Below are 115,343 nucleotides of genomic sequence, written 5' to 3'. Positions count from 1 at the left end.
GATCTCGGTCGCGTCCCTCTCGCAATCCCTCTGCATGACGAATCGTGACTACGCGTTCACAGCACTTTTTGTACTTTTTCCCACTTCCACAAGGGCAGGGTTCATTTCGACCTACCATTCATACACCTCGGATGAATTATTCCTTTCCTAAGTATATCGAAAAAATAGGGAAATTCAAAGACGAATTTGATAAAACTTTCCATTTTATCTTTTCAAAAAAAAGAAAGAACCTGCATTCTTCTTTGCAGGCTAGATCAAATGATGCTCCACTATGTACAGTTTAATTTAAAATGTACACCTTTTTATTTTTAACTCCCCACTTTTGACATTCCGCCTCAGAATTAAAGTATACATCAACAAAATTTCCTTTTACAGCACCACCTGTATCTGCTGCAACCGCCATTCCATAACCTTCAATGAACAGCTTCGTTCCAAGTGGGATTACTTTTGGATCAACAGCTACTAGTCCAACTCTAGCCACTTTTCCTGAAGCCGTCTTGGCACCTGGTTTAGAGGTATAAGCGGTGGTTTTGGCCATTATCATTTTCTTATATGATGTTCCGTTTGGTAAGGAACCCCCACCAGCAAATGCGGGTCTCGAATCTTTTTCTTCCTCTTCTTTCGTTCCAACCCTCACTACTGCTTTGATGGGATCAATTTTTTCGATCAACTTAGAATCAGCAACTGGCTGACCATCTTTCATCATAGGCTGGCCATTTTTATAGTAGATGGTGACTTGATAAATCTCTTTTCCCAGCTTTCCCGGGGTAACTTCTTTCTTCTCCCCTTTTGCTAGGGTTTTATCTTTTTGTTCTTCTGTATCGAACTTAATCTCTTTTTCTTCCTTTTTGACTACTTGCTCAATTCTGTCAACTGATACCTGCATTCCATCTTGAATTTTTGCATCTAATGCTGTACTTACTTCATCCCATTCACCTAGAGCGATTTTTTGCTCCTCTAAAAACTCACGAACTGTTCCTTTCGCGGTCTCTTTCTCACCTTCGGATTTACCACCTATGGTTAGGCTGACTTTACAGCGACAATTCAAGCTAACATTGGTAAGATCTTTGGTCAATTTTTGATCCCAAGGCATACTAGGCTGGTATTTTTGTTTCATCTCGGACACCTTGAAACCTTCATTCTCCAAAGCTTCAGCAACTGTATCATGAAAGCCTTTTGAGACGACTTTCTTACCATCGCTAAAGGTGATGACTACTTCTTTCTCCATCGCATTTACCACAAGTGTCCCGGTTAAACTGAGGGCCACCGTGGCTATTCCGGCTAGAAGAAATTTTTTATTCATCGAATCGCTCCTTTAGTGGGTTTAACGTGTCCCATTATAACAGACTATTTTCGTTATTTCTATGCAAATTGGTTTAATAGGAATTATTTTCTAATTTTCTTCTCATATCGGCAAAAAAGCCGTCACATGTTGGGCGACGGCTAGTTAGGATTCAGTTTGCTGCGATAATGGGGGTGAATCGGGTATTTCATTCTTCTTATGCATAATGGTATTCGGCCCATAAATAGATATATTCAAAATCCCTCCCGATATGCGAGAAGATATCAAAATAGGTTCATTGAATTGGTTACGGAACTTAAAATCATATCCTCCCCATGAAACGGTAGCATCCCGATCCTTAGGGACATACGCCACATGTTTGCTATGACTATAGCGTTGCACAATTTGTAATCCTGCTTGATCGGCGCTATTAAATAAGGTGGAAGAAGTTTGGCAGATCCCTCCCCCGACTCCCTCGCTATACTCTCCTTTTACAATAATACGAGCAGAGCGATAACCGCGTTCGGTTGTCCGGATACCTACGACATCATTAAATGAGAAGGTTTCTCCTGGTAGGACGATGATATGATCAATTGCATTCGTAGACAGAAAAATATTGTGCGAGCGGTTTTCATTATCTGGATTGAAATAAGTATGGTATGAACCTAGGCGCTTCTGCTTCAAGGTCAACACTTTTTGTTTCGTGATCTGTGGCTGGAGCCTCTTTAATGGTAACTCTTGGGGCAAATTAAGAATTTGATGGACATTTTGGAGAGTCTCCTCAATCGCTGCATAATCAACTTCATAACCAACTTGATCGGGTATCAGCTTTCGGTTCTTATAAAAAGCAGATACAGGTTCTTTTTCAACTTGTGGGGCAACTTCAGTTCGAATCCAGCTGTAAACGAGTTCTTGATCTAATGAAGTAGGGTCAATTCCGTCAAATCCTATGTCCCCCAGTTCTAATTCCCAGACTTGATCCTCATGATGAAATATCATTTTTGCATCCGGTTGACGACCTGTTTTGGGAGGTGTTGTCCCTTCTTGGGGAGTCGCCTGCATGGAAGTACAAGACAGAATGAACAAACACATAGTCGATATAAACGTGATAAGAATTGGTTTCTTCATCTGATTCTCCTCCTTCCTCCAGTAGTCTACCCAGAGACACGTCGAATAATGATCACAATCCCGTCACATATTCCTATGTATGTGATATTATTCACATTTTATAATGATTATGGATCCATTTTTTGTTTGAAATCAAAATCTTCATTTGTGAAATATTGAACATAATAGGGCTGTTTCATTAAAAGGAGGTATATCAATGGATGCTGTTTTTTGGTCACGAATTCTCACTGCAGAAACACTTTCTTTTCACATTATCTTCGCCACGATTGGAGTAGGGGTTCCTTTATTTATCTCCTTAGCTGAGGCATGGGGGATTTGGAAGAAAGATAATCACTATATCATGCTAGCAAAAAGATGGACACGGGGTTTTGTTATTACCGTAGCAGTCGGTGTCGTAACGGGAACCTGCATTGGGCTTATGCTTTCTCTATTATGGCCCCAATTTATGCAACTAGCAGGCAATGTAATCAGTCTCCCTTTATTTATGGAGACATTCGCCTTTTTCGTGGAAGCGATCTTTCTGGGCATTTATCTGTACACATGGGATCGTTTTAAAAATCCTTGGATACATTGGGCTAGTTCTGTCCCCATCGTGATTGGGTCTTCTATGTCGGCTGTATTTATCACGATCGTGAACGCATTTATGAATACTCCAGCTGGATTTCGTCTAGAAAACGGAAAAGCAGTCGATATCGATCCGATTGCTGCTATGCTCAACCCTGCTACACCTAGCAAAGTAGCGCATGTCTTATCCTCTGCATACCTAACATGCGGCTTCTTGCTTGCCTCCATTGCCGCCTATCACATCCTCAAAGGTAGAAATCATGTTTATTATAAAAAGGCTCTTCGTCTAACTATGATCACTGGATTTATCCTCGCTATCGCTACTTTTGCTGCTGGAGATCTATCTGGAAAATTTTTAGCGAAGTATCAACCTACTAAATTAGCTGCTGCTGAATGGCACTTTGAAACAACTAAGCAAGCTCCTTTGGTGTTCGGTGGCGTTTTAAATAAGGAAACACAAGAAGTGAAATATGGGATCAAAATCCCCTTTGCGCTTAGTATCTTGGCTGGTAATTCTCCAAATCACGAGGTGAAGGGCCTACATGATATCCCTCAAGACTTATGGCCCCCACTCTATATTCATTATTTGTTTGATGGCATGGTGGCAATCGGATTTTATCTCCTGCTCATCTCAGCGCTTTTCGCTATACAGTGGTACCGAAAAAAAGGGAATCAGTGGAGCCCATGGCTTTTGCGGGGCATTGTATTGGGAGCACCTTTAGCTTTTATTGCCATTCAATTAGGATGGATCTTCGCAGAAGTAGGTCGACAACCGTGGATTATTACCGGCGTTTTAAAGGTAGACAAGGCTGCCACTACGGCCGACCACGTTTCCTCTACCACTTGGGCTTTTAGCGCCTTGTTCCTCGCCCTCGGAATACTCACATGTACCGTGCTATATCGCCTGTTCCGACATAATCGCGCAGAACAAGAATTGGCAAAACGCTATGGATTATAGGGAGGGAAGTCATCATGTCACTCGAAATAATTGGAATTACAGTACTATGGACGTTTTTGTATGGATATCTCATCATAGCCTCCATTGATTTTGGTGCAGGTTTCTTCTCCTATTACAGCATGAAAACGAAAAAGGATCACATTGTAAATACAGTGATCGAAAGATACCTATCTCCTGTTTGGGAGGTAACGAATGTATTCCTAATCTTTTTTATTGTAGGGGTTATCGGCTTCTTTCCTGATACAGCCTATTACTACGGAACCGCACTTCTTATTCCGGGAAGCGTCTTCTTGATACTCCTCACCATCCGGGGTTCCTTTTATGCCTTTGCCCATTATGGAGTCCGAAGCAATCGTATTTATATGTTTTTGTATGGAGCTACGGGATTGCTGATTCCAGCGAGTCTATCCACCATTTTAACCATGTCAGAAGGGGGCTTTATTAGAGAGACAGATGCTGGAATTACGCTATCGATCGTTCAACTATTCACAAATCCTTATTCATGGACGGTTACATTTTTAGCCATCGTAAGCGTTTTGTATATTAGTTCTTCCTTTCTTACTTTTTATGCCAATCGGGCGAATGACACCCCTGCACGTGAATTACTACGCAAGTATGCGTTAGTGTGGAGCGGGCCCACTATCCTAGCCAGTCTTTTGGTTTTCTGGGCTCTTTCTCACCATAATCCGAGCCACTTCCAACGAGCACTTGAGATTGGTTGGTGTTTTGGTCTATCCCTACTTTGTTTTATAGGGGCCGTATTTCTAATCTGGAAAAGAAAATGGTTCGGACTTGCCTTTGTGCTAGTCATGCTCCAGTTTGGTTTTGCTTTCTTTGGATATGGAGCCTCTCATCTCCCATATTTATTAGATCCCTACATTACGATTCAGGGCGCCGTTACCAGTCCTATCCTTGGGAAAGCATTAGTCGTCACTTTTCTCGCTGGGTTGTTGGTATTAATCCCATCGCTTGGACTCTTACTTTGGCTCTTCTTATTCAATGCGAAATATGTTCGGGGTGAACATGAAGAAGAGCATGTGTAGAAATGGTCCCATCTGCTTATATAAATGATTAAGACCCATATGTCTGTCACTATGGTTGAGTGACCATGACAGACATATGGGTCCGAAAGATATTATGAACAAGTACACTTCTCTACAAAATAACGAAATAGCTTCAAAGAATGCTCATCATCGGTCATTGCTTCGGGATGCCATTGAACTGCTAAGGCAAATGGATCACCTTGGTATTCAAATGCCTCCACGATTCCATCAGGGGCATAGGCAGTTGCTATGCATGTACCCGGTAAGTCTTTTACGGATTGATGATGAAAGCTGTTAACATCAATTTGACACTCATCTAAGATTTCTGCTAATTTTGATTGAGGGTTAATTTGGATCGTATGCGTAGCAACATGCCGATCCGCTTTTTGGGAATGGGGTAAATCGGAAGTTATTTGCGATGGCACATCTTGAATCAGCGTTCCCCCTAGTACGACATTAAGCACCTGAGCCCCTCTGCAAATAGCGAATATAGGCTTATTACGATTCATAAATGCTTTCGCGAGTTGAAACTCATATTGATCCCGAATATCACAAACCAAATCAAGTGTCGGATGGGGTTCTTCATAGTAGTGGACTGGATTAATATCTCCACCACCCGATAGGAGTAAACCGTCCAATCGATCTGCTAGTTCCTCTGCCAACTTTTCACTGACAATCGGTGATAATAAAACAGGGATTCCACCAGCAGTAGCAACTGCGTTCGCATACGCCCTTCTTATTTTAGTGAATTCATCTAATTCGATAAATGTTGTAATCCCAATCATGGCAGACATCCGCTACATCCCCTTATGAAGTAATGAATAACATACTGGATTTATAAAATTGTATGTTCCTTTGGCATAATAGGCAACAAAAAAACTCCAGACGTGATATCTGGAGTTTTTTTGTATTTAATGGTTGTCGTTATCAGCGGTTACTTGGTCATCAAAAAGGAAACGGATGGAGTAAATTCCTGCAAGACCTACTATGGAGTAAATGATTCGGCTAAACATAGAGGTTGCAGGAGTTGGGTCACCACCAAAGATGGCAGCCACAATATCCCATCCAAATACTCCTATCAGGAGCCAGTTAAGCGCACCAATGATGACTAATAAAAGGGCGATTTTTTTCATACTAACCATGTTCCTCCTTTGTGAGTCACTGTTAGTATGAGAATGCAAGAAAATATTATGCAGAAAGGTTTCTATTTCTACCCTTGCTAAACGTTTAAAGCTGCTTCTTGCTTGCGCTTATGCTCTTCCGCTAGCTTATCAATTTCTTTTTTCAGTTCTGCAACCATTTCCTTCTCAGGAATCTTACGGATAATCTCCCCATGTCTAAATAGCAACCCTTCGCCACGTGCTCCCGCGATTCCAATGTCCGCTTCCTTGGCTTCTCCGGGGCCATTCACTGCACAACCAAGGACAGAAACTTTAATCGGTGCTTGAATATTCGAGATGTACTCTTCTACCTCATTTGCAATACTAATTAAGTCAATCTCAATTCGGCCACAAGTTGGGCAAGAAATTAACGTAGCCGCATTCGCTGCTAAACCAAATGTTTTTAATAACTCGCGCGCTACTTTTACTTCTTCTACTGGATCAGCGCTGAGTGAAATCCGCATCGTAGAACCGATTCCTTGAGAAAGAATCGCACCTAGACCCGCCGAACTTTTTACCGTTCCGGAGAATAAAGTCCCTGATTCCGTAATTCCTAAGTGCAAAGGATAACGGAACGCGGTAGCGGCTTTTTGATAAGCCTCGATTGCTAAGCGTACATCCGATGCCTTCAAGGAAACAATGATGTCTTGAAAATCTAGATCCTCTAAAATCCCAATATGATATAGGGCGCTTTCAACCATACCTTCAGCGGTTGGATATCCATATTTGTCTAGAATCCGCTTTTCTAAAGATCCTGCATTTACCCCTATTCGAATGGGAATTCCACGTTCTTTAGCCGCCTTAACAACTGCTTCTACTTTTTCACGACGACCGATATTGCCGGGATTAATACGAATTTTATCAATTCCACCCTCAATCGCTTTTAAAGCAAGTTTGTAATCAAAGTGAATGTCCGCTACAAGAGGGACGGTGATTTCTTTTTTAATCTCTTTAATCGCGTCCGCTGCCCGTTGATCTGGTACCGCCACACGAACAATTTGACATCCAGCTTCAGCAAGACGGTTAATTTCGGCAACTACTTTTGGGATATCATGCGTTTTACTAGTGGTCATACTTTGAATGACAACTTGATCATTTCCACCAATTTGTATATTTCCAACCTTTACAGGTCTTGTTTCTGAACGATGATACACGATGTATTCGCTCCTTTTTATAAAGCTTTTCTAGAGAAAGTATATCACAGCTGTCAAACAAAAAAGGAGCTAAATAGCTCCCGATAAATGGATAACTTTTTACAACTTATGATGTCTCAGAACCTTCTGTTGACTTTTGTGATCGATGGCGTCGTTCTAACTGCTTCTCCACAAAGAGCTTGGTTCCAATCGGGACAATCCCAAACCATTTTTCTAGCCAAGGTTCTTTTCGCTCTAATCGCTGTGCTTTTCGTTCGGTTCGCGGAGTTTCCATAAACCACAACATCTGCTTCATCATATAGGTAATCCAATCTCTAAATGACAAACCTCATCACCTCATCCCTAGCATGGCCTCCTAATCAACCCTTTAAACAGGGAGCTGATACCAATGGGAGAGGATTTCGGTGGTGATTGATTCGGGTGAACGATCATCTGTCTGAACCTGATAGTCCGCAATCGATTCATAAAGGCTCTTTCTTTCGCTCCATATACGGCGAATTTTTTCGGCCTTATCTCCTTGTAAGAGAGGTCTACTCACATCTAACTCCAACCGCTGAATGAGAGTCTCCACATCAGCTATTAGATGGAACACGGCCCCACTCTCTTTCTTCATCCATTTCCGATTTTCGGGCCGGATTATAATACCCCCACCTGTAATGAGGATATATGGCTGAGATTGCTTCAAAAAATGCTTTAGAGCTTGTGATTCCAATTCACGAAAATAAGACTCGCCAAACTCCTCAAAGATACTTGGGATGGATTGATTTTGTTTCTCTTCAATCCAGTGATCAAGATCAATTGCTGGATACGGAAGATGCTGGGCAAGATGGTGACCAACAGTGCTTTTTCCTGTTCCCATCATCCCCATTAAGATTAGATGCTTTTTATGTAGGTTCATGCTGTCCGCTTCTTTCTTTGTGAAATTACGTTTCATCTCTTACTTCTTTGATTTTTTTGCCTGTTTCCAGATCAATCTGAACAGATATCGTTTGTCGAACTCCTAATTTGCCAGTCGCGCTCGCTTGTAAGATGCCCGATTGACCTTGCCCTGCATCCGGCTCTGAGCTGGGCAATAGTGTTACCAGAATCGCTTGCTCTACACTTGGCTCTTGCCAACTCCATTTCGACTCATCTGAGCGCTCTTTCCAATTTGCCAGCACTTTATCAATCGCGCCAACCGCCGCATATCGTGCCTTTACTCTCTCTGAATCCAAAAAGTCTGCTTGTTGAATCGCTACTGTTTGCGAAATGTATGCATGGACAAATTGAAACACAAGCCAAATGACCATCATCACAACGGGAATCATAAAACCTTGTTCTAAGTCACTCTTATTTCTTAGCATATAGTAACATCTCCATAAATCGAGACTGTTTTTTTGAATTTGAAGCAAAATGAACAGACATACGAACCCCTTTTCCTTCACGCATCCAGTTGCATTTTTCTATTTGGGTTGCCACGATCATCGTTCCCTGAAAAGTGGATTCATTCTGTTTTTTGATGCTACGAATCAGGCGATTATTTTGACAACGAACCTGGATCTCATCGCCATTAACCTGTTTGGCGATCAAATTATTTTTATTTACTTGTAAAGAAGATGATCCTCGTAATTCTTGGTCAATGTATTGATGGATCGCCTGCCGTTCTCTCATCAAAAGCTGATATTGCTTTTGACTTTCTCCCCTTGTCTCGGCCAAATGGATCATGGTGAAAAGTACAGGTAGAATGATCGCGATGACGATTAATGTAAAAACTGTTTCCACGTATGTGAAGCCTGATTGTGAGTTTACAATCCTTTTACAAGCCGATAGGAATGGAGAGTGTAATCGTATTTTTTGGAGTTTGTTGAAGTGGGGATCCACTCGACCTTCACCTCCAACTCGATAAGATGATCCGACTCTTGCTTCACCCAAGTATGGAGACGAAACTCCTGCTTTGTTTGATTTGGACTGTGAACCTTCTCTACTTGGTACCCGTGCCTTAGTTTGGAAGCAGGGATGGCTAGTATATGTTCCATTTTGTTTTGAGCTATTTCCCTCGCATCCTCATGAAATCTCACTTTGGTTTCATTAAAAGCTTCGCTTCGAAAGATCGGAACCACAAATCCAATTACAGTACATAAAATGGTACAGGCGATAATCGTTTCGATAAAGGAGAAGCCTGATTCTTTCATCTGTGTTCCTCCATAGTGACCCGACCTGATCCTACTTGCACCTTCCAGACAGCTTGATATCCGCTCTTACAGCTTAATGCAAGGGTTCCTCCTACTGCTTGTCCCGTCTGTCTAAAGGTCACTTCATTTTTTGGAAGATGATGGGTAAATTTACATTGCGCTGGGACCGCGAGTTCTTTCCTCAATGAATTGGACCCCAGTTTTTGTAACTGAATCTTATTCGGTAGCACAAGAACACGCCAGTTTTTCTCTTGACTAATAGCCAGAGAGCGAGCTTGACTGAACATTTCTCGTACCTCCACACCAAATTGTTTCTCTATCTTATTTTGACTCGTAGTGAAAAACGATGGAAGGGCCAAGGTACAAAATAGAGATAGTAGAAACAAAACAAAAACCGTTTCCATCAATGTAAATCCTGATTCGTTTCCTACCTGCTCACTCATCATTTTTGACAAAACACCCGTTTCTCCAGTGGTAAATCAGGCGCAATGGTATAAGTTCCCTTTCCATCTGGACAAGTAGGTGCCGCTTGAAGGTACCCAGCTTTTACTAAGACTTGGACACTATTCGGATAAATGCCATTCTCTAAGTAATACTGCTCCGCCTGAGTCCAGATCATTCTCTGGTTCGCCAAATCGGCTTTTTTCTTCGCCGAATCACCAGCCGCCCTTAGATTTGGGATCGCGATTGCTAAAATAATGCCGATCACAAACAATACAACTAACATCTCAACCAATGTAAATCCTGATTCCCTTGAGTATGACTTCATAATATAAGCCACCTTCTTCTATAAACTCTGCACCATCTGTAGCATAGGGAGAAATAGTGCTAATACAGCCAGTGCTAATAAAAAGCCAAGACATGAGATTAAGATAGGTTCAAGTAATTTCGTAAATCGTTCAATCTGTTGCTTCATCGTTGCTTCTACCATGCCAGACAGCGATTGAAGTGTTTGATCTAGTTTTCCTGTCCGCTCCGCAATGGCAATATATTGAGTAAATGTTGAAATTGTATACTGATTTAGATACTCCCCACATGCCTGCTCTAGTGTCTTCCCCTCTAGTAAAGCATCTCTCACAAAACCGATTCGCACAGCGATAATTCTCCATGGGGCACGAAGATGTAAACATTCGATAGCTTGAAGTAACGGTACTCCAGAGTGTAGGAGTGAGCCCAATTGAAGCGCTAAATAATGTGTCACACGAAATTTCATCCAAGCTCGGAGACCGAACACTCGAAAACTTAGGCGCTCACCATAGGATCTCATTTGTTTTGGGCTTCGAATCCCCAGATATACCAGGAGACCGATCAGTACCATTAGCATAACCCCAATGATCGGAAGGACAACCCCTGCTATGTCTGTCATAGTAAACAGCACCTTGGTTAGCCAAGGCAACTCAAGTCCCATGGTAGTGTATAATTCCTCAAAACGCGGAAGAACGGTACTAAGTAAAAAAATGAATGAAGCGATTACCAAAACCATCACAATCGCTGGATAAGTACACGCTTGTCTGATCTCTTGGGTAATCTTTGCTTGCGTCTGATAAAACTGCTCACACTGCTTAAGACCTCGTTCATAATCTCCATATTGCTCTGCCGCCGCCACTAGTGAAACCATAAAAGGAGGCAAATTGCTTTTTTGTAGCGCTTTTGAAAAAGAGGCTCCTTGTTCTAAATGGTTCGTGACGGATCTGCCTACACTAGGAGAAAGTACTTTTTGTTGAATTAATAGTTCAATGCTCGTTACAAGGGGAACACCGCATTGTAATAAATGCCGTAGTTGACCGCTAAATTGAGCTAGTTGATTGAAGGTCCAGCCCATATGATACCACTTCCTTATCCCTTGAATTTATCCAAGAAGTTTGATAATTAATCTTAATGTTCAAGTAATGTAGCGTCAAATCTAGATAGATAGTTATTCGATTTATTTAGATAGATACCTTCCATTAACAGAATTAATTTGTATTTATTTCCATAATTATGTCGTATTCGATCGTTTATTGAAACAATAAAAAATAGCGACTATACCAAAAATGGTACAATCGCCTTTCCCTACAACTCGCTCATTTTAACAAGTATGCAATTATCAGCTTTCCCTTCAAGCGAGTTTTGTAATTCGCCGAAATTGAGAGTGTAGGGCACATTGTATTTTTTACATACCAAATAAATCAAATACTTTACATGATCGTTTTTAGGCATAGTTAGTTAAGGCTCCTGTCTTATGTAATTGATGCGAACCCACTACCAAATCAAACTAGATCACGCCTTATCATCCGACAAAATTGGTTATTTTCCATAATTCCCTAAAGATTATTTTTCAAAACCAATATTTCTATTATTTATACATATAATTATATCAGAACATACGTTCTCAATCAAGAGAAAACACCTATATATACTGAAAAAAACTAAATAATTATGGTTGCATCAATTAAATAATCAAAAAAATAAATCAATTTATTTAAGAATTAAAATCGTAGCTACTGTCACATCGCTTGTGCTGGCTTTTTTTGTTAGACATAAAAGAGATGGGTTTTATTAATCCCCATCTTTCTACTATTTACAACGTTCTATGGAAGAATGATTGGTTTATAATTTAATGCTTCTTCCACTATTTCTTCAACAGTTAGATTTCTATTATCCCAAAAAATCAAATCACTTGCTTCTGGATGAGGGACATTTTGATTAAAAAGATCAATCATTTCATCGAGCTCCTCTTCTGTACCCTCTGAATTCATGATCTTACGAACGATTTCTACTAATTCATCCCTTGTTTTTATTGTTTTCATTTATCCAACTCCTTAATTACCAAAGTGATATTTCTTGTCTAAAATCTCCTGATGCATTTTAGGAGTCACAACAAGTAAATTATCCAAATCGTATACTTCTCCTCCTGCGTGAATAGGCGTTCTATGATGAAGAACATAGGACTTTATTTTCCCATGAACTTGGGATTTAGTCACTATGGGAGCAAAACCCTTTTCCATTCTACTTACATTTGATGCCCCAAATTCATCTCTATGTTTTGAATTTGCTACTGACTTCCAGAAGTCTTGACGAAATTCATCAAAATTCTTATAGTTCTTTCCTATAAGCTGATCCCCTACATCTTTCCCTATTATCCCCACATTACCTTCCGTGCCACGCATCATCTTATCTACTTCTTTTAGGTTTTGACCTGTTGCTATTCCTGGGCTATTTCTGCGCTGTGTCGCTTTTATACCTACTTCTATCTTCTGCAACCATTGGCCTAAATCCGTATCTCCTAGCGTCTTGGGGGCGGAAGCTGTACCATCTGCAAATAACTCTGTTGCAAAAGATATATCTATACTATTGATGCCCTTAACAACATCATCTAAATGGGTAGCTACATAACTGCCACCAGCGACAACACCGCCACCGAACATGAAAGCTATTAAAGTATTTTTCCAGTTGAACTTCCCACTACTTAGAAAGTCCATAATGCCTTGGTCTGCTCCACCAGCTACAGAACCACCAAAGATGCGAGGGAATGCACTTTGTAACCAAGAAATATTGATCTTTGAGGCAATCCAAGTGGCCAACTTAGAACCTGCAATCCATTCACCTAATGGGGCAGATAGTATACCGCCTAGGCCACCTATAATCATATCCTTCAACATTCCATCGCTCATGAAACCATTGTCACTACTTAGCCATGAAACAAGTCCCATAATCCCCATGCCTGCTAACGATCCAACACCACCAGCTACAAGCAAGGGAATACCTATAAGAATGCCTGCTATTACAGCTAGTATACCAAGTATGGTAAGGACGATTACACTAAGCACTTTGTTTTCCATAATGTAATCCCAGACATCGCCAGCTACTCCCTTAGTCCAGTCCCATGCATCGCTTGCTACTTCTTTCGTCCAATCCCATGCTTTTTCTCCTTTGTCTGTTAGCCAATCCCATCCATCAGAGACACCTTGCTTAGTTTTATCCCACCAAGAAATTTCTGTAGTAGGAGTACCTGCTAAGTCTGTGGGAAAGTCTGACTGTATCTGTGGCACGTTTATATCAAAATCTACCGCATACACAGTTCCGTTTCCAATGAAGCCCAACCCTAATAAAAGAACCATCATGATGAATATTGCTTTTGAGAATATCTTGATCTTCATAAAGTAACTGCCACAAAGATATGTTTACCTTCGTAGTTCCTCCCTCGTGTTATATGTATATAGTATATTTCTACAATCTACTAATTTTATAGTATGTTATCGAATATTATCAATAATAAAAAGGAGATAAAGGATTCACACCTCTATCTCCCTAGTTATTTAGTTGATGGGCGTACAAGCCCTTAGGTAGTCGCTTACCTACTTCAAAGGAAAATTAGGTGATTTCGCAGTAGGCAAGGACTCTGCTAGTTTCTTGATTTCGGATTCAGAGATATTACCACTAATCCAAACGAGGTTTCCATTGTCTTTATAATAAAGAATGGATTGTTTATATGCACCTTGAAAATATTTAAAATCACGGTCTTTCAAATCTTCGGGTTTATTTGGATCAGCAGGGTCAAAATTCCCTACAGGGAGTTTTGGTAGTGGGGAATTCTTTACTTGGTTGTCTGGTTTAACCTGAACAGAATAAGGATACTTCTGTATTAATACAACCTGCTTTTCTCCTGCAAATACCCACATTACCTTTTGTTTATTTTTTTCATCCTTAAAATTGCCTGCTACATAATCCTGCATTGGAAGCTTAAGTTGGGACGATTCTTCCTTAAATGAATCGCTTTTATCCACCACTGCATCCATTACACCCTTAACTCGCCAGCCCTTTTCCTGTCCTTCTTCATCGGGAACTTGTTGAAATACATAATAAGTAGGAATCGACACATCTGGCACTTTCGCTACTGTTGTACTTTCATTGTTGTAAGTGACATAAAACAATATATCCTTTTTAGAGGGGGTCACCTCTTTTTTATCGGAGTTTGTCCAAGTCACTTGATTCAAGACACCTTGATCGGGCTTCTTCCTCAGTTCAAGAGAAGCTTCCTTGACAGCGTAAGAAACATTTTTAACTACTTCTCGACTCTCCTTATCGTTGGTAGCACCATTTGAGGGCTTCGTTTGACATCCCACTAATAACAAGCATGCACACAAACATAAGAATTTTTTCATCGAGAGTTTTCCTCATTTCTAAAAATGTTTTACCCTTATAGACTTCCTGTTCTAGCATTATACGCATCTCTGCGAGGGAGATACACCTTCACATACTTTTTATTCTGTATGCCACATGATGGAGTTACGTAATATAAATAGCCACTCCATGTTTCTTTTATCGTACCGTAATCTACCCAACCTCTACGCTTAGGTGGTATTGGAAAAGTTACTGCATCACTTCTTTCAATCGTTACCTCGTTTACAAGTTTTGATCCTGCTGAGACCTTTGCGCCAACCTTTCCACCAAGTGCATTCCATTCGGCACTACCCTCTACCGTACCGCTCACCTCCGTGCCCACTTTCACGGTTTTTTTAATAGATGATGTATGTTGCATATCTCTGTCTGTATGGTTAAATCCGACTGTTCCCATAATAGCCAAGCTAAAATTAGAAGTGCGGCTTGCATCATACGTATGATGGGGGTCACACACTTCTCTTTGTGGCTTAAAACGTCCTCCATTAAATGGGGTTGGTTTTGACATGTTCTCCAACTCCTGCTCTGATACCTTCTTTAATGAACCTTTTTCATCTCTGACATAAACACCTTCTACTCTTTCACCTTCTTTTTTCTTAATTTCACTTGCAAAAGTATTAGGTGCTATGAGTGAGGTAGAAGCAACAGCTAGAGCAAAAATAAAAGCTAAACCTTTTTTCATAATGACTATCCCCTTTGTCATAAATATTTAGGACTACATGTGTACATTTCAAACACACCCAAACATCACAAACCTACGACATAAACTAATCCTCATATTCCTTGCAAGCTTTGAATCATATTGCCATGAACCAAAATACAAAGGACGAGCTTACCCTTCTCTACATCCCTCATATTTACTTAAAAGCCATATAACAGGGTCGACAGCTTACTAGGTGTAATAGATTTGCTACTGCTTGTCTACATGGAGCATCCCCCCTCTCTCCTAGTTGTGTTCAATCTAGATGGCTAAAGATTTTTTTAAGCTTCATCCAAAGTAAAAAACCTTCCTTTTCTTCTTGTATGAGACTGAAAATGTCGACTTCTCTTCCCCGATACACTTTTATCCCTTTAAATTCGACTGCTTCAACCGTGTCAAACATTTTAAAGTCAACCTTCTGTTCATCCGTCTTAATAATCTGAACTAAGCTTGTCCGTTTATCAGGCAAATAATCAACAAAGCACCTCACACTATTACGCACATTTTCATCTTCAATTTTGCATCCAGACTCTTCTTTTAGTACCTCTAAGCTAGGGCTACGGTACAACTCTGACACAACCGATTGAACCTCTTCTTTAGGGCCTGTCACTTGAATTTCTACCATTGTAAATGCTCCTTTCATTTCCATACCAATAAGCAATTACTATAACCTGTTTTCATTATTCCACACCGATTAATTATTCTACAAATATTTAAAATGTGATATAATATACAAAAGTTTCAGTTTTATATATAAATAATCAGTCTTCGCCTCTAGATCTTCAGACAAAAGTAGTTAATAAAATTGATTCTTCATTGAAATACGCCTTGAAGGGCCTCTTTTTAGGAGAAAAAATTTTTTTGAGGTGGGAAAATAGCATGAAAAAAAGGGACTCTATCTATATTACAAAAGAAATGGGAAGAGCTTTAAAAGTAGCAAGAACATCCTTGCAGGGTGAAAACAGTCAAGAAGCACTGGCCAATCAATCTGATGGAAAAATATCAACTGGAACGATTTCACATATTGAAAATGGTGGATATAAGATCGGTATGAACAAGCTACGTTATTGGTGTGATATAGTCGCTATGGATATTCGTAAGTTATTGAACTTGGGGAATCAGTGTAAAGAAATTACGGAAGAGGAATTGTCTTTCGAGCTAGTAACCATTGAGCATACCCTAGATCGAGTAGATTTAGAGGAAGGATTTGAAAGATTGAATCTGTTGGATTTATCTAAAAGTCACCCTCTCATATCCAAAGTCTCGTATCTCAAAGGAAAATATTACTTAGAGAAAAAAAACTGGCAACAAGCTATTCTGTGCTTTACTAAGTCAATCGAAATTGAGCAATCATACTCTATACAAAGAAGCAACAACCTATTATCAGCATGTTATCAAGAGTTAGGCCGTATAGCTCACTATGAAAACGATTTACGAAAAGCACTTCAATATGTACAAAATGGCTTAGACTTATTCATTCAAAATGGAGAAAGACAATATTGTCTATACGTTTTGTTAGTTAGTAAGGTTATCTACCTAAAGAACCTAAACCGTATAGAAGAAGCGTTGGTAGCTCTAAATGAACTAAACACACAGAGAAACAACATTGAATCAACATCAGTATTGTTAAACATGTCCGATCTGTATGCAGAATTACTAAACCGAACAGAACGGTATGAAGAAGCTGCCCAGCATGCATTACAAGGTATTGAGTTAGCACGCATTGAAAGTAACTTTGAACGTTTGTTTGACTTATGGACAGTTTTGGGAGCCAGCTATATGAGCTTGAAAAAGTGGAGTCAAGCAGAACGATGTTTCTTAGAAGCCCTCAAATTAAAAGACAAAATCCAGAGGGAGTATCTCGCTGTCAAAACATATAAACAAATCGGGGAATTGTATACGATTCTTGACAAAAAAGAAAAAGCATTAGACAATTTAAAGAAAGCAGTAAAATTAGGTAAGAAAACAAATGATGCTCTACGCACTTGTGAGGCATTTATTTCTTTTGGTGACTACTATGTAAAGCAGAGCGATTTGAAAAATGCTGAGATCAAGTATACTCAAGCTCTTGTACTTGCAGAAAAGCATGAATTCTCAAGTCAAGAAAACATCTTAGTTATCAAATTAGTAGCCTGTTCAACGAAGATTGGATCCGATATCACCATGTTTTCAGATCGTTTAATTTCAATTTTGCAAAAGTTACAAGGAAGGAGTGACGGCGATATGTTCACACTATCTTCTCAAGCAAATCCTACCAAAATTTATGTATCTGATCCTCCAGGAACTTAAAGACAATTTACTACAGAGCCTTTTATATAGAGGCTCTCTTTTCTTTCTATTCTCCATCATTTGGAAAAAGATAAAGAAAAACGGGATACTAAATTAGCATCCCATCCCTATCCAAACAATCTACTCCATGTTTGCTTTCCTACAATTCCATCCACTAGGATTTGCTCTTTCCTTTGAAACTTAATTACCGCATTCCTAGTAACAGGCCCGTATATACCGTCCGCTGACACACCTAATTTCCTTTGTATGGCCCTCACATCGTCTCCACGCATCATAGGCTTCCTTAGCTTTAAAAGCCGTGTATAAGACGGGCTGGATGCCGTGGCCACTGGTGTGAATGTAGCCTTTAACCCTACACATTTTGCTATACTATTTGCGTATACTTGCGCTAACTTCGATTTAAAATCCTCCGATTTCAGTAGGTCATTTTCAGATTTAGTATCAATAAATAGATTTTCGAACAACACGGCTGGCATATGTGTAAAGGTTACAACTCCAATTCGTCCCCGTGCTGCTAGATTATCTGTTTTAATCGAATTCCCATGTGCACCGATTCCGTATCCTTTGAGGAAAGTTAGTACATCATTGGTAACAATACCCTGAATCCGCTTACTCTCCTTACTTCCTCTAACGCTGGTGAAACTCTCAAATCCTTTCCCTCGTCCTGCGTTAATATGAAAGCTGAAATAATAATCCGCTTTCCTGCTATTAGCGAATGCAATTCTATTATTAATACCTATATAACTATCACCAGTACGCGTATATAAAACGGTGGCTCCATATCTCGTTAGAAGGCTACCCACTCGCTTTGCTATGTCCAGAGTCCAATTCTTTTCTAGCAATCCGAATCCAGTAGCTCCGCTATCTCTCCCACCGTGCCCTGGATCAAGTACGATTTTTTTACTCATTCTTTTTCACATCCTTTTTAGCATCTTCTTTTAATGACTCTACAGCTTTCTTTAAAAACTCTGGAACGGGTACATTCAATTTAATGGAGTTCTCCAGTATAGAAAGTGCTTCGTTACAGAGGAAAAAAGTAATAGTTGCATCTCGGAAAGCATGCCCATTCCCTAATGTGTTGTCTACCAAATGAGCCACCGCAATAACTGCGAAAATAGCTATTTTCGTGAGGATTCCCCAAAATCCCACTTCACTAGAGAGCTTTCCATGCTTTCCTGCGGCAATCACACCCGTCACATAATCCAATGCTACAAAGATCACCAATGTCTGTAAGATAGCAGACCATCCGCCCCACAAATAAGAAGCAACTCCACCGCCAATAGCTACTGCAAACTTGAACCAATATTCCACATTATCTACCTCCCTTCAATCATCAAAATGAACCTATCTTAATCGTACCAATTTCTATATAGAAACCGTAAATGGTCAGTATTGAAAACGTGGGCGGCTGCTAAGTAACCAGGGAGACATTAGACTTTTTACGATCCGTCAAGCTCCGCACCCATGTATTCACCCTCGCTTCAAGTAGACCCGAAGGCTTGTCCATCCTCACCGTATCACCTAAGCGTACTTTGTGTGCTTCTAGCCCCGTTACTCTCTCAAGTAGAACCACTTCCATGTTATGCGTATCATTTGATCTAGATATCTTTTTTAGCATCGCTAGACCATTTCTATATAGTTCCGCTTGTGATTGTGCTTTCTCATCTTTCCAATAATAAAAGCGATGTCGCCCGTTTAAATGATACATCTTAAAAGCTTCTTTACTCCCGATCCAATCGGCTTGTTTCTCAAATCCTCCTTCGATAAATGAGGGAGTATAGCCTGTAAGTGTTAAGGGTTCTCCGTTCCCTTTCTTTCCTACTGGAATAATCGCCGTAAACAATTGCTTCGTGTCCTCGATAACCTCTATCCCTGCTATATCTAAATTAAATTGAAAAAGTTTCTTTGTATCTTGTCCCCTTCTGGTCAGCAGGTGGACTATTTTCTTAGATACTTTCAAGCCGTCGAATATTACCTCATATTCAAGTTCTCCATTAAATAATGACGCGATCTCCTGTACGGACGAAAAAGCATTTGTGTAATCCGTAAAATCAACATCTTTAATCCCTAAATAATCAATTTGTCCTAGCTTCCAATCCGTATTAGACAGCACTACATTTAAGGCATTTTCGGCGCTGGTTGATGAGAGTTTGAAAGGACGCACAACGGCACTAAGTAAATCAGTACTCGCGGATCCCTCACACCAAACATTCAATCGATTATTTTTAATATCTTGCTTTACGGTTTTAATCCGAAACAATAGCTTTTTTCCATCCTCATCAGGTACTACGATATGGTGTTCCTTTTGAATGTTAATCATTTGTGAATGATCCAGACGAACAGAGAAAGCAAAATCCATGTATCCATACTCTAATTTGGTAGTTAATAGATCGTCGAAATAATGTAATCCATCTTGTAAGCGGTTATCCATCACTCCTATCACCTTTTCATACTGGTCTAGGATATATAGAGTTGTCATGATAGCCACCTTTCCCGATACTTAATTGTTCCTTCTCCTACTGGGAATAATGTAAAGTGATTCATTCCTTTCTTTAAAATGGGGAATGAGCTGAACCCATCCAGTAAATCGAAACACGGATCGCCGTTTAAGGTAACAATCCCCCTCTCGCTATCGATTATTAAGTTGTCTCTTTCCTTAAAAATAACTGGAATCTGTACACTATCGTCTAAGGTATTTTCTTTATAGAAATAAATACTTTCAATACCTGTATTGCTATTTAGTGGATATTTGCCGTATCCAAGGATAGCTACTTGAATTTTGGATACTTTGTTTGAAGAGCTACCTACAAACGTTTTTGAAAACTTGTCATATTGAATATTCTTTTTAGCATCACGCTTCGCAATTTCAGCAAACCATTTACTACCAATCCGTTGGAGAGTTAAGCGAACGTATTTATTAGCGTAATATCCCTTTTTCACTTGTTTGTATGAACTCGCGAATGAATTTGTACCTGTCCTAGCTTCAAAAATGGGGTCGTTCATAGACGACTGATAATCCGAAAAGGATAATTTACCGACTATAACATCGCTCTTGTCATATAGATAAATTTGAATCGAAGCCAATTGGTTAATGCTTGTTGCATCTAAATAAACAAACGTTTCACAAGTGAAATCTTGTACTTCCTCGCCTAATCCTTTCACCAAAGCTCCGCCATGCCATCCCCTACCACTCCCTACACTCGTCAATCGGAATACACCATTCACAGAGGAGATAGAGCCGTCAAATGTAAGATTGTCTACCTTGACTGGAGATGTCCAGCCGTTTGTAGTGTCCAGTCCATCCTCGATCAAGGCTACACGCTTTGGGACAGGTGTAGTAGTGCCTCCTGTTTGCTCTGCCTCTCCAAATACCATACGGTTATTCCCATCATCTAAGCTAAAAATAGTAGTATCTTGTTTAAAGGTGATGTCCATAACGGGGCATGCTTCCACCCCTCCATGATTCGTAACGGTAGTAGCACCATCCGTACTTAATTGCTGAGTCTTTTCCGCCCCATAAATATATGGGTCAGTACAATTAAATGTTATGGTTCCTTTTCCTACTTTGTTGTCTTCTGAATATGTGGTCTCTCCCGTTACTTTCGCATAGTAGTATCTATCGGGATCACTAGTAAACTCCAATTTCTCTGAACTCTCTGAATATAGCCACTCTGCAAATTGGCGCATCTTATTCATTAAATCGGCTTTAGTAGTGTATAGAATGAAATAGTCAAAAATGATTTGTCGGTTTCCTATTACATTTCCAAAATCATATGAGCCTGCCCTCCCTGCTACATTCAGCAAACTTGGAGAAATAGGAGGGAACATTGACCTGCTAACACTCCCCTTAACAAAACTAGGTAAAGCTTGATTCTTGAACTTAATAGGCAATATTCACCACTCCTTTCGCTCGTTGCTTGATCGCTTGTACTCTCTCAATCTCGGCTACCAGTTTGTAAATATCTTGCTCTTCGCGGACGATTGGACTATTTATGACAAAATGATTTTGAATAGTGGAATTTGTAACAGGTGGTTTATTCCTAGATGATGCATGGGTTAGGTTGGCTACATTTGGAACCGCCACACTAGAAAGAAGACTAGCAGCATTCCCTACTAAGCTTGCTTTCTTTTCCATCCCCATTGCAAATCCTTCGCTTGTCCATCCACCTAATTTCATAAACTCCCGTGATGGTGAATTGATCCCTAACACTCTCTTCATAGATGAAAGAGCGCTCCTAGCTATACTGATAGCAGAACTAATTACACTAGATCGACCGCTACTAATACCGCTAGCCATACTCGAAGAAATATTTGAACCGATTCCAGAAGCTGAGAAGGTAAGATTTCTTCTAACAATGTCTTGTAATGATTTAGATGCACTAGAAACTACAGGCGTACCCGAACTTAACCCACTTTGAAAGCTGGAAATTGTTCTTCGTCCTTCTGGAGATAGGGGAACGTTTGCTCCACTTTTCAACAGCTTATCCACACTATTAACAAACGTAGCTAACCCAATTTTTCCGCTTTGCAGGCCACTAATCAGAGTTGAAACTGTAAATTTCCCTTGTGATCCTAAGTCGACTTGAACACCGCTTTTAATATTCAATCCTAGTTGTGCCGCTACAGAATCAACAGACAACTTTCCAGAACGTAAACCGTTCGCTAGAGTCGTAGCCGCTCCCATTCCAGCAGGTGACAAATCTATTTTAATTTGAGCGGTTGTCAATCCTAGCTGAGTAACCATAGATGAAAAATGATTATTAACGGCTGTGCTGGCGTTAGCGGCATCCTGTGTGACCTGATTAAAAAATGTAGCGTTCTTTTCCTGGGCGATTCGATTTCTTTCTTCCATAGATCGGGAAGTTGCTTCTCTCCCTATTCGGGTCGTACTTTCGATTATCTCTCCAGTCTTCAAATCGACTATACTTTTTTCCTGATCGAGATTAGCCCGCAACGCATCTAATCCTTGTTGTCTAGCTTCATTCGCCGCGGCTATCTTCTGTAGTTCCACCTGTTTCACAGACTGAACAGCCGTATTAAACTGCGCTTCTGTTATTTGTCCCGAATCAAAAGACTTTTGATAGATCGCGGTCAACTCTTTCGATCCTTCTTGTGCCGCCTTGATAGCTCCGCTGTAAGCACTTTCGATACTCGTTCTAAATTTCATAGCCGCTGTATCGCTTAATTTACCCGTGCTTTGTTCGATTTGCGATGTGAAATTCGCTATATCTCCCGTTTTCTTCACAAACACCTGTGCTGATTGATCCATTTGTTTCAGGGCTTCATTAAACTTAGTCGCAAATTCTTGTGGCATCTTGGCAACGTTACCGCCAAGCTTTGTAATTCCCTCGTCTATAACTGTATTCGCTTGTTTGATCTTGTTGATTTGTTCATCAATGCTTTTTACAGCATCATCCCCGATCTTTGAGACAACTGGCTTTAATACTTCGGGTACCTCACCTAGCAAGGACGCCGTGGCCTTTTGGATGTTCAACTTATCTTGATTTAGTGCAGCACTCACCTTGTCCCCCATTTGAGTAAAAATCGCTACCGTTTCAGTAACAATCTTTTGTGCTTCCGTTCCGCTAGAATTTCTCAATTGAGTAAGATTCATCATCGCTTGGTCTCTCAAATCTACATAGCCCTTTGCCGCTTTTGCTGTGCCTTCGGATACACCTATTCCAAACTGTAGAGCATTCTGTTTCGTTTCCTCTAAGTCCTTTTGCACCTTGACCACCGCGGACGTGATCGCACCAATCGCAACAGCTCCACCCACGATAGCCCCGATGAATGGGTTTGAAACAGCGATCACACCAGCCACCGCCGCACCTAATCCCAATACAACGGAAGTAGTAGCTGTGAAAATCCCAAGAGCTTCTTGGGTGCTTGGCGACAACTGGGAGAACCAATCGACAACGCTATTTAATCCTTTAGCAAGGTTCCGAAGCACAGGGAGGAAAGCCGAACCAATCGAGATTTGCAGGGTTTCGAAGCTTCCTTTGAGTTCTTCAACCGTTCCCTTTAAATTATCCATTCGGGTTTTGGCTACGTCGGAGGCGGTAGTCTTATTTAACTCTTTGTTCATGCGTTGAACTCCATCCGCTCCAGCAAGAAAAGCAATGTTAGCAGCTCGGATCGCATCCGTTCCAAAAAGGGTTTTTAATGCGAGGTTCCTCTGTTCGTCCGATAGCTTGGATAGTTTGGTTTTCAATAACTCTGCAACCTCGGCGAAAGATTTTATTTTTCCACCTTCAAAGAAATGGTTTACTTCACCCGTAATGATTCCTAATCTCTTCATTTCCGCTATTGCTTCTTTTGCGGTTGGTTTCAAAGCTAATAACATCGTTTTTAAGGATGTGCCAGCATCCGAACCCTTTAGGCCATTCATTGCGAAGGTAGCTAATGCGGTGGCTGTGTCCTCGAATGTGAGTCCAGCCCCTGCCGCTACTGTGGATACCTGACTGAGTGCAAACTTCATTTCATTTACATTAGTAGCAGAGGAAATAGCCGAACCAGCTAGGATATCCGCCGCTCGTGTAACCGATAGATTATCTCTCTGAAAAGTATTTAGTGCTGTACTTGCTATCTCTGCTGCTTCTGCAAGTTCAAGCTCACCAGCCGCCGCAAGGTCTAAGGCTCCTTTTAGTCCACCGCTTAGAATTTGGCTAGTACTTAGACCAGCCTTCGCAAGCTCTTCTTGTCCTTGAGCCGCCTCCTGTGCGCTATACTTGGTTTGTTGTCCCATCAATAACGCTTGATCCTTGAGCTTTTCCATGTCCTCGGCCGAAGCATTTGTAACAGCTTTAAGAGATGATAACTGGGCTTCGAAATTAGCTGCCTTTACAACTGTAGAGCCAAATGCAACAGCAAGGGCGGCACTCATCACTCCAAGAGCCACACCAGCCTCGATCGCTTCATCTCTCACAGCGAAGATATCCCGTTGTAGCTTTCGTGTCGGTTCCGAAGCTCCCTGCATCGCCTTAGAAACACGGTTTAATGCTCCCTCCAATTCCGTTTGAGCAATGGTAGCTCGATTTAATTTTGTCGCCGCTTGCTGTGTTTCTTTGCTATATTCTCCTGTTGTTGCAAGTGCGGTAGTATGTTTCTGCGCTAAAAGCTCCACTTTTTTCTCCTGCAAATCTAACTGTCTATTCAATGCCTGCGCTTGTAATTGCAAATCATCCTGAGATTTTCCGAACGCTTTGATTCTAGCCGACGACGAATCGAACTCACTCTTAGCAAGGCGTAAACGGGTGTTGACCTCGTTCATGCCACGCTTAAACCCCTCGGACTCCAGCGTAATCTCTCCACGTAACCGCCCTAACACTTGATCCATTATGTAACCTCCCCCTCTATAAAAATGGTATTTGATCAATGTATACCTGTTGTGGCTTATTAACCTTTGTCTGATGAGCTAAGAGACGGAAATATAAACGAATATCTATCCCCTCAACCTCCTGTAACTTGTATCCCTGTTGCATCAGGTTTGTATAGATATCATGAATAAAGTCCATCGGGTTTACTTCTTCTACTTGTTTTTTTTTGAATCCGAATCCGTTGGAATCTCTTCTAATGTCTGCGAAATGATACTGTGCACAATCGCCCAAGACTGATTGATAATCCGCCTAGCATCCGTACCTTCCTCATATTGTTCTGTTGTAAATTGATTATCGAACACTTGTGATATAAATAAGTACAACTCATCTAAAAGCTCTTGCGAATCAACTAAATCCATACTTTCACTATCTAAATTCTGTTTTACATATTTATTTCGTTTATCATCCAATTCCAAGGCTCGGCGAAACTTTTTACCTGAGATAAAATCAGTTTGAAACGTCTTCCGTTCACCTTCCAAGTACAAATTTATCTTTAACATGTATACCTCCTAATAAAAACGAGGGTAGTATAGTCACTATCCCTCATTCATTGTTATTATTCTTTCGGCTTATCTGCGACAACTTCATTGAACCATGTCGCGCCCTGTGTAAACTCTGGGGAATCCTCATCGCCTGCAAACTGCCAATTCCCATCGAAATCACGAGGTAAAAAACTACCCTCAATTGTAGGAGTCTGGAATTCGGGAGATCCTTCTTGCGTTTTAAGCTCTTGTTTGGGCAGGCTAAATTTTCCCTTTAGCATCCAAAAGTATCTATATTTCTTATTCGATTTGATACTCCTAAAGCCCACCGCTACATATGGTGCTAAATCATCTTTATTCTTCTTCAATACACCATTTACAATGGTATGTCCTAATAGTTGTGCTTGTGTTTCGATCGTCAAATCATCACAGTTAATCTCCATGCTACATTCCCCGAATGTGTTGGCCACTTCGCTTGGTGAATCGTCTGCATATAAGACTTCTTGCTCTGTAGATGGTGAAATCTTTACTTCAATTGCTTTGGCCATACGAACAGGCTTCTTATAAGTAATGCTGGTATTGTCATCTTTTTCTAAGATGGCATAAAACAAATCCCGAACACCAACAGGAACCGCCATATTAGCTCCCCTCCCTTTTTGTTTTGAATCTCATCGGACGATGAAAAATCTTTGTGTCGTCCTCGTATATATCCATACTGAAAGTCCTAATAAATCCCAAGCTCTCCATTACTTCTGCTACTCTTGATCCAATATCAGATAAATCATTACTAGATCGTGACCATATCGAAATTTGAAACGAAACCTCACTAACTGTTGTTTGATCGTCTGCAAAATACGATGGTATATTCATAAGCTCAAAAAAAGTAATACGTGGGTATTCGTCTGACTTTGGAGCCTTTAAGTGATAAATTCTCTTTCCACCAAGGGCGTAAATAATTTTTACATCCTTTTCAAGTGCGGAAACCACTTCCTCTCGAAGATTGAGCAAAAGCATCACCTCTTCTATTATTTTGTAACGTTATTTAAATCATGAATGAATGTATTTATATCCCCCTATGACGTAAATCCCTTTTTCAAGACCACACCTAAAACGGTTTTAACTTCCATCTTACTCTCAACTATGGAAGGCTCTACAAATGGACGGGCAGACATTTTACTTGTTCCGAATTCTAGAAACTTCGCGCGCCATGCTAATTTGCTTAGTGGTGCTATTATGGCTGTCTGAACTCCATCAACATCCCGAATGCTAAGAGAAATATGATCTTGTATATGAGGTTGATTCTTGTTTGAGCGATTCACATTCTCTTTCATCTTTTTTTGTACAACCTTTCCAGCTTCACGCAATGCGAAATCCTCTGCAGTGGTCATACGTTGATCCAGACGCTCCAATCTCTGCAACATCTTTTCGATGCCATCCATTTTAAAGTCACTCGCCATTTTCGGACACCTTCCCAATGATCCAGACATATTTCTTTTTAGAATCGTCCACCACATTTACGATGTCATATATTTTATTCTCGAAAACCAGACGATTAGCAGGTGTAATGTCTGTCCGATACCTGGCCGTAAACCGTGCGTAACTTTCAGAGATGGTAGCATCTCCAGAAAAAAATTCTCGCCATCGATTCGGGTTCGGTTCATAGCTACTCCAAACGGTGCCCATGTCTGACCAACTGGTTACAACGTTTCCTTGCTCATCTCGGACACTTGTCTGTTTTTGAAGTGTGATTCGAAAGCGTAATTTACTCATACTGGAACCACGCGATCCAAATTCAAAAGAGAGTATACAGACGACGGCGGATCAGACAAGCCATTTTCAAAGTAGTGCATTGCTAGAATAGTTATAGCTGTCCGTATTCTTTGTGGGACGGATTCAGGGGTTGAACCATAACCCGACACATAACGTACTTGAATCCCGTTTGTTTTGGCTAATGGGACAGATGGAAAGGACACATTATCCTTTTTAACGATCCGCGAAACAAAAGAAAAATCGTCCACAATGTAGTTGCTTGAGTCCCATATCTCCGTAACTCCTAGTTCATCTGTATAAGTGACAACCACACCACCAATAAGAGGCGGACGAGGGAGGATAATAAAATCTCTCCACTCATCCAGCGCGATCTCTAGCGTTTGGGAAATGAAGGCTCGGTTCATATATCCCTCTGCCCACTCTCTAGCGGTCATAATCAACGGCTTTAATATGATGTCTGGTGAAGTGTCGTCCACTTCATAGCGCAACTGAGCTTTTACTTCCCCTAGTGAAACAGGTTCAATGGTAGGAGGTTCAATCACTTTTATTTTCATACTGAATCCCTTCTACTTATCACTATTTTGATAAAACTTGATTGCGTTAACATCCGTTAATACAGAGTCATGACGGCTAAATGTGAGGAATCCTACACACCCTTGATCGAGATATTTTTCCCCTAAACGGTAAACACTCAAATCCATCACATCACGAATGTAAAAGCGGCTCATATCCCCGAATAGAATGGATTTCGCATTCGCTGCCATTACGGGTACGTCTTGGTTAATTACATATTCATAACCTAAAATTCGGTCTGGTTCCCCAACACGCAAGGAAGGTTCCCATACATAGCGCCCATCTGCATCTTTAAGCTTGCGAATTACCTTTAACGTACTATCATGAAACATGAATTGAGCGCTATTTGTTCTATATGCTGGATCAACGGAATGAATTAGATCGAATAAGCTGTCTGATACAAGACTCGTAGTTGCTCCAGTAGCTCCTACCGCCCCTTGACTAGCTCCTGTAACGACTCCAGAAGGCTGTCCAGAGCCTGTACCAGTCGTAAAATGGGCGTTCGTGACTCTTCCAATACGGGTTGCTAATGCTTCACGGATATAATTTTCTACATGGAACGCACTATCTTGTAGTAGCTCAATCGGTACTAAAATCACTTTCGATGTGTATTTATAAGCTCCTAAACTCAAGGAACTAAAAGTAGGATCAGTTGCATTTCCAACCGGAGCATTCTCACCCACAATTGAACCAATATTTGCGGTGTCGTCAACTTTCGGAATCTGTAACACATTCCCTCCAGAGGTCTGTAATACAGTAGCCCTAGATTGACGCATACCTCCGTAGGACTTCATCGTTTCTAGTAGCTGGTTATAAAATCCAACTGGAACCGTGAAGCCTCCACTTGCTCCTGTAACAGATGATAAGGCTCGTTGCTCATTCGATTTCCCTTGTAATAGTAATGAACGTTCTTCGTTATCTAATTCCGCCATACCATCCGTAAGGAATTTATGGAATGCTTGGCGATACTCTTTGCGGTCTATAGCAGGCTTTAATTCCCTCTTTTCTTCCGCATCTACATACTTAGCAGACGAACCATCACGAGATTCTAAATCTGATTCAAGATGTTGAAGTCTTTCTTCTCTCTCGATCTCTGAGCCTAGCTTATCGACTTCTCCCATCATCCGATTCCAGACCGTTTCATCCTCCTGATTCATGCCTCCGCGCTTTTCAGCTTGATCTAATAGCTCCCTTGCTTCTTTGGCAACTTGGGCGCGCTTTTGTTTCTTTTCTATCATTTTCATTGACATTCATCTATCACCTCTCTACTTATTAACTCTAAACGTTTCCTATATAAACCCACAGAAGTAAGCCCTCGTTTTGTGGATCTTGATTGGTACACATCTTTCGCCGATCTAACATCTACATTCGTAGTAGGATAAGCCGCCCATGTTACAGGGGATATCTCATATAAGTCTGCCTCTAAAATGGTTCGAACGCTCATTTCTGAGCTATCATCCCATTCCTCCTGATGCGACTGGAACATAAAAGACATCTCTGACACATCCCCACGCTTGATAGATCGGATTGCGTCACGATGCCAAGAGATTTCGCTATCTGGGATAATCTCAAATCTTGCACCCCGTTCATCTTCGGTGATAGTAAGAGTTCCGTTCTTCGCTCGGCCTAATACTTGTTTTGTATCGTGATGCCAAAGTGCGCGTATATCACTATCCAAATTCTTGAAAGCCCCACGCGAAAACTTTTCTTGAAAGTATCCTAAAATTGGATTAGAAAGTTTATCCCACTCAATAAAGTATCCTGATAGCTTTTGCTTTCCACCTTCTTCTGTACGTAGCTCTAAGTCCGTTACATCAAATGCCCTCTGTTCCATCGTCTGCCCCCTCCCTTGATTTTCCTAGCTGAGTAACAGTCATTAGAGCCGCATTAGCTAAATACACATCTCCACCTTCAATAGGATTCATATTTTCTAATCCTCTAATATCGTTAGCACTAAGCCATCCATTTTGTCGTCCGACTTGATATGCTTCATAGCGTGTTTTTATATCTCCACGAAGCAAGCCATCCACCAAAAACTCTACGAAATAACTTTTACGCTCGGTAGGAGTAAGCAATTTCATAAAAATCGCTTGTTCGAATCGCACTAACCACGGTCGTAGCGTATGGGTTACAAATTCGATTCCCATGTGTTCCACATTGCTAAATGTTGCATCCTCTAAAACCTGTAACATGTGCATAGGAACCCGATAAAGTGCAGCAATCTCATGCTTTTGATACTTACGTGTCTGTAAAAACTGCGCATCCTCTGGCGGTATTCCGATTTGCTTGTAGGTCATGCCCTCTTCTAAGATCGCAACTCTATGTTGCTTATCTAGTCCTTGGTGCATCTCGTTCCAACTATCCCTTAGCTTGTCCACCGCTGGCTGTGAAAGCTGTCCTGGATGCTCTAATACTCCCCCTGGTTTGGCTCCGTTTCCGAAAAATCTAGAGCCGTACTCCTCTGTAGCCATTGCAAGCCCTATGGATTCTCTAGCCAATCCAATTACGGAATATCCGCGCCTACCATCAAACCCCAAGCCTGAGATATGTAAGACTTTGGATGCTGGCAATATAATAGGTTCACTTGTCTGAGGGTTTACAGTACGATAATAGATTTGTTTGGTTTGCTTGTCCCGTTTCATATGGGTAATACTTGGCAAGAGCGGATATAGTGCTACTACTCTACCTGCCTTGTTTCTCTCAATCTCTGCATACGCATTTCCCCATAATAGGACATGTCCCATAAGGGTCTCCCATAGGGTAAATGCGGTCATTTCCTCGTTCGGGATACTATGGAGGATGGAATACAACGGATGATCGGTTGCCCTCTCTTTTCCGCCCTCTGGCAATCTTTTATAGATGTGAAGGGGTAAAGATGCAATGCTTTCAGATAGAATACGCACACAAGCAAACACGGTGGCATTTTGCAGAGCGTTCATTTCTGTTACACTCATCCCTGTTGTGCTACTACCCTTGACGAAATCAGAGAAGGAGGCAAGAGAAGAAAATGTATTTGTTGAACTACGTTTATCAAACATTTTAGAAAAAATCTCTGCTATTCGTTTCATTCTCTTCTCCCTCCCTAAATGGTGTAAAATCCTCGTTCATTATAGATTGATTCTTTATCTGCATTCATTAATAAGCCTCGTGTCATTGCATTAATGATCGCTGCTAGTAAGTCAATGCGTTGTGAGTCGTCCTTATGCTTCTTTGAAAGTTTTATGTTTGCGTTGTTATCTGTGACTTCATAAGCATTGGACAAGCACCACGTTAACAATGGGCTACCATCATGCACGATCTTATTTTGTAGTACCAATTCTCTAAATCTCTTGGTAGGAAGGGATAGAGTAGCGGCCCCTTGGCGTACCTCTACACAGGTATAGCCCTCATTATCTAAGTCTTGGGTAAAATGAGTGGCGTTATATGGGTCATAACAAATTTCTTTGATTGACCACCCTTCGCGCTGTTCCTTTTTCTTTATATGCCTTTTGATGAATCCATAGTCCACGACATAGCCATCGGTTAATGTACACCATTTTTCATTGGCCCAATGTTTATACGGTACGCGGTCAGTCCGTTCATGCTTAGAAGCCGATTCGCTCGGTATAAACCCATGTGCGGTAACTGCAAACCTTCCATCGTCCAGCGGAAACACAAACCCTACTGCGGTTAAGTCTGTCGTTTTAGACAAATCTAGACCGCTATAACATGGCTTCCCTTTCACTAGCTCCCTAAATTCATTTCTCGGAATCGCGAGGGATTTCCATTTGTCCATAAGTCCAGAGAAGTATTTATTTTCACTATCCGACTGCCACAAGCAACAGCGTTTCACAAGAAATTCTCTTATCTTTGCTGGATCTCCTGAACCATATGCAATGTCGTAATCCTGTTGGATCGCTCTCTTTAATGTCTGTATGTATTTGTTGTCGTAGCGTAGCATTGGATTTGCTTTCACCCACAAATTAGAGTTATGGGGATCATCCCCTTGGTCTAACTGGCGGATCACCGCAAAATAGTTTTCGTTTGGAATTTCGCCTTTTAAAATCTTCTCGCATATGTCATGTTCTTTCTTGCCTATGCTATTTTCAGCGTCCACTCCTGCGGTTGTAATGGCACAAAAGAGGTTTTGCGAACGTTTACCAAATCCCGACAAGATAACATCCATCACTTCGGAACTTCTCCATGCGTGGATCTCATCTGCTATAGCTACTGTTACCGACATACCATCCTTATTGCGAGTATCCTTTGATAGAGTTTTCAAATGACCGCCACGGCGTTTATGTTCAACGTAGGTTCTCTTAACCGTTAGATTTTTCGTAATTTCTGGCGAACCCTGAGCCATGGTACAAGCATCTTTCCATACAATTTTAGCTTGCTCCCGATCATAGGCCGCGCATACTACGCTTGGATTTTCTTCATAGATCGCTTTATCTGGATCATTTGGCGGATAGATGCAATCTGCTGTCATTCCGTACAAGGCTACTCCCGACATAATCGCCGACTTAGCATTGCCCCTAGCTTCTTCTATAAAAGCCCTGGTAAAACGCCTCGCTCCGTCCTGATCTACCCAAGCAAAAATATTAATCAAGTCGAATACTTGGAAGGGTAGAAGCTCAATGGTTTGTCCAGCGAATGAGCCTTTGACATGGCGGCAATAGTTTTCAAAGAAAGATACTATCCTTTGCGCCCTAGTTGGATCGAATACATACGGAAAGTCTTCTGTTCCTTGTCGGTCTAAATCATCTAAGAACCTCTTACAGGCTAAATACTCAAGCTCACACGATAGCAACTCTCTACTAACAATGCTTTCTGCATATTCAAGGCCACGGACTGGCATTATCCGAACATGTCCTTCTCTTCTGTATCTTCATTCTGTTTTGCTGTTCGTCTTGCTAATCGTGCGCGTGACTCTGGATTTAGTCCAAAATAGTTACCAATCCTTAATAGTTGATCTTCTATATTTTTTCGTTTTCCTAGTAATGGATGTGCCTTCGTTCCCACTACATAGCCTTCTTGGTTAATCACTTCTGTCATATAAATAAATTCACTATAGAGTTGGGCATACATGGCCAGAGCGTCTACATCAAGGTTGGAACACATATCGCTATCTAGCGCTAATAACTCTTTTGTGACTTCATTGAATTTTTTCTTTGCCGCCTTATCTAAATGCTTAGGCGGTTTTACTTTATCCGACTTAGCGGTTAATTTGCCTTCTTGCTCGGCTCGCTTTTTTAATTCATCCGTGTTGCGCTTGTTGGGATTCCCTTGTACAAGCTGTAACCTTGCAGACATTGCCCTTTTAGCCATGTTTCCCCTCCCTCCTAAAAAGTTTCCAAAAGCGGTTTTTTCTAAGAGTAGATAGCTGTCTGGTTTCCATTAAATTCCTTTTTAGAGATTTGAACGCCCCCACTCTCTATAAAAACAAATTCATCTATCAATATACGGTATATAATCGCTACTCATTAATAAATCATCCACTATATATAGTATACAACGCGCCCTATCGAACCCATAAACCCTACCTCTAAAAATGTGGGTGATTATTTTATTTGCATCCTCTTTGCTATCTCATGCACAACATTCACAGTTACAGCATTGCCAGCCTGTTTGTAAAGTTGACTATCTGATATACCAGCTTCCTTTGGCCTCATGTCCAGCCATCTCGAAACCCATTCTAAAGCCACCAATACCACTAAATAAGTCTAATACTTTTATTATCTATCCCTCCTTTACTACGAGGGTTCTATATATCTAGTATACGGTGTACCTATCTGAAACCGTAAAAGCTCACATCTAAAAATGTGGGTGATTTTTTCCCTACATCCCTTCCCGATTTTCCCCACCCCCACCACCTCCTTTTTTATCTGTAGGAAATGACGTTTAAGGGTTCTTAGTTTATATATATATAAATACTACTTACCCTTAAGTGTCATAGTTTAGGTACTTTCAACCCTTGGTAATACTGGGTTTTCCCTGTCTGACAATTCCTATTTGCTACCTGCTTCAGCTATAGGAAAAAAACGGGGTAAATCATACATTTCTTTATTACACTAAAGCGTTTTTATTCCTCTCTAACTTCTACTAAGTGGGGGGCTAGGTCAGCGATGGCAATAAAAAAGAACCATCCATCATTTTCGATGAATAGTCCTATTTGTTAATTCCGATTAGGTACAACAACTAACAGCTAGATTGTTAACTTGACAAAGAGGATAAGATTCGAACGCACGGATGCCCTTGTGATGGGCATTATTTGCATTCATACAGTACCTTTGAGGAATTTGAGAAAGATATTAATTCCTATATCTATTTCTATAATAATGAGTGGTTACAAGAAAATTAAACACTGATACATATTTAGAATTTTACTCCTGCTTTAAATGGATCACTCCCTACAGAAATCGTCGCTGAAACCGTATTGGAAGGTCCATCAATTACCGAGACGTTATTGGGAATAGAATTTGCTACATAGATGCGATTGGTGACTGCACTGACTCCCACTCCTCTTGGCCCACCTCCCACGGAAATCGTCGCTGAAACCGTATTGGAAGGTCCATCAATTACCGAGACGTTATTAGAAATAGAATTAAAGTTTGCTACGTAGATGCGATTAGTGGTTTCGTTTATTCCTACTTCACTTGGCTGAATCCCAACGCTAATCGTAGACACAATCGTATTGGAAGATCCATCAATGACCGAGACGTTATTGGCATTAGGGGCAAAGTTTGCTACATAGATGCGATTGGTGGTTTCGTTTACTCCTACTCCAAATGGCTGAACCCCCGCGGAAATCGTAGACACAACTGTATTGGAGGGTCCATCAATGACCGAGACGCTATTGGAATTAAGGTTTAATACATAGATGAGATTGGTGGTTGCATTCACCCCTACTCCTCGTGGATTCGCCCCTACAGAAATCGTAGACACAATTGTATTGAAATTTCCATCAATGACCGAGACGTTATTGGAAAGGCTGTTTGATACATAGATGAAATTAGTGACTTTGTTGATTCCTACTTCAAATGGCCCACCTCCCACGGAAATCGTAGACACAACCGTATTGGAAGGTCCATCAATGACCGATATGTTACGGGAAAGGTTGTTTGCTACATAAATGCGATTGGTGACTGCATTGACTCCTACTCCCAATGGCTGAATTCCCACAGAAATCGTAGACACAATCGTATTGGAAGATCCATCAATGACCGAGACGTTATTGGAAAGGTTGTTTGATACGTAGATGAGCTGTGCACCGGCAGGTCCTGGAGGTCCTGGAGGGCCCTGAAGTCCAGTAGCTCCCGTGGCTCCGTCGGCCCCTGCGCCAGTAGGTCCTTGGGGTCCAGTGTTCCCTTGAGGCCCTGTAGCGCCATCAGAACCAGCTCCCGTAGGTCCTTGAGGCCCAGTGGGTCCTTGAGATCCTGTAGCGCCATCAGAGCCAGCTCCCGTAGGTCCTTGAGGCCCTGTAGGTCCTTGGGGTCCTGTAGCGCCATCAGAACCAGCTCCCGTAGGTCCTTGAGGCCCAGTGGGTCCTTGAGGTCCCGTAGCGCCGTCTGCACCATCCGCGCCGGTAGGCCCTTGAGGCCCAGTGGGTCCTTGAGGTCCCGTTGCGCCATCAGAACCAGCCCCCGTAGGTCCTTGAGGTCCTGTAGCACCATCAGAGCCATCTGCACCTGTCGGACCTTGAGGTCCTGTGTTCCCTTGAGGTCCAGTTGCACCCGTAGTGCCGTTTGCACCTGTAGGTACTTCTAGTTTTACGATGGCAGAACCGGGGGTTACCGTGATTTCTAACGTATCCGATATGATGTTGAGTGTATCCCCGAAATCGACGGAAGCGTTCCCGTTTGCGCCTGAGTTTCCTTGAACTAAAAATAAGAAATCACCTGTAGCAAAAGATCCCGTAGGCCCTTGGGGTCCGGTAGCTCCTGGAGGTCCGGTGTCCCCAGTAGCTCCGACCGCTCCCGCTGGACCAGATGGCCCTTGAGGTCCCGTAGTCCCCGGGGGTCCGGGAGGTCCTCCTGATGATCCCGTGACTCCCGCAGGCCCTTGGGGTCCTGTTGGCCCTCTGGTAACGTCTGTGTTTAATACATTTTCTAGCTTCTCATTTAGGATCCATTCTTTTTTTCCGATTACATTAATCGTATCGCGAACACTATTATTGATCGTAAGCAGATCGCTAATGGAGGGTTGGAAGGATGTTGAGACTCCAGGTAGCGTCCCGAGAACGTATTGGAGCTTCTCCCCCTCGGCATTAATAATATGACTTAATCCTAGTTCTTCTAAGGCAATGGATGATAATAGCAGATTTACGGCATCTTCTCTGGTAATATTTATATTCGGTGAAATATTAGGTATATTCGCTTGAGACATATTACACCTCCCTACATTATTCTTACTATATATATGTATAATTCTTGCTACGTGTACTGGGCAATATCCCAATTGAAAGACAAAAATAAAAAGTCACAAAAAATAGATATATCCATATATTATATTGAGCATCTTTCTTCCCGATTATATTGATGGTGTCGCGAACATTTTCATTGATCGTAAGTAAGTCGATAATCGAGGGTAAAAAGGTACGTTACTAGGATTGTTCCTAAAAAACATCCCTGAGAGGATACCTAGTGGGACAATCCTATTTTTCATCCCTTATTTATGAATCTTGTTATGACAAGCATTACACACGCTTTGTAGATTGTTTAACTCTAGTCGCTTGCTCCAATCCCTCTTAACCTCTATGACATGATGGACTGTCTCTGCTGTTGTATATCTATCCCCACTCAAACACACTTGACATAAATAATCATCACGCCTTAGTGCTTGATCTCTTAGCCTCTTCCACGCTACCGATTGATAGAATTGCTTCGTTTGTGGATCGCGTATCCATTGATCGTAGTATTTATATTTCTCGCTCCTGTGGCTTTCGCAATAGGTATCTCGTGTTAGCTCTACGCATCCAGTCTTATTACACGGTTTCAATGGCTTCGGTGGCATCTAATCGCTCCCTTGTGATCTTGATATATTCGGGTTCGCGGTCAATTCCGATATAGTCATATCCGCCACGTTTCGCCGCTACTAGGGTAGAACCACTACCACAGAAAGGGTCTAGTATCGTTCCTTCTGGTGGCGTAACGACTTGTATCAATTGCTCCATTAACTCTATCGGTTTTTCAGTAGGATGTAATCTTTTTTGTGGGGTTACTCGCTTTGCACTTATTACATTGCGTCCTTTGTATGTGTGATACTGTGCTTTTCCCTTCGAAAACTGCATAATTAACTCATGCTGTGCACGGAATCCCCGTCCTAAACCTAGATCCATCTTGTCCCATATAATAAGGTTTTGCAATCTCATACCCGTTGATTCCAATACTGGAGCGAGATGTGGATACATTCGCCAATCACAAAAGAGTAGCGCATTTCCTCCATCTCTTAGAACACGATGAAACTCAATGCCAAGCGCTCTTATCAGAAATACTAATCCCATAGTGGTCATACTATCACTATCAAACCACCCTAAACGCTGATAGGTTCCAGCACTCTCTCGTATACCCTGTTTTTGTGCAGATTTCTTTTGTGCTTCTGTAAATCCCCCACTACAATAGGGCGGATCGGTTATAATACTATCGATTGAATGACTGGGTATCTTTTTTATCTCTTCTAGGCTATCCCCAATTATTAAATTTCTCATATCTGCTCCCTTTCTCTATCCTAACTTTAAACTAAGCCCCTTTAAAACCCTAAGCCCTCTATTTCAAAACGTGGGTGACTATATACAAATCACTTCTTTACTTAACTCGCTCCAGTTAAAACGACGCGGCGTAAACTTCATTTCCCCCACCGCTACGCCGTCCTTTACTTTCACTTTTGTAACAATGTATAAATTACCCGAATCTACTAGGATGATAGAACCAACCTTTATTTCTTCTCCATCCTCTAATCGCTTATAGAAATGGCTAAATGGTACTTTTTTATTCTCTGGTAACGTAGGCATTTGTTTTTTCTTTTGGTAAGGTAACGCCGCCTCTACTGCTTCCGTATATGTTTGATACTGACCAACCCAATAACGAGATCCGTTTTCGTGTCGGTATACTCGCCATTTCTGCGTAGGCTTGTGATAGTAAATGCCTTTGACCGTCACCAGAATTCCTCCATTTCCTTGTACAGTTCCTCTCGCTCCCATGAGGTAATAGTTCGGACTCCCAACGTTTCTTCTATGAAATGAAGTACCTTCCACTTCACGTTGTAATATTGCTTAGGCGACCATCCTAAGAATGTTCCTGCTTCCTTGTCCGTCGAAATCATCGGATCAAAATAACGCGCCTTCACTAGTTGGAGTTCATCTGCTTCTAGCTGTACTAAAGCCTTATCTAGCTTCAAGACAATGTAAAATGTATCTCTAGCTCTTAATTTCATTTCGCTATCTATGTTTTTTTCATATTCGGAAATAACGAGTGGATATTGTCCTTCCAGACTCTTTTTCCTTATTTTCCAATCGTTAAAGTTGGTTAAGTAGTATTCAATAAGCCTCATTTGTCACCACTCTTGTAGTAGCGATTCAAGAAGGTATCTAGCTCCATCACCACGAGGAAGGGTTTCCTGTCAGCTTTGAGAGCCAACAAGTCCACCCCGTCCGATTGATCCAGCCACCTGTATAGTTGCTTAAATCCATCTGCTCTAGCCTTGATCTCCCATTTCTCACCGTGCTTGCCTTCCACATCCCCTGCTAACTCATAACCCCAATTCTTTAACGCTCCCGACATAATGACACGCTTCCCCTCCACAAGCTCGGCAAAATGCTTCTCGGTACGATATCCCTTATTCTTTGATCTTCGTCCGCTCATATATAGCCCACTCCATCCCCTGGTATCGTAGTATCTTCTCTGTTAGCTCGTCGCATAGCTTGTCCGCTATTTCTCTTTGTTTGGGCGTAAGGTCTGTACGCCCTAGGTATTCCGCCCCTTTGACTAATCTTTGTAGGCACTCGTGATACTCTAGCTCTGTCATGCTGGTATAATCCCCCGATCCTGTAAGAGTTGATATAGAAACATCCTCCCCTTCTGTGTCCATCTCATTTGCGTATAGCCGTCTTTGGAAGTTATATAATCCACATAGCCCTCGTTTGCGTACTTGTAATATAAGTGCCATTGGCTCCCTTGCTTGAATTGGATACCTAGGGCGTGTAGCAGACGATTGAATCGGATAGTGGACAAACCGTAATCTTTTGCTATCGTTGTGGCTGTTAGAAGCTCGCCTGGTCTAAGTACTCGATCACAAAACTCTACTTTCGGCCCTTGTTCCCTTACCTTGGCTTCTAGTAGAATGCGATCTTTTTCTATATCGGCTGCCAATCGCAAGGCTTCGTGTAGCGTAGAAGGAACACGGAACGCACCACTTTTAATGTGTTCTTCCATACGGTTAAACTCTTGAATGTATCTCTCTTTCATCTCGGCCGCCTTCGCTCCGCGGTAGCCCATTACAAGGAACATAAGACCGTCTTTAGTGAGGAGGTATTTCTTGTATGTTTTGCCTCTCTCATTCGTATAATCTGACGGCCCAAAGTTGGACTCAGTAAAATTCTTGCTACAATCAAGAGCCTCGATGTCACGAATAACATGTTTGTGCTGTTTCTCAAATACCTCGGCTACCATCAAAGAATCTGTTACTATTTTGTTATCCTCAACAAATACTAGTTGGTTGTTAAACATATAAGTTGTCCTCTCTTATTTGGTATTTATTTTCCGTATATTTAACCGACTCAAAGTTGAGTGCGTTAAAACTCCTCGCGCTTGATCTCTGGGGGTTTCCACTCTCTCCGCTGAATATTGTTTCTGTACCATGCTATATACTCATGCGCATTCTCCACAGCGGTATAGAAATCAAAGGTATCGATCCGCGTCTTCTCTTTGATCGGAATACCATTCCCATCACCTGCTTTATAGGTAGCCGTCCACACCAGCCACCCCTCCCCCTCTTTGAAAATGAATATATGGTGATTTCGGGTTAACTGAAATTGGAAAGCTTCACAATTTGGATAGACAAGCCACCCGATTTTTCGTAGCTGATTTTCCACCCCCACCACCTCCTTTTTCTCTGTAGGAAATGACGTTTAAGGGTTCTTAGTTTATATATATATAAATACTACTTACCCTTAACTGTCATAGTTTAGGTACTCTCAACCCTTGGTATTACTGGTTTTTCCCTGTCTGACAATTCCTATTTACTACCTGTTTCAGCTATAGGAAAAAAACAGGGTAAATCATACATTTCTTTATCACACTAAAGTGTTTTGTTGGTCTAAAAAACGGCTATTTTGGAGCGCATTTTCGATGGAAATTAGGACGGTTTTCTTCGCTTTCGTATTCACTACTGTTGGAGAGATTTTGAAAATAATGGGTGCTAGTTTGCTAGGTTCCAAATTATATTTTTGTAGAAGGTAGTCGGGTGTAATCACTCCTACTATTTGAGAGCGGCGTGCTTTCATATCACGGACACTTTCTATCTGTAGATACCTAAGACACCCAACAACTGCTTTTTGCTCCATTTTGAGCTTTCTAGACACCTTAAAATAGATTTCATTCCATTCCTTCTTTGTCATCGCTTCCTCAAAAGTTAGAAGCTCCCGTACTACTCGATAGGTGGGGTCAGGGCGCAAAATGGATTGTTGGTAGATAATGAAGGCGGTGCTCTGAACATCATTGAAAAAGGAATGTGTATCTGCGTCACGTTCTACTTTACTAACAACCTTTTTGCATGTTTGGTAGTCTGCATATTTATGCAATCTATGTAAGCAAGCGTAGTGCCTGAGCTGGACTTTCTTTTGAAACTTGATAAGCTCGTCCGCTTTTTCTTCCTGGAACGCTTCATATACGGAAGGAGTAAAGGCAACTTGAATGTCTTGTTCGTCCTCTTCCTCTTCTCTGTGGATTGCGCCCTCTAAGTTGCGGTTCTGGATTTCCTCGGATACATTGATCTCACCTGATAATTTGGGTTCGTGTAGCTCCCTTTCTACCGCTCTTACAAAGGCTTCCTTCTGACTGCTATAGAAAGTATTTTGATCTTGATACTTGGAATGACGAATATATAAATTATCTATTCGCAATTCACTATCGTTTATAGTTTCAATGCCGTAATGATTCTGTACCGATCCTCTAGCCAACAGAGCCGCGTTAAAATGTTCGTTTGCTTCTAACTCACTTTTAATGAAATTGGCTATCTTCAAGCTATGTTGAAAATATGATTCAAATGGATATAGGTTATGTCTCTGTTCATTCTTTGGTTTATGGAGAAACAGACTAATCCTACGATAGGGATTGCGTAAGCGGTTAGCCATTTGGCGGATCAACGAGGGTTGAAAGATGCTCGAAGTTCCGTTACAGACAATCAAGGTTTCCCATTCCAGAGAGTTTTTTATGTTCACTCCGTCGGCTATAACGTTCGTTGCTAATACGACGTTTACATCATCGGTAATGCGTTCCTCATCTACTAGGAGCTTGAACTCTGGATTCTTCTTAGTAGCTGAGGTGATCGCCTTTGCTTTAATCCCTTGCTTGGTCAGCGCTTTCTTTAGTACCTCAATTACTTCCATTGAGTTGATGAAGACAAGTGCCTTTCGCTCTTTCGTTACGGCTTTGATCGTCAGGAATAACTCATTCAACCAATCATCGCGCTTGTTTCGTTCACACCAGTAGACAACGTAATTTTGTGCTGGTATCCCCTTGTTGCCATTGTCGATCCTTATCAGACGGTCAAACATATCTTTGTCTACTTCATTCGTTGTACCTGAAAGTCCTATAAAGTTCCTAGCTTTCTTACTTGCTTCATGAAGGTTGTTAATTGCCTTGTAGCGATACCCTTTAGCGTAGTCGGACACATATTTATGAATCTCGTCTACTACTAGGCTAAACGTACCCTTAAACGGCTTCTTGGTGAGAAAATCCACTAGTAGGGGGGTCATATCGTAGGTCGTAACAAAAGCCCGTCCACCTTGTTTCACATAGGAATATATCTTCTTTCCTAAATCTTTTTGTTCCCCTTTGATTCCCATGATGCTATGACTATTTGAAACTTGATCCGTTAACGCTATGGTTGGACAAGCAAAGATATAGAAATGATCCTGCTCGCTGGCTAGTTGATTAAAGGCATTCATGAATGATGTAGTTTTCCCCGATCCAGTAGGAGAATCGATTAAGACTGTTTGCTTTTCAGATAGCAAACTTTTCGCTAAATCGACTGGAATAAAGCGATCTACTTTTATTGATTCAAAGTCATATACAATTTCTTGTATAGAACCTTTGGGACTCTTGTATCCCTGTAACTCACTCGCTCGGACTAGTGAGCCAATGCCCACCGCTCCCCTTGATTTCCATTTCTCAAATGTACTATCTGGGGATTCTCCGCCTGAAATGATGTGGAATAACTCTAATCCTTGCTCGTGGGTTATACTCTCTTCATTCACTAGCGTTCGAAATAAACTTGTTAGCTGTGACCACTCCGCTCGCCTACCTTGACCGTCTGGAATATGTCCTACGCTTTCAGTCATTCGCTTTAACTCGTCAAAAGGAACAATGGAATAGGATTTCTTTTTCTCTGGCTTCTGCTCTTTTTTTAACTCCTGTTTGAGTATCGGTTGAACTTGTAAAATACCTCCCCAATACTCGCACCCTCTACCACCTCGTACTGTATTAGTAGGGGATTTCGCCCCCACGTCGACAGGTACACCTCTCTTACTTAACTCATGAATCAGATAGTTAATGACTTTGGATACTTGTGATTCGTCATGTAGCCTTTGATCTAATTCAAATAGAAGCCGATACCGATTCCCTTTGATACCGTGGCTGAATGTATACCATATTCCTGTAGCTCCTATTTGCTTCCCTACTCCTATGGGATCGGTAATCCTATCATCGTCGTCGATATCTACAGAAACAAAACCAGTAGAGGAAAAACTACGATCCTCGTTTAGTTCGGAAAGGACGAGATTTCGCCCCTCTGCCGCAAGCCTTAATACTTCCTCTGATGTCTTATGCCATGATCGCCACCCCTCCCCTTTCATTCGGTGAAAGGAGTCTCTCATATCGCTATTTTTTGGCTGTCTAGTGTATTTCACACTATCTATTACGACAGGATACTTTTGCAATCTGATAGACTCCTTTCTATCGTTTAATTGGTTTTATATATTTAGAACGGCAATATAACTTCCTTTTCTTTATCTGGTTCAGGTGGTTTTATCATTTCGGGTTTGAGTTCCGACTCAATATAAACATTGACACGCTTCTCGTCGTTGGCTTGATGCTTAACCGACACAATAAGCCTCTTTGCGAACATCTCGCCCAACCTATCCGCAATATCCGAAAATCGCTCTAATCGAAGCCCACAGCGTATTAGGTCAAGTTTCGTTCTACCAAGAGATGCGGCATCATGGAACAGCAAATATTTACTGAGCTTGCGCCCCTTGAACTTCCCTTCGATGATTTCAAGCTCCATATGGAACATGTCCTTACCGCTTTGACTCCTTTTTGGCTGGAAGCTAGTAACTTCCACATGGTACTCGCCTTCATCTACTCTTCCTCTAGGAAGCTCTACCGCTTCCGCAACCATAAATTCCTCATCAAATTTCTCTAAGTATTGTTTTAGTGACATATGTTGTTTCGCTCCTTATTTATTGGTGTGTTTGTTAATCATTGTTGCTCTTACTACAAAATGAGGGCTACCACATCCCCTGACTCCCTCGTTCGGTCGTCTTGTCCTACTGGTACAAATCCTCGCTCCTGTAAGAATTGATAGAGAAACATACGACCTTGCTGAGTCCACTTCATTTGCGTATGCCCCTCTGCGTACGTTTGATAGTCGACGTAACCCTTGTCTGAATATGCATTGTATAAATGCCATTTGCCCCCTTGGTTATATTGGATTCCTAAGTCGTGTAGTAAGCGATTGAATCGGACAGCCGACAAACCGTAATCCTTAGCTAGGGTGGTAGCGGTTAGAAGCTCTCCTGGTTGGAGTACTTGATCACAGAATTTCACTTTAGGAGCTTGCTCTTTTACCTTGGCTTCTAGCTGTAACCTTGCTTGCTCTTCTTCGATCCATCTCGTAGCCCGTTCAATAGGGTTTTGAATCATGTACGAATCTAGCTTTACATCTGTCTTAATAAACTGTTCCATGCGGTTAAACTCTTCGATGTAAAGTTCTTTCATTTGCGCCGCCTTTGTACCTCGATAACCCATTACAAGAAACATGAGTCCATCTTTCGTGAGTAGGTACTTGGAATATGTTCTTCCTTTTGAATCTGTGTAGGAAATCTCCTTAAAGTTAAGGAGATTAAAATCGCCACTAGAATCAAGGTTTCGGATGGAGTGAATAACATTGTCATGACGCTTTCCAAATACCTCGGCTACGGTTATAGAATCTGTCACTATCTTCTCGTTCTCGATAAATACTAGTTGGCTACTATACATATATAATCGTCCTTTCTTACATAAGGGTTTATGTGCTCTTTGTTATTGGCGAGGTAAACGTTTGTTACCTCATGTTATCCAATCTTCTTTTGCTTCTTTAATCGTTGTCTCTCATTAAATGCAACCTGTTCTTCAATGGTAAGAGAATCCCAAATCCTCCATGCTACCCGTTGGCACTCAATCCATCTACGCTCATTCTCTTCTGGTGTAATGTTTGGCGGAATAATCATACCTGTCTCCTTTCTGTTTTTATCAATATATATGATTAAAAGTATTGAATAATCATTTTAATTGATTGTGATAGCCAAAAAAAGAAAGCCTACGCTTTTTTTACCTTCTCATATACATCTGGAAAAAGTTCTTTCATAGGAACCTCTAGAATGCTTTCTAATAGCAACCCTACATCCAATTTAGGAACGACTTTTCCATTTTCAAGGTGGCTAATATATGGAGAATCTTTGCCGATTTTCATTGCTAAATCCTTTTGAGATAAGCGATTCATCTTTCTAGCTTGATGAAGCCTCCCACGATACACTAGCATTTTTTATACCCCTTTCGAATTCGATATAATTGATCTTTTATATATTGTACTATTGATTAATTATATTATATATCAATTTAATTGATATTGCAAGCTATTAAATTGATATATATGAAGTTATTTTCATTTTCATTGACTTCAAATTCAATCATTTATATAATTACTTTAAGAAACATCAATAAAATTGAAAAGGATTTGATTGTCATGTTCCCCTCTCGTTTGCAAGAAGCTAGGAAAAAGAAAGGTTGGAATCAAAATCAACTCGCCGAAAAGATTGGAAAAAAGGCTAACACGGTTTCTACTTATGAAAATGGCGGCGCTATGCCTCCCGTTGAAATTGTCCGCAAATTGGCCGATGTCCTAGAAGTATCCTTTGAATGGCTCCTCGGAAATCCAAGTAGCGAGAATGGAGACATGTACGATCTCATTTCTTCAAAAGGGGTAAAATGGAAAGGAAAAGAGCTTTCACCAGAACAATTACAGAAGGCAGCAGGAATTTTAGAATTACTACTCCAAGATGAAACGGAGGATAAAAAATGAATGTAGCACTATATCTACGAAAATCGAGAATGGACAAGGATCTTGGAAATGATACCCTGATCCATCATGAAAAGGCTTTGCTAGAACTAGCCAAGCGGAATCGCTATATTATCAAACATATCTATCGTGAGATTGTATCAGGCGAAACCATATCCGACCGTCCGCAAATGACTCAACTTCTGGAATATGTTGGAAACGGACTCTATGATGCTGTTCTTGTTATGGATATGGACAGACTAGGAAGAGGGAATATGGCCGATCAAGGTCTAATACTAGCTACTTTCCAAGAATCACAAACCAAAATTGTTACACCTCAGAAGGTATATGACTTGCAAAATGAAGCGGACCAAGAATACGGAGAATTTTTAGCCTTCTTCGCTCGGAGAGAACTTAGCTTTATTAAAAAACGTTTGAAACGTGGAAAGGAACAATGGGTCAAAGAAGGAAACTTCCCATCATCCCGCGCTCCCTATGGGTACAGAGTGACAAAGGACGGTAGAAATCGCTCTTTAATCCCTGAGCCGAAGGAAGCAGAGATTGTAAAGCAAATCTTTCATATGTATGTGAAAGATCAATTAGGATATATAAATATTGCAAAGCATCTAAACAAGTCAGGAGTCCAATTTCAAAATGGGTCTATGTGGAAACCGTTTACTATATCAGGTATTATTCAAAATGCCACTTATATTGGAAAAGTACAGTTTAAAAAAAAGAAATACACAAAATCAAAAGACCCAAGATATAACGAAAGCATCACCAAAAGACCACAATCTGAATGGATAGAGGCAGAAGGAAAGCATTTACCTCTTATTTCAGAATCCTTGTTCGTAAAGGCCCAAGAAATCAGAAAAGGAAAGTACCATACCCCAGTCAATGGTCAGGCTCCAGCGGTAAACCCCTTAAATGGACTTATAAAGTGTGGCGAATGTGGTCGTACTATGACAAGCATGAGAAGCGCAAACATGGTACTACGACTCAGATGCCGACATTTCAAATATGGATGTAATAATCGCAGCATTCTACTACATCATCTCGAAAAGATGTTGCTAGAAAAGCTAGATTTGTGGGTTTCTGAACAAAGAAGAAATGTAGACGAAAAGCATCGCAAACAGCCTAAGAAAAAAGATGAGTCCACAACGCATTTTTTGATTAGAGAAGCCTCAAAGGAATTACAGACATTCGACGACCAACTCGGAAAACAATACGATTTGTTAGAACGCGGAGTATATGATGAGGGACTTTTCCTTAGTCGCTCCAAAATAATCAAAGAAAAACAAAAGGAGCTATCTAACCATCTCGCACAACTAAAGGAACGAAGAAAAAAAGAAGAAGAGAAAGAACAGATCGAACATACCCTTATTCCTGAGATCGAAAATGTACTCGATTTATACCATGCAACCACTTCAGTAGACAAAAAAAATGAGTTACTGAAAAATATCTTAGACCATGTAATATACGAAAGAAAAGGGAATAATCCAGTCACTCTCCAGATTTATCCCCGTATCTAATCCCCTTATATCTATTGTGGTATCCTGTTGGTTGATTGAAGGTCCAGTTGGATCTCTGCCACATCATTCATCACCCGCAACATTTCTTCATAAGTAGTAATTCCGCTTGAAACTTTTCGACGAAAGCCTTCTGGCAAGAAACGAATTCCTTTTTGACGAAAATGATTCCGGTATCGCTGAATCGTACGACTCTCAATAATAAGCCGTCGAAAATCATCATCTGCTTCTAGCACTTCAAATACGCCTGTACGTCCGTAGTAACCAGTATGATGACATTCCTTGCAGCCACTCGCTTGGCAGTACATACAGCTTTTTCGGATTAAGCGCTGGGCAACTACACCCGATAATGCATTCGCAACACGATACGGCTCAATGCCCATATCCATCAAGCGTACCACCGCCCCAATCGCATCCGCTGTATGAAGGGTTGTTAAAACTAAATGACCGGTCAACGCTGCTCGAATCGCAATTTCGGCTGTCTCTAGATCACGAATTTCACCAATCATAATGACATCTGGGTCCTGACGAAGGATAGCCCGTAGACCCACACTAAAATTCATCCCTGCTTTTGGATGGACTTGTACTTGATTAATTCCGGGTATCTGCACTTCTACAGGATCTTCTAGAGTGATTACATTTCTTGCAGAATCATTCAAGCATTGCAACATGGCATATAAAGAAGTGCTTTTCCCCGATCCAGTTGGTCCTGTCACGACAACCAAACCCGTATATCGTTGTAAAATCTGCTCCAATCGTCCTAATTCTTCTGGGTCCATTCCTAAGTGATGAAGTTGAATCAATTCCTTTTTTGTTTGTAAGAGTCGTAATACAGCCTTCTCTCCATATAAAGTGGGTAACAATGAAACACGCACCTCTGCTGCCATCTCATCTAAATGAATCGTCATAGCACCATCTTGCGGTAAACGACGCTCACCAAGGTCTAGTTGGCTCATCACTTTTATCCTTGATAACAGAGCAGGTTCGTGTTCAACCGGAACACGATGGGTCTCTAGCAAGAAGCCATCTACTCTCTGTCTGACGCACATAAAGTCAGGAAATGGCTCCAAATGGATATCACTTGATCTACGTACCACAGCATCTCCCAACAGATCAGTTAAAAACTGGACAACATCCATGTAAGTCCCTCTTCACATTTATTATTTTCAGTAATTTTTGATTTTTTTCGACTTACTTCCCCTAAATTCCTCCTTTTTTAGGTAGATAAGTTAAAAAATAAGAATCCACATTCAGGTCGATTGTCATTTTCTGAATGTGGATTCTTATTACACCATTCTTCTATTATGATTTCCCATAACCTTTTTCCATAGAACGCCAACTAATACAACGATGACAGCTAGTGCAATCGGAATAAGGAATTTTAAGGTATCTAGCCCCTGCAACAAGTATTTCTCAATTAATTTATCTCCTACAATAAGACCACCAGCGGTATACCCTAAAATAGCGGACCCCACATACGTAAGCCATGGCAACTGGTTCATGATCTTGGCAATCAATCGACTACCCCACATAATAATCGGAATACTAAGAGCTAGTCCAAATAGAACCAAATAAACATTTCCATGAGCAACACCAGCAACCGCTAAAACATTATCTAAACTCATCACCACATCTGCAATCACAATTGTCTTAATCGCACTACGCAGATCTTGATGACTTTCTACATGTGTTCCCTGGCCATTATCCTCTACAAGTAACTTTACCGCGATCCAGAGTAGCAACAATCCCCCAATCGACATAAGGAAGGGAACATTTAGCACATACGCAGCAATTGCCGTTAACGTGGCACGAAGCACAATAGCAGTACCTGCTCCAAATAAGATTGCTTTCTTCTGCTTATCTTCAGGCAAGTTTCTCGCAACCATCCCGATCACAACCGCATTATCACCACTTAAAATAAGGTCCAAAACGATAATATTAAAAAACGAAAGCCAAAACTGCGCGTCCATCATTCAACCCCTTTCTAGATTGTTCCTCTCCACTTTAACACGAAATAGTTTACTTACTGAAATAAATATCTCACCCTAGAAGAAAGAGACCTCTTCTTTTTGTGGAGAGAAATCGACGATCTCTACACCCTCTACTGCCTCTTGGACAAGTTGATCTATATCCAATTTAGTCTCTAGGCGTTCACACACTTCGACACCAGGCCTTGTTTTCGGTGCTTTCGGAGTAAAAATGGTACAACAATCTTCATACGGTAAAATAGATGTCTCATACGTATCGATTTTCTTAGAGATATCAATGATTTCGGTCTTGTCCCATCCAATCACAGGGCGTAAAATAGGCATATTGGTTACGGCATTGATCGCAGTCATACTTTCTAGCGTTTGACTCGCAACTTGTCCCAAACTTTCACCCGTCACTAGTGCAAGCGCGCTATTCTTCTTCGCTACTGCTTCTGCAATCCGTAACATAAAACGCCTCATAATCGTAATCGTATATGATTCATAACAATGTTTATTAATTTCGGTTTGTATCTCTGTAAATGGAACTACATACAGACGAATTTCCCCACCAAATCGGGTAAGTTGCTGTGCTAAATCCATTACTTTTTGCTTCGCTCGCTCGCTTGTGAAGGGATAGCTATGGAAATGAATCGCATGAAGTTCCACACCACGTTTTAAAGCCAGATATCCTGCAACTGGACTATCAATCCCTCCCGAAAGCAAGAGAAGAACCCGTCCACTCGTTCCAACAGGCAAGCCACCTAACCCTGAAATATCATTCCCATATATATATGTATCCTGCATAGAACGCACCTCAACATGTACAAAAAGATCCGGGTTGCGAACATCCACTTTATAACGAGAATTTGTATGAGACAGTAGGTGTCCGCCTACTAACTGATTCATCTCTTGAGATCCAATTGGGAATCGTTTATCTGCTCTCTTACATCCAACTTTAAACGTTTTTACATGATCTCCTTGACTCTGCAATAAATGGAGCGCTGCTTCTTTTATCACTGTTAGATCTGTTTGTACACGCAACGCTGGACTAAATCCAACGAGTCCAAATATATCTTTACATTCTTCTATAATGGGATCAGCTGGATGATCACCCAGTTCGATAAAGAGTCTTCCAAAATGCTTACTTACCTTCATTCCGTCAAAACGCTCTAACTTTTGGCGAATATTACGTACCAAACGCTCTTCGAAGTCTTTTTTATTTTTCCCTTTTAAGGATAGCTCTCCATAACGGAGCAGGATACAATTCACATTCATTTTCTTCGCACCTTCATCACTTGTTGTAAATTCGGAACCACACGTTCCAATGCGTACGCGCAATCTATTATATCTTGTTCCTCTGTTTGGTAACCCATACTAACCCGAATCGAACTTGTCGCAGCTTCATCCGAAAGCCCCATCGCACTCAAGACACGACTCGCCTTTTCATTCTTAGAAGAACAGGCTGATTTACTGGAAACCAGTACATGTTCATTTTCCAAGGCATGAACCAGCACCTCTGACTTCATCCCCGGAAAAGATAGATTGATAATGTAAGGAGCCCCACCTGCTAGGGTCTGATCCCCATTTACCATAACATGTTCCAGCTTGTCCATGATCTCTTTAATAAATCGCTCTTTCCACTGTTGAAATTGGTTCATTCGTCTTGCTTGCCCTTTGTTTGCTAGGATGGTTGCCTTTGCTAATCCAGCAATCCCAGGTACATTCTGTGTACCGCTTCGCATACCACTCTCTTGCCCTCCACCGATTAATAACGGCTTGACCATCACTTGCTTTCTCAGGTACAAAGCCCCTACACCTTTGGGGCCGTGGAGCTTATGAGCAGACAATGAAAGAGCATCAACCTTAGCTTTACGAACTGATAATGGAATTTTCCCATAGGATTGAACCGCATCTACATGGAAAAGCACCTTTGGATACTGTTCCAACATCACACCGATTTCTTCAATCGGTTGCACTGTGCCCACTTCATTATTTACATGCATCACTGAGACTAAAATCGTTTCATCTGTCATCGCTTTTTTTAAATCATGCAGACAAATCCGACCTACCTCATCTACAGGTAAATATGTAACATGAAACCCTTGTTTCTCTAGATAAATGAACACTTCAAACACCGAAGGATGCTCCACCATCGTGGTAATGATATGCTTCCCCCTGCCTTGGTATTGTTCCACGATGCCACGAATCGCCATATTATTCGCTTCCGTCCCACCTGATGTAAAAAAAATCTCTTGCGGGGTTGCATCAAGTGCCTCAGCGACTACTTTTCTGGCTTGTTCCACTAATCGTTCTGCCTTCACTCCTAAATTATGCAAAGAGGAAGGATTCCCATAACATTGCTCTATGACATCTGTCAGCATCGTCAACACTTCTGGATGAACTGGAGTGGTTGCACTGTTATCGAGGTAAATCACACGGGCACTCCCTTTACCTTAAAATAGCTTCAAATATCATATCACAGTCATGGCCATTCGATAAGGCTCGTTTCGTATAAAGAAAGTATCCCACATTTTACGTTTCAACACTCAATAAAAAAGACAGGCAGATGCCTATCTATAGGATCTTCTTGCCAATCATCAGCCAAATGGCAATCCGCTATTACGAATTTCGTTTTTCTTAGTAATGGGGTCTGCTATCTTAGGCGACTGGTTCCCACTTCCCTTTTGGTATCCATGTCGCCATGCAAACAATAAATGTTTTGCTAAATTACTAAAGTTATCCGTTCTTTGATGGATAAACATATAAAGATCTTTTTCTAATGGATCCGATATGTCAAAGGTAACCGTCAGCATTTTTTGTGATGAGCCTGCAGAGGCTGATTGACGACTATTCATAATGTAATCAGCGCCCTCCCTACCTCATAGTACCCACGGACATTGGCTGTTTGTGGATCACTCATGGCGAAAGCATATCGAAAATGAGACTGTATATACGGTTCTAGATGCAGGGCAACACCGCCAATTAATAAAACCACATCATCAGAGTTCCAGCTTTTTGAGACATGGGCTGCAATCATATCAGCCATTTCTCTTGCATTGGATTCCCGCACCGTTTCCCAGCCAACGGGGATTGTTCCAGATTCACGATCAATAAAAACCTTATCTTTAAATGTTACATAGTTCGTTGTTTTCGCACCGACATCTACAATCCGCACCAAACCAGCACGAGGTGCGGAAAAAAAGGCCCCACCACCTTCGATGGTGGTGTATACCCGTTGTACATAAAAGCGCTTCGTCTGTCCGTTAACCGTAACCTCATGATGACCTTCTAATAGCTTGCGAACCGATTCCCGCTCTTTTTCCGTATAGTTGCTGATGGGTAATCCCGTTACCAAATCAACCGTTCCCGAAGCTCCAGATAGATGGATTCCTGTCAAGGCAAGAAGAAGTGTCTCTTCTACTGCTTTGGTTTCTTGCATGGCTTGTCGAGTAAACTCCCCTTCTCGTTCAGCCAGATTCCCTACAAACCAATTCTTGCCTTGATACTGAAGTTCTATATCACCCTCAAGCTCTTGGCGATAGTTACGCTTTCGCCAACCACTCACTTTACTAGGAAACATAAACGTGCGATTTTCGGTTCGTACCTTTACAAAGCTTCTACCGCAATCAATTGCTACTAACATCGCTATCCCCCTTCGATTTCATGTATATGAAACGGGGGCAAGCAATATGAAAGATTGATTTACTCTTTAGAGATGGCAGGATCCTAGCCCTCTTTTTTGTAGATACCGCTGATGATATTCCTCTGCGCGGTAAAAAGCAGTTGCTGGCGTGATTTCCGTTACAATCGAATTTCCCCATTTGCCTGATACGTCTAGCTCCGCTTTCGAAGCTTCGGCCCATTCTTTTTGTTGCTCAGAATGGTAGAAGATTGCAGACCGATACTGAGACCCTACATCTGGCCCCTGGCGATTTAGTGTGGTCGGATTATGATTTTCCCAAAACACTTGTAAAAGAGTCTTATATGAAACCTCATTTGAGTCAAATTCGACTTCTAACACTTCAGCATGCCCTGTTTGATCTGTGCAAACTTCTTGATAAGTGGGAGAAGTAGTCGAACCACCCATATAGCCTACTGCCGTATGTTTTACTCCTGGAATCACACGAAACACTTCCTCCACACCCCAAAAGCATCCTGCTCCAAATGTTGCTTTTTCTAATAGCGACAAGGAAATAACCTCCTACTCATATCCTCTTACGACTTCGTCGAGTTTCCCTGTGTTTGGATCAATTACCAGCCCATGGACAGGTATATTACTAGGAAACAGCGGATGGTTGCGGATCATTCTTACACTTTGCATAACCCCTTCTTCCACTTCTCCACATCCACACAACCACTTCTCCACTTCCACGCCTTGGTCGTAAACCGAATCAAGAGCTTCTTGATTGACCCCCATTTGTTGAATCCGCTCTAACACCATACCTGATTCTAAGCCAATCATGCCACAATCATGATGACCGATGACAAATACTTCTTCTACAGCTAGTAGACTCACGCCTACCAAAATGCTTCTCATCACCGATCCATATGGACTCGTAATCAGAGCACCAGCCGTCTTCACCACTTTCGCATCTCCATTTTGAATATTCATCGCTTTAGGTAATAATTCTAACAATCGGGTATCCATACACGTAACAACTAATATCTTGTCCCCCGGATATTTCCCCGTTTGATAAGGCATATATTCTTTCCTTCGTACAAACTTATCATTATAGGCTAAAATCCCTTCTAACTTACTCAACCTTAACACCTCTCTCATTAGACTGAATGTTTTACCTAAGAAAAATACTTTGTATTCATTATAACAAACTAACTCCTCCACAGCTCGCCTAAGTAATTCATTGCAGGAGGCGTATTTCTAAGGATATCCTAATATCTGGATACTTAAAAACAGCACCACTTATGTTTAGCTAGCCGATCGCAGGGAATAGAAAAGCATGTTCGTGAAATAGACAAAAAGAAAAGGTTGTCCCCATTAATTTTTTTTAGATATACTAAAAACATTAGTAGCGATCTAAAAAAGGTAAGGAGCTGATTAACTCTTATGACAGCACGAAAAAAACTATGGCTAAACATTTTAGGTTACTTCTTCTTAGTATTAGGAGTTATCGGTTGTGTCCTTCCCTTTTTACAAGGAATCCTCTTTATTTTAGTAGGTCTGAGCATACTATCTCAAACCTCCCCTTGGGCGGCGCGACTCCTACATCGTTTCCGCACAAAATACCCAAAAATAGCAGAGAAGACAGATGCCTTTCTTCTCAAATTATTTCCTAAAAAAAAAGGAACATCCAAAAACTAAAGAAGAAAAAAGACAAATCCTCTAACTAAGCGTGAGGGTTTTGTTTTTATTTATACTTTCACCCTTGCTACTCCAAGGCCATCTCCGATCGGAAATAAAATAGCCTCTAAACGCGGATGAGAAGACAGGATTTCATTTACCTTTCGTACTGCTGCAGGAGCAGGATTTAGGGCATCTTTTTTATCAAAAATCCGTCCATTAAAAAATAGATTATCACAACAGAGAATCGCCCCTGGATCAGCCAATTGCAGGACTTTCTCAATATAGACAGGATAATTTATTTTATCAGCATCAATTACAATAAAGTCAAATTTCTCCTTCTTACTGATTAGCTGATCCAATGACAACAGTGCGTCTCCCACATAGATGGAGACCTGATCCAACAAGCCAGCACGTGATAAGTTTTGACGGGCAAAGCTAGCATGTTCTTCTTTTATCTCTAAACTTACTACCTCTCCATCCATCCCCATTCCTCTCGTTAACCAAATCGTACTATATCCGCCAAGTAAGCCAATCTCCAAAGCACGTTTCGCACCGGAAATCTTAGCTAAAAGGTAAATAGCCTTCCCCACTTCTGGTGGTACGGAAATAAGTGGTAGTCCATTTTCCACTAAGCCAGTAGTGACTGATTTTAATAAGTCATCTTCTTGTACATACAACTCCTGAATATAAGCTTGTTCTATTTTCTTTTGCTCCATGTTTCACCGATCTCCCTACTGCAACAAAATACAAAAATCCCACTGCACCAAGACTAGCACAATGGGACAACTCTTAGCTATATATCATCATAGGCAAAATGAGAGTAGTGAGCACTAAAACCACTGCACCAATCCCGATTCCATACCACCCCAAACGATCATCGTACCGAAGAGCCAGCACTCCTAATACAATTCCGATCGGCGCTAAAATAAAAGGGATGATAAAAAAGGAAAGGATGGAAATCAAGATAGAAGCAATTCCTAATTTAGCAAGTGTTGGGGTACGCGGTCCTTTGGTCTCTTTAAAATCATCCGAGTCCCTATCATTTCGAGTACGTTCCGTACGCATCGAATAGCCTGGTGGTGAAATCCCTACTTCTTGTGCAATCTCGACATCATCATGTACCGAAAGATCGGGCTTATTATCTTGCTCAGATGATGTATCTGATCCTAGTTGATTATTATGTTCAAAATGATCCATTCGTACATTCCTCCCTTTCGATATTGTGTCCACATCGAAAAGGAACTATACGAAGGCAAAATCTCATTTTTGTATTATTCCATCTTTAACGAAGCACCCTTTTTTCAAGCCTATCAATACGCGCTAACATTTCCCTGATAATCTCATCATATTCGGATAAATCAGGAACAGCGACCTGCTCCCTTCTCGATGAGGTGGCTCCTCCTCCCTTAGCAAGCTCTCTCTTTAACTGTTCATTTTCATGTAGAACTTCCTCATAATCACGTACAATGATATCCAAAAATTCATCTACCGCTTTAGCGTCATAGCCCCGAAGTACTGTTTTAAAATCTTTATTAATAATATCCGTAGGTGTGATTCGTTTCATCGCTCTCCACTTCCCTCAAATTTGTATAGTATTTATTATAACGAAAACAAGCAAATCAACAACTTCAATATAAGAACAAATTAGAAATAAAATAGACTAGGTCGTAAGCCCTAGTCTCCCGTCTATCCTCACTCAGGAGAGAGTGAAAATCGCTCTACCATATTCTTTAATTGTTGATTAAAGTCGTTCATTGGTTTGTTGTTGCGAGCTTGCTCCGTTATATCGGTTACAGTTTTCACAAAATCAGGTTGAACCGACAGATACACACTACGGATTTCAGGTCTGGCTTGCCTCACTACATCCGTTACTTTCTTTCGCATCATTGGAGTCATCGTAAAATGAGTAAAATCTTGTTCCATACGTAAGCCTACATAAGCCGTTTCGCCCGTCAGGAGTACCGTAGCATCTTTCACCTTAGGAAGATCCTGGATTTTCCTCTCCATTTCCTCATCCTGTTGAAAAGCTGGATTCATCCCCTGATTCTTATTCTCAGGAGCTGATACTTTTATGGGATTATAGTTTGGGTCGTTCAAGTGATTTGACTCTTTCCGGGAGTAAACGGCACATCCTATTGAACTTGATACCAAAACAACACTTAGTAAAAGCACTTTACCAACACGGGACATTCCCATCTTCATTCCTCCATTTATCATCCTTTGCGCTTAGTATGAACAGGATGGGGGCACATCATGAGCAAATCAGGTGACAAACTTTGTGTTTGACTAGAAGATTTTGGTATAATCGTTTCTATATAGTTTTCATTAAAGGAGTCGTGAGTATGAAGCGTGGGAAGCCAGACTTTTGGCTTATATTGGTAATCTTTATGTTGGTAGGCTTTGGACTCATCATGGTGTTTAGTACAAGTTATTATAAAGGATTAGTGGACTATCAAAATTCATATTATTTTTTTCAAAAACAATTAATGTTTACAGGGGTCGGATTTCTCGCCTTCTTCATCGCCATCAATATTCCTTACACCTTTTATCGAAAACACATTGGGAAATTTCTACTGATCACGGTACCTTTGCTTATTTCTGTCTTTTTTCTGGCTAGAGAGATTAATGGGTCACAACGGTGGCTTGTATTTGGGCCTGTCTCGGTTCAACCTTCCGAAATTGCGAAAATCGTTATGATTATCTACACGGCATCTATTATGGTAAAAAAACAAAGTGTCATGAATCAATTTTCAAAAGCGTTATTCCCTCCCCTTGTCGTAATCGGCCTCATCTGTGGCTTATTATTAGCTCAACCACATTACAGCGGAATGATGATTGTTCTAACCACTTGTTTGGCCATTATTTTTTGCTCTGGAGCTAGAGTACGACACCTTTTTGGGATGTTCGCAACGATTATCCCTATCGCATTAGGCGTTCTATTTATAAGGGACTACCGAATCGATCGGATTATGGCGATTTGGGACCCTTTCAAGTACGCACTAAGCGAAGGAATGCAAACTGTATACTCGCTATATGCGATTGGTCCTGGAGGACTACTGGGTGCAGGATTGGGGAATAGCATTCAAAAGCTAGATTATCTACCGGAGGCACATACGGACTTTATCTTCTCCATTATTGCAGAAGAACTTGGGTTCATTGGCGGGCTATTTATGATCCTCTTGTTTCTTACCTTAATCATTCGGGGTATCTTAATTGCAGCAAGAGCACCTGATCAATTTGGTACATTACTTGGTGTAGGTATCGTCACGTTAATTGGAATTGAAGCGATTTTTAATCTGGGAGTAGTAACGGCTTTACTGCCAGCCACTGGAATCCCGCTTCCCTTTATCAGCTATGGGGGATCGGCACTCATTATTAAGCTGTTTGCAATGGGAATGCTACTAAACATCTCACGTTATTCATCCAAAAAAGCGAATACCAAAACCGTTAAAGAAACACCTGTAAACGCATAAAAAGCTCTCCAGTCTCGGAGAGCTTTTTTATCGTGGTTCAATTACTGCTTCTACATCACCATATACAAAGCACTGACACGCTAAGCGATTCCCCTCAGCCAGACCCTCTTCACCAATATGATGATATTCACGTTCGGTCGGTTCACTCAGGTGATCGCCTCCAGAGGTAATTTTCACGTAACATTTAGCACAATTTCCTTTTGTACATTTGAAAGGGATCGGAATGGATTCCGAAATCGCTTCTAATAAGAAATTGCTCCCCTCTGTCGCCTCATATTGAAACAGTGTACCATCGCACATAACCTGTACTTTTGACATGATGGCCCCCCAATGAAAAGCCCCATCACCTGTTGTGACAGAGCTTATCTGCTATTTTGTATGTATTGATTTTCTTTGATTTACACGGTACAAGTACCAAATCAGCCATATAAGAGCAATCGGAATGACGATGAAAAGTGCCTCTTGACTATATTTATGAAGATAGTTAAAAGCTGCTTCCCAGTTCTTCCCTAATATATGCCCCATGCCGATAAACGTAGTACACCAGACAATCGCACCTGTATAGGCAAATAAGGCAAAGCGAGTAAAGCGCATTCCAGAAATCCCAGCGAGGTATGCCGTTACATGTCTGACCCCTGGGATAAAATATCCAACGAATAGTAACCAATTTCCATATTTCCGAAACATAAGTTGAGCAAAAATTAATCGCCTTCTGGTGATAAAAATACGAGGTCCATATTTTTTTAGAAAAGGATACCCAAACCTTGAACCCAGTATATAACTAATAGTTATCCCAGAAGCTGATCCCGCTAAAGCGCTAAGAAATGTAAGGGATAGGTTTAGCTTCCCAGTCGTGGTGAGATAACCCAGAAATGTCATCATAATTTCGTCAGGCAACGGAAGCCCCACGATTCCAAGTACTAAAAACAAAAAAATACCTATGTATCCATAGTGTTGTAGTAGGTCAGCCAGTTGTTGTTCCATGAAAGCACTCCAATTTCCTATAACATACAAGATAACTTAAAGATAACATAACACAAACTCATTTCGCATTCCACTAAGCAGAGGAAAGAAACCCCCTATTCCTCTTTCTTTTCCGACAGATTTGTGACTAATGTGATACCATTTGCTTTCATATGGTATAGGAAGACGATGTCGAAGAAGTCAGCGTTATGGGCAAACGCACCTATTTCATTGGCTACATCAATTGGAAGATCATACGTTCTTACGTGGGATATAGGTACAATTACTTCTACATCAGCGTTTTGCTCATTGGCAAGTAGTCGAATTCCCATCGTATTTTGGTAGATACAAAGATCTGTGCAATCTCCTACCATCACAAATGTGCTTCTGGCCTTTCGAGCCAAGATCTTCGTTACGGCTTCATGGAAGGGGATCCCCTCCTGATTTACTCCAAATAGTCCATTTGTTGCGTTTTTAGAATACACTTGGACACCTGGTAGATCTTGATAGGATCGAAGCTCATCTACAATCTCCGCCTCTATGGTACCCTGTACACAGTGAGGGGCAAATGAAGTAAATTCTACTGCCTGTTCCGGATGAGCATCTTGGAGAAAGATTAGATTAGATGCTAAAAGACCTCTCTCTAATAAGGAATCCGTTAGTGCTTTGACGGGTTGTACCATTTCACGAACTCTCACACTTGATAGAGGACCTATGTCGCAAAAACCTTTGATAATGTCTACATAAACTAAATATACATTTTCTACTCCCCCTGCTTTTGCCAAAAGTTCATCGATGGTCCAAGCAGGGGATTTCTTTACATTGTTTTCGATATGAGTTAGGAATTCGTGATTCTTGTTTGTGTTTGTCAAAGAAAATGGCTCCTTTCTCGATTACCTATAAGTACACACTTCATCATAACGATACCACTTCCTGAGACTACGTAAACACTAACAATGAAATCGCTTCTAGTGGCTCGAGACATATCCAGATAGAGCTCACTAACATCGCGGAGGAGAGATACATGGCACCTAGTCCATTTCCCTCACTCCTGCTTCTAATCATCGATAGAAAAATAGTGACTTGAAACTACCCGTTAGTAGATCAAATCACTTTTTATTCTCTAAAGATAATCTGTTACGTTTTTTACTTGCTCCGTGTCTAAACGCTTTGTCACTGCAACCAATAGACGGATCAGATCTTGTACATCTTGCTTGCTCACCATAGAAGCATGGCTATGTATATAGCGAGAAGCGACCCCGATGGATAAGGAGGGCAATCCACGTTTATAGAGATGAAATCTTCCCGCATCGGTTCCCCCACCTAACATCGTATCTACTTGGTATGCGATCCCCTCTTTTTCAGCTGTTTCGATCACAAGGTCACGAAGCCGTATGTTTGGGATCATGGTAGCATCTAAAAAGGTAATAACGGGACCTTTGCCCATTTTCGCTTTGGTCAAGCTCTCCATTCCAGGACCATCTTGAGCAATCCCTACATCAACGGCGAACGCCACATCTGGCTCCAAAGCAAAAGGAGCTGTGGTCGCACCTCGTAGTCCTACTTCTTCTTGAACAGTAGCGCCTGCTAATACTGTATTAGGGTGGGACTCTTTCTCCATTTGCCGTAATACTTCCAGAGCAACATAGCATCCCATTCGATTATCTAATGCTTTCGCCAAAATCGTATCGTCATCAGGAAGGATCTCAAATGGACAGATCGGAATGATGGGATCTCCCACTTTAATCCCCCATTCTTTTAACTGCTCGTCACTATGAGCTCCTACATCAATAAACATCTCACGCATCGGATATACTTTATTTCGCTCTTCTGGTGTTAATACATGGGGCGCTTTCGATCCGATAACACCCGTAAAAGTCCTTTTTTCTGTGACAATCTGCACGCGTTGTGCTAGTAAAACTTGACTCCACCAGCCTCCCAGCGGAGCAAACCGCAAGTAACCACTACTAGTGAACTCAGACACCATAAACCCGACTTCGTCTAGGTGACCAGCCAATAATATCCGAGGACCCCCAGAAATCCCTTGTTTTTCACCAAATATACTTCCTGTATTGTCGGTCTTTATCTCAACCTTCGATTTCATCTGGCGAAGCTCTCGTTCCATAATGTGTCGAACTTCTTGCTCGTAACCAGAAACTCCTCGTGCTTCAGTCAATTCTTTTAATAAATCCATCATCTGTAAATTCTCCTTTGGTTCCAAAGTCACTATTAGTAGATTGTGTTCAACTGGTGTGAGATATACAGATGAGTAAGATAAAAGCATAACGAGAAAACGGCCTAAGGGAAATCCCTAAGCCGTTTTCGTAATCGTCCATTATTAATGGGGTTCAATTATAAAGTTACAAGCTCAAATTGGAAAGCAAACAATAAGCCGAGTTCTGTTCTCCTAGTGGTAATCGATGGCTTGTTACATCTCCCACTGTTGGAGTGACAATCATCTATCTAGGCCTACCATCGCTAGTAGGCTCAAGCGACCTACCCGAAATCACTGCGGGCAACAGCTACACTTACGTGTCGATTTCCTATCAGGTCTTGCTCCAGATGGGGTTTACCTAGCCAACATGTCTCCATGTTGCTGGTGCGCTCTTACCGCACCGTTGCATCCTTGCCTGTGAGGTATACACCTCCATCGGCGGTCAACATTTCTGTGGCACTAGCCTTAGGGTTGCCCCCACCAGCCGTTAACTGGCATCTTGCCCTACGGAGCTCGGACTTTCCTCCCGTGGGACCTTGCGGTACTCCACCAGCGATTGTCCTGTTTACTTTCCAGAGAATATTAATTATACATTCATTTCTTCCCACTATGCAAGATCTTTCTGATCCTTTACTGGAAGGAAAATGGGTTTGTATCGATTTGTGAAAGTTGAATCGAAATTTGGTTACCAAATGCATCCTGCAATCGGTCTACTACTCGTTGCATCGTAACATATTCGATATGATGCCCTGGATCAACCAATGTAATCCCTTCTGCGAGCGCATCCTGTGCAGTATGAAAATCGATATCGCCGGTTAGGTATACATCCGCTCCTTGCAAGACAGCCTCTCTCATATAACGAGAACCTGCGCCTCCTAACAGAGCTACTTTTTCAATCATGCGATTAGAGTCGCCTACGTACCGCAAATGAGGGACATGGTATGCACTTTTTACCAAATCAATAAATGCTTGTAACGTCATTCGTTCAGACAATGTCCCGATCTTCCCCATGCCAATCGGGTTTCCCGGCGAATCAAGAGTGTATAAATCGTAAGCTATTTCTTCGTACGGATGTGCCTTACGCATAGCAGACAGAATCATTTGCTGCTTACTCTCTGGAAGTATCGTTTCTAAGCGAACTTCAGCTACTCGCTCCAAGACACCTTGTTCCCCAACATATGGATTCGTATCACTATGCGGAAGAAATGTCCCCGTTCCTGTTGTTTGAAAGGAACAATGACTATAGTTCCCAATCCAGCCTGCTCCTGCTTCGCCTAAAGCATGTTCCACCTCGCCTACATGAGACTCCGGCACAAATACGACTAATTTCTTGAGCCGATCTTGTTTATGATGGACAAAAGTACGACATCCTTGCAATCCTAGCTTCTCTGCTAGAACCGTATTCACTCCCTCTTCTGCTGCATCCAAATTCGTATGAGCGATATACACTTGGATATCATGCTTTAGACATTTTTGTAATAAGCGCCCTGCTGGAGAGTCTGTGCGAATTTGTTTCATCGGTTGATAGATAATGGCATGATGACCCATGATCCAGTTGGCACCTTGTTTGATCGCCTCATCAACCACCTCTTCCGTTACATCGAGCGTAACTAAAACTCCTTCCACCTCCGCATGAATCGATCCCACTTGTAAACCAATGCGATCATTTTCTACAGCTAGCTTAGGATTTGCAAACATCTCCATCCATCTGATTAATTCTGCTCCTCGTATAGCCAATTCATCACCTGCTCCCACATTTCCATCTCTCTTTCTAATTCCCTACGACGCTGGATCGCTTGCCCAGATTGTCCATTTGACAATTGCTTATAAACCTTTTGCATCTGCCCTAACTCTTCCTGCATCTTCGCACGCAATAGAGGATCTCGATTTCGCCATAGAAGCGGGCCAATTCGTTCTAAGATAAGCCGCGGAATCGGTTGATTCTCGTATACATCTTCGGCACCCCGCTCTGCAACTATCATCTCATAGTAAATCTCCGCATCATACACGATCTCTTCATGAATGAGCTTCCATCGATTCGCCACTAGCCACTGCCTAACCCGATGTCCGCCAATATTAGGTTGCAAAACAAGTCTCTTTACAGATTCTAGCTTTGATTTCCCTGCATCTAAAATAGAGGTGATCAAAGCTCCCCCCATCCCTGCAATCACAATTTGATCCACTTCTCCATCACGCAACACAGACAAGCCATCACCTAAGCGTACATCGATTTGTTGACCCAAACCGTATGCTTGAATCCGCCCTGCTGCATTTTCAAAAGGCCCCTTGTTCACTTCTCCTATAATTCCTTGTCCGAGAAGCCCTTTCTGCGCAACCGATAGTAACAACCAACCATGATCCCCTCCAATATCCGCCACTCTACAATCAGGGAGGATCCATGAGGCGATTTTCGCCAGTCGCTCGGATAAATGAACTGGCTCACTCGTATGTAAATTTCCCGCTTCCACGTTACCAAGTCACTCCTATTACACTTCGTCGGTTTCTGATATGAATGGGTCTATTATAACGCAAGTAATCAGATCGATGTACCTTTTCTAGGCGATGTTCATATGAATACATAAAAGGTTTCTAAAAAGGAGACATTCCCATGCCAACATGTAATAACCTGTTTAATGTCAGGATTGTTGCCGTCAGTAGTACGGGCACCGTAAACCTGGGTAACTCGGTTCAAGTCAATCCTTGCAATAACTCCGTTAGCCTCGGGGGAGCAGATCCTGTAGGCGATTTCTCTGTAAACGCAAATAACGAACGGAGTATGTATATCGATCCTGACTTTGCTAGTCAGCTAGGCCGTACATTTCTCTAGCCGGAAAAAAGTCTGCTTCATCACGAAGCAGACTTTTTGGATTTTGAATCATTTCCCTTAAAGTACAACCACTGATCAAAGAAGGATGTTAAATCCTTTCCTGATACCTCACTTGCAATCTGGATGAAATCTTTCGTTGTAGCGGTCCGATATTGAAACCTCTGATAATATGTGCTCATGATTTTCATCACTTTGTCTTCGCCAATCTGCCCCATCAGATCAAACATCATCGCCGTTGGACGAAGGTAGACCATTAATCCATAGACTTCATCAGAATAATCATAGAGCTTCTGAGCACTATGAACGTGCAGGGAGTCGTGGATCTGATTCGTACGTCTCACCACTTTTTTCAACCACTCTTCCCCATTTTCCCCTTTTTTCTTTTTCATATAAAGAAATTCAGAGAAACTAGTTAACCCCTCATCTAGCCACGGCTCTTTTGCCTGATTACTCCCCACTACGCCGTACCACCACTGATGCGCTAGCTCATGTGCCACTACGTTTACAGCCGGAACTTCTCCCTTTAGACTCGGAGCTTTTGGCACAGAAGTAACTAATCCCGGGTACTCCATCCCCGCAATCCCATAACCCGTTTCGCCTAGAACCACATCGATTTCCTCATAAGGATACGAACCAAATCTCTCTCCAAAAAACTTCATTCCATCGACTGCTGCTTTATGTAACTCATCTTTCACATCATCCATACCCGTTAAATACCACAGATTCACTTGAATATTTCCTGATTTCCCTTGAACCACTTGATAATCCTTTGTAATGACAGCGGCAAAGTCGCGGACTTGATGTTGCGTCAGTTTGATCTCTCCGCCCTTCTTGGTAATCGTGTCCTTGGCAGTAGAGATTACTTGATATCCCTCTGGGACATGGAATGTAACGTCAAAATCGGACATGTTCGTATAAAAAGGATCACCGATTGCGGTATAAGGTTCATTATGCCATCCTTCTTTATCTTTCACAGAAAGAATCGGGTACCATTGTGCAAGGAAGGCGGTGTGCTTAAAGGTGTTAAGCCTTGTTCCTCCTTTTGGAAGCTGTAAGGTATAGTCCATCTCAATCCGTGCAGACTTCCCTTTCCCTAATGCCTGAGGTAAAGAGATTTTCATAATCTCATTCTTTATCTCTTGCTTAGCCTCTTTTCCATCTACCTTTACATTTTGCAACTTAATAAAGCCAGGTTTTTGAGGTTTCGATTCTTTATTGTACTTCCAATCCTGAAAGACGTTGGGATATAGATGAAAATAGACTTCTTTTTGAGGTTCCGTTCGTGACTCAGGTAGGTCCACCTTCATTTTCCCTTTTACTACTTGTTTTTTGTCATCGTAAGTAGCCTCAATCTGGTAATGAGGACGATCAACTACGGATTCATTCTCTTTTGATTCCATTTTACTAGAGCTAAACTCTAGGAAAGTATTACTCATTGCAAAAACAACCAGAATCGCAGATATACTAATAGAGAAGGTCTTCTGACTGGTAAATTTCATAAGGATGGGTCACCTCAAACTTTTGGCATATTTCTGCTTAGAGTCACCCATCCATGGCAACTTTATACATAAATAAAACAGACTCCACCACTCAGAGTCTGTTTTATGATGTCTGTATGGGTTTGTTTTATAAATTTCCGCGACGCTCCTGCTCACGTTCAATCGCTTCAAATAGTGCTTTAAAGTTCCCTTCCCCAAAACCACGAGCACCTTTACGTTGAATAATCTCAAAAAATAGAGTTGGACGGTCGACTAGAGGTTTCGTGAAGATTTGTAATAGATAGCCCTCGTCATCTCGATCTACTAAGATACTAAGACGACGTAGCTCATCTAGTGGCTCATCAATTTTCCCGACTCGCTCCGTTAACTCATCATAATAGGAGCCCGGTGTATCGAGAAACTCCACGCCATTTTTGCGCAATGCTTCCACCGTTTGCACGATATCATTGGTAATGAGCGCAATATGTTGCACCCCTGCCCCACGGTAGAAATCTAAATATTCCTGAATTTGGGACTTACGTTTCCCGTTAGCAGGCTCATTAATTGGAAACTTAATACGACCTGTTCCACTTGTCATCACTTTCGACATCAGTGCAGAGTACTCGGTACTGATATCATCATCATCAAAATGAATCATTTGTTTAAAGCCAAGCACCTGCTCATAGTAAGAAACCCACTCTTCCATACTTTCCACATTTCCAACTACATGGTCTAGAGCGACTAAATCAGCCGGATTGTTCGGAATCTGCATCGTCGCTTCGACAAAACCTGGAGCAAACACGCCCTTATACTGTTTCCGTTCCACTAAAGAATGAACCGCATCACCATAGGTTCCAATGATGGCACGCTTCACGACTCCGAAATCATCTTCCTCAATCGTGGGCGACTGAATCGCAAGCGCTCCACGTTTAATCGCTTCTTCAAAAGCAATCTCAGCATCCTCCACAGAAAATGCGATATCTTTCACTCCATCACCATGTAGATTTACAAACTTCGTAATCTCATGCTCAGGAAGGTACGCTCCACTTATCAATAATCGAATATTTCCTTGCTCTAATAGATACGATACTTTATCACGGCTTCCTGTCTCAAGCCCTCTATAAGCCACTAGGCGAAAACCAAAAGTCTGGCAAAAAAAGTAGGCTGTCTGCTTTGCGTTTCCAGCGTAAATCTCCAAATAATCAACATCGATAATAGGTAGATGGTCTTTATGTACATTAGATGTCATCTGAATCTCTCCTTTAATCGGAAATTTACAACTACTCTTTTAGTTTATATTGTATAAAACTATTTATGCAAGCGTTTACATTGCCGCTCAATCGCTTTTGCGCAATGAAAGCTTACGGAAATCATCAGCTATCATACTATATATACACTTATTTGTGAGGTTTCCCTGCATATCCATGCTAGCATCCCGTAAAACGCCTTCTAACTGATAATTAAGTCTCTCCGCTACTTTTCGACTCTTCATATTCCGCTCTTCGCAGCGAATCTCAATTCGATTTGCATGAAAAACTTGAAAAGCAAATACCGTTAGTCCCCTTACTGACTCTGTTATGTACCCTTTTCCCATAAAACTTTTTCTACACCAATACCCAATTTCAAATTTAGGAATCTGCCAATTGACTTGATGTAACCCGCTACTACCTACGAAAATCTTTGTACCTTTTTCATAAAGGTGAAAGCGAAAATCCGTCCTTTCCAGAAATTCGCAGTGCGCTTTTCTCACGCTTGCTTCTACTGCCTCTTCTGTCGGATTTTGCTGTGCCCATGGCATCCAAGGTTGTAGTATATCTAAAGTCTCCATCATAGCTTCATAGATTTCAGGGCCATCACCAGGTAATGGAGCACGTATAATCAATCGCTCCGTCTCAAACGAATGAGGAAAATCTTTTAGGATGGGGGGTTTATTCAAATTAGTTACTCCTCTGTTCATAAAATCAAAAAAATGATATCGTCTTCCATTTATTATACAGGAAGCGATATCACAAAAATGATAATAGATTATTTTTTTATCAAGACTGCGTGAAACATAGCTGATCGAACGATCGCTCGATAAATAGGGATAAGAAAGTAACTACACCTAACAACCAATCTCCCTTGAGATAATGTTACGCTGTATTTCGGATGTTCCTTCCCCAATCTCGGCTAATTTGCAGTCTCGGAACATTCTTTCTACTTTATAATCGTGCATATAACCCCAGCCCCCGTGAATCTGAACAGCTTGGGAACAGACTCGCATCGCCATCTCTGACGCATATAATTTACATATAGAAGCTTCTGTCGTATACTTCCTATTCTGATCCTTCAGCCATGCCGCTTTATAAACATATGTCCGCGCTAACTCGATTTCCATCGCCATATCTGCCAACTTGTGTTGAATCACTTGGAACTTGGAAAGCGATCTTCCAAACTGCATACGTTCTTTTGCATATTTGAGAGCCAGTTCGTAAGCTCCCTGAGCAATACCAACTGCCATAGCACCAATACCGATTCTTCCTCCATCTAATGTTACCAAGAATTGTTTAAATCCTTCCCCTATTTTCCCAAGAACAGCATCCTCCGCTACCTCTACATGATCTAAGACCAATTCTGTGGTATTGGAACTATGCAATCCCATCTTATGGTAGTTACTGATCACTTCAAACCCAGGCGCATCTGTAGGTACGATAAACGCTGTAATCTCCTTCGAAGACCCCGTCGTCTCTGTCTTAGCAGTTAAGGAGACAAACTTCGCGTAACTTGCATTGGTAATAAAGCACTTTGAACCGGTAATATTCCAACCACTTTCGGTACGAATCCCTTTAGTCATCGTTCCACCTGCATCAGAACCTGCACCTGGCTCTGTTAATCCAAATGCTCCTAAGGAAGCCCCTTCACAAATCGGTACAAGAAACTCCTTTTTCTGTTCCCTCGTCCCAAATAGAGATAACGGAGCACCGCCTAGTGAGATGTGGGCCGAATAAGTAATGCCTGTAGAAGCACATACCCGGCTTAATTCCTCCACTGCAATCGCAAACGAAATAGTATCCGCACCTGCCCCACCATACTCTTCTTCAAATGGGAGTCCCATCATCCCCAGCTTTCCTAGTTTTTTCATAATCTCTAGTGGGAACTCCTTGTTACGATCTCGCTCGTCTGCCTCTGGAGCTACTTCACCATCCGCAAAGTCCCGCATCATATTACGAATCATAAGTTGCTCTGCTGTTAAGTCATAGTTCATGCTGTCCCCTCCAACAAAAACGGAATGTATGCGCTTTCAAGTCCATTATAGCCAGATAAGTTTGTTTACTTCAATAATTTTCAATATTATTAGCATATCTTCTTATTTTGGTCTTGATTCCGATTTGCATTGAGGAATGAAAAAAGATAAAATTAGATCAATCCAAACAAAAAGCACCCCGAAGGGCGCTATTTACCTGATATTCATGAAAAGAGACGGAATCTTTATTCTAGGAAATCCTTCAAACGCTTGCTCCTGCTAGGGTGGCGAAGCTTGCGTAATGCCTTTGCTTCAATCTGACGAATTCGTTCACGAGTAACACCAAAAACTTTACCAACCTCTTCTAGTGTGCGAGTTCTTCCATCATCTAGACCAAATCGAAGTCGAAGTACATTCTCTTCTCTCTCAGAAAGAGTATCTAATACATCTTTTAGCTGTTCTTTTAATAACTCATAGGCCGCTGCCTCTGCTGGTGCTTGTGCATCATCATCAGGGATAAAGTCGCCTAAATGTGAGTCATCTTCTTCCCCTATCGGCGTTTCGAGTGATACTGGCTCTTGAGCAATCTTTTGAATCTCACGGACTTTCTCAGGAGTAAGTCCCATCTCGTTTGCGATTTCTTCTGGCGAAGGCTCTCGACCTAATTCTTGAAGCAACTGACGATTGACACGTATCAACTTATTAATAGTCTCAACCATATGCACAGGGATCCGAATGGTACGTGCTTGATCTGCAATAGCACGTGTAATTGCTTGGCGGATCCACCATGTTGCGTAAGTACTAAATTTAAATCCTTTCCGGTAGTCGAATTTCTCAACCGCTTTAATAAGTCCCATGTTTCCTTCTTGGATTAAGTCAAGAAAAAGCATCCCACGTCCAACATATCTTTTCGCAATACTCACAACTAAACGTAAGTTCGCTTCTGCGAGACGGCGTTTTGCTTCTTCATCGCCCTCTTCTATACGAGTGGCAAGCTTTACTTCTTCTTCAGCTGATAAGAGGGGAACACGACCAATCTCCTTTAAATACATGCGAACAGGATCATTGATTTTAACCCCTGGTGGGACACTTAGATCATCGACATATGGGTCCTCTGTATTATTTGAAGCATTAAATTTAAAGGGATCTTCATCATCTTGGCCTTCGTTAATTACATCAATCCCCTGCTCATTTAGTGTTTCAAAAAATTCATCTACCTGTTGCGAATCTTGTTCGTAACTCGATAATTTTTCCATAATGGTCTTATAACTTAAAAAGCCCTGTTTTTTTCCTAACTCTGTAAGCTGGCTCTTTAATTGTTCAAGAGTAAATTCTAATTCCGTATCGACATTTTGTTCTTTCGCCAAAGTAGGTTTCCTCCTTCCTGGATCGCATGATTACCGCATTTTTTTCTTCTGTCTCAGCTGTTCGATTAACTCTAGTCCCAGCTGGGCGGCTTTCATAGGCTCTCCAGCACGTTCGATTTGCTTCACAAGCTTTTGATTTTTATTCCATTCACGTTCCAATGGAACTTTCTTTACTTGGTTTATATAATCTTTTAGAGCTTCTTCTGACACTTCGTCAGGGACATCCATCATTGCAATTTCTGTCGCTTTATGAATAAAGGAAGGTTCCTTAAGACTGTGCAAAAACTGCCCTAGATCTGCTGGATAACCTTCTGCATAATACGAATACAAGTGCGCTACTAGTGCTGTATGAACCTCAGTCTGAAAATCCGCTCCTAAATGATCCTGTACCCAATCACAAACAGAGCGATCCCGCATCATGTGTGCGAGTAGGTGCATCTCTGCGCGTTCGATCGGATGATAGGAACGCAACTTTCTGGATACCATTTTTCCATCTTCTTTGTACCCATTATTCCACTTCCCTGCCTCTTTATCCCCCCAGGCTTGCTTTTTCTTTCGAAATCTGATACGCCTTTGTTCCTCTTTCAAAGCTTCCATTGAGATTTGAAATTCTTCAGCTAACTTTCTCAAATAGTGATCCTGTTCAATGGCAATAGGCAAATCCGCAATCAACTCCACTGCTTTGCGAATATACGCAAGACGTTCCACCTCATCTTGAAGCTTGAAATCCTTTTTCGCCCGTTCTAATTGAAAGGAAGTAGATGAAAGAGCACCTGCGATCATTTCCTTCTGAAACGAATTTCCCCCAAATCGCCGAATGTAATCATCTGGATCAAAACCGATTGGAAGCGGCACTACTTTTACCATCAATTCATGCGGCCGCATCAACTCGAGCGCTTTTAAGGCGGCATTTTGGCCCGCATTGTCAGAATCATAGCAAATTATAAGGCTCTTCGTATGTTGCTTGATCACTTTTACCTGGTCTTCGCTGAGAGCCGTACCAAGCGTCGCAACCCCTGTATGAACACCTTCCTGCCACATCATGATGACATCCATATAACCTTCAGCAAGAACCATATTTTGTTCTTTGCGGATGGAAGACTTTGCACGATGAAGATTATAAAGTTGTTTTCGCTTATGGAACATTCCAGTCTCGGGACTATTTAAGTATTTAGCTTGCTCATTCTCTTCGAAACTTCTCGCACCAAATGCAATCACACGCCCCTTAGAATCGTGAATCGGAAATATAAGTCGTCCGTAAAAGCGATCTCGATAGGTTCCTTGAGATTCACTTTTTTTAATGAGACCAGCCTTTTCAATTAGGGAAGTTGCATAACCACGTTTAGTAAGAAAGGATAATAAAAAGTCATAAGACCTAGGTGCAAATCCTAATTGAAATTCCTGTGCCGTCTCTGGATTAACTCTCCTTCGTGCTAGATAAGCCTTTCCATCATTTCCTTGAGGGGTGTTCATCAATACATGATGATACAGCTTGGCAGATAGATCAAGAATTTTGTACAACGTAGCCCGTTCCACTTCTTCAGGTGTAAGTTCTCTTACTTCATTAGGCAGAGAAATCCCAGCTTCTTCAGCGAGTCGTTCTACAGCTTCCAAAAAAGATAATTGCTCTACATCCATGATAAACTTGATCGAATCTCCACCTGCACCACAGCCAAAACAATAATAAATTTGTTTATCAGCAGCTACCGAGAAAGAAGGGGTCTTCTCCGAGTGAAAAGGACATAACCCAAAATAATTACGCCCACTTTTTTTTAACTGAACATATTTTTCCACTACATCTACGATGTCGAAGTGTCTGCGGACTTGATTGATAACTTCATCTGAAATTCTGCGCCCCATCCCCACCACTACTTTCTACTGGCAGACTTTTGTAGTGAAATATGTCCTCTATACACATCTGGTACTTATTCGCCATTCAGCAAAAAAGTCCTTCATCATATGTGTCTATTTCACATGGTAATATTTTCTTCAAGAAGAATTTCGTCATACTTACCGTGACAAAGGAGATATATCACCTTAATTCTACAAAAAATAAGCCTTCTCCTCCCCACAAATGAGAACTCTACATTCTTCCAATTATATATAAAATGACATAAAAAGAAAATGCTACAATCATCAATATTAAAAAAAGCTTTAAACTGCATCTTAGAATCATTGTAATAAAAAAATACCCGGGGTCAACCGGGTATTTTTGACGAATTTTTTTATGAGACGTTTTTCACTTATTTTCTTGCTTAATAACTGCTTGAGCCGCACTCAAACGGGCTAACGGTACACGAAACGGGGAGCAACTAACATAATCCAGCCCTATTTTGTGACAAAATTCGATTGATCTCTTTTCGCCACCATGCTCTCCACAGATTCCCGTTTTTAAATCGGATTTTTTCTCCCTACCCAGGGAAACACCCATCTCAATTAACTTCCCGACACCATCGAGATCAATTGAAACAAATGGATTTTCAGGAAGTATTTTATTATCTACGTATGCGTGCAGGAACTTCCCTTCTGCATCATCACGGCTAAATCCAAATGTAGTTTGGGTTAAGTCATTCGTTCCAAAAGAGAAGAAGTCTGCTTCTTCTGCTATTTGATCCGCCGTGAGCGCCGCACGAGGTACCTCAATCATTGTTCCTACTGTATATGGAATCTTCCGCCCGGATGATTTTTCAATCTCTGAACCGATCTGTTCAACAAGACGTCTCATTTCCGTTAATTCCTTGACATGACCTACTAGTGGGATCATAATTTCAATTTCCACTGGAATGCTTCTCTGCAAACAATTAACTGCCGCCTCAAAAATAGCTTGTGTTTGCATCGCATAGATCTCAGGATAGATTAATCCGAGACGGCAACCTCGATGCCCCAACATCGGGTTAAACTCTTGGAGGGCACGCACTTTACGAATCAGCGCTTCTTTGCGAATCATCTCTAATCGATCAGCACCCGGTGTCATTTGTAACTTCGTTAACTCGACCATTAACTCTTCTAAATTAGGCAGAAATTCGTGAAGCGGCGGATCAAGTAAGCGGATGTTAACCGGCATGCCATCCATCGCTTCCAAAATACCCACAAAATCCTCTCTCTGCATAGGGAGCAACGCAGCTAATGCTTCATTCCGTTCATCCCCAGTCTCTGCTAAAATCATTTTCTGTACAATCGGGATTCGGCTTAGCTCCATAAACATATGCTCCGTACGACATAAGCCGATTCCTTCAGCGCCAAACTCCCTAGCTTTACGTGAGTCTTCTGGATTATCTGCGTTAGTCCGTACTTTCATCCTCCGAATCTCATCCGCCCAGCTAAGTAGTTCTGTAAATTCTGGAGATAAAACGGGATCAATGAGCGGAACTTTTCCCTGAATGACACGGCCCGTGCTTCCATCAATCGTGATCAGATCGCCTTCATGGAAAACATGTCCCCCGACTTTTACCTCTCTGGAGCGCAGATCCATTTTCAACTGTTCACAACCACAGATACATGCTTTTCCCATACCACGTGCAACTACAGCTGCATGAGAAGTCATTCCACCCCGACTTGTCAAAATACCTTTAGCCGCTAAAATTCCATGGATATCTTCTGGCGTCGTTTCTGGTCGTACTAATATAACTGCTTTGCCTTTACTAGCTAATTTTTCTGCATCGTCCGCATGAAAGACGATTTCACCTGAAGCGGCTCCTGGTGAAGCAGGTAGGCCTTTTGTAACCACTTCTAACTCTGCATCTGGATCTAATCGTGGGTGAAGAAGTTGATCCAGTTGATCTGGGTCAATCCGCAATATGGCTTCTTCTTTACTTATTAAAGACTCTCCTACCATATCTACCGCAATTTTCACTGCTGCATCTGCTGTACGCTTCCCGTTCCGGGTCTGAAGAATATAAAGGGTTCCCCCCTCTACAGTAAATTCAATATCCTGCATATCTAGATAATGAAGCTCTAACTTCTGTGCAATTTGCTGAAACTGCTCAAAAATACTTGGCATCTTCTCTGCTAACTGGGCAATAGGTTCAGGTGTACGCACTCCTGCAACTACATCCTCCCCCTGTGCATTAAGCAAAAATTCACCGTATAAATAATTTTCTCCCGTAGATGGGTTTCGAGTAAAGGCTACCCCTGTCCCACAATCATCGCCCATATTCCCAAATACCATTAATTGCACATTTACTGCTGTCCCTAGATGATCCGGAATTTTATGGATATTACGATAAATTTTAGCGCGATGATTATGCCACGAACGAAACACTGCCGTAACCGCCTGAAGCAATTGCTCCATAGGAGACTCTGAAAACGCCGTTTGGGTTTGCTGAAAGATGACTGCTTTAAACTTTGTAATCACATCTTGCCAATCTTCGGCCGTTAACTCAGGATCACTCTTTACACCACGCTGCGCCTTCTTGGCTTGGATAATTTTTTCAAAATGGTAGTGTTCCACACCCATCACCACATCACCAAACATCTGAATAAAGCGACGGTATGAGTCGTACGCAAATCTTGGATTATTAGTTAATTTTGCCAACCCCGCCACTGTTTCATCATTTAAGCCGAGATTAAGTACCGTATCCATCATCCCCGGCATAGAAAATACCGCCCCTGAGCGAACAGAAACAAGGAGCGGGTTGTCAGGATTTCCAAACTTCTTCCCCGTCTTCTCTTCTAATCCTTTTAGAGATTCCTGCATCTGCTCGATAATCTCATCGCTAATTACTTTTCCATCCTGATAATACTGGTTACATGCCTCTGTCGTAATAGTAAAACCATGAGGGACAGGGAGCCCCACATTCGTCATTTCTGCTAGGTTCGCTCCCTTTCCACCCAGTAACGATTTCTGCTCGGCTGATCCTTCATGAAAATAATACACCCATTTTCGACTCATCTGGTGTAGCCCCCCTTTTTCATATCTAGAATGATATTGGCAGTCTCTTCCACCGCTTTATTCGTCACGTCAATACGTGGACAACCTACTCTACGAATAATTCTTTCCGCATAATCGAGCTCTTCTAGAATACGGGTCTCACTCGCATAATTAGCTCCTGATGTAAGACCTAAGGCTTTTAAACGTTCTTTACGTATATTATTTAATTGACTCGGATCAATAATCAGCCCCACACAGCGCTCTGATGGAATCAAATATAACTCATCTGGTGGCTCCACTTCAGGGACAAGTGGTACATTTGCCACTTTGAGCCGTTTGTGAGCCAAATACATCGATAGTGGGGTTTTGGAAGTACGAGATACACCGATTAATACGACATCGGCTCGCAGTAAACCACGAGGGTCCCGACCATCATCATATTTCACGGCAAACTCGATCGCTTCTACTTTACGGAAATATTCCTCATCTAATTTGTGAATAAGTCCCGGCTTTCGTTTCGGTTCACTCTGAATCAATTTAGAGAGTCCATCCATCATCGGTCCCATAATATCCACATAGGGAACTTCCGCTTTGATCGCTTCTTCTGTAAGGAAATCCTGCATTTCGGGCAAAACTAAAGTAAAAGCAATTAATGCTTTCTCTTCTTTAGCAGCCTGCACAGTCTCCAGTATCGTCTCTCGATCCATCACATAGGGTACACGGCGGATCTCTAGGTGTGTGTATTCAAACTGGCTGACCGCAGCTCTCACTACAAACTCGGCTGTTTCACCAACAGAGTCTGAAATGACATAAACCACAGCATGATTAGATAGTAGTATGATGGTTCCTCCTCTATACAGAAATGTGCTGCCCGAGTTCGACAAATGCCTTCGCTAAAGTCGTTTTACTAATACGTCCGATCACTTCAAAGTGCTTAGTATCTCCTTGGAAAGGACGAACAACAGGAAGTGAATCAACTTGATGTCTCATCATTTGTTGTGCAGCATAGTGAAGTGTATCTTCTGGTGTACAAGTAATCAGATTTGGCATTCTTGACATCACAACTCCTACAGGGATCGAGCTTAAATCTTGTTTTCCCATAGAAGTTTGTAATAAATCTTTACGTGATATCACACCGATCAGATAACCTTCTTTTTTAATCACAAAAATCGTACCTACATCCTCTAAAAACATCGTACAAATCGCATCATAGACAGAGGTTGCCTCGGTTACGACTACTGGCACAGACTTGTAGTCTCTAACATATAGGTTGCGAATGTGTTCTCCCATCAATTGGTTGGCAGTCTTGCCAGAATAAAAATAACCAACACGTGGTCTCGCATCTAAAAAGCCAGACATTGTCAAAATAGCTAAATCTGGGCGTAACGTGGCACGAGTCAGATGTAGTTGGTCCGCAATTTGTTCACCTGTAATAGGACCTTCACTTTTTACGATTTCCAGTATTTTCTCCTGGCGCTTCGTCAGCTCGATGTTGGTGCACCTCCAGCGGGGAAAGACTTGTCGAAATGTGTTATACTTTTATAGTAATTACCTTATAAAGTATATACTATATATTTTCATTTTCCAACAAGAGTTCACAAACAGAAACTCTACAAATATAAAACGAAAACTTATATTTTGTATGTATCCTAGCCAACTGGCAACGATTTTTATACAATGTGAAGGTGAGTTAACGATATTTGGAGGCAGACAACATGTTATTATCAAATTCCCTTGCAATCAATACTGAACTAGATTTATCTGGGCTGCGTCGTAGTATACAATTTGGCTTTGACCAAATGATGCTACAACTTCCCAATGAGATATGTACCACGCAGGAATTCCAAAGCCTATTGCAACTAGCTCGAATTAAGCCAATAGCTTATCGTGCTCCTAAAAGCCTAACTTTAGGAGACACAGAATTCTCTCTATCGGCATGGTTAGAGTGGTTTAATAATATACACGCTACTACCTCTTCTCCTACGTCTTTAATCGTTCATGGAACCAAAGTAGCCCTAGGAACCATCTTTGAATATCTAGATGCCCGTCCAACCGATTTCTATGCGTTACAGGATTACAAAACCGAGTATGTACAGCGGATTATTGACCAATTAACACAGTTAAAAAAACATGCAGATCAATATCAAATTGGACTCCTTTTAGAAAATGCACCGATGGGTGATGAGGGATATTTTGAACCAGGACATTCTGAGCTTTATCCAGCACTTCGCACACCCAATCATCTCCTAAAAATAGTAGAAAAAACAGGTGTAAAGCTGTGTTTCGATACAGCTAATGCCCGAATCACCTCTCATTTACTAACTTACATGCACCGTTCAAGAAGTATGTTTGCTGGGGCTACAGAGAAAGAAATTCTTTACGCTCCCTCAAACTGGATTGAATTCTATGAAAAAATTCAACCGCAGGTAGCCTTTATCCAGCTTTCTTATGCAATGAGTTGGGGAGATACCAAAGAGACCACACACATCTCCTTCCCAACTTCTGCTTATGGAGAATTATTAACCTTTGCTGAAACGGTAAACCCAGATACACCGATCTCGATCGCTGTATCTCAATCTGAACCACATCTAAGAAATATGATGGATACGCTACATGCGTTAAAACGGGGCTGAAAAAAGACTCCTTGCTTCACACCAGCGAACTGGATAAGCAAGGAGTCTTTTTATAACATGAATCATGTCCTTCTTACTCTAAGCATAGAAGACCATCATCCCATTTAATAGGTAGCCTTTAGTGAATAAGCAGTTGAACTGTTCTTCCCATCATAACCAACTACTTTTATGTAGTAGGTCGCCCTAGCAGAACCCCAGTAAGAGATCAACTCACTCGTTTTGCCGCCCTCTTCAGAGTACGTAAGTAACCTCCCCGAGGCATCATAGAGATAAAGATCATAATCCTCCGGTAAGTTCGTCAACCTTAGCGAAATGGTTCCGGAGGTTGATTTTGTAAGCTGGAACCAATCCTCATCGGCGCTAGAGGTAATTTTACCGTTGTAGGTAGTTCCCGAACTGATCTTATATGCAGTAGCACGAGTGTCGTTTGATTCGTATGGATCGCTACTTGGTTGATTTGGATTATCAGGAGAGTTACCACCTACTCCAACTTTATTCCAAGCGTTTGTCACAGCACTTACTTCCTTTGATCCTGCTCCGAAAAGATCCGTTGCCGATTGAATGGTGGCATTGCGCGCATCGATAAACTTGGAATTAGAAGTTAAATATTGCGAAAGAGCGCGATACCATACTTTTGCTGCGTTATCACGAGTCACACCCGAAGTCGTTACGAAAAGATAAAATGCTTTGTTCGGAATTCCTGAGTTTGTATGTACACCACCATGATCCTCAGTCGTGTTTACATAATCCCTCATATGGTCTGGATCACCATATTTATTTGGATCTGACATGGAGCGTAAGGCATCCCCCGGTATGTTAGGTGTAATGATATCCTCACCACATAGCCATTCTGGATCTGATTTATTCTCAATTAAATTTCCAAATACATCTGACCATGATTCATTTAAGGCCCCCGACTGTCCTTCGTATACTAGATCAGCCGTTCGTTCTGTAACACCGTGTGTTATTTCATGGGCAACCACATCTAAGGCGCCTGATAGGTATGCGTATCTATCACCGCCATCCCCATCTCCATACACCATCTGAGTCCCCGTCCAACCGGCATTACCATAATTTTCTCTATAGTGAACGGTAGACTTCAATGTTCCACCTTCGCCATCAAAAGAGTTACGACCTAGCTTTGTGTAGTAGTAGTCATATACCTTTCCTGCATACACATGGGCATCAACAGCAGCTGGGTCCACCCATGTATTATCTGAATCTGTAAGAAGTGTACCTGGTGACACCATTTGATTTTTTGCTGTATATGTCTCGATCACTCCACCGTTTTGGGAGTACATAGGCTTCGTGATATCACGTAGGTAGTATCCACCTGAGTATGAATCTGTGTTTATGGACTTATTATCATTTAGAACACCCTTGCCTTTCCCAACAGCAGCTGCACGGTGAACCTTATCAATCTGATCCACGACCGCACCTGTCTGCGCATCAATAAATATATCAGCATAGAAAAGTTCGCTCTTTTCTAAAGTAGATAAGGTAACACGATAAACAAGTGTATGTTTTCCTGTACTAGCCCCATAGATGTATAGATCCGCTTTTTGAATATCAAACATTTTGACTTCACCTAGTCCATTGGCTACCTTAGCTTTCTTAGTCGCTTCCGCTTCAGTCAACTTCGCTTTGGTATCAATTTCTTTTGAGAATACTTGGGCATCAAATGTACCACTTACGGAATTGCTTATTTGTTTTTGATCCCCATGGACCACTAACTGATGTCCAAATACGGGGATTCCTTTATATACTTGCTGAAACTTATAAAAGCTACCAAACTGATCTGAACCTTGCTTGTCCAATGTTAGATCAGACGATGCTTGTTTGATCTGATATAACGCCTTATTCTCTTCCAAAATAGCTAAAGCATCCTCTTTTGTTTTTAACTTTTTATTCGAAATTTTACCTCTAACAAAAGAAGGGGCCTTCGTCTCTGAATCCCAAGCTACAGAAAATTGGGAGCCTGTATCTTTCGATATTTTTTGTAATGCCTCTTGTTGATCGAGAACATCTTTTACTGGAGCATCATTAGTCGCCCATACACTTACGCTTGCTACACTTAAAGTCAGCATAGAAGCAGTAGCGATCGACACACTTTTTTTCACTAACATGTCTAGTCCTCCTCTTTCGCTATAAAGTTGAAATAATATTTTTTATACACTTAATACATTTAACGCACTTAATGATTGAATATCCTGAATATATTAAATGCATTTTAAACTAAGAATAGTAGCAAGACTATTTAGCTTTAGTAAAGAATAATACAAACGAAACAAAAAAACAATACAATATTTATACAGTTTATTAGTCTCGATACCGGATTTTACGACCCATAATATAGAACGATTCTTTTTTAAATCATCATTTTTCTATGTTTATTTTCTTATATCATCTAATACTTTTGAATATTGGTCATTAAAAGCATCTTATTTTACTCAGAATCATATCGACTTACCTGTCAATTAATGATTTAATTTCGTTAAAAGTAATTTTATTTAGAAAATTCATAAATATTGATAGATAATGTTATGCCATAAAGAAATACATACAGGTTTTTTATAACATAAGAAAAACTTTCAAGATGATGCAAACCCCACTTGAAAGTTTTTCTTTTTTTTTCTAAGAAGGAAATATGATTTGTTCAAATGCTGCAAAGGTACGAGTTGTGTTCGTAATTTCTCTGAGTAGCGCTAGCCGATTTTTTCGAATCTGCTCCTCCTCCACCATGACCATCACATGATCAAAAAAGTGATGAATCTCAGGAGTTAAACCGGCGATGGCATCGTACATGCCTAAAGCATTTTCGGATTCAAAAGCAGAGCGATATGCTTCATTGGCAAGTTCAAGTGATTTTGCTAGTTGTTTTTCCGATGTTTCTACAAACAAATCAGGTCGAACAGGCGTATCATCTGCTTTCGCCGCCAAATTAGCTACCCGGGTAAAGCCTTCTACTTCCAACTTGAATTCCTCTCGATCGAGCTTCGCCTGTAAAACATGTGCTCTCTCCACAGCAAGAGCGGGACGAGAAAATCCAGATTCGGCGATGGCTTCCACTACATCATAGCGTAAGTTAGCATCTTGTAAGATATTTCGGAAGCGATGGATCAAAAACGGGTAGAGTTCGGCAGAGAATTGTTCTGGCGATTGTTTCACCAGATCATGAAGCCGCAGTGTTTGCTCCACGATCTGAATCACTTCAACCATCTCCACCCCGCGTAAATGTTCACTTAAGAATAACTGGATTAACCCTGTTGCGCGACGACGCAAGCCGTATGGATCTTGGGAGCCAGTTGGTTGTATACCAATACCAAACGTTGCACAGAGTGTATCCATCTTATCTGCTACTGAAAGAATCGTGCCAAGAAGCGTATCCGGCATCTCGTCCCCTGCAAATCGAGGCTTGTGATGGTCATCGATTACGATCGCAACCTCTGGCGTCTCTCCCGCTGCTTGTGCATAAACCTTACCCATAAAGCCCTCTAACTCGGGTAACTCCCCTACCATTTGTGTAGCTAAATCAAACTTGCAAAGAGAGGCAGCGCGATCTAGATCTTGTAGCATCTTCTCATCCAGCTGCAATAGTCTGCCAATCTGCTGAGCGATACATTGAATTCGGCGCACTCGATCTGCCATCGTGCCAAGTCCTTCAAAAAATACAATCTGCTCTAGTTTCGCTTGAAATGCGGACAAATCTGTTTTTAAATCTTCTTCATAGAAGAAACGAGCGTCCGCTAGACGTGCGGATAATACCTTCTCATTCCCTTTCGCTACGAGAGCAAGATGCTGATGGTCACCATTTCGAATGGTAATAAAAAATGGAAGAAGCTTCCCTTCTAGATCTTGCACAGGGAAATAACGCTGATGTTCCCGCATCGTAATGATTAGCACTGGATCGGGTACTTGTAAAAATGCTTCATCAAACGTTCCAGATAACGCTGTAGGATACTCCACTAAATTCGTTACTTCTTCCAATAACTCTTCGTGAATCGGAATGATCCAGTTATTCTCCTCCTCTAGATAATGAATTTGCTGGATGATCGCTTGTTTGCGTTCCTCTGCATTTGCAATCACATATTGGCCACGAAGAATATCTTCATACGAAGCCGACTCCGAAATCTCCACTTCTTCACCTAGAAACCGGTGTCCACGAGTGAAGTTCCCCGCTGTTACACCAGCCCATGAGATTGGGACAATGCAGGTACCAAATAATGCAACGAGCCAACGTACAGGGCGAACAAAGCGATATTTATCCCAACGCATCGTCTTAGGTGGTTGAAAAGCTTGTAATGCCTCATGAAAAGCCGAAGACATGATACCAAGCGTTTCACCACCTGGTTGATGCACATCCGCAAATAAATAGCTTTCACCCTTTAATTCTCGAAGTTCTAACTGATCTACTGAAACTCTATTTTTACGTGCAAATCCTTCTGCCGCTTTACTCCACTCACCTTCTGGCGTTTTGGCAATGCGGGCCGGTGGGCCTTTTACCTCTTCATGAAGATCCGCCTGTCGATCCGCTACTCCGCTGACTAGCACAGCCAAACGTCGTGGCGTAGAAAAAACGGTCACTTGCTCAAATGAAATTCGATATTTTTCAAACCATTTCTGCGTATTTTGTTCCAATTGGCTAGTCAACTCAGAAACATAGCGGGCTGGCATTTCTTCTACACCCACTTCGAGTAAAAAATCCTGTTTACTCACTTTGCTCACCTCCAGAATTCTTTAGCAGCGGAAATTCCAGCTTCTCACGCTCTTCGATAAAGGCTTTCGCACAACGACGAGCCATATTTCTCACCCGACCAATATATCCTGCTCTCTCCGTGACACTAATTACACCTCGCGCATCTAACAAGTTAAATGTGTGAGAGCACTTTAAGATGTAATCATAGGCGGGGAAGACGAGATTTTCTTCCAAGATGCGAAGAGCCTCTTTTTCATAGCTATCAAACAAACGGAACAGCAAATCTGCATCCGATATCTCAAATGTGTACTTGGAGTGTTCATATTCTGGATGCTTAAAGATATCTCCGTACAAAACTCCGGCCGTATACTCCAGCTCGTATACATTTTCCTTCTCTTGAATATAAAGAGCCAGACGCTCCAGTCCATATGTTAGTTCTACCGAGACAGGATGGGTCTCAATCCCACCTACTTGTTGAAAATACGTGAACTGCGTAATCTCCATACCATCCAGCCATACCTCCCAACCAAGTCCCGCGGCTCCAAAGGTAGGGTTTTCCCAGTTATCCTCCACAAAACGGATATCATGTTGCATAGGATCAATTCCGAGTGCTTGTAAGCTTTCCAGATAGATCTCTTGAATATCATTTGGAGCTGGTTTCATGATGACCTGAAATTGATGGTGTTGGTATAGACGGTTGGGATTCTCTCCGTAACGACCGTCATTTGGACGACGGGAAGGCTCTACATACGCCACATTCCACGGCTCAGGCCCCAGTGTGCGTAGAAAAGTCATCGGATTCAACGTTCCCGCGCCTTTCTCCACATCATACGAATTACTTAAAATGCATCCTTTAGCAGACCAGAAGTCTTGCAGTGTCTTCACGATGGCTTGAAAATTCACTAGCGGTCACCTCCATAAGATTCGCGGACAAGCAAAAAGCCTCTCATCCCTACAACCAAGATCATCAAGATCTTTGTCATAGGGACGAGAGGCTTTACTCCCGCGGTTCCACCCTAATTGATAGCAACGATATGGTTACTATCCGCCTTCATTCCGCTTCGTGCTCCAGACTGCCCTTCGCTAGGTTGGTTGTTCAGGCTTTCACTATCCCTGATTCGCTTTGGCAACTCTTCCTAGGTACTCTTTTCCTTCGTAGCACGGTCATTCGATTGTACTTTTAAATGTAGTGGAAATACGTTAGAGTGTCAAGTGGCGAGGGTACCAAGCAATGGTAGTATTCACAATTCGATTAAGTAGTAGAATCCATCCACACTTTCCGCATCTGCTCCAAAATATCCCACGACTTGAGCCGAACCTCTACATGCTCCATCAAAAACGACCTGATCACTCTCTCTAGCTGTTGCTTCGTCTCTTCTTTGATCGTGATTTCCCCGAGTCGATCGATCGGAAGATTCACCAGAACAGGAAGAATGCGAATTATTGCATCAGACACCGAAATAGCTTGGGAGTCAGTGTGTTCACAAGCTTCACATAGAAAACCGCCCTGATAAATGCTAAAAGAAACAGGGCGGCGTTCTTCGGAGCCACAGTGAGCACACGCGTGTACGATAGGTCGATAGCCACCAGCAGCCATCATTTTACATTCAACCATACGCGTGAGTACATCTGGGTCCTTTTCTTGTTCTAACCAATTGAAAGCTGTTTTTAGGAAGCGATATAAACCCGGATTCGGTTCCCGCTCCTCAAAAAGATGGTCTACTAAGTCTAACCAGTATGCTCCATATGAAGTTCGTAGTAAATCTTGCCTAATTGCTTGATGAGAATGGATGAGGTCTGCTTGGTTTAATGTTGGCAAGCCGTTTCCACTTGAAAAGCAGACAAAGCTGGCAATCGTAAAAGGTTGTGTCAACGCACTAAACCGACTTCTTGTTTTTTTAGCACCCCGCGCTACAAAGGAAAGCTTTCCGAGATGCTCTGAGTAAACCTGAACCACTTGATTACTTTCACCAAATGAACGCGCCCTGATGACAATTCCCTCAATCTTTACTAACATTGGCTAGCCCTTTCTACCCTTCTTCTTCCTCATCCTCAATCAATCTCTGGTCACATCCACCAGCCAACGCCTCACACTCTTTATAAAGTAAATAGGCTTCGATATCGCCAGTCGTAGAGAAGCAATGCCACGAGAAATTACGCATCTAGCATCGTCCTTTCTGCTTGATGTACCTGTACATTCTTAAGATGACCGAAGAAGGGGATTCATATGAGATGGAAAAATTGGCAAGTTTTATTATGAATAATCTTCATCCCGATAACCAAATTGCCGTATATAGAAATCTGCGTTTCTCCAGTCTTTTTTTACTTTCACCCATAAATCAAGAAAAACTTTATATCCGAGTAGGGGTTCGATCTCGGCACGTGCCCGTTTTCCTACTTCTTTTAACAACGCACCTTGTTTCCCAATCAAAATCCCTTTTTGCGAAGTACGTTCCGTATAGATCTCAGCTCGAATATAGATCGTTTGCTGATTTTCACGGATACTCATTTCCTCAACAACAACCGCAACAGAATGAGGAATTTCTTCCTTCGTAAGCTCTAATACTTTTTCACGGACCAGTTCCCCAACAATAAATCTCTCTGGATGATCTGTCACTTGATCCGATGGATAGTAGGCTGGTCCCTCTTGTAGATGCTCAAAGATCACGTTTGTCAACGTATTGGTATTGTTCCCCTTCAAGGCTGAAATAGGGACAACCTCTGTAAAATTGTGGATTTTTCTATATTCATCGATGATAGGAAAGAGTTTATCTGGATGAACTTGATCTATCTTATTCACTACCAGAAATACGGGTGTCCGCACTCCCTTTAAATTCTCCATGATATAGCGGTCGCCTGCGCCTAAACCTTCTCCTGCATCCACTAAAAACAGAACCAAATCCACCTCAGCTAATGTATTTTGCGCAGTCTTTACAAGCCACTCCCCTAAACGAGATTGTGGTTTATGAATTCCCGGCGTATCCAAAAATACAATTTGGCCTTCTTCATTGGTTAAAACGCCACGTATTTGGTTACGAGTTGTCTGTGGTTTATCGGACATAATCGCAACTTTTTGACCAATCAAGTAATTCATTAAAGTAGATTTACCTACATTGGGACGTCCAATTAAGGCAACAAAACCAGACTTATGTATTTTTTTACTCAACGTGCAAATCCCCCTTAACAAAAGCACCCGGTAGTAGCTCCCCGACCGTTGTTTCTTGTACTTCTCCCTGTAGATTTGTCAGCCATACTTTCATTTCAGGAGAACAGTGCTCGGATAACACCTGGCGACAAGCCCCGCACGGTGACACAGGCCCCTTTGTATCTGCTACAATCGCGATTCCTTTAAAACTATGAACTCCCTCAGAAACCGCTTTAAAGATCGCTGTTCGTTCTGCACAGTTTGTTAAGCCAAAGGAAGCATTTTCTACATTACACCCTTTAAATATAGATCCATCCGCAGCTAAAAGGGCGGCTCCAACTGGAAATTTAGAATAGGGTACGTATGCGTTTTCCCTTGCTTCCATCGCTAATTCTATTAACTTTTTCATTTTGTTACCTTCCTTATATTCACTTATAAAAGTTGGACACCCATGAGTGCCACAACAAGTCCTAGGACCGCCCCAAAGAAAATAGGTGTAGGTTTTTGCACCCGGGCTCTTGTCCCTAAAAACAAGAGAATCAAACACAAAACCATCAGTGTAATCGTTAAGTTCCCGATGACCGCCACAATTAACGTTGCTACACATACGGACAATGAAGTAGTCATGCTAGGCTCCAATTCTGGCTTTCGCATCCGATGAACCCATGCCTTCACCATCAGAGTTAAAAAGAAATCAAAAGCAATAAGTGCCGCCAGACCGATGTTCGCAGGATAAAGAGCCTTTTGAGTACTATACACTTGATGAAATAACATATTGAGGTACGGATAAAATACACTAATTCCGACAATTACGGCAAGCCCTGCTGTCAATAAAACAGCTCCCGCAGCTACATCTTTCGCTATTTTGGCCAATGGATGGTACTCTTCAGTCACCATATCCACAATCACTTCAATCACCGTATTTAATAGCTCAGCAAATAATACTAGCACAATCGAGACGAACAGCACCAGCACTTCAAATTTACTTAATGGAAGATACAGACTAACGACTAATACCGCGAGCGCTACGACAAAATGAATTCGCATATTGCGTTGTGTGACTACAGTATAGCGAAGCCCTTCCAATGCGTAGCGAAAGCTATTTAATACCTTGGACACCCATTTCATAAGATGAGAGGTTACCTCCTCAAACCGACCTGGTCTAAGATGAGTTCTTGGCTACGAAACATTTCCTTCTCCTGTTCTGGCGTTTCATGATCGTATCCCAATAGGTGTAGAAAGCCATGCACAGCTAGAAAGCCCATTTCCCTTGATAAAGAGTGTCCATAATCGTTTGCTTGTTCAATCGCACGATCAAGTGAAATCACAATATCCCCTATAGCAACTGCTTCTTCTCCTTCTTCAAGTATCCACTCCTCTTCCACTTCGTAGAGCGGGAAAGATAAGACATCCGTAGGGCGATCCATCCCTCTGTGCTCCGCATTAATCTCCCTGATTTCTTGGTTATTGGTAATCGTAATGGATACTTGAACATCCGGTATTTCTTCTACTTTGGCCGCTTGTTGTAGACAAGAATCGATGATATTGATTGCCTCCTGTTGCTCCTCCGTTACTTCGATTTCAACTGTAAGATCGATGACTACGCTCAATGTTGCTTCGCTCCTTTGCCAGTTAGAGTTGGACTCTCTGGATATTCGATTCGATTATGGAAGATTCCCTGCAAAGTGGCACACATCGCCTGAGCAATAAGATCTAATTCCTTAATCGTCAAGTCACATTCATCAAATTGGCCATCTTCCAATCTTTGTTGAATAATTTTTTTGATGACCCCTTCAATCCGTGATGGCGTTGGTTTGGCTACTGACCGAACGGCTGCTTCCACACAGTCTGCAATCCCCACAATCGCCGCCTCTTTAAACTGGGGTTTCGGACCCGGATAACGATAATCTTCCTCAAGCACATTCATCCCGTCCGTGGCTTCTAGCGCTCTGAAATAAAAATATTTGATTAGGGTCGTACCATGATGCTGGGCGGCAATATCTTGAATCGGCTCAGGGATTCGATATTTCTTTAACATCTCAACCCCATCACGCGTATGCGAGATAATGATTGTCTTGCTCAAGTTAGGCGAAATTTTATCATGAGGGTTTTCTTTCCCAATCTGATTTTCAATAAAAAACTGAGGACGTTTGGTTTTCCCTAAGTCGTGATAATAAGCACCTACCCGAGCTAAAAGTCCATTTGCTCCGATCGCCTCTGCTCCTGCCTCTGCTAAATTCCCTACAATGACACTATGATGGTAAGTACCCGGGGCATCGTAGAGGAGTTTCTTTAGCAATGGATGATTTGGATTACTAAGCTCTAATAAACGAAGAGGGGACAAAATCCCGAAGAGAGATTCGAAACCGGGTAAGAATCCAATCGTTAAAATAGAACAGAAAATGCCTCCTGCCAAGCCTAAAGAAAGAGATCTCCAAATCGTACTCCATCCCTCTGCTGGAAAGATGAAAAATAAAGCCATGATCGTAACAACAGAGGCAATCGATCCATAGATTCCTGCATATAGCACAGAACTCCGTCGTTTAACCCCAGATAGCGCAAAGGCACTCACCACTCCACCCATGAGTGCAACTAAACCGAAACGGAAATCAAATAATTGATGACCTTCCCCACTAAAAAACATACTTGTCACAATACTGAGGTACACAATACATAAAAAGCCGAGCTCCACATTTAGTAGTAACGTTACGAGCATCCCGCCTAGTGCCGCCGGACTTAAATAACCTAAAGTGCTCCATTCATCCAAATTTTGTCCAATTGCAATCAGTTTCATGCCCGTCATACAAATCGTGAGTACTAGAAAGAACATGATGATTTTAAAATTATCATGTGCTATAGAAGGATGGAAACGTTGAATATAGAGATAGAAGAAGATAAGCACTACGATTAGCAATAGGGCTAGTCCTATATAAGAGCCCCAAAGATTCGTCGAACGAAGAAGCTTAAACTTCTTTAGCTTATCATATTGATCATCTGTAATTTTTTGACCTTTAGTAACAATGTTTTGGCCCTGTTCGATTTTGACAGGATCTACATTATTCATCGCTGCTTCTTGTAGAGCTTTGGTCTTAGGAGCGTCGGAAAATTCATTTGGAATGATATAAAATTTAGCCAGCCTTTGTACCAAATAACGGGAGTTTGTAGAAAGAGTAGAAAATTTTTGATCCACAACCCGCCTCTTCTCTTCTAATTCGGTCTCCTTAACACCGTCTCCCATAATTTCCGCTACAACTTCCCGTGTAACCACTCGGATCTCTGTTAAATCATCGACAGGGGTACGAACCAATTTATCAAAGAATCCTTCGCCTAGTTTTTCTTCCTTCCCTCCCATTAATTCTTTGATCCTATTCTTTTTTTCTGTTTCATTTAACGATTTCTCAGATAAGGTGGACCGTGCTTCACTAAAAAAACGTTCGATCTGATCGATCTGATCATTTGTAATCTTATCATCTTTTGTAAATACCGGAGCAACCCCTTGCTTCGCCCGTTCTTTCGCCTTTTGCGTGGCCACTTCATCGATAATCGTTGCAGGAGCGGTAATCGTATTCGGGCTAATGCCACCTTCTTTTAATTCATACTGCATCGGAAGTACATTTCCAATAAGCAACAAATAGAACGCGACCCCAAAGATCGCGTATAAAAGAATGGTTACTCTTTTACTTGTCTTCCAAAACTCTGTCTCTCGTAAGCGCTCGAGCCACAAAGATGGTTCTACTTCTTTACCTTTCATCCTAGATCGGCTCCTTGTCAAGTCATTGAACACTAGATATCCATCTCGTCTTGCTCATACGCCTCAATTACCTTCTGCACCAATGAATGGCGGACGACATCTTCTTGACCAAGGTAGACAAACTTTAGGTCTGGTATCTTCTTCAAGATGCGTTCTGATTCTCGTAATCCAGATTTTTTTCCTTTTGGTAAATCAACTTGTGTGGCATCCCCTGTTACAACCATCTTCGAGCCAAACCCGAGCCGAGTTAAAAACATCTTCATCTGCTCAGGGGTCGTGTTTTGGGCCTCATCTAAGATGATAAATGAATCTTCCAATGTCCGCCCACGCATGTAAGCGAGAGGAGCCACTTCAATCAATCCACGTTCCATCATCTTCGTTACCTGTTCATTTCCTAACATAAAATATAATGCATCATACAACGGACGTAGGTACGGGTCCACCTTTTCCTGTAGATCACCTGGCAAAAAACCAAGGCTCTCCCCAGCCTCAACAGCGGGCCTAGTTAAGACGATCTTTTTCACATGATGATTTTTTAATGCTGTAACAGCCATAACGACTGCCAGAAACGTTTTACCTGTTCCAGCAGGGCCGATACCAAAAACGATATCATGCTTCTTCATCGCACTTACATAGTGACGCTGTCCTAACGTCTTTACACGCACCTTTTGATTTTTATGGGAGACACCAATCTCTTCTCCATATAGCTCCAATAATTCATCTGCTGTTCCCTGCTGTGCCAAACGAGTTGCATACACAATATCTCGCTCCGTTAATTGAAATCCCTGGCGAATTAATGTTAACAGGACATGAAATAAATGACCCACTACCTCTAAGTCTTCTTGTGACCCAGTAAGAGTAATGTCAGAACTACGAGTATGAATCTTGGCTTTTGTGCTAGCTTCAATTTGCTTCAGATAATGGTCTTGAGGCCCGAATAAGCTTAATGCCTCTTCTGGACTCGAAAGTTGAATTTTTTTAGTATGTTCTTCGAGATTCAATGTTTTTATTCTCCTTGAAGGAGCGGCTTCGAAACCGCAATGTTTTCCACTACATTAAAGTTAATTTTTAAATAAACTCTACCACTCTTTATAGACTGTTGCAAAATTTTTTGGCTGATAATCCGACCGTCTTTTCCGATAACGTTTAGAATTTCGGCTTTGGCTTGGTTCATTCCTGCCTCAACCGCTTGAGCAGGGGTTAAGACCCTTTTTTCAAGCTCAGTCTCCATGTACTCTTCCTTAATCCAACCAATTGGAAAACGCCACTTTCCTATCTGCAAAATACTCTCATTCGAAACGATTTCAAACGTCCGATACGGATGGTCCTCGCTAAAAGGATTACGAATTTGCCAAGTTCCAATCATAGGAATCGTTTTCATTAACCGGTTTCCAGTAAATTTCTTATACTCTGTTTGCAGTGGAACCACGATATTAGACTCATACCATACTTCACCCATAACAGTTCCTTTGGCCCCAACGATTTGGCCACCTTCTTGGATGGCAGGATCTCCATATTTACCAGAAACTAACACTTGTCCTTTCTGGACCGTGTCATTTACTTTCACCAATGGATTCCCTTTTTCTATTGCCAGATCTACAACAAAAGCATCTTTCTTTGCAACCAAATGAACAGGACCCACTTTCGCCGGTTCTGTCGCTTGATCGATCCCTTTTTTCTCTACCACTGTCACCACGACACGAGTTCCTTGCATTTGAATCCCAATCCATGTCGCCTGAGGAAGTTGATCTAGAAGATTCTGTTTTAACTCCTCTTGAGAAGGGATTTTCCCCTTCCATTGCCCCGGATAAACCCCTTCTTTTTGTAATAAACTTTGAACAAGTTGTGTCGGTATTTTCTCATTGCCTAATATGTCTATTTTCCAGACCAATGAGCTCAATACATACAGAAAAGAAATAAATAAAATCGCGCCCATTGAAAAAAATTTCCGACGCATCGCTCTTGCTACTAGAAATGGAAAGCCTGACTTTTTTACAATTTTCATCTTACAGTCGTGCTGCCGCAGGAATGAAATAACCTGTTTAAAATCTGGAACGAGGATTGTGATCTGAACGAGCTCTTCTCTTTTCCATCCGATCTGTTTCAGGACAATCCCTGCTTGTACCACATCGTTCAAAAAAGGGGTAAGATTTGCCCCACGACACTCTATCGTTATTTCTCCCTCAACCTGATTTGGCATTTTTACTACTAGCAACGCTCTCGCCCCTTATTCCTTACTTTCTATATCGGACATCCTTAATTTCACCTTCAACGATCACTACTTCTGAATCAATTACTTTTACTACGATACGGGAACCTTGTATATCGAGAAACCCTAATATGGTGGAAAGGGAGATTGATTTCTCCGTTAATTCCTCAATTTTCTTATAATTTTCTACACGTAATCGGTCGTTTCCGATCCATTCGATTCGAGGGACTTCGCTTGCTACATCGGGTGGTAGGTCTAGCCATTTTGAAGCCCAGTCTCGCATGTGACCATTCCATCTTTTCTTCATAAGACGCCCCTCCATCTCCTTGTTGTACCATATGACTAAAGATGCCTATTTATGAACAAAGTAAAACAGCTATCTACCTCTGACCGTAAATAGCTGTCTAACTCACTTTCTATGTTTAGTTCATTTGTTGCGCTGATTGAGCAATCAAACGCTTGGTGATTTCTCCACCTACTGATCCATTAGAACGTGCTGATGTTTCTGATCCTAAGGTTACACCCAACTCAGCTGCGATTTCTTCTTTGAACTGGTTAAGCACGGATGATGCTCCAGGCACGAGTAAACGCTTTGAACTACGAGAAAACTGGTCCATACTATCACCTCCTTAACGATAGTATGGAGCTTTTGCTGGATCGTAGTATGCACATATGTTACCAAGCGAAATAAGCATAAAAAAACTGCCTAGGAAACCTAAGCAGTTAACGCGGGTAGCGTCTTGTTCTATGTGGTTTTAGAGCTCTTGGAGCTCCTAATATTTCCCTATAAACAAACGCCTTTTGTACTTCATTTGGTGAAAATGTTGGTTTGGGTTTCACAGAGACTCTCTCTCGTTGTCGCTGTGTTCCTTGACTCAAACTACCAAGATTAGGGCGATACTGATCGGAAGCTCTTGGAAACGCTGGTTCTAATTGCTTTGTCTTCGCTTCTTGGACTTTGACTGACTTCGATGACGATTTGGAGCGCTTCTTCTTCTTTTTAGGTCGGTCCTCATCGTCATCCATAAAGTCCATCAAATCCTCAAGTCGATTAATCGCAGGTGTAAAAACAGGTTTCTTATTATTTACTCTGAGGATATAATCAGACAATTTGAATATACCTACGAAAACCGCAATAATAATAGCAATACTACCCATTTCTGTTTCCTCCTGTTCCGTAGTGGAGGTTATTCATTCTCAGTTGAATCGGAACCACTAATATTTTTACGCATCTTGGTATCCGCTTCAATGTTTTGCATTTGTAAGTAATCCATATAGCCTAGCTTTCCATTCCGAAGGGCATCTGCCAATGCTAACGGAACCTCAGCCTCTGCTTGAACCACATTTGCACGCATTTCTTCTACACGTGCACGGTTTTCTTGTTCTGTCGCAACAGCCATCGCACGGCGTTCTTCTGCTTTCGCTTGGGCAATTCGCTTATCTGCTTCCGCTTGATCCGTTTGAAGCTGTGCACCGATGTTTTTCCCGATATCAATCTCAGCAATGTCAATCGATAGGATTTCAAAAGCAGTCCCGGCATCTAAGCCTTTTCTCAGAACAGTTTCAGAGATCAAATCAGGATGCTTTAAAATCTCCTTATGGCTTTCAGCACCACCGTTTGTTGTAACAATCCCTTCGCCTACACGTGCCAAAATAGTCTCTTCACCAGCACCACCCACAAGGCGATCAATGTTAGCACGAACCGTCACCCTAGCCACTACTTTTACTTCGATCCCGTCTTTTGCTACTGCTGACACAATTGGAGTCGTGATTACTTTTGGATTTACACTCATCTGCACCGCTTCTAATACATCACGGCCAGCAAGGTCAATCGCAACCGCTTTCACAAATTCAAGATTAATATTAGCACGTTCTGCCGCAATTAACGCGTCTACGACTCGGTCTACATTACCCCCAGCAAGTAAATGGGTCTCGAGTTGATCAATCGTTACATCTAAACCTGCTTTTCTAGCTTTAATGTATGGATTCACTACTCGACTTGGTGTGATTCGACGTAAACGCATGGCTACCAATTTAACGAGCCCGATATAAGCTCCAGATGCCCATGCACTAATCCATAACATAACAGGAACCATATTTAGAAACAAGAAAATACCTATTACGATTAAAACACCTATAATGATTGGCATAATTTGAGCCATTTCCATATCCATTCACTCCTTTAATTTCTCTTACTGTTCCGATCCTTCATCCTCTCGGACTTTAGAGACCACTACACGATTTCCTTCAACCAAGGTTACTTCTACCACCGTATGATTGGGAATCATCTCTCCATCACTTACAACATCTTCGCGACCATGTTCAAACAGGACCCAACCCGATGTCCGGAGTGGTGTAACCGTAACTCCACGTTTTCCCATCAAATGACGACGATCTTTGCTAGCATTAAAACCAGTTTCTCTGTCTTGCGTACTTGTTAGGACTAGATTGCCCCATTTGGTTCTTAACCCAAAGAATCGATAAAGAATCCACAAAGCGATGGAAGCAATAATCAATCCTAGACAAAGTGCAATCACTCCTTCCACTATAGACGGAGCGGCCATAATAATAGCATAAAAAATACCAACAATCCCTAGGGCACCAAGTATACCAAATCCAGGTACGAAAATTTCAATAAATAATAAGACAAACCCTGCTACAAAAGCACCTACGATAAGCCAGTCTGTTTCATTTTGCCCAAATCGTAGCCAAAAATAGGTAGCAAATGAAAAAATACTTATGAATCCTGAGACAAAGTGACCTGGTATCATCACTTCCAGAACGAGTCCCAGTAGTCCTATGCTCACCAACATCCATAAAAGCCATGAAATGTCTCCGATCGCCACTCCACTATCTGTGCTACCTGCTGCCAAGACTTGATTCGGAATCATGACAATCAACAAAAGAATGCTCATCATCCATGAACTTCGCCGCAAACGAATCCCTCCTTCCCTTTTTCCTTATCCTTGTTCCCTGCTGACCCAGTGGTTAAAACCTTCAATTTAACAAGCAAAAAAGAAAAAGCGGGATGATTTGTAGTAAGATCATCCCGCTTTTTTTTAAATTAGAGCCTCTTGGACGAGTTTGCTCACTAGTTTACCGTCAGCTTTCCCTTTCACTTTCGGCAAAATAGCCCCCATCGCTTTCCCCATATCAGCCTTGCTAGAAGCCCCCACAGCTTGGATGGTTTCTAGTACGATTGCCCGTACTTCTTCTTCACTTAACTGTTCAGGAAGATAGGTTTGCAAAACTCCCAGTTCAAAGCGTTCTTTATCAGCCAGATCTTGACGATCTGCCTTTTCATATTCGCTTATCGAGTCTTGGCGTTGTTTTACTTCGCGCAAAACTACTTCTAACATTCCTTCATCGTTCAATGGACCACGATTATCTATTTCAGACTTCTTAATTGAAGCTAGAACCATCCGAATAACAGACAAGCGCTCTTTATCTCCCGATTTAAGGGCCGTTTTCATATCCTGTGTTAGCTGCTGTGCAAGACTCACTCGGAGTCACCTCGCTATTTATTTACGCTTATTTCTACGCGCAGCCTCAGCTTTTTTCTTGCGCTTAATACTTGGTTTGTCATAACGCTCACGTTTACGTACTTCAGAGAGCACACCGTCCTTCGCGCAGGAACGTTTAAACCGGCGAAGAGCTGTATCCAAGGATTCGTTTTTACGAACTTTTGTTTCGACCATGATTTTCCCTCCCTCCACGGGTCAGCTGCTCGGGTAAGAGGACCCACAAATACACGCAAGTAGCGGACCAATCCATAGAAGGATGGCAACATCCACGACACCTGCATAAGATAAATAGCCAACGTTGGGATGAGTCAGATGCTTAAAAGGACATTCCCTAGCCACTCTTGGCTCCGTTGGGACAGATATAGTCAAACTCCATTATACCGTATAAAGCAGAAACATGTCAAAAGGACTTCCATTAACCCGGAGGCCATGTTAGATGACGACCGCCCAGTACATGAAAATGAATATGGTATACGGTTTGACCACCATACTCCCCCATATTATTAACCACACGGAAGCCATCTTCGTCAAGTCCTAATTTTTTAGCGACCTGCCGCACGCCTTGCAAAATTTTTCCCATTTGCTCTGTATCTTCCTCGGAAAAGTCCATAAGAGTGGAAACATGTTTTTTGGGAATGACAAGTACATGACTTGGTGCAACAGGATATAAATCATGAAATGCAATGACATGTTCATCCTCATACACTTTCTGACAAGGTATATCGCCTGTTACAATCTTACAAAAAATACATTCTGAACTTGTTGGCATTTCTCAGCCCTCCTTTCCAATCGAACCGCACACCATTCCCTTATTTTGGCATATACTGCTATCACGATTTTCTTCAAAGGTGGGATAATGTATGAAAAAAAATGCCTTAAATGAATCTCAACTTCGTAGGCTGATTCGCAAAATTGTTCAAGAAGAGATAGTACAATTTGAAAGCAGCAAACAAAATATGAATTCTCCAACACCAAAGCCTTCTAAGCAAAAACCAGATCATAACCATAACGGCTTTGGCGAGTTCGGTAGTTTTGCCGAGTTTGGTGGTTTTAATGGATTTGATGAATTCCATCCTTCCTACGGTAGACAGTCAGATGAACCAGTACCAGCGAAGAAGTCTCGCTTAGTTGAACCGGATTTCGATTCACTAGATGAGCCTTGTGCCATCTTCGGTGCACCTGAACCAGCAGCTAAGAAACGCCGTATCAAGGAAGAGCGTCCAAGAGCTCTCCCCGGTTGGTCAGAGCCATACCGAACCAACTATACCGAATTAGATTCACCCAGTTCCTCTTCACGTAAAAGAAAAAGATAATACGTATCTTTCTGCTTCCAATCTGGAGGCGATTTTTTTTGATTACATATATTATAACGGCAACGATTGATAAATGTTAGGAACGCTTTGTGAATCTTGATTACCTATTCATTCTGTCATGGAAATGCACTCTTGTCCATATACATGGTGGAAGAGGTGAACAGGTATGTGGCATGAAATCATTTTCCCACTTTGTCTAGGACTTGCCATCTTCTTATACGGAATGCGCCTTATGCGAAGTGGATTGGAACGTCTCGCCGAGAATAAGCTACAAGGGTGGATTCTACGCTTCACCAAGACCCCTTGGAGAGGTTTCTGGACGGGAACGATTACAACTGCACTGTTACAAAGCAGTACTGCGGTAACGGTTTTAACCATTGGGTTTGTAAATGCTGGAATCTTGTCTTTTACCCATTCGATTGGGATTATCTTAGGAACCAACATTGGTACAACGGTAACTACGCAAATTTTGGCATTAAAAATAGAGGATTTCTTTGTCCCCCTCTTAATGATTGGGGTTATGATGATATTACTCCCTTGGTATACAGTCAGGCAACTGGGCTGGGTGGCAACCGGATTTGCTGGGATCTTTTGGGGAGTCGAGATGATGCAGGCAATTGCAATGCCGTTAAAGGAATTGGGTTACTTGGATCAATTGATGTCACTAGGTGGAAATCCGATCGTAACAGGAGTGATAGTGGGGGCGATTATTACAGCTCTCATCCACAGTAGTAGTGCTACTACCGCTTTTGCTATGGGCTTTTATGCGACTGGAGCAATTGATTTATCCTTTGCTATAGCGATCGTACTTGGAAGCAATGTTGGAACGTGTGTAACGGGTCTGATTGCGGCGATTCAAACGAATACATATGCACGGAGAGTTGCGGTTGCTCATCTGATTTTAAATATAGGTGGAGTGATTGCATTTGCTCCGTTGATTCCTTGGATGCAGCAGTGGGTTCCTGCTTTATCGGAAAACCTTGCGACACAAGTAGCTCATGTACAAACGATATTTAATGTGTTGTGTTCAGCTGCGGTGTTGCCATTTGCGGGTCAGTTTGCTAGGTTGGTGGAATGGTTGATTCCAGAGAGGCGAGTTTTGGCGTGGAGAAGTTGGGGGCGGTGAGTTGGAAACAGCTATCTTCAACAGATTAAGAATAAGTTGGGAAGCCTTTACAGCTGGCTCGTGACAAATGAATCTGGCCACAGTTTAAATAGTAAGCCTACTCAGCGTAGTAGTCAGATCCATTTGCCCCTGTTAGCAGAAAATACACAAAGAGCGCTTAGAGATTCCCTAAACGCCCATGCTGTAGGTGGCTATGCTAAAAGGTTGAGGCCAATGCCATCTCAGAGATGGAACAGATCTTCTAATAAAATAACCAGACTCATTTCAATTGTCTAGAAAGCTTATGTGGCTTTCTTTTTTCCTTGCCAGCTGTTTGTATTAGTACGCTCCGGTACCTGTACCGCCAGTGACGATGGCAATGCTGGCGCTGGCTCCGATGCGGTTGGCGCCGGCTGCGATGATGGATTCCGCTCCAGCAAGATCGCGAACTCCGCCAGATGCTTTTACGCCTAGTTCAGGGCCGACCGTTTCACGCATGAGACGGACCGCCTCAACAGTGGCACCGCCGTAACCAAAACCGGTTGAAGTTTTGACGAAGTGAGCACCAGCCGCTTTGGAAGCTTTGGAAGCTTGTACGATTTCTTCGTCACTGAGAAGGCCTGTTTCTAAGATCACTTTTACGAGAACGCCGTTTGCCGCTTCTACAACAGCACGGATATCTTGTTCAACGGTTTCGAGATCACCGGACTTTAATGCTCCGATGTTCATAACCATGTCGATCTCTTCAGCACCTTTTGCGATAGCATCTTTGGTTTCAAATGCTTTTGCTTCACTGGTAGATGCACCTAATGGAAATCCGACTACAGTACATACTTTTACTTCGGTTCCGGAGAGTTCTTTTGCTGCTAGGCTAATCCAATATGGATTAATACAAACGGAAGCAAATACATGTTCTCTCGCTTCTTTGCAGAGCTGAAGGATTTGATCCTTCGTTGCATCTGGCTTTAATAAAGTGTGATCAATCATACGTGCGATGTTTTTGTGTGCCATTTCGTTAAACCCCTTTATTCAGTTGTAAAGCATCATAAGCTTTATCAAAGATAATGTGATTGTTTGGGTAACCTTTTTCTTTTTGAGCCAAGTAGGCTTCTTCTACAGAGTACCATCCCACATGCTGAATCTCTTCAAGTTGTGGTTTGATTTCTCCTTCGATTGCTTCGATCAGGAAATAATGTACTGTTTTCTCCACTTCTCCATGTGAAGGATGTTGATAGGTATAGTGAACGGTATGTAGTTTTTGGATGATCCGCCCTTTTATGTTGGTTTCTTCCAACACTTCCCGCAAGGCATTCTCTTCCTCAGTCTCTAGGCCTTCTTGCTTCCCTTTAGGTAGGGTCATTTTCCCGTAGAGATCGTGAATCAAGAGAATTTGATAACCCTCTTGATTCACTCGATACACTACACCACCAGCAGATATTTCTTGCATGGCATTGCCTCGCTTCCCAGAATACGAAGATGTGGGGAGAACCCCCTTAGTTCGATAAAACGGCTGGGCGTGGGACTTCATCGATAATGCGGACGAAAGAACCAAAGACGTAATCGGATTCAGCCCGATCAATCTTCACTTTACAAACTTTTCCTACCATTTCTTCAGTCGCAGGAAAGGCAACTTGGAGATAATTATCGGCGTAACCCATATATAGGCCACCGGTTGGATCTTCTTTATATGGACGCTCCGGGATTACTTCAAGCACATCTCCTACAAATTGCTTAGCATATTGTAGTTGGAGACGTTTGGAAAGCTCGATAAATTGACGAACGCGTTCATTTTTCACATTCTCGGGTACTTGATCCGTCATACGTGCGGCTGGAGTGCCCGTCCGTTTAGAGTATGGGAAGACGTGAAGTTGATACATCCCTAATTCCTCTACAAAGCGAAGTCCATTTTCAAATTGTTCATCGGTTTCACCAGGGAAGCCAACTATCACATCTGTGGTAATCGCTAAGTTTGGCATTGCCTTGTGCAGTCGGCGGATCGTTTCTCGATATTCTTCTACGGTATATTTACGGCGCATACGTTTTAAAACTTCATTATCACCTGCTTGCAAAGGTATGTGCAAATGACGACACATTTTCTCGGATGCGTTTAGGACTTCGATCACTCTTTCATTTACTTGGCTCGCTTCGATCGAGCTAATTCGAATTCGCTTCAGTCCCTCGATCCGGTCCAAATCCCATAGTAGGTCGGCCAGTTTGTAGTCTTCAAAATCATCGCCATAACCACCCGTATGAATACCAGTTAATACGATCTCTTTATAACCCGCCTCTACCAACTGCTGTGCTTGAACGAGTACGTTTTCTGGCTTTCGGCTACGTGAAAGTCCCTTGGCCCAAGGAATAATACAGAAGGTACAGAAGTTGTTACATCCTTCTTGAATCTTCAAGGAAGCACGAGTGCGTTCTGAAAACGTTGGAACCTCTAATTCCTCATATTCACGTTGCTTCATAATATTTCCTACAGCGTTAATCGGCAGTCGCTCTTGACGGAACTGGTCGACATAGCCCACTAGTTGATCACGCCCTTGTGTTCCGACAACAATGTCTACACCTGGGATGGCGGCTACTTCTGCAGAGGAAGTTTGCGCATAACAACCTGTTACAGCGATTACAGCATCTGGGTTTTGACGAACAGCGCGCCGAATCATTTGTCGACTCTTTTTATCACCTGTGTTGGTTACGGTACAGGTATTAATCAAATAAACATCTGCCTCTTGTTCAAAATCTACTTTTTGATATCCAGCTTGTTGAAACAATTGCCACATAGCCTCTGTTTCATAGGAATTTACCTTACATCCTAATGTATGAAAGGCAACACGACTCATTTGTTTCACCCCCCTAAAGTTCATGACGAGCAAAAAAGATACAGGAAAGCACCATTAGAGAAGCGGTTTCTGTACGCAAAATGCGATTTCCCAAAGAAAGAGGAATCGCCCCTGCCTGCTCTGCTTCCTTTATTTCCTTCTCCGAGAAGCCACCTTCTGGACCAATTACCACCATGATTTCATCCTCATGAGTCCCAGAGATCGCTTGTGTCAAGGGTTTACCGCCTTTTTCATAAGCAATCCAAACCGTACCTGAAAATGATTCCATTTGTTGTAATAGCTGTTTCCAAGAGATCGGCGCCTCCACAGTGGGAACTTGTCCACGATGCGCTTGTTCCGCTGCTTCTTTGGAGATTTTTTGCCAACGGTCACATTTTTTCGCTACTTTCTTCGGTTCAATCTTGACCACAGTTCGTTCGGAGTGAAAGGGAAGAAAACGACTAGCTCCAAGCTCTGTCCCTTTTTGCAGAATCAACTCAAACTTATCCCCTTTAGGCATCGATTGAGCAATGGTGACACGGGTATGCGATTCGCCGTGTGCATTTCTCGTCTCTATCACACGACAACATACATGATCCGGGTCGTAGTTCTCTATTTCCGCGATGTATTCGGCTCCTGTCCCATCGGCTACAAGGATCGTAGTTCCTGGTTTAGAGCGCATCACGTTTTTTATGTGATGAACATCATCACCTGTAATATGAATGGTTTGATCCATGATTTGTGTTGGATCGATAAAGTATCTTTGCATACAAAACTCCTACCAGTTTACCATTTTTTCGCCGCGATCGCTACCCAACCATCTTCGTGAACCGTTTCCAATACCTGAAGGCCGTTGGTTTTAAGTGACTGGATGACGAGGTCCGCTTTCTCTTCAATAATTCCAGATCCAATAAAAATACCACCTGGTACTAGCACACGAGGCAAATCATGCGTAAACAATACGATGATTTCAGCTAGGATATTGGCTACTACCACATCCGTACGTTCACCCATCCCCTTTAGCAAATCGCCCTCTTCCACATGAACGATCTCTTGAACGCCGTTTAATTTTACATTTTCACTGGCACTCTTCACTGCAATGGGATCCAAATCGAGCGCTAGAGCTTGTTTTGCTCCTAGTTTAACAGCCGCAATACTTAAAATTCCACTTCCACATCCTACATCCACTACCGTACCGTTCGGATGTAGATATTTCTCCATTAGTTTCATTGATAACGTTGTGGTCGGATGCGTTCCGGTCCCAAATGCCATGCCAGGGTCTAGTTCAATGATTTGTTCCGTTTCACTAGTTGGAGTATATTCTTCCCAAAATGGCTTGATGGTAAGTTTCTCCGTTACTCGAATGGGCTTATAGTACTGCTTCCATTCATTTGCCCAGTCATCTTCATCCACTTCCTTACCTGTAACCTCTGCCAACCCTATATCCAAACCAAGCTTTTTCATATTTTGTAATCCATCTTTTACTTGACTGATAAACTCATCACCCGACACCATCTCAGGCAAATACGTCTTGATTCGTACCCCTTCTACTGGATAATCATCTGGATTTAAATCGATAATCTCTCCATATTGATTCGTCCAGTTCCGTGTTAACACTTCGGAATCTTCGATTGATACACCATCTGCACCTAACTCAATCAACAAATTGCTAATCGCTTCTACCGCTTCATGATTTGTATGCACACACACTTCCGTCCATTTCAAGCTAGGTCCCCCTAGATACAGAAAAACGGGCAACATCGCCCGCTTCTCCTTTAGTCGTTTTTAAATGCTTTTTTCATTTTATCAAAAAAGTTATCGTTTTGCTCATGGATATACTCACCACAAAGGCGATTAAATTCACGTAGCGCTGCCTTTTGATCATCTGTTAATTTCGTCGGGGTAATGAGTTTCACCATGACACGAAGATCTCCTTGAACCCCAGTATGGTGCGGTACTCCTTTTCCTCGCATCCGGAATTCGGTACCCGTTTGCGTTCCAGCAGGAATCTTCAATTTGGCACGACCATCTAATGTTGGAACTACGATTTCATCTCCCAATGCCGCTTGTGCAAAGCTAATCGGCACTTCACAGGTGAGATCATACCCTTCACGTGTAAAGAAATCATGTTTCTTCACAAAGATCGTTACATATAAGTCACCAGGAGGACCACCGTTTACCCCTGGTTCTCCTTCGCCTACTGCCCGCAATTGATCTCCATCATTAACCCCGGCAGGAATGTTAACAGGGATTTTCCGCTTTTTCTTAACGCGACCCGCACCCGCACATGGTTCACACTTCTCGCGAATGATTTTACCCGTACCTTGACAGTTTTGACAAACTCGACGGTTTACAACACGACCAAATGGGGTGTTTTGAACCACTTCTTGTTGTCCGCTACCATGACAAGCTGTACAAACTTCTGGCTCACTACCCTCTTTTGCACCGGTTCCACGACAAGCATCACAATTATCTGGGGCCGTAATAAGCACATCCACACTTTTGCCAAATACAGCATCTTTAAATTCAATTTGGATTCGTACTTCCTGATCTGCTCCTTGGCGAGGGGCGTTAGGATTTGCCCTTCTTCCCCCACCAAAAAACATATCAAAGATATCACCAAACCCAAAGTCTTGATTGAAGCCTGCTCCTCCACCAGCAAAACCACCTGGCTCCGCTGTACCAAATTGATCGTAGTTAGAACGTTTCTGAGGATCTCCCAGAACTTCATACGCATCTTTTACTTCTTTAAACTTTACTTCAGCGTCTGGTTCTTTGTTTACGTCAGGATGGTACTTACGAGCAAGTTTCCTATAAGCCTTGCGAATGTCATCATCTGAAGCACCTTTTTCTACTCCAAGTACTTCATAGAAGTTACGATTGCTCACCAAGTCACCTCTCCCACCTTGAATTTCAAGTTCTAGATTTCTTCGTACTCAGCATCAACAACGTTTTTCTTTGGCTCTTCTTTCTTTCCATCTTCTTGCTCTGCTTGTGCAGCTTGGGCTTCTTGGGCTTGTTGCTCGTAAAGTTTAATCGAAAGAGCTTGCACTTTTTCTTCTAGTGCAGTCGTTGCCGCTTCCACCTTCGCGAGATCTTGCTCTTCACTGCTCAAGACTGCTTTTAATTCCTCTTTCGCTTTCTCTACTTCTTCCACAAGAGAGGCTTCGACTTTATCTCCGATTTCTTTCACAGTCTTCTCAGCTGTAAAGATTAGCTGATCTGCTTTGTTGAGGGTTTCCACTTGCTCTTTTCGCTTTTTATCTTCATCGGCATGAAGTTCTGCATCCTGTACCATGCGCTCGATCTCTTCATCAGATAATCCGGATGAGGATTGAATCGTGATATTTTGAGATTTACCAGTTGCTTTATCACTCGCAGCAACGTTTACAATCCCATTTGCATCGATTTTAAAGGTTACTTCAATTTGTGGAAGGCCGCGTGGTGCTGGTGGAATACCTGTCAATTGGAAACGGCCGAGTGTTTTGTTGTCATTCGCCATTTGACGTTCACCTTGTAAGACATGGATGTCTACAGAAGTTTGATTGTCAGCAGCGGTAGAAAATACTTGAGATTTCTCCGTTGGAATCGTCGTGTTACGATCAATCAGCTTCGTAAATACGCCACCTAATGTTTCAATCCCGAGTGAAAGAGGGGTTACGTCGAGAAGAACGACTCCTGTCACGTCTTCCGATAGTACGCCACCTTGAATCGCCGCACCCATCGCAACTACTTCATCAGGGTTTACACCTTTTGATGGATCTTTACCGATTAGCTTTTTGATTGCTTCTTGTACAGCTGGAATCCGAGTAGAGCCACCTACGAGGATTACTTTATCAATATCCTTCGCTGTCAGACTCGCATCTTGTAGTGCACGGCGAGTTGGCACCATCGTACGCTCTACCAATGCAGAGCTAAGCTCCTCAAACTTCGCACGAGTAAGCGTAACTTCTAAGTGAAGTGGAGCTCCGTTTGCATCCATTGTCAAGAATGGAAGCGAAATCGTCGTTGTTAAAACACCAGAAAGTGCTTTCTTCGCTTTTTCGGCTTCATCTTTCAGACGTTGCATCGCCATGCTGTTATGGGAAAGGTCAATACCATTGTCTTTTTTGAAATGCTCTTTTAGGTAATCGATTATCACTTGGTCAAAATCGTCTCCACCTAGCTTGTTGTCTCCACTTGTGGAAAGAACTTCAAACACACCATCACCTAAAGATAAGATCGATACGTCAAAGGTACCGCCACCTAGGTCAAATACAAGAATGGTTTGATCTTCGTTTTTCTCAAAGCCATATGCTAACGCAGCAGCTGTAGGCTCGTTGATGATACGAAGTACTTCAAGGCCAGCAATTTTACCAGCATCTTTAGTCGCTTGACGTTGACTATCATTAAAATATGCAGGCACGGTGATAACTGCTTGTGTCACAGATTCACCTAGATACGCCTCAGCATCTGCTTTTAATTTTTGTAGAATCATAGCGGAGATTTCTTGTGGGGTGTAATCTTTGCCGTCTACAGTCGTTTTATGATCCGTTCCAATATAACGCTTAATCGACATAATGGTGTTGTCTGGATTGGTAATGGCTTGACGTTTTGCAGCATCCCCAACCAAACGCTCTCCCGTTTTCGAAAAGCCGACAATCGAAGGAGTGGTACGGCCCCCTTCTTCATTTGGAATGACAACAGGTTCATTCCCATCCATAAATGATACACAAGAGTTAGTTGTTCCTAGGTCAATACCGATAATTTTAGCCATATAATTAACCTCCTATTTTTACATTCGATCCTTCGTTATTGGGAAACTTTCACCATGGAAGGACGAATGATCCGATCTGAAAATTTATAGCCTGACTGTAACTCTTCTACAATCGTCCCTGGCTCTACTTCATCCATCTCTACTTGCATCACAGCATTGTGTTCATGGGGATTAAACGGTTTGCCCACAGCTTCGATGAGAGTAAGTCCTGACTTGGACAAAGCCTGTAAGAATTGACGATACACCATTTCAATTCCTTCTTGTAATACTTTTACATCTTGATTTCCATCTGCAGCATCTAATGCTCGCTCGAAATTATCAAGCACAGGTAGGAGTGACTCAACTAATGGAACACTTGCATACTTGAGTATATCTTCCTTCTCCTTACGAGCACGGCGACGATAATTTTCTAAATCAGCAAGAGCACGAAGATAGTTTTGCTGATGCTCTTCTGCTTTTTGATGTAACTCCTCCAGTTGAACCTGAGCTTGCTCTAATTGGTTTAAAAGCACTTCTTCAGGCGTCAGTGCTTGCTCTTGGGCGGAAGATTCCTCTGTTCCATCTTCTTGGGTTGTGTTTTCTACCTGTGAAGGGTCGAAATACTCTTTTGACATAGTCCCCCTCCTCTTCTAGTAATTCTTCATCCGAACAATCGAATGAATTCGCAATATGGCTGTGGCTACTTCACCAGCCGCTCCTAATGCATGGAACTTAATTAGTAATGGGTCTACTACACCCATCTCGACCATGTCTACCACGACACCACGATCGCAGTCAATACCTAGGGAATCTGATTCTCTCTTGAGTTGCAATGCCTTTACCATTTCGATTTTTTCTAATGGGTTAAATCCAGCGTTGGCAACTACTTGTGTCATCGGTCTTAGCAATGCCTCTGAGACAACACCCACACCAAATCGTTCCATTCCCTGTACGGTTTCGCGAAACTTTTCTACGTCTCTTGCTAGGGAGAGTTCAAGTGCTCCACCACCAGGTAGATAGCCCCCTCGAACAGCAGCTTGCACAGCAGAAGCGGCATCTTTCGTAATTCGCTCCCGTTCTTCTACTACTTCATCGGTAGCGGCACTAACCAGAATAGTGGCAAATGGCTTTCCTTTGCTACTACTGATGCGGACTCTTTCTAATACATCGTTATCTTCTACTTCTTCGGCAAGACCTAGATAGGACTTAATTTCCTCTATAGGCTTATAGAGGCCATTGCGCTTTAATATCTTAGCATTTGTATGTTCAGCTACTTTTTGAAGCTCATCTGGTACCACTCTCTGAATAACCATTATTCCAGAATCGGTCAAAATATCCTCAGCTAGTGAATCTAATCCTCTTGAGGTAACAATTAACTTTACACCCAGTCCCATCAAAGATTCAAGAGCAGCAAGAAATTGCTTACGTAGGTATTCTTGTTTATTAAAGCCAGCTTCAGTACTGAGCGACTCATCATCTACCCATTCGGGTTCAAGTGAATCAGCGAGTACAAGAACGTGAGCATTTTCTAGATACCTTGGCATCTGTAGATTCGCTCTCGTTTTGTTAAGAAGAATTCCTGAGAATACAGCACTTGTTGCCCTCGGATGAGCCACCACAGCTTGCGAAAGCCTGAAATTGTTTTCCAGTAGCTTATCACGCCCTACTAGATGAACAGCTTCCATGACAGCCACTGTAATATCCTCATTTTCACGGCTCGCTGTAAATGCGATGCGCTGTAGCCAATCGTCCTCTAGCTCCCTGATAGGACGAGCTTTTTCTTTCATTTTATGTAGGGCGTATCGAACCGCGCGCTGAATACCCGCAATCACTTTGACTACTGGTACACCACGGGCTACCTGTTTCACACCTTCATCCACAATGGCTGTGGCTAGGAGAGTAGCCGTTGTGGTTCCATCGCCTACCTCAGCCTGTTGCGCTTTCGCTACATTGACGATCATCTTCGCAGCTGGGTGACTCACGTCCATGCGATCTAAAATCGTAACGCCATCATTGGTGATGATTACGTCTCCAGCCTCGTTAACTAGCATCGTATCCAAACCTTTAGGACCAATTGTAGACTCCACTGCCGCAGCCACTGCCTTTACAGCCATTGCGTTTGATTGTAGTGCTTGTAATTGGCGATTCTCACCAGACTCGATTCTTACATGCTCTTTGTTGTCAGGCACGTTGGCTTACTTCCTTCCCTATTCATGAACACCTTTGATTATACGAAAAAAGGATTATTTTTCATAGAATTCCGTGAGACGCTTGGAAATATCTTTTGAGATGACATCCATCAGGCCAATTACTTTGGCATATTCCATACGAGTAGGTCCTAAAACTCCAATCGCACCAATGGACTCTGAATCAAGGGTAAATGAAGCGATAATCAAACTAATATGATTAGCGCCCTCAATCGAAGTTTCGTTCCCTATTTTCACTTGTACACCGCTTGATGGTGAGGAATTTAGCAACTGAATAATCGATTGATTTTTCCCGTCGAGCAAGTCTAGCAACAATTTCATTTTGTGTAAATCTCGAAACTCAGGTTGATCCAACATCTTGGTAGTACCACTCGTATAAATACGATTTTCTTGCTGGGGAGCTAGCATCTGGTCAAGTAGGAAGATCATGCTACCATACTCAGCTACATAGCGAGTTAGCTCATCTGCGAGATCCCGCTCTACTACAAGACGTAACTTAGACAAAGAAATTCCCTGTAGTCGTCTATTTAGTAAGTTCACTAAGCGCTCCATCACAGAAATAGACATACCTTCTGGGAGCAGGACCCGTTGTTGGTTCACATGACCTAGATCAGTCACGATAATGAATACTGCACTGTGCTCTGTAAGGGGGATCATCTGCAGGTGTCGTAGCCGATGGTCTTGAAGCTTAGGGCCAATGACAACAGATGTATAGTTGGTTAGTTGAGACAACAATTCAGAAGTATGCTCAATCGCTTGCTCAATATGAGTGGTATCTTTTTGAAAGAGATTATGGATCGCATGGATCTCATCATCTCCCCAGATCTGAGGGGTAAGAAGATGATCCACATAGAATCGGTATCCTTGCTGTGACGGGATCCGACCTGCAGATGTATGCGGTTGTTCTAAAAAACCCATCTCTTCTAAATCAGCCATCTCATTCCGAACTGTTGCTGCGCTAAATCCTACGTCATTCTTCTTGGATACGGAACGAGAACCAACAGGCTCCGCTGACTCAATGTAATCTTCACAAATCGCCCAGAGAATGCGTTTTTGCCGCTCTGTTAGCATCTTCCTCCCCCCTCGTTAGCACTCTAGTTAGTTGAGTGCTAAAATACTACATTTAACTTACCAAAATGTCTAAATAAATGTCAACGAACAAACCTAATCAATTCGAGCATTTTCTAAAAATGAAGCAAAAACATCATTGCCAAACATCAATCCCTGCTCCGTTAAAACCAGTCGATCTCCCTGCCACTGTAACAAACCTTTCTCAATCCAAGGCAAAATCACATGACCAAACACCTTCTCCATCTCAAGATGGTAGCGCTCACGAAATGTATCTTTGCTTACCCCTTCCATAAGACGAAGTCCTAGAATCATGAAATTCTCGATATCTTCATTGAGATCGACTTGATAAGACTCAGCTACAGGACGCTCACCTTTTTGCAAACGGACATTATATTCCTTTACCCCTTTGATATTGGCAAATCGCACACCATTCATGTAACCATGAGCACCCGTTCCCAGCCCATAGTACTCCTCGTTATGCCAATATGTTTTGTTATGTCGACTCGCTTTACCCGGTTTGGCAAAATTACTTACTTCATATTGATCATAACCATTCTGGCCCAAATACTGCCGGGTCAGAAGATACATTTGCGCTTCATCATCTTCATTGGGTAGAGGCAGTTCTTTTCGTTCATATAGGTGATGAAAGAGTGTTCCTTCCTCTACTTTTAAACTATATGCAGAAAAGTGCTCAGGTTGAAGTGCTACAGCTCGTTCTAATGTATCTTGGACATCCTGTACAGTCTGTTTAGGTAATCCAAACATTAAATCCAGAGAGAGATTCTCGAATCCAGCCTCCCTCGCCTGCCGCACACTTCGCTCTATATCAGACACCCCATGAATGCGGCCAATATCTTTTAATAGCTCCTCACGAAAGGTTTGAGCACCAAAGCTAATCCGATTGATCCCACCCTCTCTCATTACATCAAGAAGTTCTGGGGTTGTCGTACCTGGATTGGCTTCTATCGTATACTCCATATGTGGAGACCAATTAGGGAAATGTTGACGAATACTTGTTAAAAACCGTTTCATCTGCGATGGAGTTAGCACAGTTGGTGTCCCGCCACCGATAAAGATCGCATCAATCTCTTCAGGAGGAACTTGGTTCACCGTGACCTCCATCTCGCGATCGATCGCAGTCAAGTACTCTTCTACTGGCTGTCCTTCGACTACATAAGCAGTAAAATCACAGTAGAAACATTTATGAGTACAAAATGGTATGTGCAAATAAATTGCTTTTGGAGCCATTTGATTACCTCCATAGAAAAAACCGTGTGTGGTTAGAAAACCCCACATCACGGCATGTTTATCTATTTATCGTCATCTACTTGAAGGACAGCCATGAATGCTTCTTGTGGAACCTCTACGGAACCAACTGCTTTCATCCGCTTTTTTCCTTCTTTTTGCTTATCTAGCAATTTCCGCTTCCGACTGATATCTCCACCGTAACATTTTGCCAATACATTTTTGCGAATGGCACTAATCGTCTCACGCGCGACTACTTTTTGTCCAATCGTTGCTTGAATTGGCACTTCGAACATTTGACGTGGGATGAGTTTGCGTAGCTTCTCTACTAAAAGCCGTCCACGATGGTATGCACGATCACGGTGAACGATAAAGGATAAAGCATCCACTGATTCTCCGTTTAGCAAGATATCCATCTTTACTAGGCTGGACTCTTTATAGCCAATCATCTCATAATCAAACGAAGCATAGCCTTTGGTACTCGACTTCAATTGATCAAAGAAGTCATACACGATCTCAGCAAGTGGTAATTCATACACAATCTGTACCCGGTTCGCATCCAGATAGCTCATATCCATATAGTTACCACGTTTATTCTGACAAAGCTCCATGATCGTTCCAACATAGTCATTGGGAACGAGTACTGTTGCTTTGACATAAGGCTCTTCGACACGATCTAGCTTTTGTTGAGGCGGGAATAAAGATGGGTTCTCAATGTCGATTGTCGTTCCATCTGTATGATGAACTCGATACACAACACTTGGCGCCGTTGTAATCAAGTTAATGTTAAATTCACGCTCGATGCGCTCTTGGATGATTTCCATGTGAAGGAGTCCCAAGAACCCACAACGGAAGCCAAAACCAAGTGCATTGGAAGTCTCAGGCTCATAAGCAAGTGACGCATCATTTAGCTCTAATTTCTCCAATGCCTCACGGAGATCCTCATATTCATTGGATTCAACTGGATACAATCCACAGAATACCATCGGATTCGTCTTCCGATAACCAGGTAGTGGCTCAGCGGCTGGACGACTTGCATCTGTAATGGTATCCCCCACTCGGGTATCCTTCACATTTTTAATGTTAGCTACAATAAATCCAACATCGCCCACCGAAAGTTCATCTAATGCTACCGGATGAGGAGTATACGCCCCTACCTCCGTCACTTCAAATACAGCCTCTGTTGCCATCATTTTAATCTTCATGCCTTTACGTACCGAGCCATTCACGACACGCATGTAGACAATGACGCCTTTATATGCATCATAGAAAGAATCAAAAATGAGTGCTTGTAGAGGAGCATCTGAATCTCCTTCTGGTGGCGGTACTTTTTCGACGATCTGTTCCAAAATCTCTTCGATCCCGATGCCCGCTTTTGCAGATGCTAAAACGGCATCACTCGCATCCAAACCGATTACATCTTCTATCTCTTGCTTCACACGCTCTGGATCAGCGGCGGGTAAATCAATCTTATTAATAACCGGCACGATCTCTAGCTCGTTTTCCAAAGCTAAATATACATTAGCGAGGGTTTGTGCTTCTACACCTTGGGCCGCATCCACCACAAGTAAAGCTCCCTCACAAGCTTGCAAACTACGCGATACTTCATAAGAGAAGTCGACGTGTCCAGGTGTATCAATTAGGTTCAAGATATATTCGTTTCCGTCTTTTGCTTTATAGGGAAGCCGAACTGATTGTAATTTAATCGTAATTCCACGTTCACGTTCCAAATCCATTTTATCTAGGAATTGATTTTGTTTTTCCCGTTCACTCAAGGCCCCAGTAAAGTCGAGAATGCGGTCTGCTAAAGTCGACTTTCCATGGTCAATATGAGCAATAATGGAAAAGTTACGGGTGTGTTGCTGACGTTCTTTTCTATCCATCCCGTTACCTCCTGCTTACTTAGGCGCACGAATTGCATTTTCTTATTATAACAGAGGGGGATTGGCTTTTGCTAGGTGAAAGAAAACATAAAAAATACAACCCCCCCTCATGGAGGAGTCGTACCAGAATCTGAGCCCTGTATATGAGGTTCAGATTGGTTCGCCCCATTACTTGTCCAACCAAACATGAAGTCTAGCACCTTGCGAGTCGTCGTCTTTAATCCCCCACCTAGTTCGTTGCCAAACTGAGCTAGGCTACTGCCACCACTCATCGCGGCATCTGCATTGGGTTGCGGCGAGGAAGACGACTGTGCTTTCGGTTTCTCTGATTCTGGAGCTGGGGTCGGGGTCGAAGATTCTGAAGGTGATGAAGAGGGATCCTCAAACAAAGAATCATTTTTGTTTAGAATCACATCTTTCCCGAGTACCTGAATTTGTACTTTTCCATCTGTAGGGGTAACCTGGACTGCTCGGGGAGCACCTTCTGTTCCCTGCATCTTCTGCATGTTCTTCTCTGCAGAATCAACCCCAAGGAAAATACCTAAGATTAACATTACCAGTAAGCTGACTGATTGAATCATCCAGCGCATAGAAGACACCTCACTTCTTCTCCTTGGTGGAGGGGACGGTTCCTTTTGCAGGGGTAGCGTCCACAATCCTCTCACCTAACACTTTTGCCAAAACATCAACCGCTCGATACGTTTCTTCAAAATGATTATCAATTCCACCAACTTCGACAAGCATCGAATTAGGAGAGAGAGATTGATTGTACTCGCCATTGGTCCCTCTTGTCTTCGGCTTTTGGAACACACCTCTGGATAGACCCGGGTAAAGTCGATTAATCTCTTTATGCAGATACTCTGCTAGTTTTAAGTTCTGAGCATAGTTTTTACTAGCTTTCCCTACTACAAAGGCAAATCTAGCATATGTCTTTCCATTGAAAGTCTTAGTAGTATGGTCTCTTCTCTGAGAATCTCTGTGAATATCGATAAAATACTCCAACTCTTTTTCTTGTTTCATCGCAGCGAGTACTGTCTGCTTCGACATCGCATAAGCACTTGTATAAGGATAAGGTTTATTCGATGCAATCGAACCGATATTCATCTTAGCTAGTTCCTGCTGGAGCCTTTTTCCAACCATCGTAATATTTTTGTTCATATGACTGGCCGAGTTAGGATTCGTACTCCCTATCTCTGGTAGAAACGACTCTGAAAAATGGGAATGATAGATAAATACTTTCTTACTATCAGGACCCGCCCCAACCAATTTCTTCGGATCATCTGGCAACTCCCCACTCTGGACCGCCTTTTCAATGGCCTTCGCGATCTGGTCTTCAATCTTCGCATCAGGAGGTGTATCGATCGGAATCGAATCAAAGGTGACATCCTCACTCGCTAGATAAATCTCTGTATCAAATAGCGCAAAGCTTGGCAATTCGTGACCCAGAAAGGTACGTGGATCTTTTATATCAATGCTCATCATTAATTCCAATGCAAGCCGGGAGACCAAACTATCCCTACTAGGCGTTTGGACACTCTCATTTAAGTAAGGAATATTACCCCCTAACAGAGAGACAAGAGTCTGATTTGATACATGGGAGGTAAGAGGATTCCCGTCAGTTGTATGGGTCGTAACCTTCGCCTGTAAAACGGCAAAGCCACCTGCGATCATAAAGATGACGGCTGTACACAACATTAAAATGACAAAGTTTCGACGGACACGCTGTCCAGACATATTGACCGAAGTGAAACTAGCAAAATTCCATTTTTTCAACTCTATTCCTCCCACAGTTGTGGTTTCTCTAACACCTTATGAGAGAGTAGAAGTTGATAGAACTAGAATATGAGACTCCAATGTTTCTTTAACGATAATAAGGGTATTGCCATATTATTAATTTACTATGAAACGGAGCATAACATGATGGAACCACTACAAGGACCTATGATCACTCTCACCTCATTGAAAGAGGATCTCCGCAATCTCGGAGTACACAAAGGAATGACACTGATTGTCCACTCCTCTTTATCGAAGCTAGGCTGGGTATGCGGGGGCGCGGAAGTAGTGTGTCGCGCACTGATGGAAATCGTAACCGATCAAGGAACGATTCTCATGCCTACACAAACCCCAGGTAATTCTGACCCTGCCCATTGGGTTTCCCCACCAGTATCTGAGGATTGGTGGGAATCCATTCGTGAACACATGCCTCCCTATGATCCAGCCTATACACCTACTATGGGGATGGGGGTCGTTCCTGAATTATTTCGCACTCTTCCTGGAGTGCTTCGAAGTGAACATCCTATGTGGTCACTTGCCGCTTGGGGAGAAGATGCCGCTGAGATCCTCGCCCACCACACAATCGATATCGGCTTCGGACCCAATTCACCCCTAGATCGCTTATTAGAAAAAAAGGGCCATATTCTTCATCTAGGCTCTGCTCTAGAGACAACTACCTTCTGGCATCGTGCGGAGTATGAGTGCAATGTTCCTACAACCACATATGCGTGCGCCATGATTGAAGAGGACACACGAGTTTGGAAATCGTTTTCACACATAGAGGTAGATGCGGAGCCGTTTATAGCGATGGGGGAAAAATGGAAAGAGGAGCCTGATTGTATAAATGGCTACATTGGCAAAGGAAAATGTTACCTATTCCCTGTAGAATCAGCTCATAAGTTTGCCGTTTCTTATTTGCAATCGTTGTCCCCCTTGAGTAACCGTATATGGTAACAGGGTTTAGTTTTCTGAAGTTATATGAGGGAGGATGATATCAGATGGAGATGAATGGAATAGGAACGACTCTTGTTCAGATGTCTAGCTTTCTCTGGTTGTTAGGGATTTTAATAGCAGTATCTGCTGGTGTTTATTTCCTAGCGAGAAACGTAAAAAAAACAAAAAAAATAACAATGTCTACAAATCTCCTTCAGGAGAGGGGAGATTGAGGATGGATTATCCTTTGCATCCCACTTCTTACTAGCCAAGTCCAATCAATAACTAAGATAGACCAATGTGGCAGAGCTACTGCATCTGATTTTTGCGTAATCAGTGAAGTAGCTCTGCCACCATTTTTTACCGACTATCTCATTCCTAATGCATATGCATCGAAGCATTCTCATTGTTCACGGCTGGATGCAAGGCACAGTTGACCCCAAGTGCAACCAACTTCGCCATATCGCCGATAAACTCATCTACTTCTTTAGGTGTTACAATCAGATTTTGACCCAGTGGTTGCAGCACCTCTTTTATCAATCCCCGCTTGTCCTCTGGGCTTAACTTCCCAATCATGCCCATCATGCGATTACGTGTCTCTAACGGAACCTCATGCGATTGTAGATCACGAACAGTTGGACGATTGTAAGGATCGAGTGGGTTATTTTTAACCCCCTGCATCTCACGACTTACATGGGATAATACATAATCAATCGTATCATGAGCGATGGTAACAGCGTCCACCACCGTTGGAATTCCTACAGTCGACATATTACAATAATGAAATCACAGGATATAATTAAGAAGATCGAACGAACCTTTCCCACACCAATCAAAAAACATATATCACTTAAAGTTAGTTAGTTGTCAGACAGTCTCCCATTCGAGGGGGGCTGTTTTTATTTCTTTTCACTCATCCTAACAGCTTCATATGGAGTATACCAATCGAAAAGAGAATACATTTCATTCGTTACTTTTTCTATATCGCACTTCCTGTAACCTAAATTTTTCATAGCACGATTAACATAAGCAAGAACTTCTTTATTTTCCATAAGTAACTTTCCCCCTCTCAACGTTTCTTGCTTTGTATTATTTTCCTGTTTGCACTTTGCTCATAAGCAATAGACTTTCAAAACCTCAAGTCTTTTATTGAGAGCTAATAGAAGGGGATACAAATATGATATAGAGAGGTATTTTAATAGTTTTATATTTTCGCATATCTTGTATTCTCTCTTATTCTTAGTGTTTTATATTTAATTGTTAATTACTTACACATACTTCCTGATATATCCTTGACAGATTCCGCACAATCCATACAAATCAGGTATTTATTTGATGTAACAAGTAGTTATGTATACAGAACATTCAGTACCAAAGTAGCTCTTTAATGTAGTTTGTCAATAATCCAAGTCGCATTCAGGAAACTTCTAAAAACAAGCTAATATAAAGGGGCTATAAGCCATAGTTTGTGATATTGAATGATTTTATACTACAAACAAATAAAAAGCCAATAAGAGGCATTATATTAGCCGTGATGATGCATTAATGTTATTGATAGAAAATCAAATCCACAACTAAAAAAGGACAAAACAGCCTTATATAGATTTGCCATACACTATATAAATAAAGTACAGAGTTAGCCCTTATTGTTTATATCTTTATTACTTACTCGAGATGAGCAAATCTGCTAACAGAAATATCCAGTTCCAATAGACAGACTACGGCTAGGCCGCATTCAGTTGCTTTTTTATACAACTAAG

General features: G+C 41.9%; 127 protein-coding genes and 1 other RNA gene (1 of these 128 running past the window's edge). 13 read left to right on the top strand and 115 right to left on the bottom strand.

Going from position 1 to position 115,343, the window contains the following annotated elements; genetic code table 11:
* The 3 genes from BLU58_RS07350 to BLU58_RS07340 form a co-directional block, all read right to left on the bottom strand.
* On the bottom strand, positions 1-118 hold the start of the coding sequence (locus BLU58_RS07350) for a YecA family protein (protein WP_093291578.1). It extends 1,343 nt beyond the left edge of the window; 118 of the gene's 1,461 nt are visible here — the first part of the coding sequence; it begins with the start codon at positions 116-118; the stop codon falls past the left edge of the window.
* Positions 119-280: 162 nt separating this feature from the next.
* The gene (locus tag BLU58_RS07345; RefSeq protein WP_093291577.1) at positions 281-1,303 is read right to left on the bottom strand and encodes a 3D domain-containing protein; all 1,023 of its coding nucleotides are present in this window, start codon (positions 1,301-1,303) and stop codon (positions 281-283) included.
* 144 nt (positions 1,304-1,447) lie between these two features.
* Positions 1,448-2,410: a VanW family protein gene (locus tag BLU58_RS07340; protein ID WP_255404644.1), complete on the bottom strand. Its 963-nt coding sequence runs from the start codon at positions 2,408-2,410 to the stop codon at positions 1,448-1,450.
* Positions 2,411-2,606: 196 nt separating this feature from the next.
* Between BLU58_RS07340 and BLU58_RS07335 the strand changes: the two genes are divergently transcribed.
* On the top strand, positions 2,607-3,932 hold the full coding sequence (locus BLU58_RS07335; RefSeq protein WP_093291576.1) for a cytochrome ubiquinol oxidase subunit I: 1,326 nt from the start codon (positions 2,607-2,609) through the stop codon (positions 3,930-3,932).
* 14 nt (positions 3,933-3,946) lie between these two features.
* Positions 3,947-4,975, top strand: coding sequence for a cytochrome d ubiquinol oxidase subunit II (locus BLU58_RS07330; protein WP_093291575.1), 1,029 nt, complete (start codon positions 3,947-3,949; stop codon positions 4,973-4,975).
* A 92-nt stretch (positions 4,976-5,067) separates the two neighbouring features.
* Here the strand turns inward: BLU58_RS07330 and BLU58_RS07325 are convergent, their stop codons facing one another.
* The 16 genes from BLU58_RS07325 to BLU58_RS07250 all read right to left on the bottom strand — a co-directional run bounded on the left by BLU58_RS07325 (position 5,068) and on the right by BLU58_RS07250 (position 15,945).
* On the bottom strand, positions 5,068-5,769 hold the full coding sequence (locus tag BLU58_RS07325) for a gamma-glutamyl-gamma-aminobutyrate hydrolase family protein (RefSeq protein WP_093291574.1): 702 nt from the start codon (positions 5,767-5,769) through the stop codon (positions 5,068-5,070).
* 117 nt (positions 5,770-5,886) lie between these two features.
* Positions 5,887-6,108, bottom strand: coding sequence for a DUF378 domain-containing protein (locus BLU58_RS07320; protein WP_093291573.1), 222 nt, complete (start codon positions 6,106-6,108; stop codon positions 5,887-5,889).
* 86 nt (positions 6,109-6,194) lie between these two features.
* A complete protein-coding gene (gene ispG / locus BLU58_RS07315; RefSeq protein ID WP_143123732.1) occupies positions 6,195-7,289 on the bottom strand; it encodes a flavodoxin-dependent (E)-4-hydroxy-3-methylbut-2-enyl-diphosphate synthase in 1,095 nt (364 codons plus the stop codon).
* Between the two features lie 106 nt (positions 7,290-7,395).
* Positions 7,396-7,614, bottom strand: a complete 219-nt coding sequence (locus tag BLU58_RS07310; RefSeq protein WP_093291571.1) for a YqzE family protein — start codon at positions 7,612-7,614, stop codon at positions 7,396-7,398.
* A gap of 42 nt (positions 7,615-7,656) precedes the next feature.
* Positions 7,657-8,223, bottom strand: coding sequence for a shikimate kinase (locus BLU58_RS07305; protein ID WP_093291570.1), 567 nt, complete (start codon positions 8,221-8,223; stop codon positions 7,657-7,659).
* The gene (locus BLU58_RS07300) at positions 8,213-8,632 is read right to left on the bottom strand and encodes a hypothetical protein (protein ID WP_093291569.1); all 420 of its coding nucleotides are present in this window, start codon (positions 8,630-8,632) and stop codon (positions 8,213-8,215) included. The genes BLU58_RS07305 and BLU58_RS07300 overlap by 11 nt, the downstream gene beginning before the upstream one ends.
* Positions 8,619-9,050, bottom strand: coding sequence for a competence type IV pilus minor pilin ComGF (locus tag BLU58_RS07295; protein WP_093291568.1), 432 nt, complete (start codon positions 9,048-9,050; stop codon positions 8,619-8,621). The genes BLU58_RS07300 and BLU58_RS07295 overlap by 14 nt, the downstream gene beginning before the upstream one ends.
* A gap of 23 nt (positions 9,051-9,073) precedes the next feature.
* Positions 9,074-9,460, bottom strand: coding sequence for a hypothetical protein (locus BLU58_RS07290; protein ID WP_093291567.1), 387 nt, complete (start codon positions 9,458-9,460; stop codon positions 9,074-9,076).
* Positions 9,457-9,915, bottom strand: coding sequence for a hypothetical protein (locus tag BLU58_RS07285; RefSeq protein ID WP_093291566.1), 459 nt, complete (start codon positions 9,913-9,915; stop codon positions 9,457-9,459). The genes BLU58_RS07290 and BLU58_RS07285 overlap by 4 nt, the downstream gene beginning before the upstream one ends.
* A complete protein-coding gene (locus BLU58_RS07280) occupies positions 9,903-10,229 on the bottom strand; it encodes a competence type IV pilus major pilin ComGC (RefSeq protein ID WP_093291565.1) in 327 nt (108 codons plus the stop codon). Before BLU58_RS07280 ends, BLU58_RS07285 begins: the two co-directional genes overlap by 13 nt.
* An 18-nt stretch (positions 10,230-10,247) precedes the next feature.
* Entirely contained in the window at positions 10,248-11,282 is a 1,035-nt protein-coding gene (locus BLU58_RS07275; RefSeq protein WP_093291564.1) for a type II secretion system F family protein, read from the bottom strand.
* Positions 11,283-12,030: 748 nt separating this feature from the next.
* On the bottom strand, positions 12,031-12,249 hold the full coding sequence (locus BLU58_RS07270; protein ID WP_093291563.1) for a bacteriocin immunity protein: 219 nt from the start codon (positions 12,247-12,249) through the stop codon (positions 12,031-12,033).
* Between the two features lie 12 nt (positions 12,250-12,261).
* Positions 12,262-13,599 carry a phage tail tape measure protein gene (locus tag BLU58_RS16880; RefSeq protein ID WP_255404643.1) on the bottom strand — a complete coding sequence of 446 codons (1,338 nt, stop codon included), beginning with the start codon at positions 13,597-13,599 and terminating at the stop codon, positions 12,262-12,264.
* 198 nt (positions 13,600-13,797) lie between these two features.
* Complete coding sequence (locus BLU58_RS07260) at positions 13,798-14,604, bottom strand: DUF4367 domain-containing protein (protein WP_093291562.1); 807 nt, start codon at positions 14,602-14,604, stop codon at positions 13,798-13,800.
* 35 nt (positions 14,605-14,639) lie between these two features.
* A complete protein-coding gene (locus BLU58_RS07255) occupies positions 14,640-15,302 on the bottom strand; it encodes a hypothetical protein (RefSeq protein WP_093291561.1) in 663 nt (220 codons plus the stop codon).
* A gap of 274 nt (positions 15,303-15,576) precedes the next feature.
* Positions 15,577-15,945 carry a hypothetical protein gene (locus BLU58_RS07250; RefSeq protein WP_093291560.1) on the bottom strand — a complete coding sequence of 123 codons (369 nt, stop codon included), beginning with the start codon at positions 15,943-15,945 and terminating at the stop codon, positions 15,577-15,579.
* Positions 15,946-16,199: 254 nt separating this feature from the next.
* Between BLU58_RS07250 and BLU58_RS07245 the strand changes: the two genes are divergently transcribed.
* Positions 16,200-17,609, top strand: coding sequence for a tetratricopeptide repeat protein (locus BLU58_RS07245; RefSeq protein ID WP_093291559.1), 1,410 nt, complete (start codon positions 16,200-16,202; stop codon positions 17,607-17,609).
* Positions 17,610-17,716: 107 nt separating this feature from the next.
* On the opposite strand, the gene BLU58_RS07240 is transcribed toward BLU58_RS07245, so the two are convergent.
* The 32 genes from BLU58_RS07240 to BLU58_RS07100 form a co-directional block, all read right to left on the bottom strand.
* Entirely contained in the window at positions 17,717-18,517 is an 801-nt protein-coding gene (locus BLU58_RS07240) for an N-acetylmuramoyl-L-alanine amidase (RefSeq protein WP_093291558.1), read from the bottom strand.
* Complete coding sequence (locus BLU58_RS07235; RefSeq protein ID WP_093291557.1) at positions 18,510-18,920, bottom strand: phage holin family protein; 411 nt, start codon at positions 18,918-18,920, stop codon at positions 18,510-18,512. Before BLU58_RS07235 ends, BLU58_RS07240 begins: the two co-directional genes overlap by 8 nt.
* 100 nt (positions 18,921-19,020) lie before the next feature.
* Positions 19,021-20,088, bottom strand: a complete 1,068-nt coding sequence (locus BLU58_RS07230) for a phage tail spike protein (protein ID WP_093291556.1) — start codon at positions 20,086-20,088, stop codon at positions 19,021-19,023.
* Positions 20,085-21,500, bottom strand: a complete 1,416-nt coding sequence (locus BLU58_RS07225; protein WP_093291555.1) for a distal tail protein Dit — start codon at positions 21,498-21,500, stop codon at positions 20,085-20,087. Before BLU58_RS07225 ends, BLU58_RS07230 begins: the two co-directional genes overlap by 4 nt.
* A complete protein-coding gene (locus tag BLU58_RS07220) occupies positions 21,490-24,945 on the bottom strand; it encodes a phage tail tape measure protein (protein ID WP_093291554.1) in 3,456 nt (1,151 codons plus the stop codon). Before BLU58_RS07220 ends, BLU58_RS07225 begins: the two co-directional genes overlap by 11 nt.
* A 192-nt stretch (positions 24,946-25,137) precedes the next feature.
* Positions 25,138-25,485, bottom strand: a complete 348-nt coding sequence (gpG, locus tag BLU58_RS07215) for a phage tail assembly chaperone G (RefSeq protein WP_093291553.1) — start codon at positions 25,483-25,485, stop codon at positions 25,138-25,140.
* Positions 25,486-25,541: 56 nt separating this feature from the next.
* Complete coding sequence (locus BLU58_RS07210) at positions 25,542-26,105, bottom strand: major tail protein (RefSeq protein ID WP_093291552.1); 564 nt, start codon at positions 26,103-26,105, stop codon at positions 25,542-25,544.
* A gap of 1 nt (position 26,106) precedes the next feature.
* Positions 26,107-26,475 (bottom strand): tail completion protein gp17, encoded by a 369-nt coding sequence (locus BLU58_RS07205; RefSeq protein WP_093291551.1) that lies wholly within the window; start codon positions 26,473-26,475, stop codon positions 26,107-26,109.
* A gap of 65 nt (positions 26,476-26,540) precedes the next feature.
* The gene (locus BLU58_RS07200) at positions 26,541-26,924 is read right to left on the bottom strand and encodes an HK97-gp10 family putative phage morphogenesis protein (protein WP_176786547.1); all 384 of its coding nucleotides are present in this window, start codon (positions 26,922-26,924) and stop codon (positions 26,541-26,543) included.
* Positions 26,914-27,237 (bottom strand): phage head closure protein, encoded by a 324-nt coding sequence (locus tag BLU58_RS07195; RefSeq protein WP_093291549.1) that lies wholly within the window; start codon positions 27,235-27,237, stop codon positions 26,914-26,916. The genes BLU58_RS07200 and BLU58_RS07195 overlap by 11 nt, the downstream gene beginning before the upstream one ends.
* Positions 27,234-27,791: a head-tail connector protein gene (locus BLU58_RS07190; protein WP_093291548.1), complete on the bottom strand. Its 558-nt coding sequence runs from the start codon at positions 27,789-27,791 to the stop codon at positions 27,234-27,236. The genes BLU58_RS07195 and BLU58_RS07190 overlap by 4 nt, the downstream gene beginning before the upstream one ends.
* A 12-nt stretch (positions 27,792-27,803) precedes the next feature.
* Positions 27,804-29,060 carry a phage major capsid protein gene (locus BLU58_RS07185; protein WP_093291547.1) on the bottom strand — a complete coding sequence of 419 codons (1,257 nt, stop codon included), beginning with the start codon at positions 29,058-29,060 and terminating at the stop codon, positions 27,804-27,806.
* Positions 29,051-29,644 (bottom strand): HK97 family phage prohead protease, encoded by a 594-nt coding sequence (locus BLU58_RS07180; protein WP_093291546.1) that lies wholly within the window; start codon positions 29,642-29,644, stop codon positions 29,051-29,053. The genes BLU58_RS07185 and BLU58_RS07180 overlap by 10 nt, the downstream gene beginning before the upstream one ends.
* Entirely contained in the window at positions 29,625-30,878 is a 1,254-nt protein-coding gene (locus BLU58_RS07175; RefSeq protein ID WP_093291545.1) for a phage portal protein, read from the bottom strand. Before BLU58_RS07175 ends, BLU58_RS07180 begins: the two co-directional genes overlap by 20 nt.
* Positions 30,879-30,892: 14 nt before the next feature.
* The gene (locus BLU58_RS07170; protein ID WP_093291544.1) at positions 30,893-32,647 is read right to left on the bottom strand and encodes a terminase large subunit; all 1,755 of its coding nucleotides are present in this window, start codon (positions 32,645-32,647) and stop codon (positions 30,893-30,895) included.
* Positions 32,647-33,117 carry a phage terminase small subunit P27 family gene (locus BLU58_RS07165; protein ID WP_093291543.1) on the bottom strand — a complete coding sequence of 157 codons (471 nt, stop codon included), beginning with the start codon at positions 33,115-33,117 and terminating at the stop codon, positions 32,647-32,649. Before BLU58_RS07165 ends, BLU58_RS07170 begins: the two co-directional genes overlap by 1 nt.
* Positions 33,118-33,350: 233 nt before the next feature.
* Complete coding sequence (locus BLU58_RS16070; protein ID WP_255404642.1) at positions 33,351-33,461, bottom strand: DNA cytosine methyltransferase; 111 nt, start codon at positions 33,459-33,461, stop codon at positions 33,351-33,353.
* On the bottom strand, positions 33,430-33,498 hold the full coding sequence (locus BLU58_RS17280; RefSeq protein ID WP_369813705.1) for a hypothetical protein: 69 nt from the start codon (positions 33,496-33,498) through the stop codon (positions 33,430-33,432). Before BLU58_RS17280 ends, BLU58_RS16070 begins: the two co-directional genes overlap by 32 nt.
* A gap of 666 nt (positions 33,499-34,164) precedes the next feature.
* The gene (locus BLU58_RS17275) at positions 34,165-36,174 is read right to left on the bottom strand and encodes an alpha-helical endospore appendage domain-containing protein (RefSeq protein ID WP_093291542.1); all 2,010 of its coding nucleotides are present in this window, start codon (positions 36,172-36,174) and stop codon (positions 34,165-34,167) included.
* Between the two features lie 282 nt (positions 36,175-36,456).
* Positions 36,457-36,801 carry an HNH endonuclease gene (locus BLU58_RS07155; RefSeq protein ID WP_093291541.1) on the bottom strand — a complete coding sequence of 115 codons (345 nt, stop codon included), beginning with the start codon at positions 36,799-36,801 and terminating at the stop codon, positions 36,457-36,459.
* Complete coding sequence (locus BLU58_RS07150) at positions 36,773-37,495, bottom strand: DNA-methyltransferase (RefSeq protein WP_093291540.1); 723 nt, start codon at positions 37,493-37,495, stop codon at positions 36,773-36,775. Before BLU58_RS07150 ends, BLU58_RS07155 begins: the two co-directional genes overlap by 29 nt.
* 78 nt (positions 37,496-37,573) lie before the next feature.
* Positions 37,574-37,945, bottom strand: a complete 372-nt coding sequence (locus BLU58_RS07145) for an AP2 domain-containing protein (protein WP_176786546.1) — start codon at positions 37,943-37,945, stop codon at positions 37,574-37,576.
* Entirely contained in the window at positions 37,942-38,337 is a 396-nt protein-coding gene (locus BLU58_RS07140; RefSeq protein ID WP_093291538.1) for a hypothetical protein, read from the bottom strand. The genes BLU58_RS07145 and BLU58_RS07140 overlap by 4 nt, the downstream gene beginning before the upstream one ends.
* A complete protein-coding gene (locus BLU58_RS07135) occupies positions 38,334-38,648 on the bottom strand; it encodes a hypothetical protein (RefSeq protein ID WP_093291537.1) in 315 nt (104 codons plus the stop codon). The genes BLU58_RS07140 and BLU58_RS07135 overlap by 4 nt, the downstream gene beginning before the upstream one ends.
* A complete protein-coding gene (locus BLU58_RS07130) occupies positions 38,623-38,811 on the bottom strand; it encodes a hypothetical protein (RefSeq protein WP_093291536.1) in 189 nt (62 codons plus the stop codon). The genes BLU58_RS07135 and BLU58_RS07130 overlap by 26 nt, the downstream gene beginning before the upstream one ends.
* Positions 38,808-39,512: a phage regulatory protein/antirepressor Ant gene (locus tag BLU58_RS07125; protein WP_093291535.1), complete on the bottom strand. Its 705-nt coding sequence runs from the start codon at positions 39,510-39,512 to the stop codon at positions 38,808-38,810. The genes BLU58_RS07130 and BLU58_RS07125 overlap by 4 nt, the downstream gene beginning before the upstream one ends.
* A gap of 65 nt (positions 39,513-39,577) precedes the next feature.
* The gene (locus BLU58_RS07120) at positions 39,578-39,877 is read right to left on the bottom strand and encodes a hypothetical protein (protein WP_093291534.1); all 300 of its coding nucleotides are present in this window, start codon (positions 39,875-39,877) and stop codon (positions 39,578-39,580) included.
* 201 nt (positions 39,878-40,078) lie between these two features.
* Positions 40,079-42,943: a DEAD/DEAH box helicase family protein gene (locus tag BLU58_RS07115; RefSeq protein WP_093291533.1), complete on the bottom strand. Its 2,865-nt coding sequence runs from the start codon at positions 42,941-42,943 to the stop codon at positions 40,079-40,081.
* Between the two features lie 41 nt (positions 42,944-42,984).
* Positions 42,985-43,446 carry a DUF669 domain-containing protein gene (locus BLU58_RS07110; protein ID WP_093291532.1) on the bottom strand — a complete coding sequence of 154 codons (462 nt, stop codon included), beginning with the start codon at positions 43,444-43,446 and terminating at the stop codon, positions 42,985-42,987.
* Positions 43,447-43,499: 53 nt separating this feature from the next.
* On the bottom strand, positions 43,500-44,264 hold the full coding sequence (locus BLU58_RS07105; protein WP_093291531.1) for a phage regulatory protein/antirepressor Ant: 765 nt from the start codon (positions 44,262-44,264) through the stop codon (positions 43,500-43,502).
* A gap of 74 nt (positions 44,265-44,338) precedes the next feature.
* Positions 44,339-44,494, bottom strand: coding sequence for a hypothetical protein (locus BLU58_RS16345; protein ID WP_176786545.1), 156 nt, complete (start codon positions 44,492-44,494; stop codon positions 44,339-44,341).
* 89 nt (positions 44,495-44,583) lie between these two features.
* Positions 44,584-44,805 (bottom strand): helix-turn-helix transcriptional regulator, encoded by a 222-nt coding sequence (locus BLU58_RS07100; protein ID WP_093291530.1) that lies wholly within the window; start codon positions 44,803-44,805, stop codon positions 44,584-44,586.
* A gap of 204 nt (positions 44,806-45,009) precedes the next feature.
* Here BLU58_RS07100 and BLU58_RS07095 point away from each other — a divergent pair, with 204 nt between their 5' ends.
* Positions 45,010-45,345 carry a helix-turn-helix domain-containing protein gene (locus tag BLU58_RS07095; protein ID WP_176786544.1) on the top strand — a complete coding sequence of 112 codons (336 nt, stop codon included), beginning with the start codon at positions 45,010-45,012 and terminating at the stop codon, positions 45,343-45,345.
* Complete coding sequence (locus BLU58_RS07090; protein WP_093291528.1) at positions 45,342-46,853, top strand: recombinase family protein; 1,512 nt, start codon at positions 45,342-45,344, stop codon at positions 46,851-46,853. The genes BLU58_RS07095 and BLU58_RS07090 overlap by 4 nt, the downstream gene beginning before the upstream one ends.
* Positions 46,854-46,864: 11 nt before the next feature.
* Here the strand turns inward: BLU58_RS07090 and BLU58_RS07085 are convergent, their stop codons facing one another.
* The 8 genes from BLU58_RS07085 to BLU58_RS07050 all read right to left on the bottom strand — a co-directional run bounded on the left by BLU58_RS07085 (position 46,865) and on the right by BLU58_RS07050 (position 53,582).
* Entirely contained in the window at positions 46,865-47,989 is a 1,125-nt protein-coding gene (locus BLU58_RS07085) for a GspE/PulE family protein (protein WP_093291527.1), read from the bottom strand.
* Positions 47,990-48,136: 147 nt separating this feature from the next.
* Complete coding sequence (locus BLU58_RS07080; protein WP_093291526.1) at positions 48,137-48,820, bottom strand: TerC family protein; 684 nt, start codon at positions 48,818-48,820, stop codon at positions 48,137-48,139.
* A gap of 75 nt (positions 48,821-48,895) precedes the next feature.
* Positions 48,896-50,095, bottom strand: coding sequence for a tRNA uracil 4-sulfurtransferase ThiI (thiI, locus tag BLU58_RS07075; protein WP_093291525.1), 1,200 nt, complete (start codon positions 50,093-50,095; stop codon positions 48,896-48,898).
* Entirely contained in the window at positions 50,092-51,255 is a 1,164-nt protein-coding gene (locus tag BLU58_RS07070) for a cysteine desulfurase family protein (protein ID WP_093291524.1), read from the bottom strand. The genes thiI and BLU58_RS07070 overlap by 4 nt, the downstream gene beginning before the upstream one ends.
* 162 nt (positions 51,256-51,417) lie before the next feature.
* Positions 51,418-51,675: a hypothetical protein gene (locus tag BLU58_RS07065; RefSeq protein ID WP_093291523.1), complete on the bottom strand. Its 258-nt coding sequence runs from the start codon at positions 51,673-51,675 to the stop codon at positions 51,418-51,420.
* A complete protein-coding gene (locus BLU58_RS07060; RefSeq protein ID WP_093291522.1) occupies positions 51,672-52,463 on the bottom strand; it encodes a ParM/StbA family protein in 792 nt (263 codons plus the stop codon). Before BLU58_RS07060 ends, BLU58_RS07065 begins: the two co-directional genes overlap by 4 nt.
* Positions 52,464-52,529: 66 nt before the next feature.
* On the bottom strand, positions 52,530-53,009 hold the full coding sequence (gene msrA / locus BLU58_RS07055) for a peptide-methionine (S)-S-oxide reductase MsrA (RefSeq protein ID WP_093291521.1): 480 nt from the start codon (positions 53,007-53,009) through the stop codon (positions 52,530-52,532).
* Positions 53,010-53,021: 12 nt separating this feature from the next.
* Complete coding sequence (locus tag BLU58_RS07050; protein WP_093291520.1) at positions 53,022-53,582, bottom strand: beta-class carbonic anhydrase; 561 nt, start codon at positions 53,580-53,582, stop codon at positions 53,022-53,024.
* Between the two features lie 303 nt (positions 53,583-53,885).
* Between BLU58_RS07050 and BLU58_RS07045 the strand changes: the two genes are divergently transcribed.
* Positions 53,886-54,140: a PGPGW domain-containing protein gene (locus BLU58_RS07045; RefSeq protein WP_072331959.1), complete on the top strand. Its 255-nt coding sequence runs from the start codon at positions 53,886-53,888 to the stop codon at positions 54,138-54,140.
* Between the two features lie 50 nt (positions 54,141-54,190).
* On the opposite strand, the gene BLU58_RS07040 is transcribed toward BLU58_RS07045, so the two are convergent.
* The 4 genes from BLU58_RS07040 to BLU58_RS07025 all read right to left on the bottom strand — a co-directional run bounded on the left by BLU58_RS07040 (position 54,191) and on the right by BLU58_RS07025 (position 56,318).
* On the bottom strand, positions 54,191-54,838 hold the full coding sequence (locus BLU58_RS07040; protein ID WP_093291519.1) for an O-methyltransferase: 648 nt from the start codon (positions 54,836-54,838) through the stop codon (positions 54,191-54,193).
* A gap of 73 nt (positions 54,839-54,911) precedes the next feature.
* Entirely contained in the window at positions 54,912-55,319 is a 408-nt protein-coding gene (locus tag BLU58_RS07035; protein WP_093291518.1) for a DUF4190 domain-containing protein, read from the bottom strand.
* An 85-nt stretch (positions 55,320-55,404) separates the two neighbouring features.
* Positions 55,405-55,686, bottom strand: a complete 282-nt coding sequence (locus tag BLU58_RS07030) for a DivIVA domain-containing protein (protein WP_093291517.1) — start codon at positions 55,684-55,686, stop codon at positions 55,405-55,407.
* 128 nt (positions 55,687-55,814) lie between these two features.
* The gene (locus BLU58_RS07025) at positions 55,815-56,318 is read right to left on the bottom strand and encodes a YhcN/YlaJ family sporulation lipoprotein (protein WP_176786543.1); all 504 of its coding nucleotides are present in this window, start codon (positions 56,316-56,318) and stop codon (positions 55,815-55,817) included.
* A 146-nt stretch (positions 56,319-56,464) separates the two neighbouring features.
* Here BLU58_RS07025 and ftsW point away from each other — a divergent pair, with 146 nt between their 5' ends.
* Positions 56,465-57,595, top strand: a complete 1,131-nt coding sequence (gene ftsW / locus BLU58_RS07020; RefSeq protein WP_093291515.1) for a putative lipid II flippase FtsW — start codon at positions 56,465-56,467, stop codon at positions 57,593-57,595.
* A 27-nt stretch (positions 57,596-57,622) separates the two neighbouring features.
* On the opposite strand, the gene BLU58_RS07015 is transcribed toward ftsW, so the two are convergent.
* The 7 genes from BLU58_RS07015 to BLU58_RS06985 form a co-directional block, all read right to left on the bottom strand.
* Entirely contained in the window at positions 57,623-57,913 is a 291-nt protein-coding gene (locus BLU58_RS07015) for a 2Fe-2S iron-sulfur cluster-binding protein (protein WP_093291514.1), read from the bottom strand.
* A gap of 51 nt (positions 57,914-57,964) precedes the next feature.
* On the bottom strand, positions 57,965-58,579 hold the full coding sequence (locus BLU58_RS07010; protein ID WP_093291513.1) for a DedA family protein: 615 nt from the start codon (positions 58,577-58,579) through the stop codon (positions 57,965-57,967).
* 95 nt (positions 58,580-58,674) lie between these two features.
* The gene (locus BLU58_RS07005) at positions 58,675-59,430 is read right to left on the bottom strand and encodes a cysteine hydrolase family protein (protein WP_093291512.1); all 756 of its coding nucleotides are present in this window, start codon (positions 59,428-59,430) and stop codon (positions 58,675-58,677) included.
* Positions 59,431-59,681: 251 nt separating this feature from the next.
* A complete protein-coding gene (locus tag BLU58_RS07000; RefSeq protein WP_093291631.1) occupies positions 59,682-60,752 on the bottom strand; it encodes a M42 family metallopeptidase in 1,071 nt (356 codons plus the stop codon).
* A 179-nt stretch (positions 60,753-60,931) separates the two neighbouring features.
* Positions 60,932-61,345: RNase P RNA component class A (rnpB, locus tag BLU58_RS06995), an RNA gene on the bottom strand.
* Positions 61,346-61,403: 58 nt separating this feature from the next.
* Entirely contained in the window at positions 61,404-62,477 is a 1,074-nt protein-coding gene (locus BLU58_RS06990; protein ID WP_369813704.1) for a Nif3-like dinuclear metal center hexameric protein, read from the bottom strand.
* An 8-nt stretch (positions 62,478-62,485) separates the two neighbouring features.
* A complete protein-coding gene (locus BLU58_RS06985) occupies positions 62,486-63,241 on the bottom strand; it encodes a tRNA (adenine(22)-N(1))-methyltransferase (protein ID WP_093291511.1) in 756 nt (251 codons plus the stop codon).
* A gap of 140 nt (positions 63,242-63,381) precedes the next feature.
* On the opposite strand from BLU58_RS06985, the gene BLU58_RS06980 reads away from it, so the two are divergent.
* Positions 63,382-63,600 carry a spore germination protein gene (locus BLU58_RS06980; RefSeq protein WP_072331985.1) on the top strand — a complete coding sequence of 73 codons (219 nt, stop codon included), beginning with the start codon at positions 63,382-63,384 and terminating at the stop codon, positions 63,598-63,600.
* 20 nt (positions 63,601-63,620) lie between these two features.
* Here the strand turns inward: BLU58_RS06980 and BLU58_RS06975 are convergent, their stop codons facing one another.
* From BLU58_RS06975 to BLU58_RS06935, 9 genes are all read right to left on the bottom strand, one after another.
* Positions 63,621-65,099, bottom strand: coding sequence for a M1 family metallopeptidase (locus tag BLU58_RS06975; protein ID WP_093291510.1), 1,479 nt, complete (start codon positions 65,097-65,099; stop codon positions 63,621-63,623).
* Between the two features lie 127 nt (positions 65,100-65,226).
* Positions 65,227-66,327: a 4-hydroxyphenylpyruvate dioxygenase gene (gene hppD, locus BLU58_RS06970; RefSeq protein ID WP_093291509.1), complete on the bottom strand. Its 1,101-nt coding sequence runs from the start codon at positions 66,325-66,327 to the stop codon at positions 65,227-65,229.
* 87 nt (positions 66,328-66,414) lie between these two features.
* On the bottom strand, positions 66,415-67,014 hold the full coding sequence (locus BLU58_RS06965; RefSeq protein WP_255404640.1) for a GNAT family N-acetyltransferase: 600 nt from the start codon (positions 67,012-67,014) through the stop codon (positions 66,415-66,417).
* Between the two features lie 168 nt (positions 67,015-67,182).
* Entirely contained in the window at positions 67,183-68,322 is a 1,140-nt protein-coding gene (locus tag BLU58_RS06960) for an acyl-CoA dehydrogenase family protein (protein ID WP_093291507.1), read from the bottom strand.
* 224 nt (positions 68,323-68,546) lie between these two features.
* Positions 68,547-69,668 carry an RNA polymerase sigma factor RpoD gene (gene rpoD / locus BLU58_RS06955; RefSeq protein WP_072335636.1) on the bottom strand — a complete coding sequence of 374 codons (1,122 nt, stop codon included), beginning with the start codon at positions 69,666-69,668 and terminating at the stop codon, positions 68,547-68,549.
* Between the two features lie 30 nt (positions 69,669-69,698).
* Complete coding sequence (gene dnaG, locus BLU58_RS06950) at positions 69,699-71,528, bottom strand: DNA primase (protein WP_093291506.1); 1,830 nt, start codon at positions 71,526-71,528, stop codon at positions 69,699-69,701.
* Positions 71,529-71,907: 379 nt separating this feature from the next.
* Positions 71,908-74,559 (bottom strand): pyruvate, phosphate dikinase, encoded by a 2,652-nt coding sequence (gene ppdK, locus BLU58_RS06945; protein WP_093291505.1) that lies wholly within the window; start codon positions 74,557-74,559, stop codon positions 71,908-71,910.
* On the bottom strand, positions 74,556-75,380 hold the full coding sequence (locus tag BLU58_RS06940; RefSeq protein ID WP_093291629.1) for a pyruvate, water dikinase regulatory protein: 825 nt from the start codon (positions 75,378-75,380) through the stop codon (positions 74,556-74,558). Before BLU58_RS06940 ends, ppdK begins: the two co-directional genes overlap by 4 nt.
* A 10-nt stretch (positions 75,381-75,390) precedes the next feature.
* Positions 75,391-76,023 carry a helix-turn-helix transcriptional regulator gene (locus BLU58_RS06935; protein ID WP_093291504.1) on the bottom strand — a complete coding sequence of 211 codons (633 nt, stop codon included), beginning with the start codon at positions 76,021-76,023 and terminating at the stop codon, positions 75,391-75,393.
* Between the two features lie 230 nt (positions 76,024-76,253).
* On the opposite strand from BLU58_RS06935, the gene BLU58_RS06930 reads away from it, so the two are divergent.
* Positions 76,254-77,171, top strand: a complete 918-nt coding sequence (locus BLU58_RS06930) for an apurinic/apyrimidinic endonuclease family protein (RefSeq protein ID WP_093291503.1) — start codon at positions 76,254-76,256, stop codon at positions 77,169-77,171.
* Between the two features lie 104 nt (positions 77,172-77,275).
* Here BLU58_RS06930 and BLU58_RS06925 read toward each other — a convergent pair whose 3' ends face one another.
* From BLU58_RS06925 to BLU58_RS06830, 20 genes are all read right to left on the bottom strand, one after another.
* Entirely contained in the window at positions 77,276-79,297 is a 2,022-nt protein-coding gene (locus tag BLU58_RS06925) for a M4 family metallopeptidase (protein WP_093291502.1), read from the bottom strand.
* A gap of 508 nt (positions 79,298-79,805) precedes the next feature.
* Complete coding sequence (gene glyS / locus BLU58_RS06920) at positions 79,806-81,887, bottom strand: glycine--tRNA ligase subunit beta (RefSeq protein WP_093291501.1); 2,082 nt, start codon at positions 81,885-81,887, stop codon at positions 79,806-79,808.
* Complete coding sequence (gene glyQ / locus BLU58_RS06915; RefSeq protein ID WP_093291500.1) at positions 81,880-82,770, bottom strand: glycine--tRNA ligase subunit alpha; 891 nt, start codon at positions 82,768-82,770, stop codon at positions 81,880-81,882. The genes glyS and glyQ overlap by 8 nt, the downstream gene beginning before the upstream one ends.
* Before the next feature lie 349 nt (positions 82,771-83,119).
* Complete coding sequence (gene recO / locus BLU58_RS06910) at positions 83,120-83,884, bottom strand: DNA repair protein RecO (protein WP_093291499.1); 765 nt, start codon at positions 83,882-83,884, stop codon at positions 83,120-83,122.
* Between the two features lie 13 nt (positions 83,885-83,897).
* Positions 83,898-84,029, bottom strand: coding sequence for a YqzL family protein (locus BLU58_RS06905; protein ID WP_093291498.1), 132 nt, complete (start codon positions 84,027-84,029; stop codon positions 83,898-83,900).
* A gap of 92 nt (positions 84,030-84,121) precedes the next feature.
* Positions 84,122-85,033: a GTPase Era gene (gene era / locus BLU58_RS06900; protein ID WP_093291497.1), complete on the bottom strand. Its 912-nt coding sequence runs from the start codon at positions 85,031-85,033 to the stop codon at positions 84,122-84,124.
* Positions 85,026-85,421 (bottom strand): cytidine deaminase, encoded by a 396-nt coding sequence (locus tag BLU58_RS06895; protein ID WP_093291496.1) that lies wholly within the window; start codon positions 85,419-85,421, stop codon positions 85,026-85,028. The genes era and BLU58_RS06895 overlap by 8 nt, the downstream gene beginning before the upstream one ends.
* Before the next feature lie 23 nt (positions 85,422-85,444).
* Entirely contained in the window at positions 85,445-86,140 is a 696-nt protein-coding gene (locus BLU58_RS06890; protein WP_093291495.1) for a diacylglycerol kinase, read from the bottom strand.
* Positions 86,141-86,151: 11 nt separating this feature from the next.
* A complete protein-coding gene (gene ybeY / locus BLU58_RS06885; protein WP_093291494.1) occupies positions 86,152-86,622 on the bottom strand; it encodes an rRNA maturation RNase YbeY in 471 nt (156 codons plus the stop codon).
* Positions 86,619-88,763 carry an HD family phosphohydrolase gene (locus tag BLU58_RS06880; RefSeq protein ID WP_093291493.1) on the bottom strand — a complete coding sequence of 715 codons (2,145 nt, stop codon included), beginning with the start codon at positions 88,761-88,763 and terminating at the stop codon, positions 86,619-86,621. Before BLU58_RS06880 ends, ybeY begins: the two co-directional genes overlap by 4 nt.
* Positions 88,764-88,795: 32 nt before the next feature.
* Positions 88,796-89,764, bottom strand: a complete 969-nt coding sequence (locus tag BLU58_RS06875) for a PhoH family protein (protein WP_093291492.1) — start codon at positions 89,762-89,764, stop codon at positions 88,796-88,798.
* A 5-nt stretch (positions 89,765-89,769) separates the two neighbouring features.
* Complete coding sequence (gene yqfD, locus BLU58_RS06870) at positions 89,770-90,978, bottom strand: sporulation protein YqfD (protein ID WP_093291491.1); 1,209 nt, start codon at positions 90,976-90,978, stop codon at positions 89,770-89,772.
* Positions 90,979-90,997: 19 nt separating this feature from the next.
* A complete protein-coding gene (locus tag BLU58_RS06865) occupies positions 90,998-91,279 on the bottom strand; it encodes a YabP/YqfC family sporulation protein (protein WP_176786542.1) in 282 nt (93 codons plus the stop codon).
* Positions 91,280-91,394: 115 nt separating this feature from the next.
* Entirely contained in the window at positions 91,395-91,589 is a 195-nt protein-coding gene (locus BLU58_RS06860) for an alpha/beta-type small acid-soluble spore protein (protein WP_093291489.1), read from the bottom strand.
* A 106-nt stretch (positions 91,590-91,695) separates the two neighbouring features.
* Positions 91,696-92,130, bottom strand: coding sequence for a hypothetical protein (locus BLU58_RS06855; RefSeq protein WP_093291488.1), 435 nt, complete (start codon positions 92,128-92,130; stop codon positions 91,696-91,698).
* Between the two features lie 29 nt (positions 92,131-92,159).
* Positions 92,160-93,146, bottom strand: coding sequence for a flotillin-like protein FloA (floA, locus tag BLU58_RS06850; RefSeq protein ID WP_369813696.1), 987 nt, complete (start codon positions 93,144-93,146; stop codon positions 92,160-92,162).
* 18 nt (positions 93,147-93,164) lie between these two features.
* Entirely contained in the window at positions 93,165-93,908 is a 744-nt protein-coding gene (locus tag BLU58_RS06845; RefSeq protein ID WP_093291486.1) for an NfeD family protein, read from the bottom strand.
* Positions 93,909-94,031: 123 nt separating this feature from the next.
* Positions 94,032-94,475, bottom strand: a complete 444-nt coding sequence (locus tag BLU58_RS06840) for a GatB/YqeY domain-containing protein (protein ID WP_093291485.1) — start codon at positions 94,473-94,475, stop codon at positions 94,032-94,034.
* An 18-nt stretch (positions 94,476-94,493) separates the two neighbouring features.
* Positions 94,494-94,670, bottom strand: coding sequence for a 30S ribosomal protein S21 (gene rpsU, locus BLU58_RS06835; protein WP_072335574.1), 177 nt, complete (start codon positions 94,668-94,670; stop codon positions 94,494-94,496).
* Between the two features lie 241 nt (positions 94,671-94,911).
* Complete coding sequence (locus BLU58_RS06830) at positions 94,912-95,265, bottom strand: histidine triad nucleotide-binding protein (protein ID WP_093291484.1); 354 nt, start codon at positions 95,263-95,265, stop codon at positions 94,912-94,914.
* Between the two features lie 91 nt (positions 95,266-95,356).
* Here BLU58_RS06830 and BLU58_RS06825 point away from each other — a divergent pair, with 91 nt between their 5' ends.
* Both BLU58_RS06825 and BLU58_RS06820 read left to right on the top strand, forming a co-directional pair.
* Positions 95,357-95,809, top strand: a complete 453-nt coding sequence (locus BLU58_RS06825) for a hypothetical protein (protein ID WP_093291483.1) — start codon at positions 95,357-95,359, stop codon at positions 95,807-95,809.
* 166 nt (positions 95,810-95,975) lie between these two features.
* Positions 95,976-96,935, top strand: a complete 960-nt coding sequence (locus tag BLU58_RS06820; protein ID WP_093291482.1) for a Na/Pi cotransporter family protein — start codon at positions 95,976-95,978, stop codon at positions 96,933-96,935.
* Positions 96,936-97,253: 318 nt separating this feature from the next.
* Here BLU58_RS06820 and deoC read toward each other — a convergent pair whose 3' ends face one another.
* From deoC to BLU58_RS06750, 14 genes are all read right to left on the bottom strand, one after another.
* Entirely contained in the window at positions 97,254-97,925 is a 672-nt protein-coding gene (deoC, locus tag BLU58_RS06815; protein WP_093291481.1) for a deoxyribose-phosphate aldolase, read from the bottom strand.
* Between the two features lie 4 nt (positions 97,926-97,929).
* The gene (locus tag BLU58_RS06810) at positions 97,930-98,361 is read right to left on the bottom strand and encodes an NUDIX hydrolase (protein WP_093291480.1); all 432 of its coding nucleotides are present in this window, start codon (positions 98,359-98,361) and stop codon (positions 97,930-97,932) included.
* 46 nt (positions 98,362-98,407) lie between these two features.
* On the bottom strand, positions 98,408-99,757 hold the full coding sequence (gene mtaB / locus BLU58_RS06805; protein ID WP_093291479.1) for a tRNA (N(6)-L-threonylcarbamoyladenosine(37)-C(2))-methylthiotransferase MtaB: 1,350 nt from the start codon (positions 99,755-99,757) through the stop codon (positions 98,408-98,410).
* Between the two features lie 13 nt (positions 99,758-99,770).
* Positions 99,771-100,505 carry a 16S rRNA (uracil(1498)-N(3))-methyltransferase gene (locus BLU58_RS06800; protein WP_093291478.1) on the bottom strand — a complete coding sequence of 245 codons (735 nt, stop codon included), beginning with the start codon at positions 100,503-100,505 and terminating at the stop codon, positions 99,771-99,773.
* A gap of 17 nt (positions 100,506-100,522) precedes the next feature.
* Positions 100,523-101,461, bottom strand: coding sequence for a 50S ribosomal protein L11 methyltransferase (gene prmA, locus BLU58_RS06795; protein ID WP_093291628.1), 939 nt, complete (start codon positions 101,459-101,461; stop codon positions 100,523-100,525).
* Positions 101,462-101,511: 50 nt separating this feature from the next.
* Positions 101,512-102,627 (bottom strand): molecular chaperone DnaJ, encoded by a 1,116-nt coding sequence (gene dnaJ, locus BLU58_RS06790; RefSeq protein ID WP_093291477.1) that lies wholly within the window; start codon positions 102,625-102,627, stop codon positions 101,512-101,514.
* 29 nt (positions 102,628-102,656) lie between these two features.
* On the bottom strand, positions 102,657-104,492 hold the full coding sequence (gene dnaK / locus BLU58_RS06785) for a molecular chaperone DnaK (RefSeq protein WP_093291476.1): 1,836 nt from the start codon (positions 104,490-104,492) through the stop codon (positions 102,657-102,659).
* Positions 104,493-104,527: 35 nt separating this feature from the next.
* Positions 104,528-105,106 carry a nucleotide exchange factor GrpE gene (gene grpE, locus BLU58_RS06780; RefSeq protein WP_093291475.1) on the bottom strand — a complete coding sequence of 193 codons (579 nt, stop codon included), beginning with the start codon at positions 105,104-105,106 and terminating at the stop codon, positions 104,528-104,530.
* Between the two features lie 15 nt (positions 105,107-105,121).
* The gene (locus tag BLU58_RS06775; protein ID WP_255404638.1) at positions 105,122-106,660 is read right to left on the bottom strand and encodes a TCP-1/cpn60 chaperonin family protein; all 1,539 of its coding nucleotides are present in this window, start codon (positions 106,658-106,660) and stop codon (positions 105,122-105,124) included.
* Positions 106,661-106,714: 54 nt separating this feature from the next.
* Positions 106,715-107,749 (bottom strand): heat-inducible transcriptional repressor HrcA, encoded by a 1,035-nt coding sequence (hrcA, locus tag BLU58_RS06770; RefSeq protein WP_093291474.1) that lies wholly within the window; start codon positions 107,747-107,749, stop codon positions 106,715-106,717.
* Between the two features lie 93 nt (positions 107,750-107,842).
* Positions 107,843-108,997, bottom strand: coding sequence for a radical SAM family heme chaperone HemW (hemW, locus tag BLU58_RS06765; protein WP_093291473.1), 1,155 nt, complete (start codon positions 108,995-108,997; stop codon positions 107,843-107,845).
* A 62-nt stretch (positions 108,998-109,059) separates the two neighbouring features.
* Positions 109,060-110,877 (bottom strand): translation elongation factor 4, encoded by a 1,818-nt coding sequence (gene lepA / locus BLU58_RS06760; protein ID WP_093291472.1) that lies wholly within the window; start codon positions 110,875-110,877, stop codon positions 109,060-109,062.
* 107 nt (positions 110,878-110,984) lie between these two features.
* Positions 110,985-111,467: a DUF3679 domain-containing protein gene (locus BLU58_RS06755; protein WP_143123731.1), complete on the bottom strand. Its 483-nt coding sequence runs from the start codon at positions 111,465-111,467 to the stop codon at positions 110,985-110,987.
* Between the two features lie 10 nt (positions 111,468-111,477).
* The gene (locus BLU58_RS06750; protein WP_093291470.1) at positions 111,478-112,650 is read right to left on the bottom strand and encodes a stage II sporulation protein P; all 1,173 of its coding nucleotides are present in this window, start codon (positions 112,648-112,650) and stop codon (positions 111,478-111,480) included.
* Positions 112,651-112,797: 147 nt separating this feature from the next.
* Here BLU58_RS06750 and BLU58_RS06745 point away from each other — a divergent pair, with 147 nt between their 5' ends.
* Together BLU58_RS06745 and BLU58_RS16340 are read left to right on the top strand one after the other, a co-directional pair.
* Positions 112,798-113,604: an AAC(3) family N-acetyltransferase gene (locus BLU58_RS06745; RefSeq protein WP_255404637.1), complete on the top strand. Its 807-nt coding sequence runs from the start codon at positions 112,798-112,800 to the stop codon at positions 113,602-113,604.
* Between the two features lie 44 nt (positions 113,605-113,648).
* Entirely contained in the window at positions 113,649-113,816 is a 168-nt protein-coding gene (locus BLU58_RS16340; protein ID WP_176786540.1) for a hypothetical protein, read from the top strand.
* A 145-nt stretch (positions 113,817-113,961) separates the two neighbouring features.
* On the opposite strand, the gene BLU58_RS06740 is transcribed toward BLU58_RS16340, so the two are convergent.
* Entirely contained in the window at positions 113,962-114,354 is a 393-nt protein-coding gene (locus tag BLU58_RS06740; protein WP_093291468.1) for a GPR endopeptidase, read from the bottom strand.
* A gap of 128 nt (positions 114,355-114,482) precedes the next feature.
* A complete protein-coding gene (locus BLU58_RS16335; RefSeq protein WP_176786539.1) occupies positions 114,483-114,635 on the bottom strand; it encodes a hypothetical protein in 153 nt (50 codons plus the stop codon).
* Positions 114,636-115,343: the final 708 nt, after the last annotated feature.

It is taken from the genome of Thermoactinomyces sp. DSM 45892 (genome assembly GCF_900107305.1).
Classification (GTDB): domain Bacteria; phylum Bacillota; class Bacilli; order Thermoactinomycetales; family Thermoactinomycetaceae; genus Baia.
The sequence above is the reverse complement of the archived record's forward strand: the minus strand, read 5'-3'. Positions and strand labels throughout refer to the sequence as shown.

Bases quoted from the DNA above. Each gene is read 5' to 3' on its own strand.
- BLU58_RS06925 (WP_093291502.1), bottom strand. From the start codon at position 79,297: ATGTTAGTGAAAAAAAGTGTGTCGATCGCTACTGCTTCTATGCTGACT.
- BLU58_RS07335 (WP_093291576.1), top strand. From the start codon at position 2,607: ATGGATGCTGTTTTTTGGTCACGAATTCTCACTGCAGAAACACTTTCT.
- BLU58_RS07345 (WP_093291577.1), bottom strand. From the start codon at position 1,303: ATGAATAAAAAATTTCTTCTAGCCGGAATAGCCACGGTGGCCCTCAGT.
- BLU58_RS07025 (WP_176786543.1), bottom strand. From the start codon at position 56,318: ATGGGAATGTCCCGTGTTGGTAAAGTGCTTTTACTAAGTGTTGTTTTG.
- hrcA (WP_093291474.1), bottom strand. From the start codon at position 107,749: ATGCTAACAGAGCGGCAAAAACGCATTCTCTGGGCGATTTGTGAAGAT.
- BLU58_RS07340 (WP_255404644.1), bottom strand. From the start codon at position 2,410: ATGAAGAAACCAATTCTTATCACGTTTATATCGACTATGTGTTTGTTC.
- BLU58_RS07170 (WP_093291544.1), bottom strand. From the start codon at position 32,647: ATGCCAGTCCGTGGCCTTGAATATGCAGAAAGCATTGTTAGTAGAGAG.
- rpsU (WP_072335574.1), bottom strand. From the start codon at position 94,670: ATGGTCGAAACAAAAGTTCGTAAAAACGAATCCTTGGATACAGCTCTT.
- BLU58_RS07135 (WP_093291537.1), bottom strand. From the start codon at position 38,648: ATGAGCGGACGAAGATCAAAGAATAAGGGATATCGTACCGAGAAGCAT.
- BLU58_RS06740 (WP_093291468.1), bottom strand. From the start codon at position 114,354: ATGTCGACTGTAGGAATTCCAACGGTGGTGGACGCTGTTACCATCGCT.
- BLU58_RS07045 (WP_072331959.1), top strand. From the start codon at position 53,886: ATGACAGCACGAAAAAAACTATGGCTAAACATTTTAGGTTACTTCTTC.
- BLU58_RS07210 (WP_093291552.1), bottom strand. From the start codon at position 26,105: ATGGCGGTTCCTGTTGGTGTTCGGGATTTGTTTTATGCCATCTTAGAA.
- BLU58_RS07305 (WP_093291570.1), bottom strand. From the start codon at position 8,223: ATGAAACGTAATTTCACAAAGAAAGAAGCGGACAGCATGAACCTACAT.
- BLU58_RS16340 (WP_176786540.1), top strand. From the start codon at position 113,649: ATGGAGATGAATGGAATAGGAACGACTCTTGTTCAGATGTCTAGCTTT.
- BLU58_RS06930 (WP_093291503.1), top strand. From the start codon at position 76,254: ATGTTATTATCAAATTCCCTTGCAATCAATACTGAACTAGATTTATCT.
- BLU58_RS07255 (WP_093291561.1), bottom strand. From the start codon at position 15,302: ATGAAAAAAGGTTTAGCTTTTATTTTTGCTCTAGCTGTTGCTTCTACC.
- BLU58_RS07035 (WP_093291518.1), bottom strand. From the start codon at position 55,319: ATGGATCATTTTGAACATAATAATCAACTAGGATCAGATACATCATCT.
- BLU58_RS06800 (WP_093291478.1), bottom strand. From the start codon at position 100,505: ATGCAAAGATACTTTATCGATCCAACACAAATCATGGATCAAACCATT.
- BLU58_RS07140 (WP_093291538.1), bottom strand. From the start codon at position 38,337: ATGAGGCTTATTGAATACTACTTAACCAACTTTAACGATTGGAAAATA.
- BLU58_RS07220 (WP_093291554.1), bottom strand. From the start codon at position 24,945: ATGGATCAAGTGTTAGGGCGGTTACGTGGAGAGATTACGCTGGAGTCC.
- BLU58_RS06860 (WP_093291489.1), bottom strand. From the start codon at position 91,589: ATGGACCAGTTTTCTCGTAGTTCAAAGCGTTTACTCGTGCCTGGAGCA.
- BLU58_RS07190 (WP_093291548.1), bottom strand. From the start codon at position 27,791: ATGAAAATAAAAGTGATTGAACCTCCTACCATTGAACCTGTTTCACTA.
- BLU58_RS07015 (WP_093291514.1), bottom strand. From the start codon at position 57,913: ATGTCAAAAGTACAGGTTATGTGCGATGGTACACTGTTTCAATATGAG.
- ppdK (WP_093291505.1), bottom strand. From the start codon at position 74,559: ATGAGTCGAAAATGGGTGTATTATTTTCATGAAGGATCAGCCGAGCAG.
- BLU58_RS07065 (WP_093291523.1), bottom strand. From the start codon at position 51,675: ATGAATAGTCGTCAATCAGCCTCTGCAGGCTCATCACAAAAAATGCTG.
- BLU58_RS07240 (WP_093291558.1), bottom strand. From the start codon at position 18,517: ATGAGTAAAAAAATCGTACTTGATCCAGGGCACGGTGGGAGAGATAGC.
- BLU58_RS07300 (WP_093291569.1), bottom strand. From the start codon at position 8,632: ATGCTAAGAAATAAGAGTGACTTAGAACAAGGTTTTATGATTCCCGTT.
- BLU58_RS07245 (WP_093291559.1), top strand. From the start codon at position 16,200: ATGAAAAAAAGGGACTCTATCTATATTACAAAAGAAATGGGAAGAGCT.
- BLU58_RS07125 (WP_093291535.1), bottom strand. From the start codon at position 39,512: ATGTTTAACAACCAACTAGTATTTGTTGAGGATAACAAAATAGTAACA.
- BLU58_RS07185 (WP_093291547.1), bottom strand. From the start codon at position 29,060: ATGTCAATGAAAATGATAGAAAAGAAACAAAAGCGCGCCCAAGTTGCC.
- BLU58_RS06755 (WP_143123731.1), bottom strand. From the start codon at position 111,467: ATGCGCTGGATGATTCAATCAGTCAGCTTACTGGTAATGTTAATCTTA.
- BLU58_RS07260 (WP_093291562.1), bottom strand. From the start codon at position 14,604: ATGAAAAAATTCTTATGTTTGTGTGCATGCTTGTTATTAGTGGGATGT.
- BLU58_RS07165 (WP_093291543.1), bottom strand. From the start codon at position 33,117: ATGGCTAAAAGGGCAATGTCTGCAAGGTTACAGCTTGTACAAGGGAAT.
- BLU58_RS06865 (WP_176786542.1), bottom strand. From the start codon at position 91,279: ATGAAGAAAAGATGGAATGGTCACATGCGAGACTGGGCTTCAAAATGG.
- BLU58_RS07280 (WP_093291565.1), bottom strand. From the start codon at position 10,229: ATGAAGTCATACTCAAGGGAATCAGGATTTACATTGGTTGAGATGTTA.
- deoC (WP_093291481.1), bottom strand. From the start codon at position 97,925: ATGGCACACAAAAACATCGCACGTATGATTGATCACACTTTATTAAAG.
- BLU58_RS16070 (WP_255404642.1), bottom strand. From the start codon at position 33,461: ATGAGGCCAAAGGAAGCTGGTATATCAGATAGTCAACTTTACAAACAG.
- BLU58_RS07195 (WP_093291549.1), bottom strand. From the start codon at position 27,237: ATGAGTAAATTACGCTTTCGAATCACACTTCAAAAACAGACAAGTGTC.
- BLU58_RS07270 (WP_093291563.1), bottom strand. From the start codon at position 12,249: ATGAAAACAATAAAAACAAGGGATGAATTAGTAGAAATCGTTCGTAAG.
- BLU58_RS07030 (WP_093291517.1), bottom strand. From the start codon at position 55,686: ATGAAACGAATCACACCTACGGATATTATTAATAAAGATTTTAAAACA.
- BLU58_RS07060 (WP_093291522.1), bottom strand. From the start codon at position 52,463: ATGTTAGTAGCAATTGATTGCGGTAGAAGCTTTGTAAAGGTACGAACC.
- BLU58_RS07095 (WP_176786544.1), top strand. From the start codon at position 45,010: ATGTTCCCCTCTCGTTTGCAAGAAGCTAGGAAAAAGAAAGGTTGGAAT.
- BLU58_RS07150 (WP_093291540.1), bottom strand. From the start codon at position 37,495: ATGAGAAATTTAATAATTGGGGATAGCCTAGAAGAGATAAAAAAGATA.
- BLU58_RS06830 (WP_093291484.1), bottom strand. From the start codon at position 95,265: ATGCCAACAAGTTCAGAATGTATTTTTTGTAAGATTGTAACAGGCGAT.
- hppD (WP_093291509.1), bottom strand. From the start codon at position 66,327: ATGACATCTAATGTACATAAAGACCATCTACCTATTATCGATGTTGAT.
- BLU58_RS16335 (WP_176786539.1), bottom strand. From the start codon at position 114,635: ATGGAAAATAAAGAAGTTCTTGCTTATGTTAATCGTGCTATGAAAAAT.
- BLU58_RS06810 (WP_093291480.1), bottom strand. From the start codon at position 98,361: ATGCAAGAAATATCTGCTGGTGGTGTAGTGTATCGAGTGAATCAAGAG.
- dnaK (WP_093291476.1), bottom strand. From the start codon at position 104,492: ATGGCTAAAATTATCGGTATTGACCTAGGAACAACTAACTCTTGTGTA.
- mtaB (WP_093291479.1), bottom strand. From the start codon at position 99,757: ATGAGTCGTGTTGCCTTTCATACATTAGGATGTAAGGTAAATTCCTAT.
- BLU58_RS07040 (WP_093291519.1), bottom strand. From the start codon at position 54,838: ATGGAGCAAAAGAAAATAGAACAAGCTTATATTCAGGAGTTGTATGTA.
- BLU58_RS07275 (WP_093291564.1), bottom strand. From the start codon at position 11,282: ATGGGCTGGACCTTCAATCAACTAGCTCAATTTAGCGGTCAACTACGG.
- thiI (WP_093291525.1), bottom strand. From the start codon at position 50,095: ATGAATGTGAATTGTATCCTGCTCCGTTATGGAGAGCTATCCTTAAAA.
- BLU58_RS07130 (WP_093291536.1), bottom strand. From the start codon at position 38,811: ATGACAGAGCTAGAGTATCACGAGTGCCTACAAAGATTAGTCAAAGGG.
- BLU58_RS06855 (WP_093291488.1), bottom strand. From the start codon at position 92,130: ATGGGTAGTATTGCTATTATTATTGCGGTTTTCGTAGGTATATTCAAA.
- BLU58_RS07100 (WP_093291530.1), bottom strand. From the start codon at position 44,805: ATGCTAGTGTATCGTGGGAGGCTTCATCAAGCTAGAAAGATGAATCGC.
- hemW (WP_093291473.1), bottom strand. From the start codon at position 108,997: ATGGCTCCAAAAGCAATTTATTTGCACATACCATTTTGTACTCATAAA.
- BLU58_RS07180 (WP_093291546.1), bottom strand. From the start codon at position 29,644: ATGGAACAGAGGGCATTTGATGTAACGGACTTAGAGCTACGTACAGAA.
- BLU58_RS07175 (WP_093291545.1), bottom strand. From the start codon at position 30,878: ATGAAACGAATAGCAGAGATTTTTTCTAAAATGTTTGATAAACGTAGT.
- BLU58_RS06895 (WP_093291496.1), bottom strand. From the start codon at position 85,421: ATGAAAAAGTTAATAGAATTAGCGATGGAAGCAAGGGAAAACGCATAC.
- BLU58_RS07325 (WP_093291574.1), bottom strand. From the start codon at position 5,769: ATGTCTGCCATGATTGGGATTACAACATTTATCGAATTAGATGAATTC.
- BLU58_RS06960 (WP_093291507.1), bottom strand. From the start codon at position 68,322: ATGAACTATGACTTAACAGCAGAGCAACTTATGATTCGTAATATGATG.
- gpG (WP_093291553.1), bottom strand. From the start codon at position 25,485: ATGTTAAAGATAAATTTGTACTTGGAAGGTGAACGGAAGACGTTTCAA.
- BLU58_RS07330 (WP_093291575.1), top strand. From the start codon at position 3,947: ATGTCACTCGAAATAATTGGAATTACAGTACTATGGACGTTTTTGTAT.
- BLU58_RS07250 (WP_093291560.1), bottom strand. From the start codon at position 15,945: ATGGTAGAAATTCAAGTGACAGGCCCTAAAGAAGAGGTTCAATCGGTT.
- BLU58_RS07080 (WP_093291526.1), bottom strand. From the start codon at position 48,820: ATGGACGCGCAGTTTTGGCTTTCGTTTTTTAATATTATCGTTTTGGAC.
- BLU58_RS07200 (WP_176786547.1), bottom strand. From the start codon at position 26,924: ATGGCGAGTGACTTTAAAATGGATGGCATCGAAAAGATGTTGCAGAGA.
- BLU58_RS07155 (WP_093291541.1), bottom strand. From the start codon at position 36,801: ATGCCACCGAAGCCATTGAAACCGTGTAATAAGACTGGATGCGTAGAG.
- BLU58_RS07085 (WP_093291527.1), bottom strand. From the start codon at position 47,989: ATGGATGTTGTCCAGTTTTTAACTGATCTGTTGGGAGATGCTGTGGTA.
- BLU58_RS07320 (WP_093291573.1), bottom strand. From the start codon at position 6,108: ATGAAAAAAATCGCCCTTTTATTAGTCATCATTGGTGCGCTTAACTGG.
- grpE (WP_093291475.1), bottom strand. From the start codon at position 105,106: ATGTCAAAAGAGTATTTCGACCCTTCACAGGTAGAAAACACAACCCAA.
- lepA (WP_093291472.1), bottom strand. From the start codon at position 110,877: ATGGATAGAAAAGAACGTCAGCAACACACCCGTAACTTTTCCATTATT.
- BLU58_RS06825 (WP_093291483.1), top strand. From the start codon at position 95,357: ATGAAAAAAAATGCCTTAAATGAATCTCAACTTCGTAGGCTGATTCGC.
- BLU58_RS07230 (WP_093291556.1), bottom strand. From the start codon at position 20,088: ATGACAACTCTATATATCCTAGACCAGTATGAAAAGGTGATAGGAGTG.
- ftsW (WP_093291515.1), top strand. From the start codon at position 56,465: ATGAAGCGTGGGAAGCCAGACTTTTGGCTTATATTGGTAATCTTTATG.
- BLU58_RS07000 (WP_093291631.1), bottom strand. From the start codon at position 60,752: ATGGATTTATTAAAAGAATTGACTGAAGCACGAGGAGTTTCTGGTTAC.
- BLU58_RS06905 (WP_093291498.1), bottom strand. From the start codon at position 84,029: ATGCGTAATTTCTCGTGGCATTGCTTCTCTACGACTGGCGATATCGAA.
- recO (WP_093291499.1), bottom strand. From the start codon at position 83,884: ATGTTAGTAAAGATTGAGGGAATTGTCATCAGGGCGCGTTCATTTGGT.
- BLU58_RS06745 (WP_255404637.1), top strand. From the start codon at position 112,798: ATGGAACCACTACAAGGACCTATGATCACTCTCACCTCATTGAAAGAG.
- BLU58_RS06880 (WP_093291493.1), bottom strand. From the start codon at position 88,763: ATGAAAGGTAAAGAAGTAGAACCATCTTTGTGGCTCGAGCGCTTACGA.
- BLU58_RS06980 (WP_072331985.1), top strand. From the start codon at position 63,382: ATGCCAACATGTAATAACCTGTTTAATGTCAGGATTGTTGCCGTCAGT.
- floA (WP_369813696.1), bottom strand. From the start codon at position 93,146: ATGGATATGGAAATGGCTCAAATTATGCCAATCATTATAGGTGTTTTA.
- BLU58_RS06975 (WP_093291510.1), bottom strand. From the start codon at position 65,099: ATGAAATTTACCAGTCAGAAGACCTTCTCTATTAGTATATCTGCGATT.
- BLU58_RS07110 (WP_093291532.1), bottom strand. From the start codon at position 43,446: ATGTCACTAAAACAATACTTAGAGAAATTTGATGAGGAATTTATGGTT.
- BLU58_RS06990 (WP_369813704.1), bottom strand. From the start codon at position 62,477: ATGGAGATGTTTGCAAATCCTAAGCTAGCTGTAGAAAATGATCGCATT.
- BLU58_RS16880 (WP_255404643.1), bottom strand. From the start codon at position 13,599: ATGAAGATCAAGATATTCTCAAAAGCAATATTCATCATGATGGTTCTT.
- BLU58_RS07105 (WP_093291531.1), bottom strand. From the start codon at position 44,264: ATGTATAGTAGCCAACTAGTATTTATCGAGAACGAGAAGATAGTGACA.
- BLU58_RS06820 (WP_093291482.1), top strand. From the start codon at position 95,976: ATGTGGCATGAAATCATTTTCCCACTTTGTCTAGGACTTGCCATCTTC.
- BLU58_RS07090 (WP_093291528.1), top strand. From the start codon at position 45,342: ATGAATGTAGCACTATATCTACGAAAATCGAGAATGGACAAGGATCTT.
- BLU58_RS16345 (WP_176786545.1), bottom strand. From the start codon at position 44,494: ATGATTATTCCGCCAAACATTACACCAGAAGAGAATGAGCGTAGATGG.
- BLU58_RS06890 (WP_093291495.1), bottom strand. From the start codon at position 86,140: ATGAAATGGGTGTCCAAGGTATTAAATAGCTTTCGCTACGCATTGGAA.
- dnaG (WP_093291506.1), bottom strand. From the start codon at position 71,528: ATGGGGCGCAGAATTTCAGATGAAGTTATCAATCAAGTCCGCAGACAC.
- BLU58_RS07010 (WP_093291513.1), bottom strand. From the start codon at position 58,579: ATGGAACAACAACTGGCTGACCTACTACAACACTATGGATACATAGGT.
- BLU58_RS07290 (WP_093291567.1), bottom strand. From the start codon at position 9,460: ATGAAAGAATCAGGCTTCTCCTTTATCGAAACGATTATCGCCTGTACC.
- BLU58_RS17275 (WP_093291542.1), bottom strand. From the start codon at position 36,174: ATGTCTCAAGCGAATATACCTAATATTTCACCGAATATAAATATTACC.